Source organism: Aquimarina sp. (assembly GCF_977115655.1).
This window is the reverse complement of record NZ_CDSBKO010000016.1, coordinates 1-93,604: the sequence shown is the minus strand read 5'-3', so window position 1 is coordinate 93,604 and position 93,604 is coordinate 1. Positions and strand designations below refer to the sequence as shown.

83 protein-coding genes are annotated in these 93,604 nt (G+C 31.4%); 18 read left to right on the top strand and 65 right to left on the bottom strand.

The features are described 5' to 3' along the window. Positions 1-251 precede the first annotated feature (251 nt). Both amaB and ACZIYX_RS09150 read right to left on the bottom strand, forming a co-directional pair. Positions 252-1,805, bottom strand: a complete 1,554-nt coding sequence (gene amaB, locus ACZIYX_RS09155) for an L-piperidine-6-carboxylate dehydrogenase (protein WP_462681919.1) — start codon at positions 1,803-1,805, stop codon at positions 252-254. Positions 1,806-2,199: 394 nt separating this feature from the next. Beyond that, positions 2,200-3,144 (bottom strand): nicotinic acid mononucleotide adenyltransferase, encoded by a 945-nt coding sequence (locus ACZIYX_RS09150; protein ID WP_462681918.1) that lies wholly within the window; start codon positions 3,142-3,144, stop codon positions 2,200-2,202. Positions 3,145-3,267: 123 nt separating this feature from the next. Here ACZIYX_RS09150 and ACZIYX_RS09145 point away from each other — a divergent pair, with 123 nt between their 5' ends. The 5 genes from ACZIYX_RS09145 (at position 3,268) to ACZIYX_RS09125 (ending at position 7,589) form a co-directional block, all read left to right on the top strand. After that, positions 3,268-4,263, top strand: coding sequence for an NAD(P)H-dependent glycerol-3-phosphate dehydrogenase (locus ACZIYX_RS09145; RefSeq protein ID WP_462681917.1), 996 nt, complete (start codon positions 3,268-3,270; stop codon positions 4,261-4,263). A gap of 34 nt (positions 4,264-4,297) precedes the next feature. Next, complete coding sequence (locus ACZIYX_RS09140) at positions 4,298-4,759, top strand: nuclear transport factor 2 family protein (RefSeq protein WP_462681916.1); 462 nt, start codon at positions 4,298-4,300, stop codon at positions 4,757-4,759. Positions 4,760-4,773: 14 nt separating this feature from the next. Next, the gene (locus ACZIYX_RS09135) at positions 4,774-5,619 is read left to right on the top strand and encodes a sulfurtransferase (protein ID WP_462681915.1); all 846 of its coding nucleotides are present in this window, start codon (positions 4,774-4,776) and stop codon (positions 5,617-5,619) included. 197 nt (positions 5,620-5,816) lie between these two features. Then, the gene (locus ACZIYX_RS09130) at positions 5,817-6,923 is read left to right on the top strand and encodes a glycoside hydrolase family 3 N-terminal domain-containing protein (protein WP_462681914.1); all 1,107 of its coding nucleotides are present in this window, start codon (positions 5,817-5,819) and stop codon (positions 6,921-6,923) included. Positions 6,924-7,064: 141 nt separating this feature from the next. Continuing rightward, positions 7,065-7,589, top strand: a complete 525-nt coding sequence (locus ACZIYX_RS09125) for a YybH family protein (RefSeq protein WP_462681913.1) — start codon at positions 7,065-7,067, stop codon at positions 7,587-7,589. Positions 7,590-7,621: 32 nt separating this feature from the next. Here the strand turns inward: ACZIYX_RS09125 and ACZIYX_RS09120 are convergent, their stop codons facing one another. From ACZIYX_RS09120 to ACZIYX_RS09110, 3 genes are all read right to left on the bottom strand, one after another. Continuing rightward, positions 7,622-7,969, bottom strand: coding sequence for a hypothetical protein (locus ACZIYX_RS09120; RefSeq protein WP_462681912.1), 348 nt, complete (start codon positions 7,967-7,969; stop codon positions 7,622-7,624). A 300-nt stretch (positions 7,970-8,269) separates the two neighbouring features. Then, a complete protein-coding gene (locus tag ACZIYX_RS09115) occupies positions 8,270-8,623 on the bottom strand; it encodes a helix-turn-helix domain-containing protein (protein ID WP_462681911.1) in 354 nt (117 codons plus the stop codon). A 29-nt stretch (positions 8,624-8,652) separates the two neighbouring features. Then, complete coding sequence (locus tag ACZIYX_RS09110; RefSeq protein ID WP_462681910.1) at positions 8,653-8,847, bottom strand: hypothetical protein; 195 nt, start codon at positions 8,845-8,847, stop codon at positions 8,653-8,655. Positions 8,848-8,965: 118 nt separating this feature from the next. Here ACZIYX_RS09110 and ACZIYX_RS09105 point away from each other — a divergent pair, with 118 nt between their 5' ends. After that, positions 8,966-9,190, top strand: coding sequence for a helix-turn-helix domain-containing protein (locus ACZIYX_RS09105; RefSeq protein ID WP_462681909.1), 225 nt, complete (start codon positions 8,966-8,968; stop codon positions 9,188-9,190). 239 nt (positions 9,191-9,429) lie between these two features. Beyond that, positions 9,430-12,576, top strand: a complete 3,147-nt coding sequence (locus ACZIYX_RS09100; protein ID WP_462681908.1) for a S41 family peptidase — start codon at positions 9,430-9,432, stop codon at positions 12,574-12,576. A 39-nt stretch (positions 12,577-12,615) separates the two neighbouring features. Here ACZIYX_RS09100 and dprA read toward each other — a convergent pair whose 3' ends face one another. Then, positions 12,616-13,719: a DNA-processing protein DprA gene (dprA, locus tag ACZIYX_RS09095; RefSeq protein WP_462681907.1), complete on the bottom strand. Its 1,104-nt coding sequence runs from the start codon at positions 13,717-13,719 to the stop codon at positions 12,616-12,618. Between the two features lie 167 nt (positions 13,720-13,886). Between dprA and ACZIYX_RS09090 the strand changes: the two genes are divergently transcribed. Both ACZIYX_RS09090 and ACZIYX_RS09085 read left to right on the top strand, forming a co-directional pair. Next, the gene (locus ACZIYX_RS09090) at positions 13,887-14,858 is read left to right on the top strand and encodes an HU domain-containing protein (protein ID WP_462681906.1); all 972 of its coding nucleotides are present in this window, start codon (positions 13,887-13,889) and stop codon (positions 14,856-14,858) included. Between the two features lie 235 nt (positions 14,859-15,093). Continuing rightward, positions 15,094-15,603, top strand: a complete 510-nt coding sequence (locus ACZIYX_RS09085; protein WP_462681905.1) for an acyl-CoA thioesterase — start codon at positions 15,094-15,096, stop codon at positions 15,601-15,603. 8 nt (positions 15,604-15,611) lie between these two features. On the opposite strand, the gene ACZIYX_RS09080 is transcribed toward ACZIYX_RS09085, so the two are convergent. From ACZIYX_RS09080 to porW, 18 genes are all read right to left on the bottom strand, one after another. Then, positions 15,612-16,841, bottom strand: a complete 1,230-nt coding sequence (locus tag ACZIYX_RS09080; protein WP_462681904.1) for a murein hydrolase activator EnvC family protein — start codon at positions 16,839-16,841, stop codon at positions 15,612-15,614. Beyond that, complete coding sequence (gene lolB1, locus ACZIYX_RS09075; RefSeq protein WP_462681903.1) at positions 16,838-17,611, bottom strand: lipoprotein insertase outer membrane protein LolB1; 774 nt, start codon at positions 17,609-17,611, stop codon at positions 16,838-16,840. The genes ACZIYX_RS09080 and lolB1 overlap by 4 nt, the downstream gene beginning before the upstream one ends. Positions 17,612-17,618: 7 nt before the next feature. Then, complete coding sequence (locus ACZIYX_RS09070) at positions 17,619-18,992, bottom strand: tetratricopeptide repeat protein (protein WP_462681902.1); 1,374 nt, start codon at positions 18,990-18,992, stop codon at positions 17,619-17,621. A 37-nt stretch (positions 18,993-19,029) separates the two neighbouring features. After that, positions 19,030-20,046 carry a sugar nucleotidyltransferase gene (locus ACZIYX_RS09065; RefSeq protein WP_462681901.1) on the bottom strand — a complete coding sequence of 339 codons (1,017 nt, stop codon included), beginning with the start codon at positions 20,044-20,046 and terminating at the stop codon, positions 19,030-19,032. A 27-nt stretch (positions 20,047-20,073) separates the two neighbouring features. Continuing rightward, the gene (gene dut, locus ACZIYX_RS09060) at positions 20,074-20,508 is read right to left on the bottom strand and encodes a dUTP diphosphatase (protein WP_462681900.1); all 435 of its coding nucleotides are present in this window, start codon (positions 20,506-20,508) and stop codon (positions 20,074-20,076) included. A 67-nt stretch (positions 20,509-20,575) separates the two neighbouring features. Continuing rightward, positions 20,576-22,030 carry an oligosaccharide flippase family protein gene (locus ACZIYX_RS09055; RefSeq protein WP_462681899.1) on the bottom strand — a complete coding sequence of 485 codons (1,455 nt, stop codon included), beginning with the start codon at positions 22,028-22,030 and terminating at the stop codon, positions 20,576-20,578. A 33-nt stretch (positions 22,031-22,063) separates the two neighbouring features. Beyond that, complete coding sequence (locus ACZIYX_RS09050) at positions 22,064-22,564, bottom strand: hypothetical protein (RefSeq protein WP_462681898.1); 501 nt, start codon at positions 22,562-22,564, stop codon at positions 22,064-22,066. 204 nt (positions 22,565-22,768) lie between these two features. Continuing rightward, positions 22,769-22,960 (bottom strand): hypothetical protein, encoded by a 192-nt coding sequence (locus tag ACZIYX_RS09045; protein ID WP_462681897.1) that lies wholly within the window; start codon positions 22,958-22,960, stop codon positions 22,769-22,771. A 928-nt stretch (positions 22,961-23,888) separates the two neighbouring features. After that, entirely contained in the window at positions 23,889-24,749 is an 861-nt protein-coding gene (gene atpG / locus ACZIYX_RS09040; RefSeq protein ID WP_462681896.1) for an ATP synthase F1 subunit gamma, read from the bottom strand. Between the two features lie 383 nt (positions 24,750-25,132). After that, the gene (gene atpA / locus ACZIYX_RS09035; protein WP_462681895.1) at positions 25,133-26,713 is read right to left on the bottom strand and encodes a F0F1 ATP synthase subunit alpha; all 1,581 of its coding nucleotides are present in this window, start codon (positions 26,711-26,713) and stop codon (positions 25,133-25,135) included. A gap of 50 nt (positions 26,714-26,763) precedes the next feature. After that, complete coding sequence (locus ACZIYX_RS09030) at positions 26,764-28,293, bottom strand: hypothetical protein (protein WP_462681894.1); 1,530 nt, start codon at positions 28,291-28,293, stop codon at positions 26,764-26,766. Between the two features lie 5 nt (positions 28,294-28,298). Further along, entirely contained in the window at positions 28,299-28,826 is a 528-nt protein-coding gene (gene atpH, locus ACZIYX_RS09025) for an ATP synthase F1 subunit delta (protein WP_462681893.1), read from the bottom strand. Positions 28,827-28,831: 5 nt separating this feature from the next. Beyond that, positions 28,832-29,332 (bottom strand): F0F1 ATP synthase subunit B, encoded by a 501-nt coding sequence (locus ACZIYX_RS09020; protein ID WP_462681892.1) that lies wholly within the window; start codon positions 29,330-29,332, stop codon positions 28,832-28,834. An 87-nt stretch (positions 29,333-29,419) separates the two neighbouring features. Next, a complete protein-coding gene (atpE, locus tag ACZIYX_RS09015; RefSeq protein ID WP_462681891.1) occupies positions 29,420-29,611 on the bottom strand; it encodes an ATP synthase F0 subunit C in 192 nt (63 codons plus the stop codon). A 32-nt stretch (positions 29,612-29,643) separates the two neighbouring features. Continuing rightward, the gene (gene atpB, locus ACZIYX_RS09010) at positions 29,644-30,711 is read right to left on the bottom strand and encodes a F0F1 ATP synthase subunit A (protein WP_462681890.1); all 1,068 of its coding nucleotides are present in this window, start codon (positions 30,709-30,711) and stop codon (positions 29,644-29,646) included. Positions 30,712-31,252: 541 nt separating this feature from the next. Further along, entirely contained in the window at positions 31,253-31,513 is a 261-nt protein-coding gene (locus tag ACZIYX_RS09005; RefSeq protein WP_462681889.1) for an AtpZ/AtpI family protein, read from the bottom strand. After that, a complete protein-coding gene (locus ACZIYX_RS09000; protein WP_462681888.1) occupies positions 31,452-31,904 on the bottom strand; it encodes a bactofilin family protein in 453 nt (150 codons plus the stop codon). The genes ACZIYX_RS09005 and ACZIYX_RS09000 overlap by 62 nt, the downstream gene beginning before the upstream one ends. A gap of 23 nt (positions 31,905-31,927) precedes the next feature. Then, positions 31,928-34,561, bottom strand: a complete 2,634-nt coding sequence (gene porW, locus ACZIYX_RS08995) for a type IX secretion system periplasmic lipoprotein PorW/SprE (protein WP_462681887.1) — start codon at positions 34,559-34,561, stop codon at positions 31,928-31,930. Positions 34,562-34,821: 260 nt separating this feature from the next. On the opposite strand from porW, the gene ACZIYX_RS08990 reads away from it, so the two are divergent. The 3 genes from ACZIYX_RS08990 (at position 34,822) to ACZIYX_RS08980 (ending at position 36,992) form a co-directional block, all read left to right on the top strand. Further along, positions 34,822-35,889, top strand: a complete 1,068-nt coding sequence (locus tag ACZIYX_RS08990) for a helix-turn-helix domain-containing protein (protein ID WP_462681886.1) — start codon at positions 34,822-34,824, stop codon at positions 35,887-35,889. Between the two features lie 190 nt (positions 35,890-36,079). Further along, complete coding sequence (locus ACZIYX_RS08985) at positions 36,080-36,304, top strand: hypothetical protein (protein WP_462681885.1); 225 nt, start codon at positions 36,080-36,082, stop codon at positions 36,302-36,304. A 37-nt stretch (positions 36,305-36,341) separates the two neighbouring features. After that, a complete protein-coding gene (locus tag ACZIYX_RS08980) occupies positions 36,342-36,992 on the top strand; it encodes a hypothetical protein (protein WP_462681884.1) in 651 nt (216 codons plus the stop codon). 61 nt (positions 36,993-37,053) lie between these two features. Here the strand turns inward: ACZIYX_RS08980 and ACZIYX_RS08975 are convergent, their stop codons facing one another. The 4 genes from ACZIYX_RS08975 to ACZIYX_RS08960 form a co-directional block, all read right to left on the bottom strand. Continuing rightward, the gene (locus ACZIYX_RS08975; protein WP_462681883.1) at positions 37,054-37,770 is read right to left on the bottom strand and encodes an ABC transporter ATP-binding protein; all 717 of its coding nucleotides are present in this window, start codon (positions 37,768-37,770) and stop codon (positions 37,054-37,056) included. Between the two features lie 5 nt (positions 37,771-37,775). Then, a complete protein-coding gene (locus ACZIYX_RS08970) occupies positions 37,776-39,248 on the bottom strand; it encodes a DUF5687 family protein (protein WP_462681882.1) in 1,473 nt (490 codons plus the stop codon). Positions 39,249-39,465: 217 nt separating this feature from the next. Continuing rightward, positions 39,466-40,089, bottom strand: a complete 624-nt coding sequence (locus tag ACZIYX_RS08965; RefSeq protein ID WP_462681881.1) for a hypothetical protein — start codon at positions 40,087-40,089, stop codon at positions 39,466-39,468. A gap of 1 nt (position 40,090) precedes the next feature. After that, positions 40,091-40,429, bottom strand: coding sequence for a PadR family transcriptional regulator (locus ACZIYX_RS08960; protein WP_462681880.1), 339 nt, complete (start codon positions 40,427-40,429; stop codon positions 40,091-40,093). 125 nt (positions 40,430-40,554) lie between these two features. On the opposite strand from ACZIYX_RS08960, the gene ACZIYX_RS08955 reads away from it, so the two are divergent. Then, on the top strand, positions 40,555-41,607 hold the full coding sequence (locus ACZIYX_RS08955; protein ID WP_462681879.1) for a 2Fe-2S iron-sulfur cluster-binding protein: 1,053 nt from the start codon (positions 40,555-40,557) through the stop codon (positions 41,605-41,607). On the opposite strand, the gene ACZIYX_RS08950 is transcribed toward ACZIYX_RS08955, so the two are convergent. The 3 genes from ACZIYX_RS08950 to ACZIYX_RS08940 form a co-directional block, all read right to left on the bottom strand. Next, positions 41,604-42,671 carry a glycosyltransferase family 9 protein gene (locus ACZIYX_RS08950; RefSeq protein WP_462681878.1) on the bottom strand — a complete coding sequence of 356 codons (1,068 nt, stop codon included), beginning with the start codon at positions 42,669-42,671 and terminating at the stop codon, positions 41,604-41,606. The two genes, ACZIYX_RS08955 and ACZIYX_RS08950, sit on opposite strands and share 4 nt — an antisense overlap. After that, positions 42,658-43,266: a DUF4254 domain-containing protein gene (locus ACZIYX_RS08945; protein WP_462681877.1), complete on the bottom strand. Its 609-nt coding sequence runs from the start codon at positions 43,264-43,266 to the stop codon at positions 42,658-42,660. Before ACZIYX_RS08945 ends, ACZIYX_RS08950 begins: the two co-directional genes overlap by 14 nt. Positions 43,267-43,500: 234 nt before the next feature. Further along, positions 43,501-44,421 carry a DUF6427 family protein gene (locus ACZIYX_RS08940; RefSeq protein ID WP_462681876.1) on the bottom strand — a complete coding sequence of 307 codons (921 nt, stop codon included), beginning with the start codon at positions 44,419-44,421 and terminating at the stop codon, positions 43,501-43,503. A 122-nt stretch (positions 44,422-44,543) separates the two neighbouring features. Between ACZIYX_RS08940 and ACZIYX_RS08935 the strand changes: the two genes are divergently transcribed. Then, positions 44,544-44,774: a DUF6341 family protein gene (locus ACZIYX_RS08935; RefSeq protein WP_462681875.1), complete on the top strand. Its 231-nt coding sequence runs from the start codon at positions 44,544-44,546 to the stop codon at positions 44,772-44,774. A 165-nt stretch (positions 44,775-44,939) separates the two neighbouring features. On the opposite strand, the gene purD is transcribed toward ACZIYX_RS08935, so the two are convergent. From purD to gmd, 7 genes are all read right to left on the bottom strand, one after another. Beyond that, positions 44,940-46,214, bottom strand: coding sequence for a phosphoribosylamine--glycine ligase (gene purD, locus ACZIYX_RS08930; protein ID WP_462681874.1), 1,275 nt, complete (start codon positions 46,212-46,214; stop codon positions 44,940-44,942). Between the two features lie 166 nt (positions 46,215-46,380). Further along, positions 46,381-47,634 (bottom strand): O-antigen ligase family protein, encoded by a 1,254-nt coding sequence (locus ACZIYX_RS08925; RefSeq protein WP_462681873.1) that lies wholly within the window; start codon positions 47,632-47,634, stop codon positions 46,381-46,383. Positions 47,635-47,862: 228 nt separating this feature from the next. After that, complete coding sequence (locus ACZIYX_RS08920) at positions 47,863-49,206, bottom strand: undecaprenyl-phosphate glucose phosphotransferase (protein WP_462681872.1); 1,344 nt, start codon at positions 49,204-49,206, stop codon at positions 47,863-47,865. 6 nt (positions 49,207-49,212) lie between these two features. Continuing rightward, a complete protein-coding gene (locus tag ACZIYX_RS08915; RefSeq protein WP_462681871.1) occupies positions 49,213-50,193 on the bottom strand; it encodes a UDP-glucuronic acid decarboxylase family protein in 981 nt (326 codons plus the stop codon). Between the two features lie 123 nt (positions 50,194-50,316). After that, positions 50,317-51,627 carry a UDP-glucose dehydrogenase family protein gene (locus tag ACZIYX_RS08910; protein WP_462681870.1) on the bottom strand — a complete coding sequence of 437 codons (1,311 nt, stop codon included), beginning with the start codon at positions 51,625-51,627 and terminating at the stop codon, positions 50,317-50,319. 34 nt (positions 51,628-51,661) lie between these two features. Then, entirely contained in the window at positions 51,662-52,564 is a 903-nt protein-coding gene (locus ACZIYX_RS08905; protein ID WP_462681869.1) for a GDP-mannose 4,6-dehydratase, read from the bottom strand. Beyond that, positions 52,542-53,576, bottom strand: coding sequence for a GDP-mannose 4,6-dehydratase (gmd, locus tag ACZIYX_RS08900; protein ID WP_462681868.1), 1,035 nt, complete (start codon positions 53,574-53,576; stop codon positions 52,542-52,544). Before gmd ends, ACZIYX_RS08905 begins: the two co-directional genes overlap by 23 nt. A gap of 321 nt (positions 53,577-53,897) precedes the next feature. Here gmd and ACZIYX_RS08895 point away from each other — a divergent pair, with 321 nt between their 5' ends. Then, positions 53,898-55,007 carry a glycosyltransferase family 4 protein gene (locus ACZIYX_RS08895; protein ID WP_462681867.1) on the top strand — a complete coding sequence of 370 codons (1,110 nt, stop codon included), beginning with the start codon at positions 53,898-53,900 and terminating at the stop codon, positions 55,005-55,007. A 41-nt stretch (positions 55,008-55,048) separates the two neighbouring features. Here ACZIYX_RS08895 and ACZIYX_RS08890 read toward each other — a convergent pair whose 3' ends face one another. The 20 genes from ACZIYX_RS08890 to ACZIYX_RS08795 all read right to left on the bottom strand — a co-directional run bounded on the left by ACZIYX_RS08890 (position 55,049) and on the right by ACZIYX_RS08795 (position 78,056). Next, positions 55,049-56,623 carry an alginate O-acetyltransferase AlgX-related protein gene (locus tag ACZIYX_RS08890; RefSeq protein WP_462681866.1) on the bottom strand — a complete coding sequence of 525 codons (1,575 nt, stop codon included), beginning with the start codon at positions 56,621-56,623 and terminating at the stop codon, positions 55,049-55,051. Next, positions 56,624-58,042: an MBOAT family O-acyltransferase gene (locus ACZIYX_RS08885; protein ID WP_462681865.1), complete on the bottom strand. Its 1,419-nt coding sequence runs from the start codon at positions 58,040-58,042 to the stop codon at positions 56,624-56,626. It lies immediately after the preceding gene. Positions 58,043-58,100: 58 nt separating this feature from the next. Beyond that, positions 58,101-59,195, bottom strand: coding sequence for a DUF1972 domain-containing protein (locus ACZIYX_RS08880; RefSeq protein ID WP_462681864.1), 1,095 nt, complete (start codon positions 59,193-59,195; stop codon positions 58,101-58,103). Then, entirely contained in the window at positions 59,192-60,283 is a 1,092-nt protein-coding gene (locus tag ACZIYX_RS08875) for an O-antigen ligase family protein (protein WP_462681863.1), read from the bottom strand. Before ACZIYX_RS08875 ends, ACZIYX_RS08880 begins: the two co-directional genes overlap by 4 nt. Before the next feature lie 206 nt (positions 60,284-60,489). Next, on the bottom strand, positions 60,490-61,620 hold the full coding sequence (locus ACZIYX_RS08870) for a glycosyltransferase family 4 protein (protein ID WP_462681862.1): 1,131 nt from the start codon (positions 61,618-61,620) through the stop codon (positions 60,490-60,492). After that, positions 61,613-62,794, bottom strand: coding sequence for a hypothetical protein (locus tag ACZIYX_RS08865; protein WP_462681861.1), 1,182 nt, complete (start codon positions 62,792-62,794; stop codon positions 61,613-61,615). Before ACZIYX_RS08865 ends, ACZIYX_RS08870 begins: the two co-directional genes overlap by 8 nt. A gap of 99 nt (positions 62,795-62,893) precedes the next feature. Then, positions 62,894-64,180 carry a flippase gene (locus ACZIYX_RS08860; RefSeq protein ID WP_462681860.1) on the bottom strand — a complete coding sequence of 429 codons (1,287 nt, stop codon included), beginning with the start codon at positions 64,178-64,180 and terminating at the stop codon, positions 62,894-62,896. A gap of 64 nt (positions 64,181-64,244) precedes the next feature. Beyond that, on the bottom strand, positions 64,245-65,039 hold the full coding sequence (locus ACZIYX_RS08855; RefSeq protein WP_462681859.1) for an FkbM family methyltransferase: 795 nt from the start codon (positions 65,037-65,039) through the stop codon (positions 64,245-64,247). A gap of 216 nt (positions 65,040-65,255) precedes the next feature. After that, a complete protein-coding gene (rfbC, locus tag ACZIYX_RS08850; protein ID WP_462681858.1) occupies positions 65,256-65,801 on the bottom strand; it encodes a dTDP-4-dehydrorhamnose 3,5-epimerase in 546 nt (181 codons plus the stop codon). A 3-nt stretch (positions 65,802-65,804) separates the two neighbouring features. Then, positions 65,805-66,668 carry a glucose-1-phosphate thymidylyltransferase RfbA gene (gene rfbA / locus ACZIYX_RS08845; RefSeq protein WP_462681857.1) on the bottom strand — a complete coding sequence of 288 codons (864 nt, stop codon included), beginning with the start codon at positions 66,666-66,668 and terminating at the stop codon, positions 65,805-65,807. Positions 66,669-66,755: 87 nt separating this feature from the next. Further along, entirely contained in the window at positions 66,756-67,778 is a 1,023-nt protein-coding gene (gene rfbB / locus ACZIYX_RS08840; RefSeq protein WP_462681856.1) for a dTDP-glucose 4,6-dehydratase, read from the bottom strand. Positions 67,779-67,793: 15 nt separating this feature from the next. After that, positions 67,794-68,804, bottom strand: a complete 1,011-nt coding sequence (locus tag ACZIYX_RS08835; protein ID WP_462681855.1) for a mannose-1-phosphate guanylyltransferase — start codon at positions 68,802-68,804, stop codon at positions 67,794-67,796. A gap of 285 nt (positions 68,805-69,089) precedes the next feature. After that, complete coding sequence (locus ACZIYX_RS08830) at positions 69,090-70,034, bottom strand: Gfo/Idh/MocA family protein (RefSeq protein ID WP_462681854.1); 945 nt, start codon at positions 70,032-70,034, stop codon at positions 69,090-69,092. A 21-nt stretch (positions 70,035-70,055) separates the two neighbouring features. Further along, positions 70,056-70,643: an acyltransferase gene (locus ACZIYX_RS08825; protein WP_462681853.1), complete on the bottom strand. Its 588-nt coding sequence runs from the start codon at positions 70,641-70,643 to the stop codon at positions 70,056-70,058. A gap of 301 nt (positions 70,644-70,944) precedes the next feature. Next, positions 70,945-71,814: a dTDP-4-dehydrorhamnose reductase gene (gene rfbD / locus ACZIYX_RS08820; RefSeq protein WP_462681852.1), complete on the bottom strand. Its 870-nt coding sequence runs from the start codon at positions 71,812-71,814 to the stop codon at positions 70,945-70,947. Positions 71,815-71,905: 91 nt separating this feature from the next. Next, a complete protein-coding gene (locus ACZIYX_RS08815) occupies positions 71,906-72,877 on the bottom strand; it encodes a type I phosphomannose isomerase catalytic subunit (RefSeq protein ID WP_462681851.1) in 972 nt (323 codons plus the stop codon). 70 nt (positions 72,878-72,947) lie between these two features. Next, positions 72,948-73,949: a hypothetical protein gene (locus tag ACZIYX_RS08810; protein ID WP_462681850.1), complete on the bottom strand. Its 1,002-nt coding sequence runs from the start codon at positions 73,947-73,949 to the stop codon at positions 72,948-72,950. Between the two features lie 10 nt (positions 73,950-73,959). Further along, positions 73,960-75,654: a DUF6909 family protein gene (locus ACZIYX_RS08805; protein ID WP_462681849.1), complete on the bottom strand. Its 1,695-nt coding sequence runs from the start codon at positions 75,652-75,654 to the stop codon at positions 73,960-73,962. A gap of 23 nt (positions 75,655-75,677) precedes the next feature. Beyond that, the gene (locus ACZIYX_RS08800; RefSeq protein WP_462681848.1) at positions 75,678-77,177 is read right to left on the bottom strand and encodes a GH3 auxin-responsive promoter family protein; all 1,500 of its coding nucleotides are present in this window, start codon (positions 77,175-77,177) and stop codon (positions 75,678-75,680) included. Between the two features lie 6 nt (positions 77,178-77,183). Continuing rightward, positions 77,184-78,056 (bottom strand): M23 family metallopeptidase, encoded by an 873-nt coding sequence (locus ACZIYX_RS08795; protein WP_462681920.1) that lies wholly within the window; start codon positions 78,054-78,056, stop codon positions 77,184-77,186. Between the two features lie 304 nt (positions 78,057-78,360). Here ACZIYX_RS08795 and ACZIYX_RS08790 point away from each other — a divergent pair, with 304 nt between their 5' ends. Beyond that, a complete protein-coding gene (locus ACZIYX_RS08790; RefSeq protein ID WP_462681847.1) occupies positions 78,361-78,552 on the top strand; it encodes a Sec-independent protein translocase subunit TatA/TatB in 192 nt (63 codons plus the stop codon). A gap of 581 nt (positions 78,553-79,133) precedes the next feature. On the opposite strand, the gene ACZIYX_RS08785 is transcribed toward ACZIYX_RS08790, so the two are convergent. The 4 genes from ACZIYX_RS08785 to ACZIYX_RS08770 form a co-directional block, all read right to left on the bottom strand. After that, the gene (locus ACZIYX_RS08785; RefSeq protein ID WP_462681846.1) at positions 79,134-81,260 is read right to left on the bottom strand and encodes a Tex family protein; all 2,127 of its coding nucleotides are present in this window, start codon (positions 81,258-81,260) and stop codon (positions 79,134-79,136) included. A 346-nt stretch (positions 81,261-81,606) separates the two neighbouring features. After that, entirely contained in the window at positions 81,607-82,602 is a 996-nt protein-coding gene (locus ACZIYX_RS08780; RefSeq protein ID WP_462681845.1) for a DUF4837 family protein, read from the bottom strand. A gap of 16 nt (positions 82,603-82,618) precedes the next feature. Beyond that, positions 82,619-84,238: a lytic transglycosylase domain-containing protein gene (locus tag ACZIYX_RS08775; protein WP_462681844.1), complete on the bottom strand. Its 1,620-nt coding sequence runs from the start codon at positions 84,236-84,238 to the stop codon at positions 82,619-82,621. 208 nt (positions 84,239-84,446) lie between these two features. Beyond that, positions 84,447-85,631: a phosphoglycerate kinase gene (locus ACZIYX_RS08770; RefSeq protein WP_462681843.1), complete on the bottom strand. Its 1,185-nt coding sequence runs from the start codon at positions 85,629-85,631 to the stop codon at positions 84,447-84,449. Between the two features lie 248 nt (positions 85,632-85,879). On the opposite strand from ACZIYX_RS08770, the gene ACZIYX_RS08765 reads away from it, so the two are divergent. Both ACZIYX_RS08765 and ACZIYX_RS08760 read left to right on the top strand, forming a co-directional pair. Continuing rightward, positions 85,880-87,031 (top strand): DNA polymerase III subunit, encoded by a 1,152-nt coding sequence (locus ACZIYX_RS08765; RefSeq protein WP_462681842.1) that lies wholly within the window; start codon positions 85,880-85,882, stop codon positions 87,029-87,031. 66 nt (positions 87,032-87,097) lie between these two features. Beyond that, positions 87,098-87,496: a DoxX family protein gene (locus tag ACZIYX_RS08760; RefSeq protein WP_462681841.1), complete on the top strand. Its 399-nt coding sequence runs from the start codon at positions 87,098-87,100 to the stop codon at positions 87,494-87,496. Between the two features lie 120 nt (positions 87,497-87,616). Here the strand turns inward: ACZIYX_RS08760 and ACZIYX_RS08755 are convergent, their stop codons facing one another. The 3 genes from ACZIYX_RS08755 to ACZIYX_RS08745 all read right to left on the bottom strand — a co-directional run. Continuing rightward, complete coding sequence (locus ACZIYX_RS08755; RefSeq protein WP_462681840.1) at positions 87,617-87,769, bottom strand: hypothetical protein; 153 nt, start codon at positions 87,767-87,769, stop codon at positions 87,617-87,619. Positions 87,770-87,886: 117 nt separating this feature from the next. Next, positions 87,887-88,843 (bottom strand): PorP/SprF family type IX secretion system membrane protein, encoded by a 957-nt coding sequence (locus ACZIYX_RS08750; protein WP_462681839.1) that lies wholly within the window; start codon positions 88,841-88,843, stop codon positions 87,887-87,889. A gap of 91 nt (positions 88,844-88,934) precedes the next feature. Beyond that, on the bottom strand, positions 88,935-93,604 hold a 4,670-nt coding region (locus ACZIYX_RS08745; protein ID WP_462681838.1), incomplete at its 5' end, for a T9SS type B sorting domain-containing protein.

Genomic DNA, 93,604 nt, shown 5'->3' with positions numbered 1-93,604 from the left:
CAGAAATATATAGAAAATTATCAACCAAATATTTGTTTTTAAGCACAGTTCATCCTACGTAGGCTGGAATCCATGATGGAAGTAAAGGGGTATTTTGTTTTTACAGATATTTAATCCTCAAAAAAGATACAGCTTAACTTAATGATATTGATAATCCGGGTTAAATCGTTTTTAAAAGTACCCACATAAAAAAAGCATTCCTTTTTCAGAATGCTTTTCAATTAATTTAAAATTCAGAAATTATGTACGTTTTACAGGTCAAATTTGATTCCTTGTGCCAAAGGTAATTCTGTGGTATAATTTATAGTATTTGTCTGGCGACGCATATATACTTTCCAAGCATCGGATCCTGATTCACGACCTCCTCCAGTTTCTTTTTCACCACCAAATGCTCCTCCAATTTCTGCTCCCGAAGTACCAATATTTACATTGGCAATCCCGCAATCTGAACCTGCATGCGAAAGAAAACGTTCTGCTTCGCGCAAATTATTTGTCATAATTGCAGAAGATAGTCCTTGAGCTACTCCATTTTGAACTTCAATAGCATTTTCGACATCTCCGTCATATTTCAAAAGATATAATACAGGAGCAAATGTTTCATGCTGTACAATCTCAAAACTATTATTGGCCTCGGCTATAGCAGGTTTTACATAACATCCACTTTCATATCCCTCTCCAGAAAGCACTCCTCCTTCGACTATAATATTTCCTCCTTCTTCTACTACTTTTTGTAGTGCGTTTTGATATCCCTTTACTGCATCTGTATCTATTAATGGTCCAACGTGATTGTTTTCGTCCAAAGGATTTCCTATTCTTAATTGTCCATAAGCTGCAACCACTGCACTTTTTACTTTATCATATACAGATTCATGAATAATCAATCGACGTGTCGATGTGCAACGTTGTCCTGCGGTTCCTACTGCTCCAAACACTGCTCCTATAACCGTCATTTTGATATCTGCATCTGGTGTAACAATTATTGCATTATTGCCTCCTAATTCCAAAAGTGATTTTCCCAAACGTTGTCCTACGGTTGCCCCAACTATTTTACCCATTCTGGTAGATCCTGTTGCAGATATCAAAGGAACCCTCTTATCTGTAGTCATCATTTCTCCTACTTTGTAATCCCCATTAATCAAACAAGAAATTCCTTCTGGCAAGTTATTGTTTTTTAAAACTTTTGTTATAATATTTTGACAAGCAATCCCACAAAGAGGTGTTTTTTCACTAGGTTTCCAAACACATACATCGCCACAAATCCATGCCAATGCCGTATTCCATGCCCATACTGCTACCGGAAAGTTAAATGCAGAAATTATCCCTACAATTCCCATTGGATGATATTGCTCATACATTCTGTGACCAGGACGCTCAGAGTGCATTGTTAAACCATGCAACTGTCTGGATAGTCCTACTGCAAAATCACAAATATCTATCATCTCTTGTACCTCGCCCAAACCTTCTTGATAAGATTTTCCCATTTCATAAGAAACCAATTTCCCCAAGGGCTCTTTTAGCTTTCGTAATTCTTCCCCAAATTGTCTTACAATCTCCCCACGTTGTGGAGCAGGTTTTATTCTCCAATCTTTAAAAGCCTTACTTGCAATTTGAATTACATTTTCATAATCTGCCGATGTAGTCATTTCTACTTTACCGATCAATTCTCCATCTACCGGAGAATAGGATGATATTGTTTGTTCTGAAGAAAACCAGTTTGACCCGGTTGAAGTTCCTTTATTATGCTCAGAAACACCTAGTTGCTTTAATGCTTCCTGAATCCCGAAATCTAATATTGCTGTTGCCATGTATTTGTTACTTTTGAAAAGGTAAAGATAATGTGTTTTGAATATAAATTAAATTTTGATTGATTCATAAGTTAATTTTGAATAATTTTTGTAAATACTTATTCAAAAAAAATCAATTTTAAAAAAAATTAAAGTTTTATAAATTAAATTGATTGTTCGTTTTTTACAAAAAGCTAATTTATCCCTATTTGTTTATTGTTGAAGTTGTTTTCTACTATAAAAATACAAAATTGGTTCTAAAAAATTATTCAAAACCTGTTCATACTTATAATCCGGATTAAAAACTTTTTCTGTATTAAAAAAGAAATCGCTCAAACAAGATTTCTCTTGTAGAGCGATTCCCAACTAAATAACCAACCAAAAAGTTTTTATTGTTTAAGAGCTAACCTTGCTTTTATTTTGAAAGCTTTATAAAATCGGCTTTTTTTAATCTTTTCTTTTCGTTCTGACTTGCTTTTTTATTTTCCGAGCTTTTAAATTGTATATGCCCCCTGCCAACAAATTGATATATAGTTTTGGACGAAGGATGAAACAATTCAATTTTACTGTCATTTATAACGGACAATTCAAAGAATTCATTGCCCAGATAATCGTAATCAAGTGTTAAAGTTTTCTTATCAAAAGTGTTAATAATATCTCTTACTTCGTAATGACCAGTATAATCATAAAAGATATTCTGTATAGGGGTTCCAACAACATCCTTAGAGCTTTTAAAATTTTCTCCGGATCCATGATAGGAGAATTTTAAATAATTTTCGTTATCAAATTCATTTAACACTCCATATTGACTTGTAAACACCTTTTCCCAGGTTTTATATTCTTGAAGAAAATAATGGATGTTGTCATAAAAAACTCTATCATAATCAAAAGTACTGCGTTGGTATCCTACCAAAAAATAGCTTGTATTGGTAACTGCATCATAAACTTCAATTTCGTTACCGGCATGTTGGGTAACTACCAGTTTATAAAAACCATCTATATCGTGGTTTATATCCAAATTCATTTTAAAAGTGTCGTAAAAACCAACGTCCAACCCAAATCCATTTCCATTTTTTCCTATTCCTGCCAGATTATTATTTGCAAAAAAAGTTCCGTTTTTAAAAGAAACTGTAAACGCTTTTTGAAAAAATGGAATCTCCCCATTACCTTTTGTACGTTCTATGTCTACATACCAAATTTCATAGGTATTCAACAAAGTACCAAGGTTGATTCCTGTATTTGAATTAACAAATGGTTGTGGTTCTATATATACGTCTTCTTCTACAATAACTTCTGCTACACAAGAGGTTAATAATAATGAGCTTAAAAAAATAACCGAAAATAATTTTATCGTTTTCATACGCTGTGTGTTTTCAATTTCATTTTTAGGAAACCAAAACGTATGCCAAAAATTTAAACCATTGATTATAAAGCTTTTAATTTAATGTGTATTTTCCTTATTTTTGAACCCATAATTTCTTTTATGGAAAAAAAGCCAAAATTAGCAGTATTAGGAGGCGGTAGTTGGGCAACTGCCATTGTTAAAATGTTGACAGAGAACCTCAATGAGGTTGGATGGTATATGCGAAGTGTTTATACTTTGGAGCACATCAAGAGGCAACAACATAATCCTAATTATTTAAGCTCGGTTGAATTTAAACTCGACCAATTAAAATTAACCAATAATATAAATGAAGCAGTAACCAACGCTGATTATTTAATTTTTGCAATCCCATCTGCTTTTCTAAATAGTGAGCTACAAAAACTTACCGTTTCTTTGAAAGATAAAGTTATTTTTTCTGCAATCAAAGGTATTGTTCCTGAAACCGGGCTTATTGTTGGAGAACATTTTAATCACAAATATAATATCCCTTTTAATAATATTGGAGTAATTACTGGTCCTTGCCATGCAGAAGAAGTCGCATTAGAACGTTTATCCTATCTTACTATCGCTTCTAGTGATGAAGAAAAAGCCAAGATAATGTCCAATTGTCTAAGTAGCGATTATATTAAGTGTAAAACCAGTGATGATATTATTGGTACAGAGTACGCAGCGGTACTCAAAAACATTTATTCTGTAGCTGCGGGTATTGCACACGGTTTAGGATATGGGGATAATTTTCAGAGTGTATTAATGAGCAATGCTATTCGTGAAATGAAACGTTTTATTAAAAAAGTACATAAAATGAAACGTAACATCAATGATTCTGCCTATCTGGGAGATTTATTAGTAACCGGGTACTCTACTTTTTCGCGAAATAGAATGTTTGGCAATATGATTGGCAAAGGATATACTGTAAAAAGCGCACAAATGGAAATGAGTATGATTGCCGAAGGTTACTATGCCGCCAAAACAGCCTATGAGCTCGATGCAACAAAAACAACCAGAACTCCTATAATCGATGCAGTACATGATGTTTTATATGAAAACAAAAACCCGAAAAAAGTATTTAAAAAACTTACAGATAAGCTAGATTAATTATACCTATCTTCATTCCTTTATTACTAATTCTATGGAAGAGCTTATCCGAAAATTCTATACTGCATTAAATAACCGGGATGCAAAAACCATGATATCGTGTTATCATGAAGATATAATTTTTGAAGATCCGGGTTTTGGAAAATTAAAAGGAAACAAAGCAAAAGCAATGTGGCAAATGCTTTGTAAAAATGCCAAAAACTTTAAAGTAAAGTTTTCGCAAATACAAGCTAATGATCATAATGGGTCTGCACATTGGGAAGCATGGTATACATTTAGCAAAACAGGAAGGCCTGTTCATAATAAAATAGAAGCAAAGTTTGAGTTTAAGGATGGTAAAATTATAAAGCATACAGATCATTTTAATCTGCACAAATGGGCTTCTCAAGCCTTAGGATGGAAAGGCATGCTATTAGGGGGCACTAGTTTTTTTAAGAAGAAACTCATTGTGCAAACTAATAAAATACTTGATAAATTTATCTCTTCCTCATTATAAAACTTTTTTAATGTATGAAAACACTTCAAATCACAGATCCCATTGTATCCATTGACTGGCTTGCTATGCATTTAGACCATCCGGATTTGGTAATCCTCGATGCTTCTATTAAAAAAGTAACCTCTAAAGAAGATACCCAAAAACCAGATATCAAAATAAAGGGAGCTCGTTTTTTTGACTTAAAAAATTCATTTTCAGACAAAAATACAGATATACCAAATATGCTTCCCTCACCAAAAGATTTTTCTGAAGCATGTAAAAAATTAGGTATAAGCTCACACCATAAAATAATAATTTATGACACTCTGGGTATTTACTCAAGCCCAAGAGTTTGGTGGATGTTCAAAACGATGGGGCATCAAAATGTTGCGGTATTAAATGGTGGGTTTCCTGCTTGGCATAATGCCAAATTACCATGCGAGCCAGAAATCAAAACAGAACATAATTACGGAAACTTTGAGGCAAATTATCTGCCTGATCTGGTTGCTGATGCAAATACCATATTGAACGAAATCGATAATAAAAATTCACTTATTATGGATGCTCGGTCTCATGGCAGATTTATTGCAAAAGAACCAGAACCTAGAGAAAGTCTTAAAGGCGGCCACATACCTAATTCTGTAAACTTGCCATATACTATGGTACTAAACAATAATAAAATGAAAACCCGTACCGAATTACAAGAAGTTTTCAAAGATTTTAATATAGATAACCAAAAACTAATATTTACCTGTGGATCAGGAATTACAGCCTGTATTATAATGCTTGCTGCTGAAATAGCAGGATATTACAAAACATCTGTTTATGATGGATCCTGGAGTGAATGGGGACAACTAGATGGGGTACCTGTACAGTGCTAAAATAATACTGAAAATTATAAAGTAATAAATCCTAAGGATAAACAAACCATAAGATATTAAAATTGAAGTAATTTAAACTATTTTGATTCTGGCAAAAAACAGTTGTTTATTACTCATTTTTATAGCGAATTGAAAACAATTTAAACCACTTTTATTACTTTTCTATTTTATATTTAAAATTTTGAACTATTTAGTATATGAATTATTTATTTCGATTAACCTTTTTTGCGTTTTTAATATCCACGATTAATTATGCTCAAAAAGCTCCAAAATTTAACTTGCAAGACTTTTACAATTACGATTCTGAATTAGAATATACAGTAGATTCTATTTTTAATACATTAAGTGATCGGCAAAAGGTAGCCCAAATGATTATCACCTCTGGTGGAGAAATCGGCAAATCAGAAGCAACAGTAAAAAAATTAGCAATGCAAGATGCTATTGGAGGGGTAGTTTACTTAAAAGGTAGTAAACAAAAGCATACAGAAGATATAGCTACCCTTAATGCAATTAGCTCTAAAAATAAAACAATCCCTTTGCTATTTAGTATGGATGCAGAACCTAGCCTATTTGCAAGTAGAATTAAAGGAGCTAAAGATGTTGGCAAAACAATTGATATTAAAAATGAAGCGCAATCTGATTCTGTCGTAAATATTATAAATCACGAACTTAGGGATATTGGTGTACACCATAATTATGCCCCCGTACTAGATATTAGTTCTGATAACGAAGCAATCAAATCCCGTAGCTATGGCAGTAATAAGGACACGGTAATCAATCTGGCTAACCAATTTATAAAATGTACCCAAGAAGGTGGTATTATTGCTACTGCAAAACATTTTCCTGGTCATGGGCTTGTTAAAGGAGACACTCATAAACAAAGTGTATATATCGATGGAGATTTGCAAGAAGTAGACAACTATAAAAAAATAATAGAAGATGGAGTTTTGTCCATCATGATTGCTCATATTACCATTAAAAACAATGATGAGTACAGTACTAATGAGCTGCCTTCTAGTTGTTCCAAGAATATTATAACTGGTTTATTAAAGCAAAAGATGGGATTTAAAGGCATTATTATATCAGATGCCATGAACATCATGAAAGCTGTTACTATTCTTGACAATGCACCTCTTCTGGCATCAAAAGCAGGGTGTGATCTAATCTTAATGCCACAAAGCGAAATAAACACCATTAATACCATTCTTGCTGAAATGAAAACAGATGCCGCATACAACAAACAAGTAATGCAATCTGTAAAAAAAATAATACGATTAAAAGTTTGTGCCGGGATTATACAATAACCTATGCTACAAAAAATGGTTGTTTATTTTTTAAGCTAACCAATAAATAATTCTAGTTTTTAATGCTAAATTATACTAGAATATAAAGAAAAAACATAGTGTCTTATAATTTACCAAATACCATGTTTAAAAACAAATGTCATGAAAAAAAACAGTAAAATTCAATTTGTATACATTTTGTTTGCATTAATCATATTGCTTATTTCATGCACCAATGATACCCAAAAAATTGCGGATGCAAAAACTAACCAAGCACAGAACGAAAAAGCTTTTAAAAAAACACTAAAAACTTTACTTGCCGCTATAGAAAATAGAGATTTAGACTCCTTAAAATCTACAATGCCACTAAATGGGGAAATACAACTTATCTTACCTGGATCACAAATCAAAAACACTGTAGATGAGTTTGTGTCATTACATCAAGAATGGTTTAAGGATTCTACATGGACCATGGAAACAAAAATAATAAATACGAAGATTGGAGATAAGATAGGAATGGCAGTTACCGAAGCTATGTATAGAGAACCAAACAGAAACGGAGTGCCTTATTTTAACCATATGATAGTTAGTTATGTTTTAGAAAAAACAAACAGCCAATGGTACATTATACAAGACCACGCTTCTTCTATAGAAAAAACCAAATCAAAGGAAAATTTAGCAAAATAAACCCCAAATATATTATTCGTATTAAAAGATCATTATTTCTCTGTTTGTTCTTCTTTTAACTTAGTTTGTAACACTATATAAAAGTCAAAAGCAATCGTATTTACAACTTCATAATCTGGTATATTTATTTCAAAAACATAGGTTTCTAAAACTTCATAATACCACTCCCAAAAACCATCTGTTCGGTTTTTGAACCCCATTAAGGATAAAATCACAATACTAAGGTCCATACTAAAAAAAGTAGTATCAAAGCCTATGGATTCTAACTGGTTTAAAAATCGGGTGCTTAACAATTCATTTTTAATAAGAAATAAGATAAGATCCTGATTTGTCGATAACTTAAATTTCGGAAAGTCCCGAGCCTCTAACTCTATTTTCATAGGTACATTTTTTTTGGTTTATAATGGTCTTATAAAATTAGTGTAGTTCCCGGCCTTTGCTAGAGTAAGCATTTTTAGTAAATCTATAAATGCAATACCAAGTGCTATCTTCATAAAAGAAGCGGGTATATATTCTTTATCGTATTAAAAAAGCTATTATAAAATATTATCAGCTTTTTCTTTTTAAAATATTTGCAGGATTTATCCTACTGTGTAATAAAGATTAACAGATCAACAGGATTGTAAGGGTAGGAAATACAAATGCCTGTAGTGTGAACACTTTTTAATCTGCAAAAAATATTATTTTTTTAATGTTCTGCGATATTCTGCTTTTTCTTCTGCAACTTTAAGTAATTCGGTAGAGCAATCCATTTCATAAATATGCTTTGCAAGGAGATCACTTACATATTCCTCCTCTATTTCCTTATTACTTAAATTAAAAGCCTCTGCCAATTTAGAGAGTCTTTTTTGGTCAAAATCACGTTTTCCATTTTCAATTTTACTCAAATTTGCAGAATCCAAATCTAATTGAGCTGCCAATTGGGTTAAGGTTAATCCTTTGTTTACCCTAAGCATTTTGATATATTGCCCAAAAGTTTCTTTCATTTGACTTGTCGTTAAGTGACAAATATACTGTTTTTTTAATGTTTTCATAAACTAAATTTTCTTTTTTTAGATAAATATCACACAGATTGCTTTATCACAGACATGCAATCCAACAGTTTATATACATTTTTTAAATGTTCTGTTAATACTTGATCCTTACTATCTATTTCTACTTTACTTAAAATTCCTAGAATTCCTCTTCGGAATAATTGTAGTTCTTTTTGATTCAGTAATTGAATTTTGAGATACTCCTCTTTAGTAGTTACAATCATATTTTACATATTTTCTTGACAATTATGCATAAAAAATTGTCAACTTAAAAATAAAATGAAGAATTTATTCACATTCGTCATAATAATTCATATAATTATACCGAATAAAATATATTATATGACAAAACTTGGAACTTTCTTGAAAAGAAAAGCCGTGAATAAATCACAAGTATCTAGAAGAACAGGAATAAATAAGCAAAGATTGAGTGAACTTTCTATAAACGAAAAAACTAAATTGAGAGCAGACGAGCTTTATCTAATTGCAATGGCAATAGAAGTAGATGCTTGCGAACTACTGGAATATGTATGCGGAGATCTAGAATTGAAAAAGGAAAATAAATAGTATTTTATAACGACCACCTTAAGAGGATAATCCCACAGGGATATTTCTCCTAAAAAATGTATTTTGTTTTTAAAAATGAATCCTCAAAAGTTAAACATCACCTACTATTTATGATATAGCACCATAAAAACCTAAGTTTTTTGAAGAAAACCAATAAATAATCAGCTTTTTAACTTTTTGTTTTAAAATCTGTATTATGCAAGTTTAGTATCTTTCTCACTTCAATCAAAAACAACAACATGGTCAGATCACTCGTTACTTCATTTTTTTGTTTTGTAGCACTTTTAGGAACTTATGCACAAGAAACTTATTTTACTATAGACCCAACGTTAACACCAGACGGACAAACTATTTTATTTAGTTATGATGGAGATTTATGGAAAATACCTTCTGCAGGAGGAGAAGCATCACGAATAACAGGAATGCAAGGTCATGAAACTTTGCCTAGTGTTTCTCCCGACGGTAAATGGGTAGCTTTTAGTGCTACTCAATATGGTAATAAAGATGTATATGTTATGCCTTTGGAGGGCGGTGAAATCAGGCAACTCACTTTTCATGATGCTCAGGACGATGTAGATAGTTGGTCATGGGATTCAAAAACAATATATTTTACCTCCTCTAGAGAAAATCGATATAGTGGTTATGAAATTTCAGTTTCTGGAGGTACTCCAAAACGATTATTTAACCACTATTTTAATACCGTACACAATGTAGTCACTCATCCAAAAACTGAAGAAATTTTCTTTAATGAAAGCTGGGAAAGCAAAAACTTTACACATAGAAAAAGGTATAAAGGAGATTATAATCCCAACATAAAATCATACAATCCCACCACCAAAGAGTATAAAGAATATACTTCATATAAAGGAAAAGATTTTTGGACCACAATAGACAGAGACGGTATTATTTATTTTGTTTCTGATGAAGCAAATGGAGAATACAATCTATACACCTTCAAGAATAAACAAAAAACAGCACTTACCAAATTTGAAACCTCTATCATTAGACCACAAGTAAATGCAAATGGAGGGTATGTTGTTTTTAGAAAAGATTATCAACTATACTTATATAATGTTGCTACTAATACCACAAAAAAGATACCTGTCAAAATTCATCTTAATAACACTTTAAGTAAAACTCAGGATTTTTTGATTGAAAAAAACATCACCTATTTTGATGTTTCTCCAGATGATAAAAAAATAGCTTTTGTTTCAAGAGGAGCTTTGTTTGTATCAGATACCAAAGCTAAATTTATTCAGCAAATACCAGTGGATCATAAAGAAAGAGTAGTTGAAGTAAAATGGTTAAAAGACAATCGCACATTACTATTCAATCAAACCTCAAAAGGATACCTTAATTTATTTACTATTTCTGCTGAAGGAAAAGGAGCGCAAAAACAACTTACTACCGATTCTAGAAATAATGTAAATCTAGAGGTTAATCCAAATAGAACACAAATAGCATATATAAGTGGCAGGGATGAGTTACGACTACTCGATCTCGAAAACCTAAAGAGCACCCTTATAGTAAAAGACGAGTTTTGGGCACTTTATGCTCCACAACCAAGATTTTCACCAAATGGAGAGTATTTGGTGTACAATGCTATTCGCAATTTCGAAAATGATATTTTTACCTACCATATTCCTTCCAAAAAAACAATTAATCTAACCCAAACAGGTGTTACCGAAAATAGCCCTATCTGGTCACCAGACGGAAAATATATTTATTTTAACTCTAACCTCTCACAACCCAGTTATCCTTATGGGTTAGATAAAGCCAGTATTTATCAAATGGCATTGGATAAATATGAAACCCCATACACATCAAATAAATTTGAAGAGTTATTTACCGACGAAAAAGAAGCAGATGATAATGATAAAAAGAAGGAGGAGGAAAAAAAAGAAAAATCTATAGAAATTAGGATTAATGAATCTGGATTGATGGATCGCTTAAAACGCATAAGCCCAGCGTTTGGCTTTCAGAGTAGTGTACATACTATAACCAAAGATGATAAAAATTATATTTTTTATATCTCTAATCACGATGAAGGGGATATGAAACTTTGGAAAACAACCATACAACCTTTTGAAAAAAATAAAACTGAAAAAGTTGACGACACAAAAATATCTGGCTATCAAATAGTATCTGCAAAAGATAACCATTATATTTTGTTAGAAGGAAATATTCATACTCTGGATATCGAAAACAACAAAACAGAAAAAATCGAAATCGATTTTAAATTTAGAAAAACATTATCTAATGAGTTTGAGCAAATGTTTCATGAGGCTTGGGCTGGTTTTGGCGAAAATTTTTATGATGGTGATTTTCATGGCGAAGATTGGAACAAACTTAAAGAACAATATGCCAAATATTTACCATACATATCTAATCGTTTTCATTTAAGACTATTGTTTAACGATATGCTAGGAGAATTAAATGCTTCTCACTTTGGATTACGTTCTGAAGGTGATGAGGAAAAAGTACCCTACAAAACTAACACATTAGCTACAGGGATTGTGTTTTCTAAAAACAACCCGTTTATTATAGAAAGAATTATTGCTAATAGCCCTGCAGATGTAACCAACAAAAATATACAACCCGGAGATCGATTGATTGCAGTAAACAATAAAAAAATAGATTCAAAAAACAATAGAGAATTGTATTTCACACAACCCTCTCACGATAAAGAAATAGAATTAACTCTGGAGCGCAAATCACAAAAAATAAAAGTGAATCTACATCCAATAGAAACTAGAGCTTTGCGAAATTTATTATATGATGAGTGGGTAAACAATAACCAATTATATGTAGATCGAAAAAGCAATAAAAAAATTGCATATATACACATGAAAGATATGGGGAGTAACCAACTCAATAATTTTAAAAAAGAAATGGTTTCTGAAGCCTATAAAAAAGATGCTCTTATATTGGATTTAAGAAATAATACTGGAGGAAATGTTCATGATGAAGTATTACGGTTTTTATCCCAAAAACCATATCTAAAATGGAAATACAGAGATGGAGAACTTACATCGCAGCCCAATTTTGCACCAGCAGCCAAACCTATAATAATTTTAATTAACGAACAAACGCTTAGCGATGCAGAAGTAACCTCTGCTGGCTTTAAAGAATTAGGACTAGGTAAAATTATTGGAACCGAAACATATCGATGGATCATCTTTACCTCTAGCAAAGGCTTAGTAGATGGCTCCCGTTATCGTTTACCATCTTGGGGATGCTACACTCTAGATGGTGAAAATTTAGAAAAGACAGGAGTTTCTCCAGATATTTATATAAAAGAAACATTCAAAAATAGATTAGAAAACAGTCAGCCACAATTAGACAAAGCTATACTAGAAATAATGAAACAATTGGGAGTCAAATAGTGGTTTTTTATACTTAAAAAACTCAAACAGTATACGCTTCTAAACTGCTTCGAATAATTTACCTGGCAAAGGTTTTACAACACCCTTAAGTTCCATATTAAGCAAAACAGAAGCGACTTTAAAAATAGGTATATCGCACTGTAAAGCAATAATATCTAATATCTCTTTACCATTAACGTTTAAAAAATTATATATCTTTTTTTCCTGCTCATCCAACTCGACAAATAGTTTTTTTTGCACAACAGGTTTCTCTTTTTGGTCAAGCTCCCAATTAAGCATATAGATTAGATCGGCTGCGCTGGTAAGCATGTGGGCTTTTTGTGTTTTAATCAACATATTACAACCTTTACTATAAGGATCATACGCTCTGCCCGGCACAGCAAATACATCCCGATTGTACGAATTGGCTATGTCTGCAGTAACCAATGATCCCCCTTTATCTGCACTTTCAATTACAATTGTAGCTTCGCTAAGCCCCGCAATTATTCTGTTACGTCCCAAAAAATTATTGCGGTCAAAAGTGTCTGTGCTCCAAAAATCAGTAAAAAACCCTCCATTTTCTTCAATTTGGGATACGTATTTTTTGTGTGCTTTAGGATAAATCTGATTTAGACCATGTGCCAAACAACCAATAGTTTGTAACCCATGCTTTACTGCTGCACGCTGCGCTGTAATATCCACACCATAAGCAAAACCAGAAACAATTACAGGGTTTATTGGCGCTAATGTTTCTATAAGCTCTTCGCAAAACTGTATACCATAGCTTGTAACTTGTCTTGTACCAACAATGCTTACTATTTTTTTGTTTTTAAGATCTATATTTCCCGAACCAAACATAACTACAGGACTATCTATACAATGTTTTAATTTTTCAGGATATTCTGCTTCATCATAAACCAAACAGTTTATCGAATTTTCTTCGACAAATTTTAGTTCATTTTCTGCAGCTTTATAATGAGAAGAATTATAAATATCTTTAATTTTCATTTTTCCTATACCATCAATCTTAAGAAGATTTCCAGGTTTTTCTTTTAAAACTTCTTCGGCACTACCAACCTCTCGTATTAATTTTTTGATAGAACTATCTCCAAGATTTACAGCTTTTTTAAGAGTAAGCAAGGCCAAAAAGTTTTTAATATCCATGTAATAATTTGTTAGTCAGCGCAAGAAACAAAAAAAATAGTAGATGTTAATAAAATCAATGCTTAGAGTTTAAAGAGGGTTCATTTTTTTATACCTTTGTAACATCTTAAAAAGGGTCAAACCAATACTCATAATTGACCATTAAAAAATTTTTTTAACAAGGGGAAATGAATACCATAGCTACATATATAAGCGAATTATTATACCGATATGAATGTATAATCCTGCCTGGGTTTGGTGCCTTTTTGACAAGACGCCAACCAGCTACGATTCAAGAAAGCACCAACACTTTTTTTCCTCCTCAAAAACTAATTTCTTTTAATAGTCAATTGCAAAGCAATGATGGTTTATTAGCAAATTATATAGCTTCTGCAGAAAAAATAACGTACACAGATGCTCTTGCCAAAATCCAAAGATATGTACTTTCTCTTAACGAGAAAATGAGTCACGGACAACGTGTTGAACTAAACAAAATAGGTGTTTTTTATACTTCGGTAGAAAATACCTTACAGTTCGATCCTATACAAGAGGTAAACTACCTTACAGAAGCTTTTGGACTACAATCCTTTGCTTCTCCTGCTATAAAACGCGAAGTTTACAAAAAAGAAGTTGAAGCTATTGAAAAAGTTGTTCCTCTTACTTTTACACCCGAAAAACGTCGCGAACGCCCATATTTACAATATGCAGCAGTTGCAACAATTGTATTGGGAATTGGAGGTTTTTTTGGTCTTAAAAAAGTTAGCGACACTAATATAAGTTATAATAATAAAGAATGGCAAAAGGCCAATCAAGAAATAGAAAATAAAATACAGGAAGCTACTTTTGAAATTTCGAATCCATTACCCGCTATTAATCTTAATATAATAAAAGAAAACACCACTTCTTTTGTGCCTTCAACAAAAAAGGTTTTAGGAAAATTTCATGTTGTTGCTGGTGCTTTCAGGATTATCTCTAATGCAGAGAAAAAAGTACAGGAGCTTAAAATTCAAGGTTTTGAATCACGTATTATTGGTTTAAATAAATACGGATTGCATCAAGTGGTCTATGAAACTTATAAAGATCGATCACAGGCATTGCAGGCTTTAAACAAAATTAAACAGCAACAAAACCCAAAAGCCTGGTTGTTGGCGCAAGAATAAATTAACAAGCTGTAGGAGTCTCTGTACACAATTCCAAAGTATTTTGTTTTGACAAGAAATTCAAAAAGGATTATATTTTTGTTTTATACAGTACTTATTATGTTTTTATAAATCTTAGTACAGAACCCAAAACCAATACCAGAGATCCTACTTTATATCAAAACGCTAAATACCGGGTAACTAATTTTCTTGTTACGGTATTACCTTATATCTTTGCAAAAAATTAAAAATTTGTATGGAAGTCAGACACCCTTCAGAATCACGAACTATTCTTACCGATCTTGTTTTGCCAGGAGAAACCAATCCTCTTAACAACCTTTTTGGGGGCGAATTATTGGCTCGAATGGATCGTGCTGCAGGAATTGCTGCCGGCAGACATTCCAGGAGAATTGTAGTGACTGCTTCTGTAAATCATGTGGCTTTTAACAGAGCAATTCCTTTAGGGAGCGTAGTTACTGTAGAAGCCAAAGTTTCGAGGGCTTTTAACACCTCTATGGAAGTTATTATTGATGTTTGGGTAGAAGACCGCCAAAGTGGTGAAAAAACCAAGGCAAATGAAGCTATTTATACTTTTGTTGCCGTAAACGAAAGTGGTAATCCAGTAGTAGTACCCTCTATTGTACCAGAAACAGAGTTGGAAAAAAAGCGATATGACGCTGCCCTAAGACGAAAACAATTAAGCTTAGTACTTGCAGGTAAAATGAAGCCTGAAGATGCTACTGAGCTAAAGGCATTGTTTATATAAGACTATCTTCACATTTTGTAAATCCAGCTTTGTGGATTTAATCGGGTTGCATTTTGGTAGATTAGGAATTTCATGATCGCTCTACCGGTTGTGGGATTTGTACGAACTTCGCCAATCGATTGTTTCGTAGAGACTTTTTGTCCTTCTGCAACCGTAATATTTTCAATATTATAGTAGGTAGTAATAAAATTACCGTGTCTTATTTGTACAAGCCTGCTTGCTCCTTTTAATTTTTGAATTGCTATGACTTCTCCTTCAAAAATTGCTCTGGCTTTTTCTCCGGATCTTGTTTCTATTTCTACTCCACTGCTATTAATCTGTATGTTAGGCAGTGTAGGGTGTGGCTGGCGACCAAATTTTTTGGTTACTTTTCCTGTTCCTACCGGCCAGGGCAACTTACCTTTGTTAGAAGTAAAGTTATCTGCTAATATTTTTGCCTCTGCTGTTAAGGCAAATGTGGTTTCAGATCCTTTGTTTGTTGCTTTTTTACCTGTTTCTTTATTTGCTTTTGCAATTGCTTCTCTTATCAATTTTTCAATTGCTTTATCAATAGCATCAGCCTGTTGTTGTTTTTCTTTAATTTGTTTGGTGTAAACTCCTTCTTTTTTTCGAATAGAAGCCATCAAAATTTGCTGTTCTTTCTTCTCTTCATCTAGTTTTTCCTGCGCTTCACGGTTTTGTTCAATCAATAAATCCTTATCTTTTTTCTGTCTGGAAAGATCTGTATTCAAGACTTGTAATTCTTTGGTATTACTTTCAATTTGATCTGCTTGTTTTTTGCGATGTTCATTATACTGTTTCATATACTGTAATCGCTTATAGGCTTGTGCAAAATTGGATGAAGAAAGAAGAAACATAATTCTGCTTTGATGGGATTTGCTTTTATAAGACTTAGAAACCATTTTTGCATAATCTTCTTTAAGAATAGCCAATTCTTTACGGTATATACTTATTTTTTTAAGATTTACATTAATTTCTCTGGTTAACAAATTTGCTTGTTGGTTGGTGATTTTTATTAAATTTTTTCTGGTGTTTATTTGCGAATTTATTGTTTCTACTTCATCCAGAACTGATCGCTCTTTAAGCTTATTATCTGCACGCAGCTGTTTCATTTGCTCAATCTCTTCTCTAAGTCGTTGTCGTTCTTCTTCAAGCTGTTGTTGTTTTGTGCTTTGAGAAAAAGAAGGGAAACAAACAAATAATAAAACTATAAAATATATGGTTTTTGAAAATCTCATTGAATGGTGACTTGCTTATATCCTGATGGTATTGTAAACGGAAAACTTACCTTGGTGTTGTAATCTACCGTTTTATACTCTATCTCAATTATTGTTTTTTCTTTTTCCTGCAAAGCTTCAATGTAAATCTCCTTAGGAAAATCCTGATTTCCTACTGTTTGATAGCTTTGATAATTAATATTTAATATCCTGTTTTCGACTGGTTGTTTTAGCTGTTGAGATGCCATTTTAAAAGTATCTGGCCGCAATAAAAATAAACGTTCAAAAAGTTCCAGCTCTTTTTTGGGTCGTAACTGGTATGTTCTGTCTGCAATAGCTACTTCATATTTATCCTCTCTTAAATTAAACAAGGATTGTCCCAAAAGCAATTGCTGTATTTTATCATAGTCCAGATCGGTACCCAACCATTTACTTAATAGTTTAAAATCTCCTTCAAAATAAGTATTTTCTATTTTCTCATAGTAGCTTACTTTCTCTGGGGTAATTAATGCTTTTGCCAATGTAATCCCCAGCATTTTTACGCTTAACCATATAGTTTTATCCTTTTCTATACGAAGGGACGCATTAGGGCTAAAGGATTGCTTGCCATTATCATAATTAACTTTTATTCTGGCATTAAGTGTTTCAAAATTAAAAGATCTGTTATAATGATTGGCAATTACTTTTTCTACGTTTAGTTTTTTTACTCTGGACTCATTTACCACTTTAGTACCTTTACAGGAATTGAATACAATTAAAAAAAAACACAATAGATACCATCTTTTGTTCATTGGCTATTTATGATTTTTTCTGAAGTTGATTTACTTTTTGTTGATATTCTGAAGCTTTTGTAGTATCCCCAAGTTTTTGATAAGCAGTACTTATTTGTTTATAAAAATCCGATTCCATCTTTGGATCTTCTATTACATAATCAATACCCGTTGTAAGAATTTCAATAGCTTTTTCTGCTTTTTGGAGATACAAAGAAGATACCCCGTTTATCAAATAAAAAATTGGTTGTGCCGGATACAATTCTATAGCCAGCTCACTACCTGTTTCTGCTTTTTCGTATCTTTTTAAATCCAGTTGTAATAATAAAATCCTTTTTAACAACGCAAAATCATTGATGTTATTTTTTATACTTCTTTCATAAAAATTAAGTGCTTGCTCTTTATGGTCTTTTTTGTAGTAATAATGTCCTAGTTCTGTAAAAATACTTTGATTGTTTTCATTATCAGAGAGTAATGATACAATGCTTAATAATTGAGGTTCATACTGTGGATTTTTATCGATAAAAAGTAAAAAATCATTAATCACCTTATATTTAGGTTCTTCCTCTATTTTATCACTTAGTAAAACTACTTTCACAGAATTAGTTGCCTCTTCTATATTGTTTTCTTCTAAATAGAATTTATATAAAGCCAAATGTGCAAGCTCGGATTCAGGGTTTCCTTTCAAAAGCACTTTAGCTGTTTCAAAAGCCTTTTCTTTTTGATTGTTTTTACTATATAGGTAGATAAGGTTAAGATAATTTTGTTCTTCTTTTGGCTTCTCGTTTATTTTCTTCTCTAATCTGTTTATCTGGCTATCCGGATTGGTTATTTTTGAAGAAATTCGCTTTCTCAACTCTGACCGATATTTGTCAACACCATATTCATCATCTAATTGATCCAGAGTAGCTAAAGCATCATTATAGCGTTTTTCAAGAAAATACAGATTTGCCAATTGCTCTTTAAACATAGAATTAAAACCTGCTAGTTTTTCGGCTACTACAATAGACTCTTTATACTTATGCTGTTGAAAATACGTTTCAAACAAAAGTTCTAAAACAAATTTATCGTTGGGGTTATCTTCTAATACTTTTTTTAAATTATCCTCTGCTTTTTGATAAGATTTCAGTTCAAGATAGTTTTTACCCAACTCTAAATACAAATATTTAGAATCCGGATCAATTTCTACACATTTTTCTAAAGCTTCAATTGCCTTATCATAATTAGTAATTGCTTTTTGTTTTAGAGCTTCAAAAAAGTTTTCTTGAAATTCATCAGAAACATCTCCAAGATCATCCACATTTACATCTTGTTTAGGTTCTATATCCTGAGAAAAAGCAGGAATATAGCCTACCTCCAAGAACAGGCACAAAATGCATATATGTTTCCAATTATTATTCATAAAAAATAAAGTTTATACTACCCGACTATGTTCAAAATTATTCTAAAATAGAATAGTCTCCAATACTAACTGTTGTGAAGTTTCCGTCATAAACAGCATTGTTACCAATCATTGCATTGTCTAAGTTAGCATTTTTTATAATAGTTTTGGTTTGAACCAAACTATTTTTAATAGTAGTATTTTCAATAGTGCACCCTTTTCCTATAGAAACATTAGGTCCAATGATTGCATTTTTTAACACTACTCCTTCTCCTACATAACAAGGCGCAATAACCGTAGAGTTTTCCTTAATTATTGTATTACTAACCAACTGCTCTCCATCTTTTTCTAAAAACCCAAGCATCCTGCTGTTAGTTTCTACTGTAACATTTTTATTACCACAATCCATCCATTCTTTTACCTGGCCGGGCACAAAAACTTTGCCATTACTCATCATTCTTTTGATCCCATCATTAATTTGGTACTCTCCACCATTAATAATATTATTATCCAGAACATATTGTAATTCATTTTTAAGGACAGCAACATCTTTAAAATAATAAATACCAATCACTGCTAAGTTGGACACAAACATTTTAGGTTTTTCTACCAGTTCTATGATTTGATTTTTATCATTAAGCTTTACAACTCCGTATGCTTCAGGCTGTTCTACTTCCTTCACCCAAATTACAGAATCTGCATCTTTATCGAGATTAAAATCTGCACGAATCAAAGTATCTGCATAAGCAATAACTGCTGGTCCAGAAAGGGATTCTTTGGCACACATAATAGCGTGACCCGTTCCTAATGGCTGGTCTTGTCTGTAAATAGAAGCTTTTGCTCCAAGGCTTTCGGCCAATTCTGTTAGGCTTTCAACAACATCATCACCAAAAAAGGCCGGATCCCCCAACACAAATGCAATTTCTTCAATAGGTTCTCCTAATACCTTAGCAATGTCTGATACCAGTCTGTGTACAATGGGTTTTCCTGCAACGGGAATTAAAGGTTTTGGAACGGTAAGGGTATGAGGTCTTAATCTGGAACCTCTTCCTGCCATAGGTACAATAATTCTCATATAGTTTGTTTGTTATGATTGATATTTTTATTTAACTCCTGTACTGCCAAATCCTCCTTCTCCTCTGGAAGTTTCTGATAGTTCTAATACTGGCAACCACTCTGCCCGCTCATGTTTTGCAATTACCATTTGCGCTACTCGTTCTCCATTCTCAATAGTAAAGTTTTCATTAGAAAGATTTACTAAAATCACTCCTATTTCTCCTCTGTAATCTGCATCGATAGTTCCTGGTGCATTAAGTACGGTAATTCCATTTTTTGCTGCTAATCCACTACGTGGACGAACTTGCGCTTCATATCCTATAGGCAACTCTATAAAAAGACCTGTTTTTATGATAGTGCGTTCCAAAGGCTTTAATGTTATTGGATCTTTTATGTTTGCTCTTAAATCCATTCCTGCAGAAGCAATGGTTTCATAATTAGGTAAATCATGCGAGGACTGGTTAATAATTTTTATTTGCATTTTAATATATCTTATCTCTTAATGGTGTTATCTTTAAACTTTGGTTGATATAGTGAATACTTGTTGTTTATTTTTTCAATATCTGTTTTAATTCTTTCTTTTCTGAGGCATACAAAATTACTAAAAACACAAGTAATAACGGGATAGAAATCATATAATTACTGTCAAACACATAAAATGATATTATCGAAAAACCAATAGAGAGTACAAGGTACATTCCTATCTTTTTTAGATTGTAGGGAACAGGGTAATATTTTTTGCCAAAATACCAAGATAAAACCATCATAGATCCGTATGCTGCCAACGTTGCAATGGCTGATCCCACATAACTATATTTTGGGATCAATATAAAATTTAAAGATAAAGTGATTATAGCTCCAAAAATAGAGATATAAGCTCCAAATTTGGTTTTGTCGGTAATTTTATACCAAACAGACAGGTTATGATAAATCCCTAAGCACAGGTTAGCCAGTAAAATGACAGGCACCACCATCATTGCATCCCAATATTCTGATTTTTTGATCATTATTTCTTTCAAAAAATCTGAAAATGTAATTACAATAATTAAAATTAAAGTTCCAAAAATTACAAAATATTGAGTTATAGTTGCATACGTTTTTGGTGCATTTTTATCTTTGGCATGGCTAAAAAAGAAAGGTTCAATCCCCATCCTAAATGCTGTAGCAAATAATGTCATAAACAAAGCTAGTTTATAGCATGCTGAATAGGCTCCGGACTCAAATAATCCTTTCTCTTTTCCTAATATCCATTCCAGCAAAATTTTATCAAAATGTTCGTTAATAGCAAATGCCAAGCCCGAAATTAGAATCGGAGTTCCATAAGCCATCATTTTTTTCCATAATTCTTTATCAAGTCTGTACTGAATCTTAATATAAAATGGTAACATTACTATTAGTGTAAATCCACTAGCAATGACATTGGATATAAAAATATACTGTATTTGAAAATCCTCTTTATATAGTATCTGAAACCATTCTATTTTTTCTGACAAACCTTTTAAAAAAATAAGAAAAAACAGATTAAATACTGTGTAAATTATCACATTGATAATTTTTATTACAGAATATCGAATAGGTCTTTCTTGAGCTCTTATACTTGCAAAAGGAATAATAACAAGCGTATCTAAGATCAAAATCACAATCACGTATGTTAAAAACCCGGTTTCTATACCTATAAGCGTTGAAATAAAATCCTGAAATAAAAAAGACAGGATTGCAAAAATTAAAGTAGATCCAATTATTGAAATTGCAGTAGTACTGGTTACCTTATTTTTATATTGGTTTATGTTTAAAAACCTGAAAAAAGAAGTTTCCATACCATAAGATAGCAGTACATTGAAAACCAATATCCAAGAAAATAAAATAGAAACTTTTCCGTAAGTAACCGCTCCATCCAGATATTTGGTATGGACAATTACCAATAAAAAAGACAGCATACGTGGCAACACTGTTGCCAGTCCGTATATAAAAGTTTGTTTAAAAAGTTTTTGAAATATGCTCAATGATAATATGCTTAAGACTGTAAAAATACAATTTTATTGTCTCCTCTGCATTGGATATGCCTCCATTTCCCTTTCTATCATATTATCTAGTTTAAAAAGTCCTTTTTTTCCATTTTTAATGTAGCTTACCATGCATTCGTTTTCTTTTAATGTAAAGGGTATTTTTTCTTCTACATCAGGAAGTTTATTTTTGAATTCTTCTTTTGGGTTATCACTCATAATTAATTCTGGTCTTTTTGAAACTACAGAATAATGTCCTACATACACCAATTCAGTCGATTTATGGTCCAGTTTTATCTTTTTACCTTTAAAATATACGTATTCTAATTTCACATCTGTTATTTCATTAACTTCTACACAGACCATAAAACCAGAACCTCCTCCTTCTACTCCTGAGACCCATTTTTGAAAATATGCATCTTTAATTTCCACTGGGTTTTTCTTATCTATTTGTTGACTGCTTGCACATTGTATGCAAATTACAAGCACAAGCAAAAGACTTGCAGATTTATATACTCTATTCAAATTTATCATTGCTTAAGATTTTTGTATTAGAAACAAAATAAGTACCAAAGGTAAAGACTATATCTTTTTTTTACTAAAGATATATAAAATTGAACCGCTTAGAATCGATAACTTACTTTAAGCAATAAATATCTACGCAAAAGCCTATATTCAGTACTCGAAATATTAGTGTCACTTATTAAATAATTTCTGTGTTTAATAAATTATTACCGATCAAAGAAAAATTAAAATCCTTATTTTAGGTTTGTAATTTATCTCAAAATCCATAAAATAGTAGGTGTCATTATCATTTTCTAAATTATTAAAATAATAGCGTTCAGATTGTAATTGCATATTAAATCTAGAACTCAAGACAAATGATAAATCAAAAAAAGATGTATTTTGTGTTGCTATATTTTCTATCATTGTTTTGATTTGTATTCCATGATGTACCAAAATGATAATTAAAAATCCCTCTAAAGCCAGACCTTATTTCTAGTCCATATTTATAATTTTGATTTTCTACAGATCTTAAATCTTTACTGTTTACTATGTTTTTAAACTCTGTTTGTGAATACGAAAATTAATCTTAATATTATTTTTATGAATCTTAGATATCGATCTAAACCAGCATTTGCAATATAGAACTCTCTATTTGGAATAATCAACTTTGTGGTTTGCACAAAGTTTTGAGTTAATATTGAATTAAATAAAAAATCATTGTCTTTACTGTAGGACAATGATATGTTTGCCATGAATCGATCTCCAAAGTTACCCAGATTATACCCCAAAAATACTCTTTTAGAATTAAGCTGATTAAATTCTCCTGTCCCTCTTGAAAAACTCCTGTAACCCTTATTTATATAATTTTTATAAAGATCCGATATGTTAGCATTAGAATTTGAGTTTTCTATATACGAAACCATCTTGTTTTTTTATTGATTTCCCAGTTAAAATGAAATTTGGAGTTGATCAAAAAGAGAGATTCCTTTTGTTTTATATTAAACTCACTTAATTCATTAAACAATTGATGGCCTTCGAAATTAACAGATATACTTGCATTACCCAATTTCTTTCTATATCCAGAACTTATACCATTTTAACTTTGAAATAGTACGTATAGAAATTGAATTTATTTTTTAAGTATTCAAGGCAAAAAGCTTGTGCCAGACTTGATCTGGTATCAAGCATAGCTGTAGTGGACGGGTATCCTACAAAGAATTGGTTAATCCTTATCCCGAACTCATATTAATTAAAAAAATCACTATAAAAAAGAAGGTGTTTGAAAATTCAAACACCTTCTTTTTTATAGTATATGGATTCCAGCCTGTACTGGAATAACATAAATAGAATATTAGTTATTCAAAGCTTCTGCTCCACCAACGATTTCTAAGATTTCATTAGTAATAGATGCTTGTCTTGCTTTGTTATACGATAACTTAAGAGCGTTTCTAAGCTCTGTAGCGTTGTCTGTAGCTTTATGCATTGCTGTCATACGTGCACCATGCTCAGAGGCAAATGAATCCCTTATTGCTTTATACAATTGTGTTTTAAGTGACTTGGGAATTAGTTGTTCTACAATTTCTTCTTTTGATGGCTCAAAAATATAATCCAAATTTACATTCTCTTTGCCTGCTACAGGTACAATAGGTAAAAACTGTTCTGTAGTCACGTCCTGAGAAGCTGCATTTCTGAATTTATTGTACACAACAACGATCTTATCGTAAGATTTATTGGTAAACAATTTCATTAGCTCTTCTGCAATTATAGCTACATTAGCAAAAGTAAGATCGTCATATACGTGGCTTTTATTAGCTACAACGGTATGTGTTTTTGAAACTACATCATTAACTTTTTTACCAATAGTAACAAAATCAACTTGTTTACCGGCATAAGTATTTTGATATAAGTCTCTGGATGCTTTAATAATATTTGTATTAAAAGCACCTGCCAAACCACGATTAGAAGCAATTGCTACAACTAATACTTTGTTAACTTCCCTGTCTTCTGCATACGCACTTGCACTATCCCCGTCTAAAGAAGCGCTTAAGCTTTGTAATAGCTCTGTAAGTTTGTCTGCATAAGGACGCATTGCAGTAATAGCCATCTGTGCTTTATTCAACTTTGCTGCAGATACCATTTTCATAGCACTGGTAATTTGCATTGTTGAAGATACAGAGGTAATTCTACTACGTAATTCTTTTAAGTTTGCCATTTTATTACAAGTTATGAGTTATGTGTGATGAGTTAAGAGTTTTTAATAATTTTCACTAAATTTCTTATTAACTCATCACATTTACTCAATAAATCGTTTGGAATTTCCATAATGGTCTCTTCAATAAAAGCCAAAATTGGGTTTCATTGCCTCCTTTAAGGCTATTCCAAACTTATTTTTAAAATCTTTAATACAACACTTGGTTGTGTTTCGCGAGCATTAACTCTTATATCCAGATCTTAAGACTTGAGATGCAATCCCATATTCTTTCTTTTTCTTTAAAAGCTGAGCAAAACGAACAATATCTCATGCTAATTCAAAACTTTTATTTTGAATAGTACTATTGCTCAACCCGCTCATAACTTTTAACTTAAGACTCTGAACTAATTTTTATATTTTGCTGAAATTTCTTTACAAGCCAGAATTAAAACATCGATTACCTCGTCCGTTAATTTTCCTGCTTTTAAAGTATCTAAAGTATCTCTATGCTTTGCATTAAGATATTCTATATAATCACTTTCAAATTCTTTTATTTTATTTACAGGCACATCTCTTAATAAGTTCTTAGAACCAGCATAGATTATCGCAATCTGATCTTCTACAGTATATGGGTCATTTTGTGCTTGCTTAAGAATCTCTACGTTACGTTTTCCTTTTTCGATTACATTAAGTGTTGCAGCATCCAAATCAGAACCAAACTTAGCAAAAGCTTCTAATTCACGAAACTGTGCTTGATCTAATTTTAAGGTACCTGCTACTTTTTTCATTGATTTAATCTGTGCATTTCCACCTACACGAGATACAGAGATACCTACGTTAATTGCCGGACGGACACCAGAGTTAAATAAATCTGACGTTAAGAATATCTGACCATCGGTAATCGAGATTACGTTTGTAGGGATATATGCAGAGACGTCACCTGCCTGTGTTTCAATAATAGGTAATGCAGTTAACGATCCTCCTCCTTTTACTTTATCTTTTAAAGAATCCGGAAGGTCATTCATATCTTTAGCAATTGTATCATCTGCAATTACTTTTGCAGCACGCTCTAATAACCTAGAGTGAAGATAAAAAACATCTCCAGGGTATGCTTCACGACCTGGTGGACGACGTAATAATAAAGATACCTCACGATATGCTACTGCTTGTTTTGATAAATCATCATAGATAATCAAAGCAGGACGACCTGTATCTCTAAAATATTCTCCGATAGCTGCACCAGCAAATGGGGCATACACCTGCATTGGCGCAGGATCTGAAGCATTAGCTGCTACAATAGTTGTATATGCCATTGCTCCTTTATCTTCTAATACTTTTGCTATTAATGCAACTGTAGATGCTTTTTGCCCTATTGCTACATATATACAATATACTGGTTCTCCAGCATCATAAAATTCTTTTTGGTTTAGGATAGTATCGATACAAACCGTTGTTTTACCTGTTTGACGGTCACCGATCACCAACTCACGTTGTCCTCTACCTACTGGTACCATTGCATCAATAGATTTAATACCTGTTTGTAAAGGTTCTGTTACCGGTTGACGAAAAATTACTCCAGGAGCTTTACGCTCTAATGGCATTTCGAAAGTTTCTCCTTCGATTGCACCTTTACCGTCGATAGGGGCTCCTAGTGTGTCTACAACACGACCTACGATTCCTTCTCCTACATTTATAGATGCAATACGTTGTGTACGCTTTACCGTTGCGCCCTCTTTTACTTCTGTAGAAGAACCTAAAAGTACTACCCCAACATTATCTTCTTCAAGGTTAAGTACAATACCTTCTAATCCAGATTCGAACTGCACTAATTCTCCATATTGAGCATTAGATAATCCGTATACACGAGCGATACCATCTCCTATTTGTAATACTGTTCCTACCTCTTCTAATGAAGCTGTTGCTTCAAATCCAGATAATTGTTGTTTTAATATTGCTGATACTTCAGCAGGATTCACTTCTGCCATAACTATTATTATTTCTCTTGATTATTTACAAGAGTTGTTATAAAAATTAATTAGTCCTTTATATAAAATTCCGCAACCTTAATTGCTGATTCTACTTTTGTATAATCTAAATTCTTCAGTTCTTCATTTAATTCTTTTCCTAGATATTCTGAAAGCCCTGTATTGTTTTTTTCTGCATTACCTGCATTAAATTGAAACCCTTTTTTTTGGTCTTTTCTCAATATTCCGTATTTATTTTCAACAACATCCCGCACTACTACTGTCTTATCATTTTCTGATATTATTTCATAATACAAAGAAGTATCAAAACTAAGAGAAGATAAAGCTCCGTCAACCAATTCTAATCCTTTATTCTTCATTTTTGCTCCCAGGTAACATGTTTCGGTTTGATCCTCATTGATAACACAAAAACGAATTCTTTTTTTAGATGCAAAAGATTTATACTTTTCCTTACCTTTTTCATTAATATATTTCAATCCTACACCATTTCCATAAGTATGTCCTACTTCAACCATGCCAGGACCATCAAAAGGATCGGAAGGATCATTTGGTTTCTTAATTTCTTCAAACGCAATTCCTATTTTACCTTCCCATTTTTTATCATCTTCATCGATAATATATCCCTTCTTATCATAAATATTTAAAGAGTTTCTTTTTCTTGTTTCATAATCATCTTTATCCTTTTCATATTGAATAGCTTGTTCTTCTTTTTTCTCTTGATATGCTATTTTTTTTCCTTCATTGATTTGATTACCTAGTACATATCCCTTAGCAACAATATTTTCTACTAATTCTGTAAGAAAATATTGATTGCTTATACCTCCATTTAATTGGGTTCTGTTTTTGTAATCAAAAACAGAACTATTTATCAAAGATACAGTAACAGGAGATAAAATATCAGTAGTGGCCGTAGCAATTAAATTATTATCCAAATCATATATTTTGATTGGCGTAGTTCTTGTGTCGTGATATTTATCCGGAGCATTTACAGTTCCTATTACTTCTGTCCCCATTCTTCCTCCTGATACAATAGTTGTCAAGTCATTTTTAACAAAAGGTTCTATTTTGCTTACCCTATCATCAGCTTCTTTTTGTTTAGCTTTCCCCTTATTTGCTTTTGCCTTAGCTTTACTTTCTGTTGTTGTATTAAAAAATTCTGTAATCTTATTTTGATTTACTGTTCCTTCAATTGTGAAAAATTGATACTTATTCATCAAATGATTTACTATTCCTTTTTTTCCACCACCAAATTTTCTATCAAGATCAACACTATTTGTTTTTTCTTTACTTGGATCAGAAATCTCTAACCATGTTTCTTTTACACCATTAGGAGACATCATTTTTCCTATGTGCTCTACTATTACAAATACATTAGATGTCGAAACATCAGAAAAAGTAAGAATATGGTGAAAATCACCAATAATTCCTCCTTTTGTTGTTATATACTCTGATTCAACTTTAATAGGTATTTCCACCTTATCAATAAGAATAACACCTTTCTTTATTTTAATTTTTTGAGCCGAAGCTGAAAAAACAAAAGTTAAGATTCCTAATAATATTAATATTTTAGAGGTGTTCATATAATTTAATTACTTAATTCTCTTCTTAAGTTAGTAAGCTTATTTGCTATACTAGCATTATATTGCAAATCTCCTACTCTTAATATAAAGCCACCAATAATACTTTCGTCTATGGTATTTTGTATAGTAGCTTCATTTCCTGTTAGTTCTTTTATCTTAGACAAAACTTTTGCGCTTAATGCTTCATCCAATGGTACTGCTGTGATTACTCTTGCTACTTGAGTATTATTTAACTTATCAAACAAAGCAATATATTGTTTAGCAACATCTGCCAGTAAAGCTACTCTTTTATTTTCGATTAATACCTCAAAAAGTTTTTGTGAGATACCTCTGGTATTTTTAAATATCTCGCGTAATGCAGCAAGTTTAAGTTCTCCATTAATCAGCGGACTGTTTAACACCATTCTTAACTCGGCACTACCATTAACTGTAGCGATAATACTTTGCATATCTTTTTGAATATCCTCGGTAGCATTTTTATCCTGAGCTAAACTCAAAACTGCTTTAGCATAACGTATTGCTGCTCTACTCATTTAATTTAGTTTAAAGTAACATCTCCCAACATAGACTCTACTAATTCTAATTGTTTGTCTTTGCTAGATAATTCTTTTCTCACTACTTTTTCAGCGATCTCTATAGAAAGTTCTGCCACTTGATTTTTTAACTCGGCAATTGCTGCTTTTTTCTCGCTTGCTATTGTTGCTTGTGCTTGTGCTACAATTTTATCGGCTTCGGTTTGAGCTTCAGATTTTGCTTCGCTAATGATGTTTTCTTTAAGTTGTCTTGCTTCTTTAAGCATTCCATCACGCTCTGCTCTTGCTTCGTTTAAGATTCGTTCGTTATCTGCTTGCAGGTTTTGCATTTCTTTTCTTGCTTTCTCAGCAGACTCTAATGCATTTTTAATTCCTTCCTCGCGATTAGTTACTGCATCAAGAATTGGTTTCCAAGCAAACTTTCTTAATAATAATAGTAAACCTACAAAGATTAAAATCTGCCAGAAAAACAGACCGAATGAAAAATCATTTATTAACTTCTCCATTATTAATTATATTTTTTTCTTTATTGTTTAATTTAAAAAATCTAATAACAACAACTGTAACCAACCGTTACAGTTGTTGCTTGTAAATTAAGATGCGAATAACGCAGCAAATCCAATACCTTCGATAAGTGCAGCTGCAATAAGCATTGCTGTTTGTATCTTACCAGATGCTTCTGGTTGACGAGCGATAGCATCCATAGCCTGACCACCAATTCTACCGATACCTAAACCAGCACCTATTACGATTAAACCTGCTCCAACAATTCCTGGAATTTCCATAATTATATAATTAAAAATTAAACGTTCAAATTTTAATGATGTGCCTCTTCATTTGCCATACCAAAGTACAACGCAGACAACATCGTGAATATATATGCTTGTAAAGCTGCAACTAATAATTCTAATATAGATAGTGCAAATGCCAACCCAAAGGATAAAGGACCTCCGATCCAGTTTTTAAACAAAAAGATCATCCCTATAATGCTCATTAATACTACGTGACCTGCGGTCATGTTTGCATATAAACGAATCATTAATGAGAATGGCTTGATAAAAACCCCCAATAATTCTATCGGTGCTAAAACCACTTTCATAAAAGTTGGTACTCCCGGCATCCAGAAAATATGCCCCCAATAGTTTTTGTTTGCTGTTAGGTTGGTAATCAAAAATACGATTAATGCCAACGCAAATGTAATTGCAATGTTTCCTGTAACATTAACCCCAATTGGAGTCATACCAAGCAGGTTCAAAAACCATATAAAGAAAAAAACCGTAAGCAAAAAGCTCATGTATTTTTTATATTTTTTTTCGCCAATGTTTGGAATAGCAATATCATCTCTTATAAACAAAACCAAAGGTTCTAAAAAACGTCCCACCCCTGTTGGTATGCTATTGTTTTTTTTGTAAGATCTGGCAAGACCTTTAAACATAAAAAACATAAGTAAGCTTACCAATAGCATACTTACTACGTTTTTAGTAATAGAAAAATCAATTGGCTTAACATTGGAAGGATGGTGATGCTCATCATAATTAATTGTTCCTTCTGCATCTGTTTTGTAGACTTTACTATGATACAGTTTGTAATAATCACCATTAACCTCGGCAACAGCATCTCCATGATGGAACTTAGAAGAAGAAAAAACTTTTAAACCATTGTCCCATAAAATTACTGGCAACGGAAACCCAAAATGGGTACCTGCTTCTTTATCAGAAAACAATGTAAAGTCATGTGAATCTTTAAGGTGATGATCGATAAATCCTTTGATCTCTGTTTTTAAATCTCCTTTACCTTCTTTTTCCGATTCTTTCGCAAATAAATTCGAAGCCGTAAAGACAAAAGTAAAAATCAATAAAAACTTAACTACAGTACGTTTTTGCATTACACGTATAATTTCGGTTCCTAAATTTCGGTGCAAATGTACATAATTATGTTAGATTCTTAAACTATTTTGACTAAATAAGTTGGAGAATATAATCAAATATTTATATTGCTGAAAAACAATCACTTATAATAATTCAAAGTTTTAGAAATACAATATACTTCTAAGATTAAACAGATAGCGTAGGCAATAAAAAAATCTAAAAAGATATTTTTATGAATTTCATAACCGGCTAGTTTTGTAATCCCCATAAAAAACCCTATTTTTATGAGGCTTCCTGCCATAAAAACAAACCCGAGTTGGTCTTTAATTTTTTTACTTAACAGCAGTATTGTGATTATAAATATGATGGTAAAAATGCTATTAAACAGATAAGAAAAATGAATGATATCCATATTTCTTTTTAAGAGGAATGCATTTATAATACCTATATGAATACAATAACCTGTAACAATTACAATTATAAATAGAAATAAAAAACGTAGTAAACTCTTACCCATTATAAGAACTAAGAAACTATTATTATTTACAGAAAAAAGATTTAATTATCCGGCTTGTTAATACGATCTAGTTGCTTAATCACTAAATATATAGATGCGGTTACCCCAAAAAGAATAAACCCCATAGTAAACCATTGTTTTTCGAGTTCACAATAAGCGTCTAATTTTTTACCGGCATAGGCACACAAAAATATGGTAGCTCCCATCTGAAATGCTATTCCTGAGAGAGCTGCGTATTTTTTAAGCTGATTTCCCTTGCCCTTGTTGTCCTGTTGGCTGGGTTTGTCCTGTTTTTTGTTCACTTGGTTTACTCAAAGATTTAACACCGCCTTTCATAGAACAAGATGCATTAAAGTTTGCTCCTGGTTCTACTGCTAATTTACCTACTGTAACTTCGCCTTCGATATGTGCTGTTGGTTTTAAAGACAGGGTGTTGGTTACGATAAGTGTTCCTGAAAACTTACCTTCAAAATCTGCATCAGAGCACTCTAATGTACCGTTGATAAATCCTGATGTACCTACTACTACTTTGCCTGTAGTTTTAAAAGTTCCTTCGATAGTTCCTTCTATCCTAAAACCTCCTTCAGAAATTATATCACCAACAATTTTGGTTCCTTCTGAAATTTTGTTCTGATTACGTGAGAAATCGGTAACATTTCCTTGATCTCTTCCTTTTTTATTGTCTGAAAACATAATGTATAAGGGGGATTAAATGATTATTCTGTTTCTTCTGTCTCGACAGGTTTATAATTTTCCAGATTTTTATGAATCTGCAAAATTCGATAATTAGGGGATGCTATAATAAAATATGGGTTTTCTATCTTTTGATAGTACTTCTTTTTTCTATCCCATTTGGTTAGATCGACACCTCGGGTATCTTCTGTTTTACCTATAGACAATAACTCTGCCAGACCTTCTGCGGCTAATTTATTTCCTTTTGTGTGTACTACTATAAACTGTTGATCTTTGTCATACACATCCAAAGAAACCTTCATTTTTTCATATCTAAGTTCTTTGATAACGGCTTCGATAAGTTCTTTTAACCCTTGTGCTTGATTATTTCCTAAGGTCGAAAAAGGGTAGATCAATTTATGATTTTCTTCTTGCTCCAAACCTGTTAAAAATATATTGTTTTGTGTTTGCGGGATGGTTACCTGATAAATAGTTTGCGCTTTTTTACCTTCGGGGCTTTGAGGATAATTAAGGGCAACATAATTAAGTGCTTCTTTATATGCATCAAATCCTCTATATCGACCTATTGCCTGAGCTTTTAATAATTCAAATTTTGGCAAAAATTCGTCATCTCCTCCAAATTTTGTAATCATTGTTTCGCTTTCTTTTATAACAGATGCATATTTTTGGTTTTGAAAATCCCTATACAACCTGTTATATATAGCTTTTGGGCTATTCTGATCTTCTTTTAAAGCTTCTTCCGGATTCTGAAGAATCTTAGCATATCTGGATTCGCCATGGTTATTAATAATGTCTTGTTTGTATAAATTTGATTTTGATATATTTTCTTGTAATAAATAGATTTTATACAAATTATATTTTGAAGGGACAATCAAACGTTCTTCCGGATTGCTTTGTAGCAAGTTTTCGAACTTATCCACAGATAAATCATACTCTTGAAATTTTTCTTTATAAATAACCCCAAGTTGATAATATGCAAAGTTACGATCTGTTCTTAGGCTATCGATCGTAGTTGGGTCTGTTGGTAGCTGAGCTATATATGTTTGTGGATCAAATACCGGATCGGTATCTATAGAATATTCTGTTTTTTCCTTTTCTTCTGTTTCTGAAACTGCTCTTGGGTTAGAGATACTTGATACTCTCCAATTATCCTGTAGTTCTCTATTGCCATAAGTTCTCTTAAAAGTGGTTTTACCATAAGCTACCGTAGTTTGGTTATAGAAATAAAAAGTAGTTTCTTTTGCTTTTGGTCCTTTTTCGTTTGTTCCCAATCCTCCTGGTTGTTTAAATCTTTGCTCAACTGGCAATCCGTCTTTTATTTTGGCTATTTCTGCTGCCTTTTCTGCAGCGATAGCTTTTTCTTTTAAAGCGTTGGTATACTCAGAATAATAAGCGATTTTTTCTTCTGGTGACATTGCAAACACAGTAAGAATACTATCATTTGTTTTAGCTATACCTTCATACAAAATTACATCATCCAGATTATCCCGTTTTTTCTTTAATACTCTATATCGCTTTGAGTCTACAATCATTCTTTGTAGTGTACTGTCATAATATGCTCCAGAAATTGCATATTCTTTTTTATCAAAGTTAATATCCCCTAATGTATAGTAATTTATGGATTCTAAATATTTGTCATCAGATTTTGTACGCAGTGATTTGTTATAATATGTCACTGCCAAATCTATAGAATCCAGGGTTTTAAAGTATTCTGCCTTTTGGTTGTATATTTTGTCTAAAAAAGGTCTGTTTTCTCTATTTTCTTCCAGATCTGTTAGCAATTCAAGAAATTCTTCTTTGTTACCTGTTTCATAATTAAAATTTCGGGCTTTTGCCATATATGCATTCATCATATATCTTCTTGGCGTTTTTCTGTTTAAATCAATTACCTGATCAAAAACATAGTTAGCACTATCCTTATATCCTAATTCATTTAGCAACTGCCCTTTTATATACAAGTAACGACCTCTTTCTTCATTTTTTTTGGTATGTACAGCCGCTTTAGCAATATAAGTAACCGCAGAATCTTTTTTTTCCAGATTAATATATGCCTGGGCCATCATAGCTACTGCATCTGCATAATCCTGAGAGTCCATATATTCTTGTTCGATCATTCTGGTAAGATCTTCTATTGCTTTTTCATTATTGTCCAAACGAAGATTAGTTTTGGCTTTCCAGACTTTGGCATGATTAATTGTATTGCTCGAAGGATATTTATATAAAATATAGTTAAAAGCTTCTAGTGCCGGCACAAATCGCTGTTCAAAATATCTTGCTTTACCTAATAATAAAAAAGCTTCATCCATTTTTGGATTACGCTCTCTATTATCAATTAGCATGCTATGCTTTTGAATTGCTTTTACCGATTTTTCTTCAGCTCTGTCAAAATTTTTATTTAGTACCTCACCAGGAAGCCTGACATCCTCACTTACAATCATTCTTTCTACTGGCAATAGCTCCCAAAAATTATCCTTGTAAGACTGGATAATCTCTTCCTTACCATCATCATAAGCTAATCGCCCGTTATATAGCGTATTATTTTTTGTAGTAACATCATGCCATACACGATTTACAAACTTGTCTTTTTTACGAGAACAAGCCAATGCTACAATAGCCAAAAGTACCACCAAGGTGGTTTGTGATATTTTTCTTCCCAAACCAGATAATTTATATGTGTGATAACTAAAAAAAAAGTTTTTTAGTATGTTTATAATATACAAAATATAGAGTGTACGTTGTAAAAATACATTTCTTTCGTTAAAAAACAGGTTGTCGAGATATTTTTTGTGTTCAAATGTTATATTATTATACATCATTAGCTTTAAAAACAAAAATTTAGAATTTTTAAACAAAACAATCCCACCTTATTAAACTTGATTTTTTGTTTATCTATAATGCATTAATCCTCTTCTAAAATATGGCAACCATACGATATTGCTTACTTATACAAGCAATCTTAATTCTTTTTATTTCTGGGGGTATCTTTTTTAAATATAAGAGAAATCTAAAAAGCTGGACTATCGCTTTTTTTTCAGGAATATTTGGTTTAGAAATTTTAGTATTTCTTTATGGAACCAGCAAGATCTCCATAATATACCCTCAATTTTTAGGTTGGTTTTATTTTAATATGGGCTTTCTATATGGTCCCTTTTTATGGTTTCATTTTCAATCTTTTATCTGTGGCAAAAACCGATATTCAAAAGTAGATAGTTTACATTTTATAGCTTTTATAATCATATATATATATTTAATAGATGTGCTAATAGTTCCTAACGAAGAACGTATGCAATACATTAGGATTCATTTTTTGGATAGAATAATGCCTATAAATTATGCCAGAGCCGTTCATCAGTTACTATATGCGATTATTATCCTTTATATAACTGGAAAAAATAAAACAAAGTTATCTTCAAATGTATTAATTTACTTACTCACACTTTCTATTATATATATCTGTTCTACTCTAATTATTTCATTTTTCACCTTATTTGCCGATGGATGGCGTCAATTTGCATATTACTACTTGTTTAATAATACTATGATTTTTGTAATTGGAATCCTTCTGTACAAAAGACCAGAGTTTCTTAAAGAGATGAAGAAAAAATATTCAACCTCAACATTGAATTATAATGATATGATCCTAATTCAAAATAAAATTAATCATTTGTTTACTCATGACACGGTCTTTCTAAAAAACGATCTTACCATAGGCTATTTAGCGGAGAAGTTAGATGTGAAATCCTATCAAATTTCTCAAACTTTTTCTGAACTTATCAGAGAAAATTTTAATGATTATGTAAACAGGCATAGAATTGCATATTCTCAAAAACTACTAAAAAACCCTTCTTATACTATTTATAAAATAGAAGCCATAGCGATAGAATCTGGTTTTAACAATAAGGTTACTTTTTACAAAGCTTTTACAAAATACACATCAACCACTCCTTCTAAATACCGAAGCCTAAATAAAAAGAGTAAAAAATAATTTAAGTTAACGTTTTACAAAGGTTTTTATGCTTCATAAATCATGATTGGCAGGTAATTTTATGATGAATATTAATTTATTAATCCGTTAAATACAAAAAATCATGAAAAAGTATTTCTTAAAATCAAAAGGGCAAATTTTAAAAACTTCATTTGTCTTAACATGTTCCATTTTATTATCCATTTTTCTAATGACTCCACTAGAGAGCCTGAATGCAAACAACTTAAAAAAGCCCGCTTTAGAAAATATGGATTGTACTACTGGATGGAGACCAGTGGGCGAAAGTTGTTCTTGTATCGCTAGTTTTTGTTCAAAATATAGAATAGATAGAAAATATCGTTTTTGCGGAGGAATGGAAATAGCAACTAATGAATATCGAGATGTCTTTATCGGCTTTTCTATTGGGTGTAATTAATCTAATCTTTTCTAAATTTTTAACTAAAATATATACCATGAAAACACACAAGTTTATAGTTTATATCAGAGTATTCTTCATCTACATACTTATATTTACAAGTTGTAGTAAAGAAGACATCATTGTTTTTGAAGAAACAAAAGAAAAAGACTTGAATTTTGAATATTACAAAATTGATTTAAGCAAACCTTATACCGATCTATCAAAAGATAAAAGATTTAAAGATTTAACAAAGCAACAAGTTTTAAGTATTCTTAAATATTATTCGCCTAACACTATCAGTACATCAAAGCAAAACTGTAGTAACTGTGTTCATCATGTAACAAGTATCGATTCTAGACTTATGCCTTCGGATTCTGGCTGCGACATACATTACAAATGGACAAATACAGGATGTTTAAAAGGAAAGATGAAATTAATTAATAGTTGCAACCCTACGGTAGGTTCGGCAGTAATAATGGATACAGGAATACCTGAGGGACATGTAGCCTATGTAGAAAAAATTGTTTATCAATTTGGAGATCCTTTACTTAAAATTAATGAAGGTAACCGACCTAGTGGAGTATGTCGTACAGTTTGGTTGTCTGTTGATGACGCTATGATTAAAGGATACCAAAATCCAAATAGAAGCATAAATTGTTCAAATGGGCCTTTTTATGCTTGTGCATCGCCATATTCAAGCTGTTAGTATATACTTTTAAATAAATCAAGATTCAGGTTTTTTTAATCGTAAATCGCCTGAATCTTGATTATTCTATATCCAAACTACTCTCCTTACCAAAATACTCTTCCAATTCTTTTAGAGTGGCTTCTGAGGTAGAAAGATCTTTTACTACAACCCCTTTATCCAAAACTACTATTCGCTCACAGACTTCGGTAACGTGTATTAAATCGTGACTAGATAATAAAATGGTAGTGTTTGGATCTGCAGATAATTCTTTAATTATTTTTTTTAATCTAATCTGGGTAGTTGGATCCAAATTGGCAAATGGTTCGTCTAAAATAATAACTTCTGGATTACCAATAAGTGTTGCGACAATTCCTACTTTTTTTTGATTTCCTTTAGAAAGATCTCTTAGATATTTTTTTTGACCTAAAATTTCTCCATGAAAAAAATCTTCAAATTGGGATAATAAAGCATCTACATCTGCTTTGTTTTGACCACGAAGTTCTCCTATAAAATAAAAATACTCTTCCGCAGTTAAATATCCTATTAAAAATGTTTCGTCTATAAAGGCCGAAGTAATCGATTTCCATTCTTCACTTTTATTAACTTTAATACTATTGTTTTCGATATACCCTGTAGTTGGTTGTATTAAATCTAATAAGGTACTAAACAAGGTTGTTTTTCCTGCTCCATTGTTACCTACAAGTCCAAAACTTTTTCCTTTTTGTATTTCCAAATGCTCAATATTCAATACGGTATTTCCTGTGTATGTTTTGGTAAGGTTATGTATTGTTATCATCGATTTTATTTTTTTTGTTTGTATGCAAAGAGTGTTTTATACTTCTCTGCTTTATAAATTCTTTCTATTTTACTAAAAACAGCATCTTTAAAAGCAAAACCTGCTATTCCTGCAATTGCCACCAAAGCATATCCCAAATAAGGATTATAGGTATAATAGCCTATGGCATATAACACCATTGGTAAAGCCATTTTTGGCAATGCAAGCATCATGGTTTTTATATTAAACGCTTGTTTGTCCCCAAATGCATTTTTGTTACTGGTTAAATCAATTGGTGTTTTTACATAAGCTCCTGCCCATAATACTATATGAGAGTTTACCCCTATATTATAGATTGCTGCTACTACTATTGCCAGATAAACTTCCCATCCATAGTACAAATATCCTGATGCTAAAACTGTAGAAATTAATGTTGCAATTACCATCAACCACCATTTTGAGGATAAATATTCTTTATACCGAATGTTCTGACTCATTAGTAATGGATAATAAGAACTATCCCAACTAGGAACAAACTGACCAAAGCTTAATAGAAATCCCCCTGTGACAAAAATTGCTGCAAAAATCCTCCAAACTGGTCCATCATAGGCTTCTACAGCACCAGTAAAAAACAATAATCCGTAGAACAAGAATAAAAAACTAACTATAACCGTGGATCTGGCTCTTTTATTCCTTTTAATCAGCTTTATATCATTTTTAAGAAAGGTTGCGGTTTTACCAAATCTGTTTAACCAATCCAGATTTTCTGTTTCTATATTACTTGCCTTGCTTGCCAATCCTTCATCCAGATATAAATCTTTTGTAAAAGACCTAAAGGATACTATCCATAACGATATCAAAATAATTATGGGTGCGATAGATAAAAAAGGAATCTGGTATAATGCAGTAAAGAATGGGGCGGTATAAATCGTAACATCAAAGTATCCAAAATATTGTAGCACTCCAAAAATGGCTAAAACACCTCCTATAATAAATATGAGGTTATCTTTTTTATTTAAAATTATATTTAGGAAATTGTTACCGTAAATTAATGCAATCAATCCTATATTCCATAATAATACGTTAATAGCAGGATGTCCATTTTTTATCAATACTATAGAGAATGGAATAAAAAAGAATGTATGGATTATATTAAAAAATGAAAATATTGTTTTGCCAAAGGCAAAGTGTACTATTTTATTTTTCTTAAACGGAAGAAGCAATAGGGGTTTAATATTTATCACGGGCATTTTTTGCAGGGCATACCGAAGCAACAGATCAAATACAAACCAATAAACCAAAAACTTGTTTATAGTATCTAATGGATCCAAATTTAGGTTTTCTTTGATAAAATAATAAAAACCAACACCGCCAGAAGTCATCATAATGATAATCCATATTGCCCAGAATCCCATAAACAACTTCATAAATAGCCCAGAAGTTAAAGAAGCTGACCTCCAAAAAGATTTCCATTGCAGTGTAATAAAATGCTTAAACATAAAGAAGGGTGTTTATACTACTTAGTAAGCAAAAACACTATTTTGTTACAAAAAAATATCGCAAGATGCAAATACGATATGATCAAGTGTACTAAAAATTTCTTTCTTTTGGACGTGACCCAAGGGTCGAGCTATCCGCTTTTACTCCTCGTACTTCCTGCCGTCAGACTGTGGGGTAACCGCTACTATCTCTCACGCAAAAAAAGTGGACTCTATTTTATACTATCGCAAAACGTTTTTTGTAAAATATTACTAAATAAATCATTGTTTTTAGACTACTTACAAAGAAAATTGTCATAATCCCTAAATTAATATAATAAAGAGGCGAAGGTTCTTCAATCTGTGGGATTATGTAGTAATTCAGTGCAAAAAATAAAGACACTAATGCCCCAAAGTTACCAATGAAAGAGAATTTCTTTTTTCCAAAAACAAACAATGGAATAAACATTACCATTACCATAAGAAAAGTGGGAAAAAACAGTGTCAAAAAACTCTCGATATGAAAATAGGAATATATATTCTTAAACACCCAAAAACAAAGTATACTGGCAAAAATCACTTGCCATGAGTACAAATTTTTCAAAAATTGTTTTGTTACACTTCTAAAAATTTTCCAATCAAAAGATTTACTGCCTTGTTTTTCTAAGGATGCTTTATTTTGTACCATGTAGTCTTTAAAAATAGAATAAAAGCCTCTTTTGTCCCCATCATTCATCTTTTCTTCAATTTCAGAAGCTACATGATCTATCATTTCTATCCTAATATCTTCATAAAAAATGTCAGAATTTGACAAATATGTATCTATAAACTGGATATCCTCTTTATTTAATTTCTTTTCCATATCAAGTAATGTTCCATTTTGGATTTACAATAGTTTGCATAGTGCGGATATATTCTTCTAGTTCAGATAACCTATTAGCCGTTTCTTTTGTCCCTTTTTGAGTAAGTTTATAGTATTTGCGAATACGATTATCTACTTTTTGCATTTCTACATCCAACAAACCTTCAGCTTCTAATTTATGAAGTGCAGGATAAAGAGCTCCTTCAGTAATATTAAGTTCTCCCTTAGTAATTTCTTTCACTTTTTGAGTTATCTCATATCCATACATCTTTTCGCTTCCTTCCAAAAGTTTTAAAATAATGGTATTGAGACTACCTTTATATAATTTAGAATTTCCCATTCTTATAAGAATTTGCGATCAAATATATACATAATATTCTTATGCATACATCTTTTAAATATATAATTTTGTAAGAAAACATATCCCCTTCTGCTGTATTTGCTATTTTTGCAAAAAAAATTGTAATGTCTGGCTTTCATAAATTATCCATACAACGTGTTATTCGAGAAACTGTTAATGCTGTTTCTATTATATTTGAAGTACCATCGGCTCTTAAAAGGGTATACTCTTTTGTTCCGGGGCAATATGTTACCATAAAAACCTCTGTTGAGGGAAAAGAAATCCGCAGAGCCTACTCTATTTGTAGTTCTCCTAAAAGTGATATACTTAAAGTTGCTGTTAAAGAAATACCCGGAGGGTTATTTTCGGTTATTGCAAATACTAAGTTAAAAGAAGGGGATATTCTGGAAGTACACTCCCCTGAAGGGAATTTTTTACTTACTCCTAATTCTGAAGTAAACCATACCTATGCTGCCTTTGTAGCTGGTAGTGGTATTACTCCTGTAATGAGTATGGTTAAATCTGTTTTGGAAGAAGAACCTAAAAGTCGTTTTGTATTAGTTTACGGTAATAAATCGATTGAAGAAACTATTTTTCATACTGAACTATCTGAATTACAAACAAAATATGCTGATCGTTTATTTATTGAATTTGTATATAGCAGAAGTGAACCAAAAAATGCTCTTTTTGGTAGAATTGAAAAGCCTGTAGTAAATTATGTGTTAAAAAATAAGTATAAAGATTTTTCTTTTCATTCTTTTTATTTGTGTGGTCCTGAAGAAATGATCAATACTGTAAAAGATATTTTATTAGAACGAGGTGTTGAAAAAGATTCTATTCATTTTGAATTATTTACCAGTAGTGCTGAAAAAGCAGAAATTGATACTAATCTAGATGGAAAATCTACTATTACTGTAATTGTTGATGATGAAGAATTTAACTTTGTCATGGATCAAAAAAAGACTATTCTTGATGCTGCTTTAGATAAGGATATTGACGCTCCATATTCTTGCCAAGGTGGTGTTTGCAGTTCTTGTATTTGTAGAATTACCGAAGGAAGTGCAGTAATGGAAAAAAATAGTATCCTAACCGATAGAGAAATAGAAGAAGGATTAGTTCTGGCTTGTCAGGCGCACCCTACATCTGCTACCATTAAAGTGGATTTTGATGATGTTTAAACGCTTAATTTATTAACCGCTTCTACAACCGTTTCTGGCTTAATCGTGTACATTATTTTTTCATAACCAGGAGGGACTTTGTTGCCATAAATTGAAGTCGGAATCTGGTCATATTTTGCCAAATCAGATAAAATAGCATTTTCTATAGGTTGTGCAAAAGGCATAAAGCCTGCAAAAGGATGGGTTACTCCCCACAGGGTAATTGTTGGCACTCCGTACATTGCCGATAAATGCGCATTACCGCTATCCATAGATAGCATTACATCCAGATTGCTTATAAGCTTCAATTCCTCTTCAAAAGATAATTTACCTACTATATTTGTTACATTCTTATACTTGCTGTCTATATTGTTTAAAATATCCTTTTCTTCTTTACCTCCTCCAAAAAGAAAAATTTCAAATCTATTTTCTTTATCCAAAGATTCGATAACTTTAACCATTAATTCTAGTGGGTAAGTTTTGCTTTCATATTGTGCAAAAGGTGCAATACCCAACCATTTTTTTGTAGAATTTTGAGTTACAGAAAGGATCTCGGGTGTTAATGGTTGTTTTTTTGGAAACTTATGTTTTTCAAGATCTATAGGATATCCTAATGCAGAAAAAACATCTGCATATCTTTGATGTGTTGATTTTAACTGTTCAAATACTTTATTTTTTGATCTGGTAAGTGCTTTTTTTTCTGCCCTCCCTTTATCAATCTGAACTACTTTTTTTCCTTGTAATGTAAACAATGTTTTTAATACATTGGATCTTAGCACATTATGCAGATCTGCTATTTTGTGTATACCTAGTTCATTTAACTCATTTGCTAATCGGGTAAGTCCAAAAAAACCTTTATGCTTTCCGTTTACATCTGCCGGATATACCTCCAGGTTTTCAATATCTGAAAACATTGGTGCAAAGAATTTTCTTGTAAGCACCGTTAGTTTAACATTGGGACAGGCAGCCCTAAAAACCCTCAAAACAGGAACGATCATTGCTACATCCCCCATAGCAGAAAGGCGTATAACCAGAACGTTCGTTTCACTTTTTTTTAACTGCTCGCCATCCTTACTTTTCTCCACGTAATACAGGGTTTAGTTCCTCATCATTATACATTTTCATTTGTTTATATACTTTCATGTATTTATCCCCATTTTCAATATCTTTTAGCAAGGTGTCTATTGCTGTAGACAGGTCTACTTGTTGCTCTAATAATATATTTAGCTTTTTTTGGCACGTATCTTTATGTGTACTTGTTGCATCTTCTCTAATAGTTTCGGCATGCATGTGATATACTTTTAGTGCCAAAATAGATAACCTGTCTACTCCCCATGCCGGACTCTCTGTATTTATTGTAGCATTGTTTTTTGGGTCTACATTTTTATACTGTTCCAAAAAATAGCTATCGATATATTCCACCATATCTGTTCGATCCTGATTAGAGGCATCGATCTGCCTTTTCAATTTTAAAGCTGCTACAGGATCTATTTCGGGATCTCGTATAATATCTTCATAATGCCATTGTACTGTATCAATCCAACATTTACGATACAACAAATGCTCTATTGCCTGTGATTTACTATCATAAGGGTTAGAGAACTCTTGATCTACACTATCAATCTCGTGGTACTTTGCTATAACTTCTTTAAAAATGGAATTTGCTTTATTACTAAACATATATACTAATTATTTTTTTTAATATGTATTTTATAGATTGGGTTTTATATATCTCAAATTTACTGCTCTATAACTTAAATCATTTTTATGCTAAAAATACTTGTTATAATCCAAAACATAAGTTTTATGAGTACTATTAGTTTTTTAAACACGGCAACATCTATTCTTGAGCGGGTACAAAGGTATTATATTTTGAATAGTATTCCTTATATAAAGGATACGCTAATTATCTTATTATATAAATACCAGAATAAATGGCAAACAAATAAACACCCATATATTAATTTCTTTGGCAAACAAGTGATAATCCATTTCTAAATATGTGGTGCCAATTAGTGCAAGCGGCGGGGTTATGAAAAACAACTCTGACGTGCTTTTTTCCGGAGCTATAACTCCTACTCCAATAGCCAAAATCAAATACATTATAACAATGCGTGCTATAGGTTTTGTTTTTGCTGCTTTTCTTCCAAATTTAATAAGATATATAGAAAAAAAGAACACTATGCAAATTATTAATATCCCTACAGAAAAAAGATGATCTTTTGCTAAATAACCCTGAAATGAAAATGAAAAAGGTTTTATATGGGATCTAAGTGAAAAAAAAGAATCGTACAAAATTAATGTAATGCAATTGGCAAACACATAAACTGTAATAATACCTATAAATGGAATAATCCAATTTCTATAATTTTTAGGTTCAAAAAAAAATACCCCAAAAAAGACCAAAACCAAAAACCCTATACTCCAAAAATATGCCAGCGATGCCAAAGCTATACAGATAGATGCGTTAAATACTTTTGCTTTTATATTCTTTTCATTACGGATATACGAAATATTTTGTAATGCCATTAATACCAACATATTAGACAATAATACCTGAAAGCTTATTAACGATCTTGGCAACATAGCTGTAAGAAATGCGTATAATAGTATAGTAAATGTCCCTTTGTTGATAAGATCGTTTTTTTTGGCTACAAAATTAAGCACCAACATTGGAAGTATATATATAAAAAAGCTTAGCACTGTTAAAAAAACATCACTGCTGTTCACATTAAAACCCCTTTTATAATGAGCTATACCAAAGAGTAAAGCCATATATAATGCAACTGCAATATAATTAATAGGTTTAGATTTACTAAAAAAGCTTGATAACACTAGTATTTTTTATATTTTTGTACAATACAATATATATTGTTTTTATTTACCATAAAACTAATTTATAAAAAGTTTATAGTTTACTACTTTATGCTTTTTATTAAGAAAATATAAAATAAGTTATGAAAGATTTTTTTGAAGCAATAGCGTCTCTTTTTGTAGATGTATTATTTGCTCCTTTTGATGCATTAAGAGCATTAGAATTAGAAAGTTGGGCAGGAGCTAATATCCTTAATTGGCTATTTATGTTGGTTGGATTTGCTGCTTTTTTATATTGGATGAAGGAGTTAAAGAAATTTAACGATAATGATGAAGAGAATAGAGATCCTAAAGCGCATTCGTTTTTAAATTAAACTTCCTTTCTTTATAAAAGAATTTTGATTTATAAAAAATCCGGGATAGAAATTTCTATCCCGGATTTTTTATGTTTAATCAACCTCTTTCTCTGAGAAAGATTACGAAGTACATTTTCAAAAAAACATATATTGTTTTCCAGAAGAAGCTTTAGAAATTAAACCTTACAGATCAAATCCTAAATCTTTTCTGTAATACATTTTGTCAAAATGCAGCTTTTTTATGCTTCCGTATGATTTTTTAAGTGCTATTCTAAAATCCTCATCAAACGAAGTTACAGCGATTACTCTTCCTCCGTTAGTTATTACTTTTTGGTCATTATCAAGCTTTGTACCTGCATGAAAAACAACAGAGTCCAAAATTGTATCCAAACCTTTGATTTCTTTATCTTTTTCATAAGTTTCCGGATATCCTCCTGAAACTACCATTACCGTTGTAGCACTCCTGCTATCCAATTCAAGTTTTATAGTATCCAAAGACTGTGATCCTACATGAGTAAACAATTTGACTAAATCTGTTTTTACTCTTGGCAATACTACTTCAGTTTCAGGATCTCCCATCCTAACGTTATATTCAATTACTTTTGGATCATCTCCTACTTTTATTAATCCAATAAAAATAAAACCTTTGTAATCAATTTTTTCTTTGGCTAAACCATCTACTGTTGGTTTAATAATTTGTTTTTCGATTTTTGCCATTAATGCTTCATCTACAAAAGGAACCGGGGAAATAGCACCCATACCACCCGTATTTAAGCCTGTATCTCCTTCTCCTATACGTTTGTAATCTTTGGCTGTTGGTAAAGTCACATAATTTTTACCATCGGTAAGCACAAAAACACTAAGCTCTATGCCATCTAAAAACTCTTCAATTACTACTTTTTCACTTGCAGTTCCGAATTTTTTATTGGTTAACATATTCTCCAATTCAGATTTTGCTTCCTCTATATTTTGAAGAATCAATACTCCTTTACCTGCTGCTAAACCGTCTGCTTTTAATACATAAGGGGCTTTTAGTGTTTCTAAAAATTGTTTTCCTTCATTTATAGTAGCTGCCGTAAAGCTCTGATACGCGGCAGTTGGTATATTATGTCGAATTAAAAACTCTTTAGCATATTCTTTACTTCCTTCTAATTTTGCACCTTCTTTAGACGGACCAATAATCACAAGGTTTTTTAATTGATCGTCTGAAGCTAAAAAGTCGCTAATTCCTTGAACCAAAGGATCTTCTGGTCCAACTACTACCATTTCTATTTTTTCTTTTATTACCAGGTCTTTAATTGCAATAAAATCTGTTACTGCTATTGGAACATTAATTGCTATACTTGCAGTACCTGCATTTCCCGGGGCTACAAACAAAGTTTTACAAAGTGGGCTTTTGGCGATCTTATAAGCAAATGTATGTTCTCTACCTCCTGATCCTAATACTAAAATATTCATGATGTAATATGGCTTGTTTTTATGGATTCAAAAATAGTTTATTCGTGGTTGTATAACTAATTGTTTGTAATAAAAACTGAAGGTCTGATAATAGATTTTCATCTCTAATCTGGTGTAAATCTATCTTCATTAAAAAAATTTAAAAAATTTACTATCCTAATTAAATCTAATCAATGGTATCATTTCGAATAATCCTGCTACTTAAAATACTTCTTTTTTTGAGCAATAAAGGAATTATTATAGAAAAAAACACTATACCATTAAATCGAACTAACATAGACTCAAACAACAAGGATATAAAAAGAATTAAAAACACAGAAAGCGCATTTGGGTTTCTTTTCATTCTCATTGCCAGTAAAATAAAAATACTAATCAAAATACAAAATCCAATAATACCGGTTTGTAAAAAGGTTTGTAAAAACTGGTTATGAGCATTATAATTGTTTTCATAATTAAGTGTATATCCCAACTCGTTATACTTTTTAAGTAACACATCATTTGCATCTCCAACGCCATAACCAAATATGGGAGCTTCTTCTATTAATTTAATACTTGCATCCCAAGAAAGCATTTTAGATTTTTCTAAAGTAATATTTTCAAGATTTGATCTCTCACTAAAATTCTTGATCTTTGTATATAAACCCGCTACTCTAGGGTTATTAAGAAACAATATCAACCCCATAAAAAATACGATAAACATGGTGTATCTTTTTTCTTTATTTCTAATATCTATAATTAGTAACAAAGACATTATCGTCAAAATAAGATAGGATGATATAGAAGCTAATAAAAAAAGATACAAAAACAATAACACAACCACTATTAATTGTATTCCAGATTTCAATTTGTTTCTAAGATAATAACTTAGCACTAATAATATATATATAGAAACATAATTAGAATTTACAGATTTAGAAAAATTAGAACCTATAAAAAAATGATGCCATTCTTTACAGAAACTATCTAAAAATGAGAAAAGTTTAAAGTCTTGCTTTTCATTAACGAGGTATTTTAATGCATCATTTACTGCATAACATGAGTTAATAAAGAATGAAACTATAAGTCCCATTAGCAAAAAATCAAATAATCTTTTTACTGTCGCTGCATCTTCTTTAACAAACAAAAAAATTACAGGAAATAGCAAAAGAGATAAAGATCGTTGTATCAGACTAATTCCGTCTAAAAAGTTGTCTGTGTAAATGAGTCCGAAGCACATTATTAAAAAATACAATGGAAAAACGAGGACAGATTTGTCTAAAACAAATTTTTTTGGGTATTTAATTACAATAGCAACTCCAAAAACTATAGATACTATAAAAAATGGGGTTGGTAAATTAATACCTAATGGTAATAGGAAAAAAGCTATATATAAAGAGTTCCAAAACGTCATCACAACCCAATGATCTTCCTTGTAGAACATGTTAATAATCTTGGATGTTATTGTACTTAATTGCACTTGTGATGAACTCTCTTTAGAAGCAGTTAATTTTTTATCTAAATATATATTGTAGTTTTACTCTTATAAATATTTGTTTTTTGAAAATCAATAACCCCGGAGCAAACTCATGAGGTATGTTTCCAAAAATATGTTTTGTTTTTGAGGCAAGCCTCGGATAATTATTAGACTATTTATTAGGGATAAACTTCATTAATATGCTTTTTCTTCTCCTTTGATTGCATTAATGGCGGTAAGAAAGGTAATTTTAATATCGAGAAGCAATGACCAATTTTCTACATAAAAAATATCATACTTAACTCTATTAACAATATCTTTATTAGTTTCTATTTCTCCTCTAAAACCACTTACCTGAGCAAGTCCTGTAATACCAGGTTTTACAAAATGACGAACCATAAATTTATCTACATTTCTGGCAAATTCTTCATTATGTTTAACCATATGAGGCCTAGGCCCTACCACAGACATTTCTCCTTTCAAAACATTTAAAAATTGAGGAAGTTCATCTATACTTGTCCTTCTTATAAATTTTCCAATCCTAGTTACCCTTGCATCTCCTTTGGTAGCTTGATTTGCACTATTGCTGGGTTTCATGGATCTATACTTATAACAATAAAACTCTTTGTAATCTAATCCATTTCGTCTTTGTTTAAAAAACACAGGTCCTTTAGATTCTAATTGAATTAGCAATGCTATTAATGGTGTTAACCAAGAAAGAATTCCAACCAAAACAAATAAAGATAACAAAACATCAAAAGTTCGTTTTATAAATTTATTTATATAATCATCTAATGGGATTTCACGAAATGACAATACCGGAATATATTCATAATAATTAAAAATCATTTTTTTTGTAAAAATATCTTTATTATCAGGTATAAACTTCAAGATTTTTAAATTATTTTCTGTGAAATTAACTATATCTCTTAATTGGTTATTTGATAGTTCTGCTATAGAACAGTATACCTCATCTATTTCATTTTCTATTATAAAATTAAAACAGGTTTCCAAATCAAAATCAGGTTTATTTACACAGAATTTTTTTTGAAATTTATACCCAAAATCAGGTTTCTCTTTAAAAATCTTAATTAGTTGACTTGTTTTTTTGTTATCACCAATAACAACTACTTTTCTTATATTTCCTCCAAATATTCTGTACTTAGATAATAAATATAGAAAAACAAATTTAAAAAAAGTTACTGCATAGATTGTTGTAAGAAAATACTTTCCCATTTCCCATCTACTAATATTTGGTTGTTTAAAAAACCCAATAAAAGCATAAAGAATTAGCGCGAAAATCAAAAACTGTCGAATTAGTGAGGACAAAATATGAATTACTTTTGAGAATCGTTTTATATCATAAAACTCATTTTTTATAGAAAGGACAATCCATAAAACCGAAATATAAAATGAAAATAAAAGGTTTTGGTCAATATTGGTTTGAAATAATAAAGTTGTAAGATTTAAAATAAATAAATCTATCAAACAAAAAAATGGATTTATGTATGTTGAGTATCTTCTTATTTTAGCTTTCATGAAAATCTAATTGTTTTTTATAAAATCTCTATGTTCGCTTTTTCGGAGTTCTTCTACAGAAAATTCTTTAAAATAATCCAAAGTTAATTTCATTCCTTTGGATCGATTGGTTTTTGGTTCCCAATTTAAAATTTCTTTAGCTTTACTAATATCAGGTTGTCGTTGCAAAGGATCGTCTGTTGGGAGTGGTTTATATACTATTTTTTGGTCTGTGCCTGTAAGGTTTATAATTTCTTCTGCAAACTCTTTTATAGTGATTTCATCTGGATTACCAATGTTAACAGGATATATATAGTTACTAAAAAGTAATTTATAAATACCTTCTACTTGGTCATCTATATAACAAAAAGATCGGGTTTGTGATCCATCACCAAATATGGTAAGATCCTCACCTCGTAATGCCTGGCCAATAAATGCTGGCACTACCCTGCCGTCATTTAGTCGCATTCGCGGGCCATAGGTATTAAAAATACGTGCAATTCTAGTCTCTAACCCATGATAGGTATGATATGCCATAGTGATCGACTCCTGAAACCGTTTTGCCTCGTCATATACTCCTCTGGGGCCTATAGTATTAACATTACCATAGTACTCTTCATTTTGAGGGTGTACTAAAGGATCTCCATATACTTCACTGGTAGATGCAATTAAAATCCTAGCTTCTTTTTCTTTTGCCAATCCCAAAAGATTATGTGTTCCCAAAGATCCTACTTTTAAAGTTTGAATTGGGATTTTAAGATAATCTATCGGACTTGCCGGGGATGCAAAATGTAAAATATAATCTAATTTTCCTGGAACGTGAACAAACTTTGTAACATCATGATTATAAAATTCAAATTGTTTCAATTTAAACAGATGCTCTATGTTTTTTATATCTCCTGTGATCAGGTTATCCATACCTATAACATGGAAGCCTTCATTTATAAATCGATCGCATAGATGGGACCCTAAAAAACCTGCTGCTCCTGTAATTAGTATTTTCTTCAAAAGATATTTTTTTCAAAAATAACAATTCAAAAGAATAGAAATGTCATAAAACTAAAAAACTGTATGATTTCAATATATAATTCCAAAATTGTATATTCAAAATGACGTGGTCATTACTGGTTTTTATAGAATATCTTTTCTTCCAATAGAAAAATAAGAAATCTCTTCTTTTTCAACATCGCTTATGTCGTACAAATTTCTACCATCAAAAATCACATTTTGTCTAAGACTATTTTTAATCTTTTGAAAATCAGGAGTTCTAAAAATACTCCATTCTGTACAAATAATTAAAGCGTCCGAGTTTTCTAAAGCATCATACATTGTTTTAGAAAATTGTATTTTACCTTCATATTTTCTGCCTACATTATCCATTGCTTCTGGATCAAAAGCTTTAATATTGGCTCCTGCTCTTAATAATTTATCGATAAGATATAATGATGGGGCTTCTCTAATATCGTCTGTTTCAGGTTTAAAAGCTAATCCCCATATTGCAAACGTTTTATTTTGCAGATCATTATTAAAGTATTTTTTTATTTTTGGAAATAAAATAGTTTTCTGATTATCATTTACTTTAATTACAGAATCTAAAATCTTAAATTCATATTCAGAGTCTTTACCAGATTTATACAATGCTTTCACATCTTTAGGAAAGCAAGAACCTCCGTATCCTATCCCGGGAAATAAAAATCTCTTTCCTATTCTAGAATCGGTCCCCATCCCTATCCGTACTTTATCCACATCTGCGCCAACCTTTTCACAATAGTTAGCGATCTCATTCATAAAAGTGATTTTAGTCGCTAAAAAGGAATTAGCAGCATATTTTGTGAGTTCTGCGGATTTTTCATCCATTACGATAATTGGATTACCAGATCGAACAAATGGTTTATATAGTTTTTGCATAAGTTCTGTGGCTCTCTCAGAGCTTGATCCTATTACTATTCGTTCTGGTTTTAAAAAATCATCTACAGCAAAACCTTCTCTTAAAAATTCTGGATTAGAAACGACATCGAAAGTACTTTTTGCATTTTTAGAAATTGCCTCATGTACTTTTTCTGCAGTTCCTACTGGTACTGTACTTTTACCTACTATTACTTTATATTCTGTGATTATCTTTCCGATGTTTTCTGCTACTCCAAGAACATAGGACAAATCTGCAGATCCATCCTCATCTTCTGGAGTTGGAAGAGCTAAAAAGATAATTTCTCCATGCTCTAAACCTTCCTCTAAAGATGTAGAAAAGACTAATCTTCCTGCTTTTATATTTCTCTCAAAAAGCATGTCTAAATGTGGTTCGTATATAGGGACTTCGCCATTGCGCATTTTTTGAACCTTTTGTTCATTTATATCTACGCAAACTACTTCATTACCTGTTTCTGCTAAACATGTTCCTGTTACTAAGCCTACATATCCGGTACCTATTACTGATATTTTCATGCTTTATTATTAATTAGTCCTTATTATATTTAGACTAAGATAAGTATATCTTTTTCAAGGTGTTTTTTAATGAATATTCTTCAGGAAAATTATCAATAATGCTATGTAATTTTTGTGTTGACCCTTTTAAACTTTTAATTTCATTTTTACGAACAAACTTTGGATTAATTTCAATTTTAATTTTATGATCGGTTATTTCTTCCATAAAATATAGAATTTGTTTTACTGTATTAGTTTTTCCAGAACAAACATTTAATATTTCTGATGTATTTTTACTTACTAAAAGTTCATTATAACATTCTACCAAATACTCTACATCATTAAATTCTCTAAAAACATTAATATTCCCAAGTTCAATCACTGAGGCCTTTTCCTTATAATGTTTTATTATTTTTGGGATTAAAAAAATTTCTGACTGACCGACTCCTGTATAATTAAAAGGTCTTACTATAAGAATGTTAAGTTTATAAAAATAATTTTTAACCATGTTTTCCATAGCTAATTTACTATTACCATAATGATTAATAGGTTGAGGGCACATATCTTCTGAAAGTATATTACCAATATTACCATAAACAGCGGCACTACTTGCAATAATTATTTTTTCTGGATTTATTTCACATTCTATAAGTGCATCCAGAAGGTTCAATGTTCCAAAAACATTGACTTTATACATTTCATTTTGATTATCTCCTGCAACAAAAGAAATTGCAGCTGTATGTATTATATAATCTGGCCTTACGTTTTTAAATATCCTTTTAATTTGTTCTTTTTCTGTAATATCACAAACAAAGTGGTTTGGATTATTAGATTTTGTATATGTTGTTCCAAAAACATTATAGTTTTTTTCTTTGTAAAAAGATTCTAAATGTTGACCCGTAAAACCAGAAATCCCTGTTATAAAAATTGTTTTTTTAGAAAGATCCCCCATTTTCATTTCTTTTAATATCGCTTTTCACCATCATATCAGCAAGTTCTGCTAACGTTGTTTTTGCTTTCCATCCCAAATTCTTTTCAGCTTTAGAAGCATCTCCAATAAGTAAATCAACTTCTGCTGGTCTGTAAAATTGTGGATTAACCTTTATAAGTGTTTTCCCTGTTTTGGTATTAATACCAATTTCGTTTTCTTCATTTCCTTTCCATTCTATATCAATATTAACTGTTTTAAAAGATAAGGTAACAAAATCTCTAACAGTCTGTGTTTGATTTGTTGCTAATACATAAGTATCGGCAACAGGTGCTTGAAGAATTCTATACATTCCTTCTACATACTCCTTTGCAAATCCCCAATCTCTTTTTGCATTTAGATTTCCTAATTCTAATACATCCTGCATATTCAAGTGTATTTTGGCAACTGCATCAGTTATTTTTCTTGTTACGAATTCTTTTCCTCTTAATGGAGATTCATGGTTAAATAATATACCACTAGCAGCAAATAAATCATAAGATTCTTGATAATTTAATGTCGCCCAATGTGCAAAAACCTTTGCTACTCCATACGGACTTCTTGGATGAAAAGGCGTTTCTTCATTTTGAGGTACCGCATGAACTTTACCAAACATTTCTGAAGTTGAGGCTTGGTAAAATTTAATTTTTGGATTAATTGTTCGTATTGCTTCTAATAGATTCATAGCTCCAACACCTGTTATTTGAGCTGTCGCAATAGGTTGGGTAAATGAAACGCCAACAAAACTTTGGGCTGCCAGGTTGTAGATTTCATCTGGTTCTACATCTGCTATAATTCTATAAGCACTAGACAAGTCTATTAAATCATATTCCAACAAATGTAAGTTCGGGTGATTTTCTATACCTAATTCTTCTATTCTCCAAAAATTGGTAGAACTTGTTCTTCTATAAGTGCCGTAAACTATATAATTTTTTTCTAATAATAATTCTGCTAAATAGGCTGCATCTTGACCTGTAATTCCTGTTATTATAGCTTTTTTCATTTTTAATTAATCTTTTCTATTTAAAAATTTTGTTCTTTATATTATTTCTATTTGATTACTAAATAGGGTTTATTTTTATAAATTATATCACAAAAACATTGCAAAGGATAATAGTAAAGAAATTCTCTATATTATAATGCAAATATATAGATTTGTTGATAAGAAATAGAGTTCCAGATTAAGGGAATTACTTTTTAATTTTTGGGTTTTTACATTTATTCTCTTTTAAGGAACAAATTTATATATTTGCCATACTTTTAAATCAGAGTTTAAAATATGTTTTTTAACTCTTTCTAATTTGACTTTTCACTTGCATATATTATGAAGCATTCTCTTTCTGACAAGATACTATTTATACCTACAAAACATAATTCCTCTCTAAGTATTGTAAGTGATAATATACTAAAGTATATAAAAGCGCCTCTAGCCTATAAAAACTTAGATTTAACACGAATTAAAAAGAAAAGTGAAAAGTACAAAAGTAGTTATCTTAAATCGCTTGCTTTTGAACTATTACTAGTAATACAAGCTCTCAAAGACTTATCTTTTATACGAAAGCAATCACAAGATTACATTTTCTTTTTTGAAAGTTACTTTTGTTATACTCATATCGTTTCTTTCTTTACTAAGAAAAAGAAAATAATTCTTGTTCATGACTTAATATATTTTAACGACTATAAGCTCGAAAAAAAGGTGTTCTCTAGATGGTTTAAATATATATTTTATCGATTTGGGCGAACTAAAGCAATGAAAAATTGTGATCTGATTCTAACGATTTCTGAAAAATCTGTAGAAGAGTTAGTAAAAATTGGGCTGGATAAGGATAAAATCAAGTATGTATACATTGGGACGGATTTTAAAAGAATCGATACACCAAATCCTTATGGTGATTTTGTCTTATGTGTAGGCTCTGAGCAAGAAAGAAAAAACATGAAAACTGTTATTAAATCTTTTGCATTATTAAAGAAAGATTTTCCAAATTTAAAAATGGTTAAACCAGGAGGAGGTGTTTCTCCTAGTAAAAGAGCCCTTACCATGTCTTATATCGAAGAAGAAGGATTAAAATTAGAAGAGGATATCATCTTTATAGAAAATACTAGTGAGAAAGATCTAGTTGGTTTATATTCTAATGCTCTTTTACTTATGTTCCCTAGTCTCGAAGAAGGTTTTGGATTACCAATAATAGAAGCTCAGGCTTGTGGATGCCCTGTAATAACTACCAATTATAAACCCATGTCTGAGATTTGTGCTTATGAAGACCTTCTTGTTGATCCTTTAGACCATAATAGTATTTACCTTAAAGCTAAAAAAATAATTGAAGATCCACAATATCGAGTACTTAAAGTAAACGAAGGGCTTGCATTTTCAAAACAGTTTACATGGCAAGAAGCTTCAAAAAATATAGAGGAATTGCTAAATAGCTTAAGTTAGCACTCGTTGCTTTTAAAAAAGTGCTTATAAAACTAATTATTTTACAATTCTATTTTATTTATACGAACCTTCTTTATACTATACGTTCCTCCTAACTCTCCTACTTTAAAAAGAAGAGATTCATCTAGTTGATCTACAACCAAAGGAATATATATTTTATTTAATCCTTTTATTATTCTATGTTCAATCATTTTACTATTATCATAAGGCCATCCATTAACAGATTCGTCTATGATAGAATAAAATAACTGAAAAGTAGTCTCAATACTTGATTCAAGCTCAAAATAAGCAATAGCATTATTATTTCTTAGTTCTGATAAATCTCTCAGATAGATATTAGTGTTTGGTTCTTTTGAGGCAGAAAATTTTAGATTCTTACAATCTTTCTCAACTTTTCCTTCTTCTTTATCTTGGAATTGTAATTCAAATCTATCGAAACATTTAGATTCAAAAATTGTAATTTTCGAACTTTCAAACACTTTTTTTATAAACTCTATATCCTTAGAAAACTCTTTTCTTTCTGGTTTTTTATCTTCTATATATCGCTCAACATAAGATTCAACCACAATATCATAGTTTTCATTTTCTAGTTGTTCTTTTAAATCTTTAAAAGTTAAACCTGACCAGATAAAATTAGAATATTTAAAATAATTAGTAAGATACCGAGTCATTTCAATAAAATATGAATCTCTAAAAATCAAAGCTTTCAAACCATTTGGATTCTTATTACAGTTGCATTTAAAATTCAGTCCATTAGTAATCATATTATCCTCACAAGCTATTAAGTTAGGTATTGGTACTTCCTGTTCCAAATTCGCTAGACCAATCATATTTCCTGAAGAATCATAATTTGAATATTCTAAATTAAAATCCTTAAGGTCTTCTAATTTTGGTATAATTCTATCAGGGAAATCTTGTTGAATAATTTTGGCAAGTTCAAACTGGGCATAGTTTGCTCCCATAGCATTCCAATGAGTTCCTTTTGGGGAGTATAGTGGTGTTTTCGACTTCTTTTTTTCTTCAAGTAAAAAATCTTTTACATCAACTACTTTTATAGTGGTATGAGTTTTTAAATAGGCTATTAATTTGTTATAGTTAGAGCCTTCATTCACTTTTTTCACATAAGACGGTAGTTGATCAAAATAAATAGAATGTTTGTTGGGACAAATAAAGAAATAATACTTTATTCCCTTTTCTTCTAACCAATCGCTTTTTTCTTGTAAATAGTTAGCATAACTTTCTATTTTTTTATCTGGTAGCACATTTATGTTTCTATAGTCATTTATAGGGTCTCCGTTTCCTTCATTTAAAAACAACCAACGATCTTTACCAATAACAATGTTTTCTGAGGTAGAATCATAAATTAGGTATTTTAAATTACTGTATAAAAATAAAAAGGATTCTCTAAAACCGTAGTGATCTTTATAATAGTTATCAAATTTATTAAAATAACCATTTACCGAATCCAACGTTGTTGGAAAATCAGGTAATTCTGTTAGTTTTCGATTTTCATTTTTGCTAATTTTTTCATCTTTTTTTATGACTCCAACAATAAGCGGTATATATAAGAACGCTAAAAAAACTAATACGACTATTTTATGGTAAATATTTTTCATTTAGAATCTGAAATAAATAAATGGATTATATGCAGAAGAAGCAATTTTAGAAAAAACGAACAATAGAGATATAAAAATAAATGCAAACTTATATATGTATATGGGCTTTATTTTACTGTTTCTTTCTTTCTTAGAAAGGAAAGCTTCAAATTTACTTCTTAATGGCAGTGATAGCAAAATAGCAAGAATGAAAACAATAATTATTTCATTAGAAATTAAAGATCTTACTTCAAAAATATCGAAGGAAAAATCAACAATATTAAACATACTATAAATATAATCTAAAGAGCTTGATAATGTTGGCGATCTAAAAAACACCCAAGAAATAATAACCACAAATAAGGTATATATATAAGATACATAACTATTTTTGATTAAAAAGTTCTTTATGATAGTTATTCTTTCTAGTGAGATGAAGACACCATGAAATAATCCCCAAATAATAAAATTCCAACTTGCTCCATGCCAAAGACCAGTTAAGAAAAACACCGTAAATAAATTAAAATAAAGGCGTTTTTTACTCACTCTATTTCCTCCTAATGGAATATATAAATAATCTCTAAACCATGTAGAAAGAGAAATGTGCCATCTTCTCCAAAATTCTTGTATTGATCGTGAGATATAAGGGTGATTAAAGTTTTCTTCAAATTTAAAACCAAACATTCTTCCTAAACCTATTGCCATATCAGAATATCCAGAAAAATCAAAATAAATCTGAAATGTATAGCACAAAATACCTATCCAACTTATAGGTATTGAAAGTTGGTCTGTATCTAATTCAAAAATTTGATCGGCAACATGCCCCAATGGATTTGCTATGATTATCTTTTTAAATAGGCCAATAGAAAATCGATATATCCCTTCACTAAATTTTTTAAATGAATGCTTACGTTCTTGTAGTTGTAAATTAATATCGCTGTATCGAACTATAGGACCAGCTATTAACTGTGGAAAAAGCGAAATATAAAGTCCAAGATTAATGAGTTTTTTTTGCGGTTTAACCTCTTCTCGATACACATCTACTATATAAGAAATAGATTGAAATGTAAAAAATGAAATACCTAAAGGCAAGTGTACAGGAGAGGAATTAATTTCAAAATTAAAAACATCATTGAGAATACCTATAAAAAACCCTGCATATTTATAATAAAATAAAAGACCTAGATTAAATAAAATAGCAAAAAAAAGAAAATAACCTTTTCTAACTTTTTTTTGCTTATTCCCAATATAAAGCCCGAAAATATAATTACCTCCTATCGAGAAAAGCATTAATAAAACATAAACTCCCTCTCCCCAAGAATAAAAGAAAAGGCTACATAAAAAAACAATTAAATTCTTAAATGTATTTGTAGAAATATAATACAGTAATATAACTATTGGTAAAAATAAAAACAGAAATGAAGGTGATGTAAATATCATATACAAGTTAATAAGTGTGCTGTTCTATAATTAGTAAAATAATGATTTATTCCTTTTCTTATGATTTCAAACACTTTTCTAGATAATCCAGATACTCTTGATTAATTTTATTCCAATTAAAATGTTGTTTAATTTTTTCAAAATTATTTATAAGCATTTTAGAGTGTTCTTTTTTACTTACAGTATTAAGAATATCCTTCACATCATTCTTATCTCTAAAATACAACGCATCGTCCTCTAAAATTGATTTATTGAAAACATTATCATTGGCAATAATAAATGCATTAGACGCCATTGCTTCGAGTAATGAAGGGTTAGTTCCACCTACAGAGTGCCCATGAAAATAAAGTCCAGAATAATATCTTAAATTATTCAAATCATTCATATTATAAATTGCTCCCAGAAAGCGTATTCTTTTCTCTTTTTGGTATTTGTTTTTTAAATACTCTCCAAATTTGGTTTCATGTTTACCGATAACAAGAAATGGTTTATCTAAATTAGACAATACAACTCCATCTAATATAGGTTCTATGTTATTTTCTGGTTCTAACCTTGCTATAAGCATGTTATAATCATATGGTAGAAGATTATAATCTAGTAAAACCTTCTCATCATCTTCATTTTCAAAAACATCTGCGCCATAAGCTATATATTGAGAATCACATCTATATTTCTCTTTAAGATAATTTTTAATCCCGATTGAATCAGAAATAAGAAAATCACTTTTCTTTATCGCTAATTTTTCAGCAAATTTCAAGAATTTTTGAACTGGTGATGAATATTTGGTTCTTTTCCACTCAAGCCCATCCATATTTGTGACAATTATAGCAGGTTTACGAAACATCCAGTTCCATATGGAACTAGAAGTATATCCAAGCTGCAAGATGATGTCAAACTTTCTTTTTCTAGAATCTAGAATACAATTAAAATCATATAGAAATTGTCCAGGAGTTCCTAGTAAATATTCTGGATCATAGCAATGAACAATATTCACACTTTTATAGGTCTTTTCTTGATAGGGGTGATTGTGTGAGTTATATACATATACTTCATGCCCTTTTAAAGCCATAAATACAGAAAAATATTCTGCAAATTGCTCAAAACCCCCATGATAATTAGGAATTCCTCTTATTCCGATAACCGCTATTTTCATTTATTGTTATTTATATCAACAGTATACTTTAAAGAAAAACATACAAAAAAAACAAAAGAGACAATTCCCCAATGTCTATCAAACATAGATTCTGTAATAAAGCTCAAGCCAAAAGTGAGGTATAACAGTATCTTTTCTAAATCTTTTTTATAAGCATTAATTACGCCTCTAAAAAATAATCCTAATAAAACAACTAGCCCGAATAATCCACTTTGAAGCATTGTATCCAAATATTGGTTATGTGAATTATACCTGTTTTCTACACCCAATAAAAAATTATTCTCTTTATACTGTGCTATTAATTCGTCTTTATAATCTCCTATTCCTTGTCCTATTATTGGTGATTTTTCTATAACTTGTAATGAGTTCTTCCACTTTTCCATTCTTACATTTTGATTGGCAAATGATACATAATCACTAGTATAATTTGTATCTATTGTGCTCAGAATTCTATCTTTTAGTATAGGATTACTAAAAACAACTAAAACCATAAGAAAAACAGAGATACTGCAAGCAAAAAGATTTCTAAAAAACTCTTTTTTTGATTTTGGACTATATACTAATAAGTATAAAAATAGTAACACAAAAAATATAATGGTCTCCATTCTAGAGGATAATAGTACACTAAAAAGAAGAAAAAATGCACTTATTGCCCAAAAACGCACACTAGATATTTCTTCTTTTTCTCGTAAGGAAATCAAAAAAGCATACCCTAAATTCACAAACAAAGATATGTATATTGGCTGTATATTTATTACACCTGTTAAGCCTTCATACATAAATACCCAATACTCTATACCACTTACAGTAACATCAGAATCGAATATGCTTAGAAAAATACTAGATATAAAATCGATGAAAGAATATCCAATCTCAGCATTTTGTCTAACTGCATTAAAAAATAAGAAGGTTAGCAAAACGATAATTCCATAGACATATACTTTTCTGATAAAAAACTTGTATGTATGACTTAATACAGGTAAAAAATTAAAACTTAAAGGAACTACAAGAAAAGCAATATATCTACCGATGTGTTTAATGGCAACATCCTTATTTTCGCTATAAATGACTGATATTACTATTACCAAAAAATAAATTATAAAATAAATCTCTTCCTTTCTAAAACCAAAGGTTAAAACTATCTTTCTCTTTTTTATCAAAAAATAATTAATCAAAGAATATACTACCAGAAGAACTAAACAGATAGAATTAATACTGTTTTTTAAAAATAAGCTTAAAAAACAGCAAATTAATAAGCCAATTGTTATATTTTTCTCGCTAAAAATCTTGTTCATTAATGATTTTGTTCTAGATAATTTAATATTTTCTTTGCAGAATAATCCCAACTATGCTCTCCTTTAACTGTCTCTAGTGCTTTTCTTTTTATTCGATCTCTTATACTGCTTTCAAGTGATAGTACCATAGAAAGTTTTTCTGATAAAGATTGAATATTGGATGACTTAAATAAAAAACCATTATCCTCATCAATAATAACCTCTTTATTTGGTTCTAAATCCGAGCACAAAACTAAAGATGGGTAGCTCAATGCATTCAAAAGAACGGCACTTTGATAAATTTCTCTATATGGTATTACAACAATATCTGAAACCGAGAACAATAAGTCCATTTCTTCATCTGGTATAAATCTTTTGAGAAAAATAACCTTTTCTTCTAAATTAAAATTATTAATTAACTCAATATATTTTTCATAATTATCATTCCAAACTTTACCAGCAATGATTAATTTTGTATTGACATTGTTTATTTTTCCAAAGGCCTCTATTAATAAATCTAATCCTTTTACTTCTTTTATTTGCCCAAAAAATAAAACATATTTATGCTCATCCGACAAATCAAGCTTAGAAAGAGCTTCCTTCTTTTCAACTAGGTTCACAAGGTCTATATATCCTCCAAGTCTAATTGTAATTATTTTACTTTCTGAAATATTTTCCTTCAATAATTCTCTTTTAGAAAAGTCATTGTGAACCAAAACTTTTTCTGTTAGATATTTGAGGATAATTCTTTTTATTATTTTATTATCGCCTTTTGCAAAACCTGATATATCATGGGCTATTAATAAAATTTTAAGTCCAAAAAAACGTGCTATTATATAAACTAGTATATCTTTTATTTCATATGAAAAAGAATGTAACATAATTATTTTTACTGAGTTCTTTTTTGCTTTTATAAAAGATCTAATAAATCCCCTAAAAAAATACTTTGACTTGTCAATTGTATTTTCATCTTTTTTATAATCTCCAAATGTTTTCTTAATTATAACATGAGAAGTTTTAAAAGATTTTTTTTGAAAATTTGAAAATATATAAACATTTATTTTCTTCGATAACTCTTTTGCCAGTGAAACGTCATAAAAATCCATTCCACTCTTTTTTCCAACATGGTCTATTATTGCAATCTTATTCATTTATATTATTTAATCTATACACTACTCCTACAGAAATACAAACTAAGAAAATACTTAACAAGTTAAAAGCATTTTCTGAAATTATTGATATTATTAACTGAGCCAGTAAAATTTTTGCTATGATATTATTTTTTATTTTTTGATAAATAATATAAAAAGGTGTTGCCCACAAAATTAGTCCTAAAAATCCTATTTGTCCCATTATAGATCCTATAAATGTATCTCCAATATCAACAGTTTGTTCAAAAAACATTGTTGCTTGGTTTCCTGTTTTTGCTATACCATGACCAAACATTTTGAGGCTTTTAATTGCATTTTCGATTCCTGATAAATGAATTTTTATTCCTTGATGAAAATTGGACATATAAAACAATAATAGTATAAACAAAAACATCACCATTACTTTAATACCACTACTAATTTTTCGGAAATTAAAAAGAGCAACTAAAATCACATGTAAAAGTGCTCCTTTTGAAAAAGTTAAAATCAAAGCTGTACCAAAAAAAACAACTAACATTACTTTTTTATCTCTATTATATCCTAATGTCTTATCAAACAATAGTAGACTAAGAATAAAAGCTAAAGTATGCCCTAGGTTTATTGGATCCAATAGCGTTGCAGTCATTCTTTTAACACCTCCAAAAATAGGTTCTATAAAGAAAGGAGGGTAATTATAAAAAGCTTCTTTTGGTCCTCCATAAACAGGAACATTTTTGGCTTCAAAATAATTTCTTAACTCAAACTCATGCCAGATACTAAATATAATTTCATAATAACCAAATAAAACTACAAAAAAGGCTATTTTGATTATTCCTCTTTTAAACTTGGCAAATTCAAAAATTCCTATTTTAGAGCTCATTCCTATATAAATCAATAAAAAAGGAACCAACATTTGCCTCAAACCAGCCAGTTTGGCAAAAAAAGGTGCATTCGAAAGAAAAGATTGTAGTATAAGGTATAGTACTAGAAAAGCTATATAATGATTTATTGTATATAATTTTAAACTGCGATAATCTGCTATCAAAAGAATAAAAAAAGCAACTATAAATACATCTTTAAGAATTAATAAATTTACCTCTGGATTAAAAAATCTGTATATAGAAGCAATAATCAAAGAACTTAAAAACAGCCAAAGAATGACTAAAGTTGTTACTTTTTTTCTCGAAAAAACCATATTTCCTGATTAGAAACTTCTATTAATATTTTAGTACAAAACCATTCTTAGATTACACAAAAGTTTTTATTATAAAATACTTTTTATGCATTCTCTAAATTACTTTAAAAAACGGGGCTTAATTTTAATTTCCCATAAATTGAATTTAACACAATAATAAAAAGTAAATAAAGCAACAAGAGCTTCCACTATTACTGTAACTATCGAAACATTAATAAGATTAATTTCCTTCATTGTCCATAACCCCCCAACTATTATAAAATATGTCAAACATGTCATTATTACAGCTTTATTAAAAGCTTTTAAATACCCAAAAGGAATTAGTAGTTGATTTCCAAAAATGTTATTGAGTGCTGTAAAAGGAGCTGATAAGCATAAAATCCATAAAATGGAGACTGTAGGGCTCATTTCTGGACCTCCTAAAAACAAAACAATGTACTTTCCAAAAATAACAAGACCTACATATAAGACACAAATTCCAAGCAATGAAATCATTGCAACTTTTTTAACGAAATGAATATTCTTTTCTTTACTTACTTTTGGAAATATAGCTTGACCCAAAATAAGTATTGGTAATCTGATTAAATTTAATAATTTTTCAGCTAAATCATAGTAAGCCACCTCGTTCATACCCAAGAATGTTCCTGCCAAAACTTTATTAGTACTTACATAAAGCGTAATTGAAATATCAGAAGTCAATATTGCAAGAGATTCTTTAGCATAAAAAAATAATGTGTCTTTGTTTTGAAACTTAAATTTAACTTTATGTTTCGAAAAAACTATATATAAAGAAAAAAGACCTGCCGCTAAAGCCCCTAAACCATTAATAATTGGTAAAAACAAGTAATCACTTTTTCCTTTTATCAAAATAAAAATTAAGGCTAAAAAGACTAATCTACTTATTAGGGTTATAATCGTTATGAACTTCATTTGTTCAATTCCTTGAAAGTACCATAAAGGAAAAATCCATTCAAAAAAACAAAGCCATAAACTTAAGTAAAACAAAATTTCTTGATTTCTTGAAGAAGGGATGAAATGTAAAATAATATACAAAAATAAAAATGAAGCAATAAAAATTACTCCTTTAATTATAAATACTGAACTTGTTATTTCCGATAATTTTTCTCTATCATTTCTATGAATACTAACTTCTCTTGTGGCAGTTTTATTAAACCCAAAACTTACAAGAATTACTAAATATGCTATAACCGCTTGTGCGAAAATAACTAATCCATATGTTTCTTCTCCTAAGACCCTTATTAAGTAAGGGTATGTAAATAAAGGAACCGCCAGATTAAAAATCTGAAGTAGTCCTAAGTACGAAAAGTTTTTTACCAGAACCTTATTTTTTGATAAAATTGTTTTTATTTTATTACTTACTTTCATGTTTTGTATCAAGTAAAAAAATTACTTTGTAATTAAAAGGAACTGTTTTTTAAAAGCTTTTCTTTTAAGAGTACCACTGTTTTGGTAAAGAAATAGGGGCATCATTTGCTGAATTATCGAAATCTAATGGGTGTGGAAATACTGCTTGAGGAATTTTTTCTATCACCCTATCATTTCGAATAAAAGTAAATTCAGCTACAATTGGTATTTCTACACCATTTCTTTTATCAATTCTAAGATAATTATTAGGGTGAATATGAGTACATATATGATTTTGAAGCAACTTACCAAATGTTTCTTCTGCCAGATGAAAAAACGTTTTATGCCACAATTTATCTAGATCATGAAATTCGATAATGATAATTCGAAATCTTTTTAATAATTCATCCGAAATGCTCGCAATGGCTAAAAATTCATAGCCTTCGATATCCATTTGTAACAATAAATCAGAATCTTTTGATTTTATATTAGAGTCTACCCAATAATCCAAAGTCATAAAATTCTCATTGTTTGTATGACCAATAAATTTTTTAACAAAATTAAACTCATTATTTTTTATTGCAGGTCCATCTACAGAATTATCTGCCATAAAAACTTTCATCCCATATTCTAAACAATGTTTTTCAAACCAACTCGTCGGGCCAACACCTGGCGAAAAACAGGCGTCTATATCTTCTAGGTCATCAGGAATCAAGTATCCTCCATCCAGATCTCCACCGATTCTTATAAGATCTTTTCCTGTCGAAAAAGGACGTAGCCTTTTAATTAGCGATATAACATCTTTTTTATCGGTCGATTTGTCAATAAAAAGTCCTAAAGATGCAAATATTCTAATGACAAGTGTTTTTAATATTTTCATTTTACTCTAATGTTTATTTAATAAAGCATTTTTTCAATTCCGCAAAATTTTACTAGACTCATATATTAATATGCCATAATAAATCATTCACATAGCACCTACTCCTCTAAGAAATACCTATAGATTATATTTTAATTTATTATACATCTATAATTTTTCATAATGCGTTTTTTTATTAATCCCTTTTATTCAAAAAGTTTATGATTTATATCTAAATCATATTTTGGCATTCTTAAAATTTGGAAGAACCTCATCTTTTTCAGAAACAATGATATCCTCTTTATTGATTCTCCAGTCTATGTTTATGTCTTGATCATTATAAATGATACCTCCTTCTGCTTCTTTATTATAAAAATTATCACATTTATAAAAAAAGTTGGCAGTATCGCTTAATACGATAAATCCATGAGCAAATCCTCTGGGTATAAATAATTGCTTTTTATTTTCTGCAGACAATTCTACAGCTATGTGATTTCCAAAAGTTGGTGAATCTTGACGCAAATCAACTGCAACATCCAACACAGTGCCTTGTAAAACACTTACTAATTTTGCTTGTGCATGTTCTCCTATTTGATAATGTAACGCTCTAACTACCCCTTTTGTAGAAAAAGACTGATTGTCCTGTACAAAATTAACTTCTCGTCCAATAAGTTTATTAAACGTATTTTGATTATAGCTTTCATAAAAATATCCTCGTTCATCTTTAAAAACTGTTGGTTCTAATACAAAACATCCTTTGAGTCTGGTTTCTTTTACTTTCATATTTTAATCTTGTAGAATACTCATCAAATGCTTACCATACCCGCTTTTGATTAATGGCTCTGCTAATCCTTTTAACTCGTCTTTGGATATATACCCCATTTTAAAGGCTACTTCTTCAATGGCACCAATTTTTAACCCTTGGCGCTCTTCGATCACTTGAACAAATTGAGACGCTTGCATCAAAGAATTAAAAGTACCCGTATCTAACCACGCAGTTCCTTTATCCAAAATACTTACATTAAGTTTTTCTCTCTCTAAATACACTTTATTTACATCCGTTATTTCTAACTCTCCTCTATGGCTAGGTTTTATGTTTTTCGCAATATTTACCACTTCATTATCGTAAAAGTATATACCTGGCACTGCATAGTTCGACTTGGGTTGGGTTGGTTTCTCTTCAATGGAGATTGCTTTTCCTTCTTTATCAAACTCTACCACTCCGTATCGTTCTGGATCATGAACATGGTATGCATAAATTATACCTCCTTCGGGATCATTATTGGCTTGTAAGAGTTTTTCTAAACCTGTACCATAAAAAATATTATCTCCCAAAATCAGTGCAACTTTATCATTACCTATAAAATCCGCTCCTATTACAAATGCCTCTGCCAAACCATTTGGATTTTCTTGCACAGCGTATTCAAATCTACAGCCATATTTTGTTCCATCTCCCAATAATTTTTCAAATAAAGGTAAGTCATGTGGTGTAGATATTATAAGAATTTCCCTTATTCCTGACCACATTAGGCTAGAAAGAGGATAATATATCATTGGCTTGTCATATACTGGCATTAATTGTTTACTAACAGCAAGTGTTAAGGGATGTAGTCTTGTTCCAGAGCCTCCGGCTAAAATTATTCCTTTCATCTATTATATTTGTTATTTTTCAAAGATATGATGGAATCCACATAGATAATCGTTTCGAGTATGTTGAAATTCTTAATTATGTTTATCTTATGAAATTATATTGTATTTTTTTAAATACCAGGATATTGTTTTTTCAATTCCGGTTTCAAAATTTTCATCGGCTTCCCAACCCAACTCACTTTCTATTTTAGTAGCATCTATAGCATATCGTAAATCGTGACCAGGTCTATCTTTAACATAAGTTATGAGCTTTTTATAAGACTCCTTATTTTTCCTAGGAATTTTTATATCTAATATTTCACAAATCTTTGATGCAATCTGATTATTATTGCGTTCATTTCTTCCTCCAATATTATAAGTCTCACCGCTACTTCCTTTTTTATACACCAACTCAATTCCTCTACAATGATCCAAAACATATAACCAATCTCTAATATTCTTTCCATCACCATATATAGGTATATTTTCTTCGGCTAATGCTTTTCTAATAATAGTAGGAATAAGTTTTTCATCATGCTGCTTAGGTCCATAGTTATTAGAACAATTTGTTGTAATAACATTCATACCATACGTGTGGAAATAACTTCTTACTATGAAATCTGAAGAGGCTTTTGATGCGCTATATGGGCTATTAGGAGCGTATGGAGTACTCTCCATAAACAATCCTGTTTTTCCTAAGGTTCCATATACTTCATCTGTAGAAATGTGATGAAAACGACAACTTTTATATTGTTCTTTGTATTTATGTGGCGCTTCCATCCAGTAGTTTCTAGCTACGTCGATTAAAGTAAATGTCCCAAAGATATTTGTTCGTATAAATTCATCAGGACTTGCTATAGAATTATCCACATGAGATTCGGCAGCAAAATGAATTACCCCATCAAAATCATATTTGTTAAATAGTGTTTCTATTAGATTTCTATCACAAATATCCCCTTCAACAAAAGTATACTTCTCATTCCCTTCTAAATCTCTCAGATTATTTAAATCCCCCGCATACGTCAATTTATCAATATTAACAATTTGCATTGCAGGGTTTTCATTAAGAAAATATAGAATAAAATTGGAACCTATAAACCCAGCTCCTCCGGTAATTAAAATTGATTTCATTATCTACTAATATTTTTATAGAAGTATTTCTTTAATATTACTATGTAATTCTTTAATTCTATTAACAGATTGATTTGGTAATATCAAAATACAATCCTCTGTATCTACAACTGTTAGATCTGAAACCCCAATCCCATATACTTCTTTTTCTCCTATACTATATGAGTTCAAGTTGTCAATTCCTTTAATATGGGATATTCCTTCTACCATATTATTTTTGTTAAAATAAGAAATTAAAGAATCAAAAGAGCCTAAATCTGTCCATTGAAATTTAGATTTTACAGTTTTAATTAATTCGCTTTTTTCAAAAACAGCATAATCAATACTTTCCTCAGGGATATTGATCATTTCATCATAATTAATATGTCCGTTATTATTAGAATCGTATGCTTTTTTTGAAGCTTCATAGATATCTACTCTATATTTTTTCAATTCTGACAAAAAAACTCCTGCTTTAAAACAGAACATCCCACTATTCCAGTAAAAATTTTCTTTTTCTATAAAAGAGACAGCCGTTTTATAATCAGGCTTTTCTCTAAAACTTATGACATCCTCTCCTTTAAATTCGATATAACCATAACCAGTTTCTGGATATTCAGGCTTAATTCCAAAAGTAACTAAAAACCCTTCTTTCGCTAAGGAAACCGCCCGGTTTACGCTTTTTTTATATTCGTCAAAATCGCTAACCATATGATCAGAAGGAGTAACCAACAAAATATCATCTTTATCAACGCTAAAAGCTGAAAGGGCTATAGCAGGAGCAGTATTTCTTCCTACAGGTTCAATGATCTTATGCTTTAGTGAGATATTTATTTCTTGAATTTGATTAATTCCTTGAGCTTCCTGATCTATATTTGTTAACAACATAAAATCATCAACAAGTATAGAGTTCCTAGTAATTGTATGCTGAAATAAAGATTTTTCATCAAAGATTTTTAAAAACTGTTTTGGTTTTGATTTTCTTGATAATGGCCACAATCTTGTACCAGATCCCCCACTTAACACCACATTAATTAACTTATTCATTCACTAAATATATTAATATAAACTTATTTCTATAAGTTCAAATTGTATTTTCAATATTATTGAACATTACAAAAATTATAAATACTGTTATTATATACTTTTATACTATCCTTTTTAGATATAAAAATTTAATTTAAAAATGTATTAGTTTTGATCACTCTCTTCGCAAAAGTAGAGTAATTATCCGTTTTTTAAGTAGTATTAGCCCAAATTTCCCTAAAATACCGAATATTTATATTCTTACCAATAATACAGCCCTTCTATAAAGTTGTAAAAAAAGAGGTATTAGTACCCTACCAAAAACCTATGATATTCTCCTTTAGTTCCAACAGGCTTAGTGTTTCTAATATCATGAACAATATTAATTGCTGTTCTAGCTGCTTCTAAACCATACCCTCTCTCTTCTAAGATATCTTTATATACTAAAGTGTGTAAATCCCCAAATCCACCGCTAAATTCTAATTCTTCACCATCAATAGTTATAGATCTATATGTTGTCTGTCCTTTTTCTTTTACTTCGCCAGGTAAATACTTAGAATTAATAGAAAGAAACCATTTAACTCTTGCATTCTCAAACTCCAAATAACCTGCTGCTCTATCTTTTTCATGAACATGAACTATATTTTCTTGAATATCACCAAAAATCCAGGATAACATATCATAAAAGTGAACCCCAATATTGGTTGCTATTCCTCCTGATTTACTCATATCTCCTTTCCATGAAGTGTGATACCAGTTTCCTCTAGAAGTCAAATACGTTAAGTCTACTTCAAATTTGGAATCCCTATTAGATTTTTCAACCTTTTCTTTTAATTCTATAATGGATGGATGCACCCTAAGCTGAAGGACATTATATATCTTTTTACCAGTAATTTCTTCTACCTTTTGGAGTTTATCAATATTCCATGGATTTAAAACTAAAGGTTTTTCACATATTGCATCTGCTCCACTTCGTAAAGCAAATCGAATATGTGCATCATGTAAATAATTAGGAGAACATATACTCACATAGTCCAAAAATAAATTTTGCTCATATTTTAATTTTTCAATATGTCTATCAAATCTTTCAAACTCAACAAAGAAATCTGTGTTTGGAAAATAAGAATCTATTATTCCAACACTATCATTTTTATCATAAGCTGTTAATAATTTATTATTCGTGTCTTTAATTGCTTTCATGTGTCTTGGAGCGATATATCCGGCAGCTCCTATTAGTGCAAAATTTTTCATGTAGGTTTTCTAATTATTTTATTATATAACTCTTTTTACAGATTCTTTTTCTGGGTTTAAAACATATTTTTGTCCGCTTTCTAAACAAATAGCTTCATTGTTTTTGTCAAAATCAAGCCTGTGCCCATATTCACTTACCCAACCAATCTGTTTTGCAGGATTTCCTACTATTAGCGCATAAGGTTTTATTGGTTTGGTAACTACAGCACCTGCTCCTATTAATGCATATTCACCTATATTATTTCCACAAACAATAGTAGCATTAGCTCCTATCGATGCTCCTTTTTTAACAATAGTTTCTTCATACTGTCCTCTCCTGTTTACTGCACTTCTGGGATTAATTACATTAGTAAATACCATTGATGGGCCTAAAAAAACATCATCGTCACAAATCACTCCTGTATAAATGGAGACATTGTTTTGAACTTTCACGTTTTTTCCTAGTTTTACTTTGGGAGACACCACAACATTCTGACCTATATTGCAGGATTCTCCTATCTCACAATCAGACATTATATGTGAGAAGTGCCATATTTTAGTATCTTTTCCTATTTTACAATTTTTGTCTATTACAGCTGTTTCATGCGCGAAATACATTTCGTTATCCATAGTATCTATATTTTAAAACATTTAATTTATAAGAGTGATCATGTTATAATTATTAAAAGAATTACTGTAAAGCACCCCCTCCAAACTGAAAAATCTTAGAATTTATTGTATTAATGAAGTCAATATTACGAAATGATAATTTTAAAGAAACAGCATTTTTTTACCATGCAATCCTATGGTAAAATCAACAACCTTAGAGCAAACGCACAAGTATACTTCTGAAAAATATATTTTGTTTTCGAGGACCCCCTCGGGGAATTAAACCCTTAATGAGGAATCAAAACTTTCAATGCTATTTTAACTAAGAGGATTTTAGAAGCATTCGAACACTATTTGTCCAATTGTTTTGAGAAATATGAAAAACCTTTTTTACCTTTTCCTTACTCAGCACGCTATATTTTGGTCTTTTTGCAGAAGTAGGGTAATTATCTGTTTTTTTAAGCATTATGGTATCCAATTTACCTAAAACACTAAGGATTTCTTCAGCAAAATCGTACCAAGTAGCCTCGCCAAGGTTGCTAAAATGATAAATACCATACTTTTGATTATCTATTAAAATTAAATCAAGAATAAATTTAGCCAAATCATTTGCATTTGTTGGCGTCCCTTTTTCTGAGGTTGTAATGGTCAGTTCTGTTTCTGTTTCCGATTTTTTTAAAATCGTTTTAAAAAAATTATGCCCAAATTCAGAGTATAACCATGAAGTCCTTATTATAAAAAATGAATCCAGAATTTCCTGAATAAATTGCTCTCCTGCTAATTTTGACTTACCGTATTCATTTATCGGGTTAGGTATATCCTCTTCAGTATATAGGCTGTCTTTTTTTCCATCAAAAACATAGTCTGTAGATATATGAATGAGAGTACTGTTTTGTTTTTTACAGGCTTCTGCCAAGTTTTTAACCCCGTCTGCATTTATATGAAATGCTTTTTCTGGTTCTTTTTCTGCTTGCTCTACATTGGTGTATGCCGCGCAATTAATTACAAAGTCGTATGAATTATCTTTAAAAACCTGACATATTGCATCTTTATTAGTAATATCTAAATCTGTAGAATTATAAAAATGTAATTCTAAAGCAGAATAATTGTGTGCTATTTTTCGTAAACATTGTCCTAATTGACCATTTGAACCTGTAACAAGAATTTTGATTTTGCTAAAATTTTTATTCATCTTTTACTTTTAAACAATAAAATTATAAATTTTATAATGGAACAAACATTCAGAGACATCAATTTTGAAACCGATTGAGATATTAAGTCATTTAGATATATACCTCTAATAATTTTATTGTTTGAGTTGTACTTTTTATTAATACATCTTTTACAACTGCAGGAATTAATATTGTTTCTCCAAGAGAAACAGATAAAGAATGTCCTTGGGTATTTATTGTACCATTACCTTCTACACACATCAATATTTTAAAAGAATCCAAATCTTTGTAGTCTCTTTGAAAACTATCTTCTACTTCGATAACACTGGTTGTAAAATAGGTTCCAGAAATAAGGTTGTTAACTTTGTTATTATCTTCGTTATATTCTAATTTAAAAGAAGCATCTGCTTTAAAGTCTAATGCCTCCAAAGCTAAATCTGTATGCAATTCTCTTTCGTTTCCTTCAGAGTCTTTACGATCCCAATCATATACTCTATAGGTAATATCTGATGTTTGCTGGATTTCTGCAATTAATGATCCTGCCCCAATTGCATGTATCCTTCCTGCTTTTATAAAATAGCTATCTCCTTTAGATATTTTTTCAAAATTGAGCAGTTTTGTTATTTCTTTTTTTCTTAAAAAATCTTCGTATTCTTCTTTGGTAGTATCTTTATTAAAACCAACGATCAATTTGGCATCAGGGTCTGATTGAACAACATACCACATTTCTGTTTTTCCAAAAGAATTATGACGTTTTTTTGCTAGTTCATCATCGGGATGTAATTGAACAGACAAGTCTTCTTTGGCATCAATAAATTTTATTAATAAAGGAAATTGATCTCCAAATTCTTTATATATTTTCTTTCCTAATAATTCGCCTTTGTATTCCTTTATTAGATCGTTTAATGTTCTACCTGCAAATTCTCCATTGTAAACTATTGAAACATCATCTCCTACTGTTGATATTTCCCAGCTTTCTCCTACATTTTCTGTTTCTGTGAGTTTATTGAGAATAGTTTTTAATTTATTTCCCCCCCATATTTTTTCTTTAAGAATCGGGTGAAATTTTATAGGATATAACATAGTTTTTAGTTTTTTAGCCCTTCTTTAATAAGTTAAGAAAATGAAAATAATTTGTATAAATAAACATTTATTAATCTTCTTTAACAAAACTATTTATAGATCTAGACATATATTTAAAGAAATAAAATAAAGAAACCAACCCTATAAGAAACATCGGGATAGTAAGGAGCATCCTGTTATATAATTCCTTGCGTTTAGAAATAATATCACCGTAATCTACTATAGAATAAATTTCTTTATTAAAAACTAAATCATGTTCTTGGTCATTAATTAATTCTATCAAAAGTTCTTTCTTTTGTAATAGAGATGCTACAGATACCATTGGCAATTTTTCTTGTCCAGAAGAAATTATAACATTCTCATTTTCTGCTTTTAAAGGGGTTTTTTCAAGATTGTTCAAATAATTATCTATAAACTGCAGGGATTTTTTATTTCGTTCTAAATTTTCTTTTGTCTGTTGTAATTCTAAACTTGCTACTTCTTTGAAGTAGTTATTAGATTTTATATAATTTAAAACAGAGGATATAATTTTACTATTATATTCACTTTCTGTACTAAACTCAAAAGTAAGTTTATGGTGTTTATAAAAATCTCTAAATTTTTCTTCTTCTACCTTTCCATCATCATAAGCTTCCATAATGTCTTTAAAAAATTCTCGATTTTCGTATCTCTCTTGTAAATTATCTAATACATCTGTACCCTTTATAATAGGCTCAATGCTTATCCTTTTTACATTTTTGATATTCTCTTTATCAATCCCTAATTTTTTTGAGAAATGATCATCTTTAAAATTATATTCTAGCTCGTCAACAAAATCATAAATATATTTTACACTATTGTAGTTTGGTTCGATTATGATTTCCTGAACAAAGTTGTTTTTTGTGTCTTGATTTTGATCTAAAAAATATCCTGTTACAACCCCTATAACCAATAAAATAAAGAATAGAATTGCTTTTTTCTTATAAAATGAAATTATAGAAATAACTAATCTCAAAAAATTCTTAAATGCATTTTTGATCAATCCAAAAATTTGCATTAAGTCTATCTCATCAGTATTGTTTTCTTTATTCATGTTGTGCTTATTATTTTTCTTTAAATATTTGTTCTATTATTTTTTCGGTAATTAAGTACGTTGGTTTAACGCCACTAGTTCCCAATCCGCCTGATGCTAATGTGCTTCCTGTTTCTAAAGGGTTATCTGATGCATAATATGCATATCTTACTTTAACTTCGGGGCTTATACTACTTCTTAACTTTGAAGCTGATTGTATTGCTTTTTGATAATGTGCTCCTTCCATTTCTAAACCAATCACATTCCAGGTAGAATCATGAAAAAACTTTAGAATATCTCTGTTTTGTAAGGATGTCCCTAAAACGGTTATCATAGCGCCATCGTATATATCAATCCCATTACCTTCTAATTCTTCTTTTTTAAGTTCGTTTTTAAATGGATAATTATCTGCTGTTCCTTCAAAAACATGGGCAGAAGGTATCATAATATCTCCTTTTCCTCCTTCCAGTATTCCTGCTTTTCCCATTATAGATATGGATTTAACATCTATGTGGGTTTTTGTGTTATTTTTATTGATATATGGTTTTAGCAGCTCATCCATAGTTTCATAAGCTTGCTCTCCAAAAGCATAATCCATTACTATAATTACGGGTTTATTTTTATCTTCGATATTAGCAATAAGTTCTTTTAGTTTTCCTTGGGTATATAGTAAAGTATCAAATATTTGCACATTAATATTAGCTCCGCTTTGATCTTCGATATATGTCATACCTTGCTGTAATGCTATTTTTTGCACCTTTGCTCTTAAGCTATCATTTGCTTTATTACTTAAGGATTCATATACATCAAATATTTTTTTGTTTTTAAGCTCTGTTTTTAAAGCTATAGGTACGTATAGTGTGTTCATAACACTATGCATATTTGCACTAATAATATGGATTGGCCGTTCTAATAAGTCTAGTTGTTCTAATTTATTTTTAATTGTATTTGCCCAAATTTCTCCATGAATATGGTGACCAAGTCTTTCTCTTAGCACCGGGCTAAATGTTACAATTCGTTTATTGTCTTCAATAGACTCTTGTATAGCTAATTTACCTAACCAATAAATAATATGTAAAAATCTCTCTTTATTTTCAATACACGAAAATCCGCTATAAACAGAGGACACCTCTTCAAAGGTTCTTCCTAAAATATTTGCAGTATGGGTTAAAGCTACTTCTCTTTCGGCTTTAGTTAAATCTTTGCTTGAAAGCACTGCTTTTTCTAATTTTTGCCAATCTCTGGTTACATTACCTTGTTCGTTGATTACTACACGGTTCATTATCTTGTGAGATTCGATAAACAAAAATGTAAGATGCGTAAGAATATCATAAATCTCAGATCGCCCACGGGTGATCTCTATATTCATTTGTTCTTCATCAATACGATAGCAGTTTCTTCTTCTTTTTGGGGGCACTATGGCTTTAAAGTGGGAGTTTTTATACCCTTCTTCGCTAGTTAGATTGATATATCGACATTCTTCAATGCCATACGGCAGTCTGTCTATAACGTACAATAAGCCGTTAAGTTCTACTTTTTCTTCTGCAACAGATCCATAAATTTCTGGACGAAGGATCAATAGTGCTTCTCTAAGAGTATCTCCAGAAACGCCCATAGGTTTATAAAAACCTCTATTAAAAAGATGGCGCATAGTAATATACATGCGTTCTATCGCGCTAGAACTTTCCTGAGCTCTGGTTCTTCCTTGTAATATAAGCTTTGCCATAAATTTTTCCTAGCAAATATAGTTTATTTGTCGATCATAGTAGTAAGGGCGTCTGCTATTTTTCTATCATTAGAAAGTCTGGGAAGCTTATTTTGCCCTCCTAATTTACCAATAGATTTCATATAGTTTTTAAATCCATCTTTGGGAATTATCGTAATTTTTAGGGTTTCTAATATTTTCCCTTCTATTAGATCGTTATAATATGAGTTTTGTCTTCGTAAGGAATTCTCTATCTCTAAAGTTAATACTTCTATATCTTTTGGAATTTCTCTAAATTCTATAAACCATTCATGGTAAGGTAATTTTTTATCCTTTGGATTTACTTGTGGTGCAACGGTAAAATCATTAATTATTGCTCCTGTTTTTTCTGCTCCAATACGAATTGCCTCATCCACTTCTTTACCGATAACATGTTCTCCAAAAGCAGATATAAAATGTTTTATTCTTCCTGAAACTATCACTCTATACGGTGAAACACTGGTAAACTGTACTGTATCCCCAACATTATATGCCCACAATCCTGCATTGGTAGAAACCAATATTACATAGTTAATCCCTTTTTCGACCTCGCCAATAGTTAATCTTTTGGGGTTTTCCTCAAAAAACTCGTCTGCTTTTACAAATTCATAAAATATACCTGAATCTAATTGTAATAGCATTCCTTTTTTGCTCTGTTTATCCTGAAAGGCAAAAAACCCTTCTGAAGCAGGGTATAATTCTATCCCTGCAACTTTTCTTCCAATTAGTTTTTCAAAAGTTTTTTTATACGGTTCAAAATTAACTCCTCCATATATAAAAAGCTCAAATTCTTTAAAAAGTTCTCCTATTTTTTTATTGGTTCGCTGCTGTAGTTTTTCAAAATACATCTGTACCCAAGGAGGAATACCGCTAATTACTGCCATGTTTTGATCTATGGTTTCTTCAACAATAGCATCTACTTTTTTCTCCCAATCTTCCATACAATTGGTTTTCCAGCTAGGCATTCTGTTTTTTTGAAGGTATTTGGGAACATAGTGTGCTACAATTCCTGAAAGCCTTCCTAATAGTATCCCGTTTTTTTCTCCCATTTCGGGGCTTCCCTGAAGAAATATCATCTTACCATCTACAAAATTGGCTTTACCAGTTTCTGCTATATAACATAAAATAGCATTACGTGCTGCTTTTATATGAGTAGGCATAGAATCTTTGGTTAAAGGAATGTATTTTGCACCACTGGTAGTTCCTGATGTTTTGGCAAAATATAATGGCTTACCTGGCCATAGAATATCTTTCTCTCCTTCTATAACTCTATTTACATATACTTTTAATTCTTCATAATCCCTGATTGGGACATTTTTTGCAAAGTCTGAATATGTTTTTATGTTTTGAAAATCATGATCTTTTCCAAAAACAGTATGTTTTGATTTATTTATTAAGCTTTTAAAAACTTGTTCTTGAGTTTTTACGGGGTTAGATGCCCACTTATCTATTTTTTTACGAATACGTTTGGCAAATATTTTGGCTCCTATTGCTTTTAAAGACATATATAATTATTGTTCAAAGTCAATGAAGTTTGTTGGATCTGTTGGATATCCATCCCTCCATAATTCAAAATGCAAATGAGGTCCTGTAGATAATTCTCCTGTTGAACCTGCTGTGGCTATTACCTCTCCTGCCTGAACCTGTTCTCCTTGTTGCTTGGATAACGAAGAATTGTGTTTATAAACAGTAATCAGGTTATTATTATGTTCCAGTATAATCACATGCCCTGTCTCTGCTGTCCATTCAGAAAAAATAACGATTCCGGAAGATGCTGCTTTTACGGGTGTATCTTTGGGAACTGCTATATCTATACCATAATGTTTTTCGTCTACATTATAACTTGAGGTAATATTACCTTTTACTGGCGGAAACAGTGAAAAATCAGAATCTGATTTTTCACTTTCAAACAAACTATACTTATCTTCTTTAGATACTTCTTCACGAAGTTGCATATCTTCTTCTGAGGGGTTAAGATCTACTTCTTCGGGGCTAATTTTTTGAGATTGTATTGCAGAATCTACATCAAACTCCACAGTTTTAACATCTCCGGTAAGCACTTTTCTTATAGATTTATAATATTCCTGATTAATTGCAATTACAGATTCTAAAGAGTCTGTTGTAGCCGCCAATCGGGTGGCTCTTAAATTTAGGGATGTAGAAGAATATCCTGGTATATATTCCCTTAATGGAGTAAATGCGATTAAAAATGTTGTTCCTGCAATAAGAACTATAGAGGTTATAGTAACCATTACAAAAACATTAAGCCTATTAAGTTTAAAGGATATTCGCTCCTCAAAGGTGTCTTCATTAAGGATGACCAGGCGGTACTTATTAAGCAGCTTTTTAGTTATCTTTTTTTGTTCTTTATTTTTTTTTGCCATATAGATTACATCTTCTATAAAGAATGTTCTCAAATCGGTATTATTAATCGCAAATATACGTAATCTACCAATATTAAAATACAACGCTTTGGGATATATAAATCGTCTTAGAAAACTTATAAAATTGTTCTAAAAATTAGTTTTAACAACTTATCCGGATTTAAAAATCCTGTTCATTTTTCAATATCCGGGGTATAATCTCAAAATATGATATAAATAACACCTCTTTAAATGGTTAAAGATTATTAAAATTGTGCAGGTTTCATCATTTCTTACTAACTTTGCATTCTAATAGTTTAAGATCATGATATTATCTAGTATATTTTTAGGAATGATAGGTCCATGGCAAATTGCCCTAATTGTAGGGGCTTTATTACTTTTGTTTGGGGGGAAGAAAATCCCTGAACTAATGAGAGGACTTGGCAGTGGTATAAAAGAATTTAAGGATGCTACAAAAGAAGACGATGAAGATCCTAAAATAGATAAGAAAAAATAATTTTTATTTTACTACATATTACAAACCTCAACTATAGTTGAGGTTTTTTGTTTTTGCCGCTTTTTTTGAGTATAGAGAACATTTTTTAACCCGGATCATCAATGTCGTTAAGTTAAGCTGTATCTTTTTGAGGATTAAATATCTGTAAAAGCAAAATACCCCTTTACTTCCATCCTACGCCGTGATGACAAGCAGAAAGCATTGTGTTTTTAAGCACAGTTCATCCTGCAATTTGTCATCCTGTTGAAGAACGGGAGTGGAATACACCATTAACAAACTTTAAATCAATAGTTTAAACCCTTAACTAAACGACATTGCCCGGATCATGCAATAGAAAATCTATTACACCTTTAATCTACTGCAAATACAGCTGTTACACTTGATTTTTTAATAACCATAGCTCTTCGATAAACCCAGGGTAAACCGCTATGCTAAAACTAAGAAAATCATTGTATTTATGGTATCTCAAAGTCTCATAACGAAGTTCTGTTGCACAATCCGGGTTTAGCCAAAAATAGAAGAATTTTAGCCTCAAGCCGGAGTTGTACTGTTTGAATTTATTTGTATTTGATTACTATTTCTTAATCAATAAGAGAGAGTTGTATCCTTTTTCTGCTTATATCAACCTCTATTACCGTTACCATTAAGTGTTGATGTAATTGTACTACTGCATTAACATCACTAATAAATTCGTTTGCTAATTTTGATATATGAATTAAACCACTTTCTTTGATTCCTATATCTACAAAACAACCAAAATTTGTAATATTATTCACAATTCCTGGTAATTTCATTCCTGTTTTTATATCTGTAATAGCTTTTACATTGGGATCAAACTCAAATACAGTTACTTTTTTTCTGGGATCTACTCCCGGTTTTTCGAGTTCCTTAACAATGTCTGTTAATGTTGGTAGCCCAACCTCTTCTGTAATATAGCTTTGTAATTTGATTTTTGAAATAGCTTCTCTATTACCTATTAGTTCACTTATAGGAACTCCGGTATCTTTTGCCATTTTAGATACCAGCTGGTACCGCTCCGGGTGTACCGCAGAGTTGTCCAACGGGTTTTCAGGGCTTGTAATTCTTAAAAATGCTGCTGCTTGTTCATAGGCTTTACCTCCTAATCTTGGTACTTTTTTTAGTTCTTCCCGAGATTTTAATGCTCCATTTTCGGATCTATAAGCAACAATGTTTTCTGCAAGTTTTTCTCCAATACCCGAGACATAGCTTAATAGAGGTACGCTAGCTGTATTAACATTAATTCCTACACTATTTACACAACTCATTACTACTGTATCCAACTCATTTTTAAGTTTGGTTTGATCTACATCATGCTGGTATTGCCCTACCCCGATTGCTTTAGGATCTATTTTTACTAATTCTGCAAGAGGGTCTGCTAATCTTCTTCCTATAGATACTGCTCCCCGTACGGTAACATCATAGTCTGGAAACTCTGCTCTTGCAATTTTAGATGCAGAATATACAGAGGCTCCGCTTTCATTGACCATAAACACCTGAATTGGTTTTTCGAATGGGATTTTTTTAATAAAAGCTTCTGTTTCTCTGGCGGCTGTTCCATTACCGATACTAATAGCTTCAATTTTATAAGCATTTACCAGAGATCTTATTTTTTTTATTGAAACTGTAGTTTCCCGCTGTGGTGGATGTGGATAGATATTTTCATTATGCAATAAATCTCCTTGCTCATCTAAACAAACCACCTTGCACCCGGATTTAAAACCCGGATCTAGCGCTAATATTCTTTTTTGACCTAGTGGAGAGGCTAGCAAAAGTTGTTTTAGGTTTTGGGCAAATACATTTATGGCATTGTCATCTGCTTTTTCTTTAAATTGATTTAATATTTCTGTAGAAATTGCAGGGGCTAACAATCGTTTATATGCATCTGATATTGCTAAAAAAACATGATCTGTGCATGCTTCAACATTGGTTTTTATTATTACATTATCAATAATGTCTAGTGCATCATCCTCTGGCACTGCAATTTTTACTCTTACTATTTTTTCATTTTCGGCTCTTAAAATTGCCAATAACCTATGCGACGGGCATTTATGTAATGGCTCTTCCCAATCAAAATACTGTTGGTATTTTTGAGCATTTTCGTCTTCTTTTTTGGTTTTTATAACTGCAGAGGCTATTGTTGCTTTACGTTGATACAATTTTCTTAGTCCATTTCGGATTTTTTCATCTTCGTTAATCCATTCTGCTATAATATCTCTTGCTCCTTGCAGTGCTTCTTCTTCAGATGCAACAATATCGTTTAAGTAATTGGATGCAATAAAAAGAATTTCTTCTTCCTTTTGTTGCATAATAATTTTTGCCAAAGGCTCCAGACCTTTCTCTTTTGCTACAGTTGCTTTTGTTTTTTTCTTTTTCTTGTATGGCAAATAAAGATCTTCTACTTCTGTGAGGGTTTCTGCTAATAAAATTCTTTTCTGTAATTCTGGTGTTAGGGCTTCTTGTTCTTTAATAGTAGCAAGTACGCTTTCTTTTCTTTTTTCTAATGCTTCAAAAGCTGCTTTATATTTTACAATTTCACCAATAACTACCTCGTCCAGATCTCCCGTCATCTCTTTACGATATCTGGCAATAAAAGGTATTGTTGCCCCATCGTTTAAAAGAGAAATAGTTTTTGTGATTTGTTTTTCTGAAACAGGGATCTGCTTCGCTATAAAAGAAATAATCTGCATCAATATTTAATTTTTTATTTTAAACCTTCATTGTTTACAAACAAAGGCATCCTCCTATTTAAAAAGCCAAAAGAACACATCCTAATCCTAATAAGATGGATTTTTTTGACTTACACCATTTTAACATATTGAAAAAATAAAGACCAAAGGTAAAACACATACTTCATATTGTTATATTCTACTCAAAAAATAACATGATAAAATTTTTATACAGCCTTGTTTTATTACGTTGTATTCATATTTTATGAGGATACATATAATGCTAAATTGAAGGTTTTATTTTATGCTAAAAAATATTTTTTTGTGTAAGCTATAGATTTTTGTAGGATCAGAAGTGGCAAAAAGCTTATTCAAAGTGTACTGTTTTTATTATAGCTTCCAGTTCAAACATATTGTCTCTTTTGTCTAATGAAGGGGCAAACACAAAACCTTCTAGCACCATCAGCCTGTTATTGGCAGTATCTTCAATAACATAATTTACAAATGGTCCTGCCATAAAACGATCTTTTATTTCCCATGTTCCTTTAGTTTCGAATGTAAATTTATTGTCTAATGTAGTCTCATAAATATAAGGTGCGTATGCTTCTTCTGTAATAAAACTACCAACTTCGGAGGTTGGGATTTTTGCAATTCCTATAGAGTCTCTCATTTTTATAATACTAGAAATAGTGTTTGAATCTTTAGATACAATACCTATAGGCAGTTCATATATCATTAGGTTCATACTACCATGAGAGATATCTTTTCTAATCCAGAAAAATTTATCTTCTTCTATAGCAATTCTATATGCGGTTGGAATATTTAAGGTTATTCCTAGTTTTTCTTGTAGTTGAGGTATTTTTTCTAAAGACTTTTTGATTCGTCTTTGTTTTTCTTGTGTTTCTGCAAGTTTATATTTTGAAACGATCGTTTCATGGTGTTTATTAATTAAATTAGTAATCTCATCATCTGTTTGTCCTGTAATTACTACCCCTACTTGTGGAGTAGCAAATTTATTAGTTAATATGCTATAATTACTTTTTTCTTCTTTCCCTTTTTTAATCCAAAGAAAAGTTCTGTTTTTTCTTGCTAAGCCATAAAATGCTTCCTCTGGCATTTGCCTCATTGAAAACAAAGGTTCTTCCTGAGGTAAACCGGGGACTTCTGCTCCAAAAAATTTGCGAATGGTATCTCCAATATTGCTTTTCCATAATTCATTATCAATTACGACAGAAAGTTCATTTATTTTTCCTACAGAATGTGCCATTGCACCCATTGGTGCTTTTTTTTCATCTTTTTGGTTTTTTTTACAACCTGCTATACAAAGCAAACAAATGGCTACTAAAATGGATATTTTTTTCATAAGGGAATCTTTGCGGTTATGATTTTGAAAGTTTCAGTTTCATACCTGGTTTTATACCACTACCGCTAATATCGTTCCAATTTTTAAGATTCTCTACAGATACTCCTTCAAATTTTTGAGAAATACTCCACAAAGTATCTCCTGTTTTAACTGTATACTCTTCAGAACTGTTATTTACTACCTTGGTTATTGTTTTGGTAGTGTTTTTTGGTTTATCAATAACTGGTATGCGTGAATGAATTGTTAAACGCTGACCGACTCTAAGATTATTACTTCGCAAACCGTTCCATTTTTTAATCTGGCTAACTCTTACTCCGTACTTTCTTGCAATCTTTCCTAAAAAATCTCCATTGCGAACCCGATATCGAATTGCATCATTGGCTTCAAAATATTTGGGCAATGGTTTTTCCCGCTTATCAAACTCTGCTTTTGCCAAAGTATATATTTGATTTTCATTGGCTACAAATGGTCCTATTTTATCCAATGGTAACCGCAACACATAATTTTCATCTTTAATATAGGGGATGATATCTAATTTATATGAAGGATTTAGAAATTGCAGCTCTTCAATATCTATATTCATATATTCAGATACCTGATCTAGGGATATCATTTGTTTTACTTGTATTGTATCGGTTTCAAAATAAGCAAATTCTGGTTTTCTTGGTTTAAAGCCGTGCTTATCTGCGTATTCAAAAATATACATTGTTGCCAAAAATGCTGGTAAATATCCCGCAGTTTCTCTGGGCAGGTTATGTCTGATGTTCCAATAATTTGTATATCCTCCACTACGACGAATTGCCTTGGTAACGTTTCCTGGTCCAGAGTTATAGGATGCTAATGCAAGATCCCAGTCTCCAAATATTTTATACAAATTTGCCAGGTATTTACAGGCTGCTTTTGTTGCCATAATTGGATCCATACGTTCGTCTACATAAGAGCTTACTTCTAACCCAAACATTTTACCGGTGCCAAACATAAATTGCCATAATCCTGTAGCTCCTACTCTGGATTTTGCTCTGGGTTTTAATGCAGACTCTACAATAGCCAGATATTTTATTTCTAAAGGTATATTTTGATTATCTAATTCTTGTTCAAAAAGAGGAAAATAAAAGTCACTAAGTGCCATTAATCGTTCTAAATGTTGATGCCTGTTTTTTAAATAACTTTTTATTACACTCTCTAACGCAGGATTATATTCTACATTAAAAGGTGTACGGGCATTCAATTTTTTTAATCTGGCTTTTAATGTATCTGTAGGAAGATCAACATATTCTACTGGTTCATACTCCAGATTTGCAACAGAGTTATAAATAGTATCGTATAAATCAGAATTATACAATTCTTGTTTCCATAAGGAATCGAGGTGTGACATTTTGGGATAATCCTTTGTCACGTACATTACACTATCTTTTATACTGGTAGATGTTATCGTTGTAGTTTGTAATTCTCCACTCGTTTTAATCATCTTAGTGGTATCTATTACTCTAACCGTATTTTTTTTAAAATCAAGTTTTTCTTTTAAAACAATCTCTTTGTCTTTTACCAGGGGCGATTGTTTTTTTGGGTGTTCTTGTCCTGTTAAAGAAAAAGAAAGAAAAAAGAAAGAAAAAAATAATATATGGTATTTATTCATTGTACAAATTCGTTTATTGAAATTGTTTAAAATTTATATTTATTTGGCAATATGTATTGTTTTTAACACCTTATCAACCGTACAATAGCGAAAATCGTATTTTTTTTCTAAATCACAAAAAATCAAGGCGTTAAAAACACTAAAAAACCGGTTAAAAAAACCGGTTTTTCTTAATTTTTGAAAAATTTATGCTTTTTCTTACAAAAAATTATCCTATTGCTGCAATTCCTGGTAATATTTTACCTTCAAGACTTTCCAACATAGCTCCTCCTCCGGTAGAGACATAACTTACTTTATCTCCAAAACCAAATTGTTTTACTGCTGCTACAGAGTCACCTCCTCCTACCAGTGAAAATGCTCCTTTTTCTGTTGCTTCTACAATAGATTTTCCAAGAGCTATGGTTCCTTTGGCAAAGTTTTCCATTTCAAATACCCCAAGAGGTCCGTTCCAGAGTATTGTTTTGGATTGTAAAATAACTTCATGGAATTTCTTTATGGTCACGGGTCCTACATCCAATCCTTGCCAACCATTAGGGATCATGTTTACATCCATCACATCTGTATTTGCATCATTGCTAAAAGCATCGGCACCCAACACATCTACAGGAAGATGAACCTGTACTCCTTTTTCTTTTGCTTTTCTTAAAATCTCCAGTGCTAATTCTTGTTTATCATCTTCGCAAATCGAATCTCCAATTTGTCCTCCTTGTGCTTTGATAAAAGTATATGTCATTCCACCACCAATAATCAAATGATCTATTTTATCCAAAATATTTTCGATAATCGTGATTTTTGAAGATACTTTTGATCCTCCTAATATGGCGGTAACTGGTTTTTCACCGCTTTTAAGAACTTTATCTATACTTTCTATTTCTTTTGCCAATAAATTACCAAAACATTTATTATCTGCAAAAAACTGTGCTACAATAGTTGTGGATGCATGCGCCCTATGTGCTGTACCAAAAGCATCATTAACATAAATATCCCCTAGTTTTGATAACTGCTCAGCAAAGGCAATATCTCCACTGGTTTCTTCTTCATAAAATCTTAAATTTTCTAACAATAAAACTTCTCCCGGATTTATAGCTGCAACAGCTTCTTCTGCATCTTTACCAACACAATTTGCCACATATTTAACTTGCACTCCAAGAACGTATGATACCTTGTCTATAATATGTTTTAACGAAAATTCGTTTTGTACTCCCTTTGGTCTTCCCAAATGAGACATCAAAACAGCACTACCTCCATCTTCCAAAATTTTGATTATCGTTGGTTTGGCAGCTTGTATCCTGGTATCATCTGTTACTTCAAATTTTTCGTTCAAGGGAACATTAAAGTCTACCCGTATTAATGCTTTTTTATTTTCGAAATTAAAATCGTGAATTGTCTTCATCTTAATGGATTGGTTTTTCGCAAACGAAAATAATTCTATTTCCTCAAAAACAGTTAAATCTGGAAGAAAAATTACTCCGAAATAAGAGTAATTTTTCACTTTTATTGAATGTTTAGAAAAAACCCTTTTTCAATAAAAAAATCTTATTTGATTTATAGTTTTACATTTTTTACATAAATATTATTTTTTACCATTATAAATTTGCGAATCCTAATAGTACGCACCGTTCTTATTTTTATATTTGCCTCATGCTTTTTTCGGACATACTAGGCCTTACACATATAAAGAGTTATCTAACCACAAGTGCTAACCGCAACAGGATTCCTCATGCACAGCTTTTTGTGGGAGCAAATGGTAGTGGAACCCTGCCTATGGCTATAGCTTATGCACAATATGTGCTTTGTCAAAACCAAAATGGTGAAAATACGGAGGGTAACCACGCCTGCAATATTAAATTCGATCACCTTGCTCATCCTGATTTGCATTTTGTATACCCTGTAGCTGTAAACGATAAAGTTAAAAAACATCCTACTTCTGGTCATTTTGCAGAGGAATGGAGAAAATTTGTTAGAGAAAACCCCTATGGTAGTATTTTTGATTGGTATCTTTCATTAGGGATTGAAAATAAACAAGGACAAATAGGAGTAGATGAAGCGTTAGAGATTGTAAAAAAACTTTCGCTTAAAAGTTATGAGGGCGGATATAAAATAATGTTAATCTGGATGGCAGATAAAATGAATACTGCCGCATCCAATAAACTTCTCAAATTAATTGAAGAACCTCCTGCCAAAACTATTTTTATCCTAATAACTGAAGATGAAGAGCAACTTATACAAACTATCAGATCTAGGTGTCAGGTTTTACATTTTCCCCCATTAGGAGAGCAGGTAATAAAGGAAGCTCTTCAAAAAAAAGAAAACCTATCGGATAGTGAAGCTTTAAAAATAGCACATCAGGCAAATGGGGATTATAGCAAAGCTTTACACCTGTTACACCATGATGGTGGTGATGACCAGTTTGAAGAATGGTTTATACAATGGGTGCGTACTGCTTTTAAAGCTAAAGGCAATAAATCTGCTGTAAATGATTTAATTACCTGGAGTGAATCTATTGCTTCTACAGGAAGAGAGACTCAAAAAAAATTTCTGAATTATTGTTTGGATTTTTTTAGACAAGCAATGTTGCTTAATTATGGTGCCAAAGATTTGGTTTTTTTAGAACCTACTACCAAAGGTTTTAAATTAGAAAATTTTGCCCCTTTTATTCATGGGGCTAATATTATAGATATTTGCAATGAATTACAGGATGCAGCATATCATATAGAACGAAATGGCAATGCAAAAATAATTCTTACAGATCTGTCTATAAAATTAACCCGGCTTCTTCATAAAAAAGATTAAAGCTATTTATCTTTATATTCGTTCTTAAAATCTTGTTCTATATTTGATTTACTAAACTACTTACTCATGGATAATTTTATAAATAATATTGTTTCGATAACTATCTTATTATTTCTTCTTATTACATTTTTACAATCTGGTATAGATAAAATAATGGATTGGAAAGGAAACCTAGGATGGTTAAAGGAGCATTTTGCAAAGACCTTTATGGGCAATATCGTTCCTTTGCTTTTGGGTATTGTTTTAATTATTGAAATGGTTACGGCTATATGTTGTATTATAGGAATCTATACCCTAATTACCAACAACGATATCTTTTTTTCAGTTCTGGCTATGTTTTTGGCTTGTATTACTCTTTTAATGCTGCTATTTGGGCAAAGAGTAGCAAAAGATTACCCTGGCGCTTTAACAATTACTTGTTATTTTATCGTGGCTGTTTTTGGTTTGTATGTAATTTCATTATAATACTTTTTATAATTGGCATAAACAGGTAGTAAGATTAAACCCGGATCATGCAATAGAAAATCTATTACATCTTTAATCTACAGCAAATACAACCCGTTACACTTGATTTTTTAATTTAACTCATAGCCCTTCGATAAACTCAGGGTAAACTGCTATTCTAAAACCAAGAAAATCATTGTATTTATGGTATCTCAAAGTTTCATGACGAAGTTCTCTGTGCATGATCCGGGAAATGTCGTTAAGTTCTGTATCTTTTTGATTAAATATCATCATCTGTAAAACAAAATACCCCTTTACTTCTAAATTCTTAACTTAATGACATTGATGATCCGGGTTAAACAATAAAAGCGCCCTTTTGGCGCTTTTATTGTTAATTATATATTATATATATCAATACGTACATCCACATTTACTTTGCCTACACCCAAAATCAAATCCTAGTGTAATCATGTGGGATCCTGCAGCTGTTGTTGGTTGTAATACCTCATTAACATTAATCTGATATCCATAAGCTACATAAAAATTAGCTTTTTTAATACCTATCATAGGAGACACAGACAAAGGTTTAAAATCCTGATCGACCAAAGATCGAAGACTAATCCCTGCCCAGTAATAATCTCCTCTGTGCATTTTACGTACTTTTAAGTTAAGATCTGTTGTAGAACGACCATCACCCGCAAAATTTTGATATAGTACAGATGGTTCTACTTCTATATCGCTAAATTTATGATAAAACGTATATCCGGTATATAAATAATAGTTCTGTATTTGCGATGGTTCTGTAGGGTTAAAATCATCTATCTGCTTTTGTAACAAATTTACGGCATTGGCACTCAAAAAGAATCTTCCTAATCGATATAATAATCCTATATCAAAATTAGAATCATTTACACTTATATCTGGTAACCCTGGATTTACTGGGTTATCAGGATCTCCGTTATTAAACTTAGAAGTATCAATACCAAACTGGGTAAACTTATAACTAATACCAAACGAAAGGTATTGATTATCATACTCACTTAATGTTAAATGGTGTGCAAAAGATAACTGAATACCTTTTTGTGTGGTAAAACCATTATGGTCATTAAAAAGGATTGCTCCTACTCCTGATCGGTCTGATATCCTACCGTCTATAGATAAAGATTGTGTTCCCGGGGCATCTTCTATACTCACCCATTGTTCAAAGCCAGAACCTCTGATCTGCCAGCAATCTCCAATACCTGCATACGCAGAGGATATCAAATACGGGTTATCTGCTATATATTGGTTTTGTACAGGTGCAAAAAACTCCTGTGCAAAAGTGCAATAGGTTGCAAATAGACTAAATATTACAATATACTTCTTCATCTAACATTAAAAATTACAGATCATTAACTTTTCTCTTTCAATATCTTATGGTTTTTCCATATAGTTTATAACTCACCCAGACTATTAAATATTATCTATATAATGTAAAGTGACCTGTAAACTCTCTGTTATCTATATCATTAAGGATAATGGTATACCAATAATCCCCCGATGGAAGTTGTTTACCTTGGTAAAGACCATCCCATCCTTGTTGATTTCCTTTAAACTCTGCCAACATTCTACCATATCTGTCAAATACCATTACTTCCATATTTTCAAAAAAGAACGGATCATCTGGATTAGGAGTTATTTGTCTTGGATACCAGAATCTCTCTTCAATACTAGTATTTGGCTTATCTGGGGTGAAATAATTTGGAATACGAATATTAATGTATGTAATATTTTGTACCGTTAAAACTTCACAACCATCTGCATCTACAACTCTTAATACATAATCTGCAGTTTTTCGTATGGTAAAAATATTACCGTCTAACTCTGTAAAGTCAGATGGCTCTAATTGTTCTAGGGTCATTCCATTTTCCAAAATTGTAAAAGAGAAAGAATAGAAAGGTTCCTTATCGAATCTTCTTCCTCCAGAAGCTATAATCTGATACTCATTAGGATCTTGCGAATTACCTGTCATTTGAGCAACTGGTATTGCTAACGGTGTATAATTAAAGATTTCAATTGTATCTACCGTTCTTGTACATCCCTGAAACTCCATAACTCCTTCATATTCTCCCGGGGTTACTTCAAAAACACCTGTTAAATTAGAGTTGTTAGCAGGATTAGGAGTGCCATTAATACCATTTAAAGTATAGATTATACCTAAATTTCTGGACTCATCGATAATATTAAATTCTACAAAATACTGTTCCTCTCTTGTCATTATCGGGTTTCTAGGTTCTGTATAATCATATACAGGACATACCAATCTTGGTATCAAAGTAGCTCCCAGATTAACTCCAGGTTCAATTTCAATATTAAATGCTCCCTGGCAATTTGCATTATTTTGAGAATCTCTAATAAATAATGTAGTAGTTCCTCCCGGAAGATTATCAATAAATAAGTTAGCAGGATCTAATACTGGTTGATAATTTACTCCATCAATACTCCAGAAATAACTTGGATCTGCAGGGTTAGCTGGTGGTAATCCTCCTGTTATAGATACATTTGCTGTACCATTCATATCTCCTGCACAATCCTCTGGAGTTGTTGCGGTTATAGTAGCCAAAATTGCTGCTGGTTCTATAATTATGATATTTGTTTCTTCTACCGGACAACCTTTACCATCTTCTACCTCTACTCTATAGGTATCAGCTGGTAAATCTATAAACGTATGTTCCCCGTTAAGATTATCTATATCATCTTCTAAGAAAGTGTACACCGCATTACCCGCACTATTATATAGTGAATAGAAATATGGATTAGTTCCTCCTCTAGGACCTGATGGAGGTGGAATTCTATTAATTTCTACACGAATACTACCATCGGTTTCCCCATTACAAGAAATTGGAGTAGCAGAAATAGTTATATCAAGTTCTAATGGTTGACGTATTTCAAATGGAGTAACAATATCAACACAATCACCACTAGTTACCGTATAGGTATAAGTACCAGCTAATAAGTCTCCAAAGAAACTTGCTGTTTGTGGGCCAACAGCAACCACTCCTCCTAAATAGTCCGTTCCTGAAATACTATACATATAGTTACCTAATCCTCCTGTTGCAACTGCATCGATCGAACCTGTAGGCTCACTATAACATACTATCGATATGTTATTTAAATCTAACGTTACCACAAATGGCTCTGGGTCTCTAACTTGAATTCTAGTAGAAGCCGGAGATTTACATAGGTTGCTATCTCTTACATAAAAATCATAATCCCCTGCTGGTAAATTTAAGAAGGTATCACTTACTTGCCAAGTTATGGTAACTCCATTATCACTACTAACTCCAAATTCATATCCTGGAATTCCTCCTCCGGGAATAACCTGAATGTTGTTAGGGTTTGCAGTAAGACAGCTTATACCTGTAGGAGTAACATCTATAGTTACTGCTGGTGGCGCATTAATAACTACTGGATTTTGAGTGATCTCACAATTAAGGTTATCCGAAACTGTAACTATATAATTTCCTGGTTTAAGATCTTCCCATCTATACGTATCTGTAGTGCTAGACAAACGTCCGGACTGTGATCCATCAGGGAACGTTAACATAAAGAAATATGTTCCTGCTCCTTGACCTCCTGTTGCTGTTGCAACAATAACACCATTTTCACTATCTGCACAAGCCAATGTTGTTGGTGCAATAACATTTAATCCTATTGGCACAGGTGGTTGGATATTTATATTTCCTGTAGCTTCACAATTATTAGCATCTCTAACTCTAACCACATAATCCAGTCCTGCCGGAGCAACTCCTGCATCTAATCCAAATCCTCCAAATCTTGGATCTGTACCAAAAGGTACTAAGATCGCTCCACCTGACGTTTCTAACTGATACTGGAATGCTCCTGTGCCTCCTGTTGCAACAGCCTCTACTGTTGCATCATCTCCAGGATTACATGTTTCATCTTGTATTTGATTTACAGTAACCGTTATTGGAGTTGGTTGGTTTATGGTAGCTGTATTAGAAACTTCATCGCAGAAAGGCGTAGCTAATGCCTCTACTGATACTCGGTAAGAACCTCCAGATAAACCACTTATTGTTAATGGGTTTGTAGTAGTATTAGCACCAGTACTTGGAATCACAACTGCTCCTGTTACTGTATTTGTTACTGTATAATTATATGCTCCTGTATAGCCTCCAATATTCAATGACAGCTCTCCCGTGGTAGCTCCTGCACACAATACATTTGTAAGTGTAGTAAGTGTAGCTGTTATCGTATCAAATGGTGCTATAGTATATGGTGTGGTGTCTATAAAACATCCCGTACCCTGGTCTGTAATCCTGAATACATAAGAACCAACACTTGGTAATGCAAAAGTAGCAATAGTTTGAACTCCTGCAGGAGGATCCACATTACCTGTTCCTGCAACTACTCCTAACTGACCTGGTACTGCTCCACTTATTTCTGAAAAATCAAATGGACCTACACCTCCTGTTATAGAAACAATAACCGTCTCCGGATTATCACATGAAATTACTCCTGCATTAACAGCTCCTGTATCTCTGGTAACTGTAGGGTCTGTCATAATCGGGAATGCCGGTACAATAACATCAAAAGTAGCAAATGCACAATTATTGTTATCCGTAACTGTAAAGGTATATGTTCCCGCAACTGTAGCGGTAACATTATATTGTACTCCTGCGGTTGCTCCATCTGCATCTGCAACATCGGTCTCTGATCCACTGGCTGCTCCTGTATATGAAACATCATAAGGCGCAGTACCGCCCGTAATAGTTAAGGTAATTACCGGGAATATATCTGCATTAGATGCACTACAACCATAAGCTGTCTGAGAATCTGTTACATTAAGTGCTGCCGTAGGACCGCCTATGATAATCTCTAACGAAGTGCCTGAACATCCTTTATTTGAAGTAGCAACTACTTCATAACTTCCTGCAGGAAGCCCAGTAAATAATGGGGCTGCTTGTGGACCTGCTATAGTAGCTCCTCCTCCAAATGGACGAACTATATACGTATACGGTGTGTGATCATCTGCCGTAGGATCCAAGCTTACCAAAATAGTACCATCATTTCCTCCAAAACAAGAAACAGGGGTCGGAACTCCGGATGGAATTGGGTCTAAGAACGTAGGTATTATTATATCAAAACTTGCTGTACATCCTCCCGGTGCCGGTGGATTTGGACCAATTCCACTGTCATTAACTTCTACTCTATAATTGCCTGGCAATATTCCTGTAGCACCCGGTATTGTAGTACTTGTAAAAGTAACCTGATCTGCTCCGGGACCTGGTGTCTGTGTAACTCCTGCTACTGCAAGCCCTCCTCCATCTAATAAAGTAAAAGTGAAGTTTCCTGGATTTGCCGTAATATCTGAACCACCACTTACCGTAGCTACAATAGTACCATCATTATCACGACACGTAGGCTCTGTCATGGTAGCTGTTACTATCAACTCTGGGTATATCGTGATAGTTTGTGGCAACGATGGGCATCCGTTTTCATCAAAAACCCGTACACTATATGTACCTGGTACAGAAACTGTGAATTGATGTTCTGCAACTGTAACTCCATTTCCACGAACAGGAGCATCGACCACGCCTGAAGGATGTGTTAATTCATAACTTAAATCTCCTGAACCAGGCGGCACAACCACACTTGTTGTAGCAGTAACTGTAAATGTATAGTCATTATCAAAAGTACAAGGATCATCTACAAATCCAGGTATAGGATTCAATACTGGTGGTGCAACAACTCCTGGTATCGTAATCTCTTCAGAAGTTACGCAACCATTAGCATCTTCAACAAAAATAACCCATGTCGTATTGGTGGCAGGATCTAAATCAAAAACCCCTGTTAATGGATATACACCCGGGTCTGGTTGTGGTGCTGCTCCTGCAACTGCTGCAAAACTATAAGGACCAACTCCACCTGTAGCCTGCATAGTAACAGTCGATAAAAGATCATTACAGTGAGGTATTGTCGCACTATTCATAATTAGTGTTAATACGGTTGGCTGGTCTATGGTAGCTGTATTAGAAACTTCATCACAGAAAGGCGTAGCTAATGCCTCTACCGATACTCGGTAAGAACCTCCAGATAAACCACTTATTGTTAATGGGTTTGTAGTAG

What these genes read in the sequence shown, in the direction of transcription:
- ACZIYX_RS08835 (WP_462681855.1), bottom strand. Translation starts at nt 68,804, where the DNA reads ATGAATAAGTTAATTAATGTGGTGTTAAGTGGGGGATCTGGTACAAGA.
- ACZIYX_RS08965 (WP_462681881.1), bottom strand. Translation starts at nt 40,089, where the DNA reads ATGGAAAAGAAATTAAATAAAGAGGATATCCAGTTTATAGATACATAT.
- ACZIYX_RS09090 (WP_462681906.1), top strand. Translation starts at nt 13,887, where the DNA reads ATGAATACCATAGCTACATATATAAGCGAATTATTATACCGATATGAA.
- ACZIYX_RS09020 (WP_462681892.1), bottom strand. Translation starts at nt 29,332, where the DNA reads ATGGAGAAGTTAATAAATGATTTTTCATTCGGTCTGTTTTTCTGGCAG.
- ACZIYX_RS08800 (WP_462681848.1), bottom strand. Translation starts at nt 77,177, where the DNA reads ATGTCTTTAAAAGCAATAGGAGCCAAAATATTTGCCAAACGTATTCGT.
- ACZIYX_RS09120 (WP_462681912.1), bottom strand. Translation starts at nt 7,969, where the DNA reads ATGAAAATAGAGTTAGAGGCTCGGGACTTTCCGAAATTTAAGTTATCG.
- ACZIYX_RS09105 (WP_462681909.1), top strand. Translation starts at nt 8,966, where the DNA reads ATGACAAAACTTGGAACTTTCTTGAAAAGAAAAGCCGTGAATAAATCA.
- dprA (WP_462681907.1), bottom strand. Translation starts at nt 13,719, where the DNA reads ATGGATATTAAAAACTTTTTGGCCTTGCTTACTCTTAAAAAAGCTGTA.
- atpB (WP_462681890.1), bottom strand. Translation starts at nt 30,711, where the DNA reads ATGCAAAAACGTACTGTAGTTAAGTTTTTATTGATTTTTACTTTTGTC.
- ACZIYX_RS08935 (WP_462681875.1), top strand. Translation starts at nt 44,544, where the DNA reads ATGAAAGATTTTTTTGAAGCAATAGCGTCTCTTTTTGTAGATGTATTA.
- ACZIYX_RS08980 (WP_462681884.1), top strand. Translation starts at nt 36,342, where the DNA reads ATGAAAACACACAAGTTTATAGTTTATATCAGAGTATTCTTCATCTAC.
- ACZIYX_RS08975 (WP_462681883.1), bottom strand. Translation starts at nt 37,770, where the DNA reads ATGATAACAATACATAACCTTACCAAAACATACACAGGAAATACCGTA.
- ACZIYX_RS09125 (WP_462681913.1), top strand. Translation starts at nt 7,065, where the DNA reads ATGAAAAAAAACAGTAAAATTCAATTTGTATACATTTTGTTTGCATTA.
- ACZIYX_RS08785 (WP_462681846.1), bottom strand. Translation starts at nt 81,260, where the DNA reads ATGCAGATTATTTCTTTTATAGCGAAGCAGATCCCTGTTTCAGAAAAA.
- ACZIYX_RS08890 (WP_462681866.1), bottom strand. Translation starts at nt 56,623, where the DNA reads ATGAAAAATATTTACCATAAAATAGTCGTATTAGTTTTTTTAGCGTTC.
- ACZIYX_RS08765 (WP_462681842.1), top strand. Translation starts at nt 85,880, where the DNA reads ATGCTTTTTTCGGACATACTAGGCCTTACACATATAAAGAGTTATCTA.
- ACZIYX_RS08810 (WP_462681850.1), bottom strand. Translation starts at nt 73,949, where the DNA reads ATGAATAAAGAAAACAATACTGATGAGATAGACTTAATGCAAATTTTT.
- ACZIYX_RS08910 (WP_462681870.1), bottom strand. Translation starts at nt 51,627, where the DNA reads ATGAAAATATCAGTAATAGGTACCGGATATGTAGGCTTAGTAACAGGA.
- ACZIYX_RS09050 (WP_462681898.1), bottom strand. Translation starts at nt 22,564, where the DNA reads ATGATAAATTTGAATAGAGTATATAAATCTGCAAGTCTTTTGCTTGTG.
- gmd (WP_462681868.1), bottom strand. Translation starts at nt 53,576, where the DNA reads ATGAAAAAAGCTATAATAACAGGAATTACAGGTCAAGATGCAGCCTAT.
- ACZIYX_RS09115 (WP_462681911.1), bottom strand. Translation starts at nt 8,623, where the DNA reads ATGAAAACATTAAAAAAACAGTATATTTGTCACTTAACGACAAGTCAA.
- purD (WP_462681874.1), bottom strand. Translation starts at nt 46,214, where the DNA reads ATGAATATTTTAGTATTAGGATCAGGAGGTAGAGAACATACATTTGCT.
- ACZIYX_RS09000 (WP_462681888.1), bottom strand. Translation starts at nt 31,904, where the DNA reads ATGTTTTCAGACAATAAAAAAGGAAGAGATCAAGGAAATGTTACCGAT.
- ACZIYX_RS08905 (WP_462681869.1), bottom strand. Translation starts at nt 52,564, where the DNA reads ATGAAAATGGGGGATCTTTCTAAAAAAACAATTTTTATAACAGGGATT.
- amaB (WP_462681919.1), bottom strand. Translation starts at nt 1,805, where the DNA reads ATGGCAACAGCAATATTAGATTTCGGGATTCAGGAAGCATTAAAGCAA.
- ACZIYX_RS08865 (WP_462681861.1), bottom strand. Translation starts at nt 62,794, where the DNA reads ATGGTTTTTTCGAGAAAAAAAGTAACAACTTTAGTCATTCTTTGGCTG.
- ACZIYX_RS08985 (WP_462681885.1), top strand. Translation starts at nt 36,080, where the DNA reads ATGACTCCACTAGAGAGCCTGAATGCAAACAACTTAAAAAAGCCCGCT.
- ACZIYX_RS08895 (WP_462681867.1), top strand. Translation starts at nt 53,898, where the DNA reads ATGAAGCATTCTCTTTCTGACAAGATACTATTTATACCTACAAAACAT.
- dut (WP_462681900.1), bottom strand. Translation starts at nt 20,508, where the DNA reads ATGCAAATAAAAATTATTAACCAGTCCTCGCATGATTTACCTAATTAT.
- ACZIYX_RS08790 (WP_462681847.1), top strand. Translation starts at nt 78,361, where the DNA reads ATGATATTATCTAGTATATTTTTAGGAATGATAGGTCCATGGCAAATT.
- ACZIYX_RS08870 (WP_462681862.1), bottom strand. Translation starts at nt 61,620, where the DNA reads ATGAATAAGATTGCAATAATAGACCATGTTGGAAAAAAGAGTGGAATG.
- ACZIYX_RS08945 (WP_462681877.1), bottom strand. Translation starts at nt 43,266, where the DNA reads ATGTTTAGTAATAAAGCAAATTCCATTTTTAAAGAAGTTATAGCAAAG.
- ACZIYX_RS08780 (WP_462681845.1), bottom strand. Translation starts at nt 82,602, where the DNA reads ATGAAAAAAATATCCATTTTAGTAGCCATTTGTTTGCTTTGTATAGCA.
- ACZIYX_RS09140 (WP_462681916.1), top strand. Translation starts at nt 4,298, where the DNA reads ATGGAAGAGCTTATCCGAAAATTCTATACTGCATTAAATAACCGGGAT.
- ACZIYX_RS09110 (WP_462681910.1), bottom strand. Translation starts at nt 8,847, where the DNA reads ATGATTGTAACTACTAAAGAGGAGTATCTCAAAATTCAATTACTGAAT.
- ACZIYX_RS08775 (WP_462681844.1), bottom strand. Translation starts at nt 84,238, where the DNA reads ATGAATAAATACCATATATTATTTTTTTCTTTCTTTTTTCTTTCTTTT.
- atpG (WP_462681896.1), bottom strand. Translation starts at nt 24,749, where the DNA reads ATGGCAAACTTAAAAGAATTACGTAGTAGAATTACCTCTGTATCTTCA.
- ACZIYX_RS09045 (WP_462681897.1), bottom strand. Translation starts at nt 22,960, where the DNA reads ATGATAGAAAATATAGCAACACAAAATACATCTTTTTTTGATTTATCA.
- ACZIYX_RS09030 (WP_462681894.1), bottom strand. Translation starts at nt 28,293, where the DNA reads ATGAACACCTCTAAAATATTAATATTATTAGGAATCTTAACTTTTGTT.
- ACZIYX_RS08815 (WP_462681851.1), bottom strand. Translation starts at nt 72,877, where the DNA reads ATGTTATATCCTATAAAATTTCACCCGATTCTTAAAGAAAAAATATGG.
- ACZIYX_RS08970 (WP_462681882.1), bottom strand. Translation starts at nt 39,248, where the DNA reads ATGTTTAAGCATTTTATTACACTGCAATGGAAATCTTTTTGGAGGTCA.
- ACZIYX_RS08825 (WP_462681853.1), bottom strand. Translation starts at nt 70,643, where the DNA reads ATGGATAACGAAATGTATTTCGCGCATGAAACAGCTGTAATAGACAAA.
- ACZIYX_RS08955 (WP_462681879.1), top strand. Translation starts at nt 40,555, where the DNA reads ATGTCTGGCTTTCATAAATTATCCATACAACGTGTTATTCGAGAAACT.
- rfbB (WP_462681856.1), bottom strand. Translation starts at nt 67,778, where the DNA reads ATGAAATCAATTTTAATTACCGGAGGAGCTGGGTTTATAGGTTCCAAT.
- ACZIYX_RS09145 (WP_462681917.1), top strand. Translation starts at nt 3,268, where the DNA reads ATGGAAAAAAAGCCAAAATTAGCAGTATTAGGAGGCGGTAGTTGGGCA.
- ACZIYX_RS08990 (WP_462681886.1), top strand. Translation starts at nt 34,822, where the DNA reads ATGGCAACCATACGATATTGCTTACTTATACAAGCAATCTTAATTCTT.
- rfbD (WP_462681852.1), bottom strand. Translation starts at nt 71,814, where the DNA reads ATGAATAAAAATTTTAGCAAAATCAAAATTCTTGTTACAGGTTCAAAT.
- ACZIYX_RS08760 (WP_462681841.1), top strand. Translation starts at nt 87,098, where the DNA reads ATGGATAATTTTATAAATAATATTGTTTCGATAACTATCTTATTATTT.
- ACZIYX_RS08750 (WP_462681839.1), bottom strand. Translation starts at nt 88,843, where the DNA reads ATGAAGAAGTATATTGTAATATTTAGTCTATTTGCAACCTATTGCACT.
- ACZIYX_RS09085 (WP_462681905.1), top strand. Translation starts at nt 15,094, where the DNA reads ATGGAAGTCAGACACCCTTCAGAATCACGAACTATTCTTACCGATCTT.
- ACZIYX_RS08855 (WP_462681859.1), bottom strand. Translation starts at nt 65,039, where the DNA reads ATGAAAATATTAAAAACACTTGTCATTAGAATATTTGCATCTTTAGGA.
- ACZIYX_RS08920 (WP_462681872.1), bottom strand. Translation starts at nt 49,206, where the DNA reads ATGAAAGCTAAAATAAGAAGATACTCAACATACATAAATCCATTTTTT.
- ACZIYX_RS09100 (WP_462681908.1), top strand. Translation starts at nt 9,430, where the DNA reads ATGGTCAGATCACTCGTTACTTCATTTTTTTGTTTTGTAGCACTTTTA.
- ACZIYX_RS08805 (WP_462681849.1), bottom strand. Translation starts at nt 75,654, where the DNA reads ATGGCAAAGCTTATATTACAAGGAAGAACCAGAGCTCAGGAAAGTTCT.
- rfbC (WP_462681858.1), bottom strand. Translation starts at nt 65,801, where the DNA reads ATGAAAGTAAAAGAAACCAGACTCAAAGGATGTTTTGTATTAGAACCA.
- ACZIYX_RS08885 (WP_462681865.1), bottom strand. Translation starts at nt 58,042, where the DNA reads ATGATATTTACATCACCTTCATTTCTGTTTTTATTTTTACCAATAGTT.
- lolB1 (WP_462681903.1), bottom strand. Translation starts at nt 17,611, where the DNA reads ATGAACAAAAGATGGTATCTATTGTGTTTTTTTTTAATTGTATTCAAT.
- ACZIYX_RS09130 (WP_462681914.1), top strand. Translation starts at nt 5,817, where the DNA reads ATGAATTATTTATTTCGATTAACCTTTTTTGCGTTTTTAATATCCACG.
- ACZIYX_RS09065 (WP_462681901.1), bottom strand. Translation starts at nt 20,046, where the DNA reads ATGAGAATTATTGTACCTATGGCAGGAAGAGGTTCCAGATTAAGACCT.
- ACZIYX_RS08960 (WP_462681880.1), bottom strand. Translation starts at nt 40,429, where the DNA reads ATGGGAAATTCTAAATTATATAAAGGTAGTCTCAATACCATTATTTTA.
- ACZIYX_RS08755 (WP_462681840.1), bottom strand. Translation starts at nt 87,769, where the DNA reads ATGATGATATTTAATCAAAAAGATACAGAACTTAACGACATTTCCCGG.
- ACZIYX_RS08795 (WP_462681920.1), bottom strand. Translation starts at nt 78,056, where the DNA reads ATGGCAAAAAAAAATAAAGAACAAAAAAAGATAACTAAAAAGCTGCTT.
- atpA (WP_462681895.1), bottom strand. Translation starts at nt 26,713, where the DNA reads ATGGCAGAAGTGAATCCTGCTGAAGTATCAGCAATATTAAAACAACAA.
- ACZIYX_RS08880 (WP_462681864.1), bottom strand. Translation starts at nt 59,195, where the DNA reads ATGAAAATAGCGGTTATCGGAATAAGAGGAATTCCTAATTATCATGGG.
- atpE (WP_462681891.1), bottom strand. Translation starts at nt 29,611, where the DNA reads ATGGAAATTCCAGGAATTGTTGGAGCAGGTTTAATCGTAATAGGTGCT.
- atpH (WP_462681893.1), bottom strand. Translation starts at nt 28,826, where the DNA reads ATGAGTAGAGCAGCAATACGTTATGCTAAAGCAGTTTTGAGTTTAGCT.
- ACZIYX_RS08830 (WP_462681854.1), bottom strand. Translation starts at nt 70,034, where the DNA reads ATGAAAAATTTTGCACTAATAGGAGCTGCCGGATATATCGCTCCAAGA.
- ACZIYX_RS08925 (WP_462681873.1), bottom strand. Translation starts at nt 47,634, where the DNA reads ATGTTCTACAAGGAAGATCATTGGGTTGTGATGACGTTTTGGAACTCT.
- ACZIYX_RS09080 (WP_462681904.1), bottom strand. Translation starts at nt 16,841, where the DNA reads ATGAGATTTTCAAAAACCATATATTTTATAGTTTTATTATTTGTTTGT.
- ACZIYX_RS08860 (WP_462681860.1), bottom strand. Translation starts at nt 64,180, where the DNA reads ATGAAAGTAAGTAATAAAATAAAAACAATTTTATCAAAAAATAAGGTT.
- rfbA (WP_462681857.1), bottom strand. Translation starts at nt 66,668, where the DNA reads ATGAAAGGAATAATTTTAGCCGGAGGCTCTGGAACAAGACTACATCCC.
- ACZIYX_RS08770 (WP_462681843.1), bottom strand. Translation starts at nt 85,631, where the DNA reads ATGAAGACAATTCACGATTTTAATTTCGAAAATAAAAAAGCATTAATA.
- ACZIYX_RS09070 (WP_462681902.1), bottom strand. Translation starts at nt 18,992, where the DNA reads ATGAATAATAATTGGAAACATATATGCATTTTGTGCCTGTTCTTGGAG.
- ACZIYX_RS09135 (WP_462681915.1), top strand. Translation starts at nt 4,774, where the DNA reads ATGAAAACACTTCAAATCACAGATCCCATTGTATCCATTGACTGGCTT.
- ACZIYX_RS09150 (WP_462681918.1), bottom strand. Translation starts at nt 3,144, where the DNA reads ATGAAAACGATAAAATTATTTTCGGTTATTTTTTTAAGCTCATTATTA.